Origin of the sequence: Rhodococcus sp. MEB032, from assembly GCF_030208925.1 — a bacterium.
Classification (GTDB): domain Bacteria; phylum Actinomycetota; class Actinomycetes; order Mycobacteriales; family Mycobacteriaceae; genus Rhodococcus_F; species Rhodococcus_F qingshengii.
Genome location: NZ_JARVSY010000039.1, coordinates 1 through 90,654 on the forward strand (window position 1 = coordinate 1; position 90,654 = coordinate 90,654).

Annotated in this window: 78 protein-coding genes and 3 pseudogenes; 35 read left to right on the top strand and 46 right to left on the bottom strand. The window is 60.6% G+C overall.

The window, feature by feature from the left end; translation table 11 throughout:
* The first annotated feature begins 1,732 nt into the window (after window positions 1-1,732).
* The gene (gene bluB / locus QRN54_RS28755) at window positions 1,733-2,362 is read left to right on the top strand and encodes a 5,6-dimethylbenzimidazole synthase (protein WP_007731309.1); all 630 of its coding nucleotides are present in this window, start codon (window positions 1,733-1,735) and stop codon (window positions 2,360-2,362) included.
* A 104-nt stretch (window positions 2,363-2,466) separates the two neighbouring features.
* Here bluB and QRN54_RS28760 read toward each other — a convergent pair whose 3' ends face one another.
* The 5 genes from QRN54_RS28760 to QRN54_RS28780 all read right to left on the bottom strand — a co-directional run bounded on the left by QRN54_RS28760 (window position 2,467) and on the right by QRN54_RS28780 (window position 10,322).
* The gene (locus QRN54_RS28760) at window positions 2,467-3,276 is read right to left on the bottom strand and encodes a hypothetical protein (protein ID WP_054187116.1); all 810 of its coding nucleotides are present in this window, start codon (window positions 3,274-3,276) and stop codon (window positions 2,467-2,469) included.
* A 98-nt stretch (window positions 3,277-3,374) separates the two neighbouring features.
* Window positions 3,375-5,705, bottom strand: a complete 2,331-nt coding sequence (locus QRN54_RS28765) for a hydantoinase B/oxoprolinase family protein (RefSeq protein ID WP_054187108.1) — start codon at window positions 5,703-5,705, stop codon at window positions 3,375-3,377.
* A 45-nt stretch (window positions 5,706-5,750) separates the two neighbouring features.
* Window positions 5,751-7,877: a hydantoinase/oxoprolinase family protein gene (locus QRN54_RS28770; protein WP_054187107.1), complete on the bottom strand. Its 2,127-nt coding sequence runs from the start codon at window positions 7,875-7,877 to the stop codon at window positions 5,751-5,753.
* Window positions 7,878-7,902: 25 nt separating this feature from the next.
* Window positions 7,903-8,340 carry an acetone carboxylase subunit gamma gene (locus QRN54_RS28775; protein WP_054187106.1) on the bottom strand — a complete coding sequence of 146 codons (438 nt, stop codon included), beginning with the start codon at window positions 8,338-8,340 and terminating at the stop codon, window positions 7,903-7,905.
* 62 nt (window positions 8,341-8,402) lie between these two features.
* Complete coding sequence (locus tag QRN54_RS28780; protein WP_054187105.1) at window positions 8,403-10,322, bottom strand: hydantoinase/oxoprolinase family protein; 1,920 nt, start codon at window positions 10,320-10,322, stop codon at window positions 8,403-8,405.
* A gap of 217 nt (window positions 10,323-10,539) precedes the next feature.
* Here QRN54_RS28780 and QRN54_RS28785 point away from each other — a divergent pair, with 217 nt between their 5' ends.
* The gene (locus QRN54_RS28785) at window positions 10,540-12,360 is read left to right on the top strand and encodes a sigma-54-dependent Fis family transcriptional regulator (RefSeq protein WP_232318999.1); all 1,821 of its coding nucleotides are present in this window, start codon (window positions 10,540-10,542) and stop codon (window positions 12,358-12,360) included.
* 200 nt (window positions 12,361-12,560) lie between these two features.
* The gene (locus QRN54_RS28790) at window positions 12,561-14,342 is read left to right on the top strand and encodes an AAA-type ATPase lid domain-containing protein (protein ID WP_502944078.1); all 1,782 of its coding nucleotides are present in this window, start codon (window positions 12,561-12,563) and stop codon (window positions 14,340-14,342) included.
* A 54-nt stretch (window positions 14,343-14,396) separates the two neighbouring features.
* Here QRN54_RS28790 and QRN54_RS28795 read toward each other — a convergent pair whose 3' ends face one another.
* Window positions 14,397-15,446, bottom strand: a complete 1,050-nt coding sequence (locus QRN54_RS28795; RefSeq protein WP_054187103.1) for an alcohol dehydrogenase catalytic domain-containing protein — start codon at window positions 15,444-15,446, stop codon at window positions 14,397-14,399.
* Window positions 15,447-16,685: 1,239 nt separating this feature from the next.
* On the opposite strand from QRN54_RS28795, the gene QRN54_RS28800 reads away from it, so the two are divergent.
* Both QRN54_RS28800 and QRN54_RS28805 read left to right on the top strand, forming a co-directional pair.
* The gene (locus QRN54_RS28800) at window positions 16,686-16,913 is read left to right on the top strand and encodes a helix-turn-helix domain-containing protein (RefSeq protein ID WP_232318998.1); all 228 of its coding nucleotides are present in this window, start codon (window positions 16,686-16,688) and stop codon (window positions 16,911-16,913) included.
* 41 nt (window positions 16,914-16,954) lie between these two features.
* On the top strand, window positions 16,955-17,665 hold the full coding sequence (locus QRN54_RS28805) for a transglutaminase-like domain-containing protein (RefSeq protein ID WP_054187102.1): 711 nt from the start codon (window positions 16,955-16,957) through the stop codon (window positions 17,663-17,665).
* A 142-nt stretch (window positions 17,666-17,807) separates the two neighbouring features.
* On the opposite strand, the gene QRN54_RS33680 is transcribed toward QRN54_RS28805, so the two are convergent.
* From QRN54_RS33680 to QRN54_RS28835, 7 genes are all read right to left on the bottom strand, one after another.
* Window positions 17,808-18,206: a DUF2834 domain-containing protein gene (locus QRN54_RS33680; protein WP_083471144.1), complete on the bottom strand. Its 399-nt coding sequence runs from the start codon at window positions 18,204-18,206 to the stop codon at window positions 17,808-17,810.
* 269 nt (window positions 18,207-18,475) lie between these two features.
* Complete coding sequence (locus QRN54_RS28810) at window positions 18,476-19,714, bottom strand: thiolase family protein (RefSeq protein WP_054187101.1); 1,239 nt, start codon at window positions 19,712-19,714, stop codon at window positions 18,476-18,478.
* A gap of 36 nt (window positions 19,715-19,750) precedes the next feature.
* Entirely contained in the window at window positions 19,751-21,307 is a 1,557-nt protein-coding gene (locus QRN54_RS28815; RefSeq protein WP_054187100.1) for an AMP-binding protein, read from the bottom strand.
* Window positions 21,308-21,380: 73 nt separating this feature from the next.
* A complete protein-coding gene (locus QRN54_RS28820) occupies window positions 21,381-23,111 on the bottom strand; it encodes a DUF3556 domain-containing protein (RefSeq protein WP_083471143.1) in 1,731 nt (576 codons plus the stop codon).
* A 42-nt stretch (window positions 23,112-23,153) separates the two neighbouring features.
* Entirely contained in the window at window positions 23,154-24,593 is a 1,440-nt protein-coding gene (locus QRN54_RS28825) for a phytoene desaturase family protein (RefSeq protein ID WP_054187098.1), read from the bottom strand.
* A gap of 10 nt (window positions 24,594-24,603) precedes the next feature.
* Window positions 24,604-25,929 (bottom strand): saccharopine dehydrogenase family protein, encoded by a 1,326-nt coding sequence (locus QRN54_RS28830; RefSeq protein WP_054187097.1) that lies wholly within the window; start codon window positions 25,927-25,929, stop codon window positions 24,604-24,606.
* An 82-nt stretch (window positions 25,930-26,011) separates the two neighbouring features.
* The gene (locus QRN54_RS28835) at window positions 26,012-27,481 is read right to left on the bottom strand and encodes an amidase (protein ID WP_054187096.1); all 1,470 of its coding nucleotides are present in this window, start codon (window positions 27,479-27,481) and stop codon (window positions 26,012-26,014) included.
* A gap of 94 nt (window positions 27,482-27,575) precedes the next feature.
* On the opposite strand from QRN54_RS28835, the gene QRN54_RS28840 reads away from it, so the two are divergent.
* From QRN54_RS28840 to QRN54_RS28850, 3 genes and pseudogenes are all read left to right on the top strand, one after another.
* The gene (locus tag QRN54_RS28840; protein WP_083471142.1) at window positions 27,576-28,667 is read left to right on the top strand and encodes a PucR family transcriptional regulator; all 1,092 of its coding nucleotides are present in this window, start codon (window positions 27,576-27,578) and stop codon (window positions 28,665-28,667) included.
* A 73-nt stretch (window positions 28,668-28,740) separates the two neighbouring features.
* A complete protein-coding gene (locus QRN54_RS28845; protein WP_157092614.1) occupies window positions 28,741-28,905 on the top strand; it encodes a hypothetical protein in 165 nt (54 codons plus the stop codon).
* A 246-nt stretch (window positions 28,906-29,151) separates the two neighbouring features.
* Window positions 29,152-29,751, top strand: a pseudogene (locus QRN54_RS28850) (IS3 family transposase); the annotation flags it as partial.
* A gap of 75 nt (window positions 29,752-29,826) precedes the next feature.
* On the opposite strand, the pseudogene QRN54_RS28855 reads toward QRN54_RS28850, so the two are convergent.
* Window positions 29,827-30,120, bottom strand: a pseudogene (locus QRN54_RS28855) (AMP-binding enzyme); the annotation flags it as partial.
* A 105-nt stretch (window positions 30,121-30,225) separates the two neighbouring features.
* Between QRN54_RS28855 and QRN54_RS28860 the strand changes: the two are divergent.
* The gene (locus QRN54_RS28860; protein WP_232318997.1) at window positions 30,226-30,984 is read left to right on the top strand and encodes a BPL-N domain-containing protein; all 759 of its coding nucleotides are present in this window, start codon (window positions 30,226-30,228) and stop codon (window positions 30,982-30,984) included.
* A gap of 154 nt (window positions 30,985-31,138) precedes the next feature.
* Here the strand turns inward: QRN54_RS28860 and QRN54_RS28865 are convergent, their stop codons facing one another.
* From QRN54_RS28865 to QRN54_RS28875, 3 genes are all read right to left on the bottom strand, one after another.
* Window positions 31,139-32,125 carry a heparan-alpha-glucosaminide N-acetyltransferase domain-containing protein gene (locus QRN54_RS28865; protein WP_269747019.1) on the bottom strand — a complete coding sequence of 329 codons (987 nt, stop codon included), beginning with the start codon at window positions 32,123-32,125 and terminating at the stop codon, window positions 31,139-31,141.
* Window positions 32,126-32,186: 61 nt separating this feature from the next.
* Window positions 32,187-32,927 carry a BPL-N domain-containing protein gene (locus QRN54_RS28870; protein ID WP_083471138.1) on the bottom strand — a complete coding sequence of 247 codons (741 nt, stop codon included), beginning with the start codon at window positions 32,925-32,927 and terminating at the stop codon, window positions 32,187-32,189.
* A complete protein-coding gene (locus QRN54_RS28875) occupies window positions 32,924-36,763 on the bottom strand; it encodes a Pls/PosA family non-ribosomal peptide synthetase (protein WP_054187091.1) in 3,840 nt (1,279 codons plus the stop codon). Before QRN54_RS28875 ends, QRN54_RS28870 begins: the two co-directional genes overlap by 4 nt.
* Before the next feature lie 127 nt (window positions 36,764-36,890).
* On the opposite strand from QRN54_RS28875, the pseudogene QRN54_RS33760 reads away from it, so the two are divergent.
* The 4 genes and pseudogenes from QRN54_RS33760 to QRN54_RS28895 all read left to right on the top strand — a co-directional run.
* Window positions 36,891-37,088 (top strand): annotated as a pseudogene (locus QRN54_RS33760) (hypothetical protein); the annotation flags it as partial.
* 103 nt (window positions 37,089-37,191) lie between these two features.
* A complete protein-coding gene (locus tag QRN54_RS28885) occupies window positions 37,192-37,884 on the top strand; it encodes a benzoate/H(+) symporter BenE family transporter (protein WP_332308599.1) in 693 nt (230 codons plus the stop codon).
* Window positions 37,885-37,986: 102 nt separating this feature from the next.
* Window positions 37,987-38,451, top strand: a complete 465-nt coding sequence (locus QRN54_RS28890; protein ID WP_054187090.1) for a GNAT family N-acetyltransferase — start codon at window positions 37,987-37,989, stop codon at window positions 38,449-38,451.
* 144 nt (window positions 38,452-38,595) lie between these two features.
* The gene (locus QRN54_RS28895; RefSeq protein ID WP_054187089.1) at window positions 38,596-38,910 is read left to right on the top strand and encodes a hypothetical protein; all 315 of its coding nucleotides are present in this window, start codon (window positions 38,596-38,598) and stop codon (window positions 38,908-38,910) included.
* A gap of 183 nt (window positions 38,911-39,093) precedes the next feature.
* Here QRN54_RS28895 and QRN54_RS28900 read toward each other — a convergent pair whose 3' ends face one another.
* From QRN54_RS28900 to QRN54_RS28920, 5 genes are all read right to left on the bottom strand, one after another.
* A complete protein-coding gene (locus QRN54_RS28900) occupies window positions 39,094-40,368 on the bottom strand; it encodes a helix-turn-helix domain-containing protein (RefSeq protein WP_054187088.1) in 1,275 nt (424 codons plus the stop codon).
* A gap of 406 nt (window positions 40,369-40,774) precedes the next feature.
* Window positions 40,775-41,104, bottom strand: a complete 330-nt coding sequence (locus tag QRN54_RS28905) for a hypothetical protein (protein WP_054187087.1) — start codon at window positions 41,102-41,104, stop codon at window positions 40,775-40,777.
* Window positions 41,101-41,661: a hypothetical protein gene (locus tag QRN54_RS28910; protein ID WP_054187086.1), complete on the bottom strand. Its 561-nt coding sequence runs from the start codon at window positions 41,659-41,661 to the stop codon at window positions 41,101-41,103. The genes QRN54_RS28905 and QRN54_RS28910 overlap by 4 nt, the downstream gene beginning before the upstream one ends.
* On the bottom strand, window positions 41,658-42,113 hold the full coding sequence (locus QRN54_RS28915; protein ID WP_083471137.1) for a hypothetical protein: 456 nt from the start codon (window positions 42,111-42,113) through the stop codon (window positions 41,658-41,660). Before QRN54_RS28915 ends, QRN54_RS28910 begins: the two co-directional genes overlap by 4 nt.
* Before the next feature lie 301 nt (window positions 42,114-42,414).
* Entirely contained in the window at window positions 42,415-43,110 is a 696-nt protein-coding gene (locus QRN54_RS28920; RefSeq protein WP_147343780.1) for a hypothetical protein, read from the bottom strand.
* A gap of 228 nt (window positions 43,111-43,338) precedes the next feature.
* Between QRN54_RS28920 and QRN54_RS28925 the strand changes: the two genes are divergently transcribed.
* Both QRN54_RS28925 and QRN54_RS28930 read left to right on the top strand, forming a co-directional pair.
* A complete protein-coding gene (locus QRN54_RS28925; protein ID WP_080911010.1) occupies window positions 43,339-43,803 on the top strand; it encodes a helix-turn-helix domain-containing protein in 465 nt (154 codons plus the stop codon).
* A gap of 251 nt (window positions 43,804-44,054) precedes the next feature.
* Window positions 44,055-44,411, top strand: a complete 357-nt coding sequence (locus QRN54_RS28930; RefSeq protein WP_054187082.1) for a helix-turn-helix domain-containing protein — start codon at window positions 44,055-44,057, stop codon at window positions 44,409-44,411.
* Window positions 44,412-44,414: 3 nt separating this feature from the next.
* Here QRN54_RS28930 and QRN54_RS28935 read toward each other — a convergent pair whose 3' ends face one another.
* The 3 genes from QRN54_RS28935 to QRN54_RS28945 form a co-directional block, all read right to left on the bottom strand.
* Entirely contained in the window at window positions 44,415-45,017 is a 603-nt protein-coding gene (locus QRN54_RS28935) for a phosphatase PAP2 family protein (RefSeq protein ID WP_054187081.1), read from the bottom strand.
* Entirely contained in the window at window positions 45,014-45,892 is an 879-nt protein-coding gene (locus tag QRN54_RS28940; RefSeq protein WP_285183623.1) for a hypothetical protein, read from the bottom strand. The genes QRN54_RS28935 and QRN54_RS28940 overlap by 4 nt, the downstream gene beginning before the upstream one ends.
* A gap of 197 nt (window positions 45,893-46,089) precedes the next feature.
* Window positions 46,090-46,572, bottom strand: coding sequence for a hypothetical protein (locus tag QRN54_RS28945; RefSeq protein WP_054187079.1), 483 nt, complete (start codon window positions 46,570-46,572; stop codon window positions 46,090-46,092).
* A 187-nt stretch (window positions 46,573-46,759) separates the two neighbouring features.
* On the opposite strand from QRN54_RS28945, the gene pgfA reads away from it, so the two are divergent.
* On the top strand, window positions 46,760-47,749 hold the full coding sequence (gene pgfA / locus QRN54_RS28950; RefSeq protein ID WP_054187078.1) for a cell envelope lipid trafficking protein PgfA: 990 nt from the start codon (window positions 46,760-46,762) through the stop codon (window positions 47,747-47,749).
* Between the two features lie 40 nt (window positions 47,750-47,789).
* On the opposite strand, the gene QRN54_RS28955 is transcribed toward pgfA, so the two are convergent.
* The 8 genes from QRN54_RS28955 to QRN54_RS28990 all read right to left on the bottom strand — a co-directional run bounded on the left by QRN54_RS28955 (window position 47,790) and on the right by QRN54_RS28990 (window position 57,403).
* Window positions 47,790-48,365: a hypothetical protein gene (locus QRN54_RS28955; RefSeq protein WP_054187077.1), complete on the bottom strand. Its 576-nt coding sequence runs from the start codon at window positions 48,363-48,365 to the stop codon at window positions 47,790-47,792.
* A 152-nt stretch (window positions 48,366-48,517) separates the two neighbouring features.
* A complete protein-coding gene (locus QRN54_RS28960) occupies window positions 48,518-49,105 on the bottom strand; it encodes a hypothetical protein (protein WP_054187076.1) in 588 nt (195 codons plus the stop codon).
* Entirely contained in the window at window positions 49,102-50,676 is a 1,575-nt protein-coding gene (locus tag QRN54_RS28965; RefSeq protein WP_054187075.1) for a peptidoglycan DD-metalloendopeptidase family protein, read from the bottom strand. Before QRN54_RS28965 ends, QRN54_RS28960 begins: the two co-directional genes overlap by 4 nt.
* Window positions 50,673-51,491 carry a hypothetical protein gene (locus QRN54_RS28970; protein ID WP_054187074.1) on the bottom strand — a complete coding sequence of 273 codons (819 nt, stop codon included), beginning with the start codon at window positions 51,489-51,491 and terminating at the stop codon, window positions 50,673-50,675. Before QRN54_RS28970 ends, QRN54_RS28965 begins: the two co-directional genes overlap by 4 nt.
* Complete coding sequence (locus QRN54_RS28975; RefSeq protein WP_232318995.1) at window positions 51,491-53,596, bottom strand: hypothetical protein; 2,106 nt, start codon at window positions 53,594-53,596, stop codon at window positions 51,491-51,493. Before QRN54_RS28975 ends, QRN54_RS28970 begins: the two co-directional genes overlap by 1 nt.
* Window positions 53,593-56,640, bottom strand: a complete 3,048-nt coding sequence (locus tag QRN54_RS28980) for an ATP-binding protein (RefSeq protein ID WP_054187073.1) — start codon at window positions 56,638-56,640, stop codon at window positions 53,593-53,595. The genes QRN54_RS28975 and QRN54_RS28980 overlap by 4 nt, the downstream gene beginning before the upstream one ends.
* Entirely contained in the window at window positions 56,637-57,035 is a 399-nt protein-coding gene (locus tag QRN54_RS28985) for a hypothetical protein (protein ID WP_054187072.1), read from the bottom strand. Before QRN54_RS28985 ends, QRN54_RS28980 begins: the two co-directional genes overlap by 4 nt.
* A gap of 41 nt (window positions 57,036-57,076) precedes the next feature.
* Complete coding sequence (locus tag QRN54_RS28990; protein ID WP_054187071.1) at window positions 57,077-57,403, bottom strand: hypothetical protein; 327 nt, start codon at window positions 57,401-57,403, stop codon at window positions 57,077-57,079.
* A gap of 1,257 nt (window positions 57,404-58,660) precedes the next feature.
* On the opposite strand from QRN54_RS28990, the gene QRN54_RS28995 reads away from it, so the two are divergent.
* The 8 genes from QRN54_RS28995 to QRN54_RS29030 all read left to right on the top strand — a co-directional run bounded on the left by QRN54_RS28995 (window position 58,661) and on the right by QRN54_RS29030 (window position 66,555).
* Window positions 58,661-60,763, top strand: coding sequence for an FtsK/SpoIIIE domain-containing protein (locus tag QRN54_RS28995; protein ID WP_054187069.1), 2,103 nt, complete (start codon window positions 58,661-58,663; stop codon window positions 60,761-60,763).
* A 55-nt stretch (window positions 60,764-60,818) separates the two neighbouring features.
* Entirely contained in the window at window positions 60,819-61,175 is a 357-nt protein-coding gene (locus QRN54_RS29000; protein ID WP_054187068.1) for a hypothetical protein, read from the top strand.
* Window positions 61,175-62,509, top strand: coding sequence for a ParA family protein (locus tag QRN54_RS29005; protein ID WP_054187067.1), 1,335 nt, complete (start codon window positions 61,175-61,177; stop codon window positions 62,507-62,509). The genes QRN54_RS29000 and QRN54_RS29005 overlap by 1 nt, the downstream gene beginning before the upstream one ends.
* A 75-nt stretch (window positions 62,510-62,584) precedes the next feature.
* Entirely contained in the window at window positions 62,585-63,814 is a 1,230-nt protein-coding gene (locus tag QRN54_RS29010) for a hypothetical protein (protein ID WP_054187066.1), read from the top strand.
* 106 nt (window positions 63,815-63,920) lie between these two features.
* Window positions 63,921-64,577, top strand: coding sequence for a DUF8176 domain-containing protein (locus tag QRN54_RS29015; RefSeq protein WP_054187065.1), 657 nt, complete (start codon window positions 63,921-63,923; stop codon window positions 64,575-64,577).
* Between the two features lie 34 nt (window positions 64,578-64,611).
* Window positions 64,612-65,409 carry an N-formylglutamate amidohydrolase gene (locus tag QRN54_RS29020; protein ID WP_054187064.1) on the top strand — a complete coding sequence of 266 codons (798 nt, stop codon included), beginning with the start codon at window positions 64,612-64,614 and terminating at the stop codon, window positions 65,407-65,409.
* A 346-nt stretch (window positions 65,410-65,755) separates the two neighbouring features.
* Window positions 65,756-65,914 carry a hypothetical protein gene (locus tag QRN54_RS29025; protein ID WP_181991971.1) on the top strand — a complete coding sequence of 53 codons (159 nt, stop codon included), beginning with the start codon at window positions 65,756-65,758 and terminating at the stop codon, window positions 65,912-65,914.
* A 101-nt stretch (window positions 65,915-66,015) separates the two neighbouring features.
* Window positions 66,016-66,555: a hypothetical protein gene (locus QRN54_RS29030; protein WP_232318994.1), complete on the top strand. Its 540-nt coding sequence runs from the start codon at window positions 66,016-66,018 to the stop codon at window positions 66,553-66,555.
* 401 nt (window positions 66,556-66,956) lie between these two features.
* Here QRN54_RS29030 and QRN54_RS29035 read toward each other — a convergent pair whose 3' ends face one another.
* Window positions 66,957-68,198 carry a hypothetical protein gene (locus tag QRN54_RS29035; RefSeq protein ID WP_054187063.1) on the bottom strand — a complete coding sequence of 414 codons (1,242 nt, stop codon included), beginning with the start codon at window positions 68,196-68,198 and terminating at the stop codon, window positions 66,957-66,959.
* Entirely contained in the window at window positions 68,195-69,295 is a 1,101-nt protein-coding gene (locus QRN54_RS29040; protein ID WP_147343781.1) for a hypothetical protein, read from the bottom strand. Before QRN54_RS29040 ends, QRN54_RS29035 begins: the two co-directional genes overlap by 4 nt.
* Window positions 69,296-69,602: 307 nt before the next feature.
* On the opposite strand from QRN54_RS29040, the gene QRN54_RS29045 reads away from it, so the two are divergent.
* The 3 genes from QRN54_RS29045 (at window position 69,603) to QRN54_RS29055 (ending at window position 71,842) form a co-directional block, all read left to right on the top strand.
* A complete protein-coding gene (locus QRN54_RS29045) occupies window positions 69,603-70,766 on the top strand; it encodes a hypothetical protein (protein WP_054187061.1) in 1,164 nt (387 codons plus the stop codon).
* A gap of 506 nt (window positions 70,767-71,272) precedes the next feature.
* Window positions 71,273-71,428, top strand: coding sequence for a hypothetical protein (locus tag QRN54_RS29050; protein ID WP_157092613.1), 156 nt, complete (start codon window positions 71,273-71,275; stop codon window positions 71,426-71,428).
* A gap of 54 nt (window positions 71,429-71,482) precedes the next feature.
* Window positions 71,483-71,842, top strand: a complete 360-nt coding sequence (locus tag QRN54_RS29055) for a histone-like nucleoid-structuring protein Lsr2 (RefSeq protein WP_054187060.1) — start codon at window positions 71,483-71,485, stop codon at window positions 71,840-71,842.
* A gap of 83 nt (window positions 71,843-71,925) precedes the next feature.
* On the opposite strand, the gene QRN54_RS29060 is transcribed toward QRN54_RS29055, so the two are convergent.
* On the bottom strand, window positions 71,926-72,063 hold the full coding sequence (locus QRN54_RS29060) for a hypothetical protein (RefSeq protein WP_442978424.1): 138 nt from the start codon (window positions 72,061-72,063) through the stop codon (window positions 71,926-71,928).
* A gap of 81 nt (window positions 72,064-72,144) precedes the next feature.
* Window positions 72,145-73,380: a hypothetical protein gene (locus tag QRN54_RS29065; protein WP_232318993.1), complete on the bottom strand. Its 1,236-nt coding sequence runs from the start codon at window positions 73,378-73,380 to the stop codon at window positions 72,145-72,147.
* A gap of 331 nt (window positions 73,381-73,711) precedes the next feature.
* Here QRN54_RS29065 and QRN54_RS29070 point away from each other — a divergent pair, with 331 nt between their 5' ends.
* The gene (locus tag QRN54_RS29070; RefSeq protein ID WP_054187059.1) at window positions 73,712-74,539 is read left to right on the top strand and encodes a DUF4352 domain-containing protein; all 828 of its coding nucleotides are present in this window, start codon (window positions 73,712-73,714) and stop codon (window positions 74,537-74,539) included.
* Window positions 74,540-74,808: 269 nt separating this feature from the next.
* The gene (locus tag QRN54_RS29075) at window positions 74,809-75,360 is read left to right on the top strand and encodes a hypothetical protein (RefSeq protein ID WP_147343829.1); all 552 of its coding nucleotides are present in this window, start codon (window positions 74,809-74,811) and stop codon (window positions 75,358-75,360) included.
* Between the two features lie 657 nt (window positions 75,361-76,017).
* Here the strand turns inward: QRN54_RS29075 and QRN54_RS29080 are convergent.
* From QRN54_RS29080 to QRN54_RS29105, 6 genes are all read right to left on the bottom strand, one after another.
* Window positions 76,018-76,902, bottom strand: a complete 885-nt coding sequence (locus tag QRN54_RS29080; protein WP_054187056.1) for a zeta toxin family protein — start codon at window positions 76,900-76,902, stop codon at window positions 76,018-76,020.
* Window positions 76,899-77,375: a hypothetical protein gene (locus QRN54_RS29085; protein ID WP_054187055.1), complete on the bottom strand. Its 477-nt coding sequence runs from the start codon at window positions 77,373-77,375 to the stop codon at window positions 76,899-76,901. Before QRN54_RS29085 ends, QRN54_RS29080 begins: the two co-directional genes overlap by 4 nt.
* 195 nt (window positions 77,376-77,570) lie before the next feature.
* Window positions 77,571-78,167, bottom strand: a complete 597-nt coding sequence (locus QRN54_RS29090; RefSeq protein WP_054187054.1) for a hypothetical protein — start codon at window positions 78,165-78,167, stop codon at window positions 77,571-77,573.
* A gap of 482 nt (window positions 78,168-78,649) precedes the next feature.
* Window positions 78,650-81,064, bottom strand: coding sequence for an AAA family ATPase (locus tag QRN54_RS29095; protein WP_181992007.1), 2,415 nt, complete (start codon window positions 81,062-81,064; stop codon window positions 78,650-78,652).
* A complete protein-coding gene (locus QRN54_RS29100; protein ID WP_054187052.1) occupies window positions 81,057-81,629 on the bottom strand; it encodes a hypothetical protein in 573 nt (190 codons plus the stop codon). Before QRN54_RS29100 ends, QRN54_RS29095 begins: the two co-directional genes overlap by 8 nt.
* Window positions 81,629-83,353: an SIR2 family protein gene (locus tag QRN54_RS29105; protein WP_181992008.1), complete on the bottom strand. Its 1,725-nt coding sequence runs from the start codon at window positions 83,351-83,353 to the stop codon at window positions 81,629-81,631. Before QRN54_RS29105 ends, QRN54_RS29100 begins: the two co-directional genes overlap by 1 nt.
* 363 nt (window positions 83,354-83,716) lie before the next feature.
* On the opposite strand from QRN54_RS29105, the gene QRN54_RS29110 reads away from it, so the two are divergent.
* From QRN54_RS29110 to QRN54_RS29120, 3 genes are all read left to right on the top strand, one after another.
* Window positions 83,717-83,863 carry an ANTAR domain-containing protein gene (locus tag QRN54_RS29110; protein WP_269747016.1) on the top strand — a complete coding sequence of 49 codons (147 nt, stop codon included), beginning with the start codon at window positions 83,717-83,719 and terminating at the stop codon, window positions 83,861-83,863.
* Window positions 83,864-83,905: 42 nt separating this feature from the next.
* On the top strand, window positions 83,906-84,202 hold the full coding sequence (locus QRN54_RS29115; protein WP_147343830.1) for a hypothetical protein: 297 nt from the start codon (window positions 83,906-83,908) through the stop codon (window positions 84,200-84,202).
* 136 nt (window positions 84,203-84,338) lie between these two features.
* A complete protein-coding gene (locus tag QRN54_RS29120; RefSeq protein WP_054187049.1) occupies window positions 84,339-84,638 on the top strand; it encodes a hypothetical protein in 300 nt (99 codons plus the stop codon).
* Window positions 84,639-84,727: 89 nt separating this feature from the next.
* On the opposite strand, the gene QRN54_RS29125 is transcribed toward QRN54_RS29120, so the two are convergent.
* The 3 genes from QRN54_RS29125 to QRN54_RS29135 form a co-directional block, all read right to left on the bottom strand.
* A complete protein-coding gene (locus tag QRN54_RS29125; protein WP_147343831.1) occupies window positions 84,728-85,639 on the bottom strand; it encodes an Ntn hydrolase family protein in 912 nt (303 codons plus the stop codon).
* 269 nt (window positions 85,640-85,908) lie between these two features.
* Entirely contained in the window at window positions 85,909-86,829 is a 921-nt protein-coding gene (locus QRN54_RS29130; RefSeq protein WP_054187047.1) for a hypothetical protein, read from the bottom strand.
* Window positions 86,826-87,191 carry a hypothetical protein gene (locus QRN54_RS29135; RefSeq protein ID WP_054187046.1) on the bottom strand — a complete coding sequence of 122 codons (366 nt, stop codon included), beginning with the start codon at window positions 87,189-87,191 and terminating at the stop codon, window positions 86,826-86,828. The genes QRN54_RS29130 and QRN54_RS29135 overlap by 4 nt, the downstream gene beginning before the upstream one ends.
* A 361-nt stretch (window positions 87,192-87,552) precedes the next feature.
* Between QRN54_RS29135 and QRN54_RS29140 the strand changes: the two genes are divergently transcribed.
* The 3 genes from QRN54_RS29140 to QRN54_RS29150 all read left to right on the top strand — a co-directional run bounded on the left by QRN54_RS29140 (window position 87,553) and on the right by QRN54_RS29150 (window position 89,996).
* On the top strand, window positions 87,553-88,542 hold the full coding sequence (locus QRN54_RS29140; protein WP_054187045.1) for a DUF2332 domain-containing protein: 990 nt from the start codon (window positions 87,553-87,555) through the stop codon (window positions 88,540-88,542).
* Between the two features lie 77 nt (window positions 88,543-88,619).
* On the top strand, window positions 88,620-88,982 hold the full coding sequence (locus QRN54_RS29145) for a hypothetical protein (protein ID WP_147343846.1): 363 nt from the start codon (window positions 88,620-88,622) through the stop codon (window positions 88,980-88,982).
* 57 nt (window positions 88,983-89,039) lie between these two features.
* Window positions 89,040-89,996, top strand: a complete 957-nt coding sequence (locus QRN54_RS29150; protein ID WP_285183631.1) for an SMI1/KNR4 family protein — start codon at window positions 89,040-89,042, stop codon at window positions 89,994-89,996.
* The last annotated feature ends 658 nt before the right edge of the window (window positions 89,997-90,654 follow it).

Below are 90,654 nucleotides of genomic sequence, written 5' to 3' on the forward strand. Positions count from 1 at the left end.
GCCGTCAGCGGCACTGATTCCGGCTCCGGCTTCTTGCGACGGCTGAAGGTACGAGCCGGTTAGCGCTTGGCTCACCGTAGGTATCGGCTGGATCGCTCCGGAGGTGCACGCGATATCCGCGTTCGCGTCTGGTGATGTGGGCATCGATAGTTTGCTGAAAAGCGAAGAGACATGAGAACAGCTACTTCATTCGGGAGTTCGGTGACTTGGTCCGGGATTCGATGAGGTGGTCGCCATGGCGGGACCGTATGAGTTGAGGCCTGATTCGGAACTCCCTTAGTGCGCTCCGAGTAGAGGGGTACGGACCTGGGCTGGCCTCCTCTGGCTGAACAGCACACGCGCCTTCTCGGGTTATTGATGTCATAAGCCGAGAACCCACAGCAGTTCGGTGCTATGCGCGCGAGGTGCATGACTGTCTGGCTGTAAACCAGTAACTGAGGCTTTAAGCGTCTTGTGGCTTCCGGTCTCGATGTCCGGTCCCCCGGAGACCGCATCGACGCTGGTTACGCTCGGGGCTCCATGACAGACGGCTACGCCGTGGGAGACATCCTCGGCTCCTCAACCCACTCGGCTTCCCTCAGGCTTCGGGGGCAATTGATGCCGACGCACGTTACTGGGATCCTCTGCAACGCAGAATCGATGAAGCAGGGCTTTCCATTTCCGTTGTCAATGCCGGTGTTTCCGGCAACCGTGTGATCGCAAGTGGATTCATTCCGCACTTCACCCACATGGTCGCCCGACTGCAGGATGATGTACTCGACGTCCCTTCGGTGAAAGATGTGATCACATTCGTGTAAGACTCGGCCCACAAATTCGTTGCCGAACATTGGCTGGATTCTGCCGGGTGGGGCACAGTGACAGAACTGTCGCCCTGAAGACATCGTGACAACTGGGAGCATCTCTGTGCTGTCGCCGCAACGGCAAGGACATCGATCGCAGCTAGGTGAATCTGTGGGATTGATTCGCCGAGGTCGTGGTGCCGGTTTTCGGTCGATCTAATACAGGATGTTGGGTCCGTGTGGGCGTCTTTCGGTGGTTTTCTGAGATACACTGTGTGGCAGCCAGATTCGACAACAGTTCCAGTGAGGTCGCCGAGAGTTCGTTCGCGGCCCGGAGCAACTGTCTCAGTTCCTGGTCGGCGAGATGATCGACTGTCTCCGCGTCCCCGTCGTGAACGCGCGCGCGATCGCCGGACCAGGGGATGGTGAAGAAATAGCCGGGAGGGACATCGAAGTAGACGGCCAACGCTGACACCACCTCATCCGATGGGCTCGACCGAGCGCCGTGTCGAAGCTGGGAGGGATACGCTGTCGAGATTCGGCAGCCGCGTGCGAGAAGGCTGTGAGCCACAGCGACGTTCGTCAGGCGCCGATCGGAGCCGGAGAAGAGCTCGTTCAAGCGGAGTTGAAAGACGTTCTCGTCCGTCACACGGCCTACCATCGCGCCGCCACCTCAATTCTCTTGTTCTTGTCCTGTGCTTGCCGAAGCGGGCTTACGCGCAATTAGGGATGGCTCTATCTGTCAGCGCCAGGAAGAAACTCGCATCGTCCAGCGGCCGTGTGGCGACAGTGTCGGCGATCCGGATGGGACCCTGATCGTAGGACGGATCTTTCCTCTGGGGTATGTCGACGAACGCGCGCTCGACGGGCGCGCTCCGCGCCTGCGTGCGCGAAGAAACGGTCGAACCGCACCCCGACGCCATGCTGGGATTGCACCGCTATACCGTCGGGGCGTGAGTGAATCAGCTGTATCCGTGTACGAAGCGATTCGGCGACGCCGAGACGTTCGCGCCGAGTTCTCGGGAGAGATCGTCCCCGACGAAACTCTGATGCGCATTCTCGACGCCGCCCATCGCGCGCCGAGCGTGGGAAACACGCAACCGTGGGATTTTGTCGTCGTTCGCAATCCGGAGACGCTCGACACCTTCGCGGCACACGTCGCCGATGCCCGGGTGAAATTCGCGCAGTCCTTGCCCGAGGATCGCCGCTCGACGTTCGACCCCATCAAGATCGAGGGAATCGCCGAGAGCGGTACCGGCATCGTCGTCACTTACGACCCGTCGCGCGGTGGCCCGAACATCCTCGGCCGTCATACCGTCGACGACACCGGACTGTTCTCGGCGGTACTGGCAATTCAGAATTTGTGGCTCGCCGCGGTAGCCGAGGAGATCGGCATCGGCTGGGTTTCGTTCTACGACGAGAAGTACCTCACCGAACTCATGGGCATTCCGTCACCCGTTCGCCCCATTGCGTGGCTGTGCGTCGGGAAGGTGACCGAGTTTCAACAGGTTCCGGATCTCGAACGCTTCGGATGGCGACAGCGCCGGCCACTGGCCGACGCTGTCCATTACGAAACCTATTGAATCGTGCCTGGGCGGCTTAAGCCCGCTGGACGACCGCTGAATGGCTTTGACGACCCGCACGTTGTTCATTCGGTTCGGAATTGGTTGGTTCGGATGAGCTTGTTTCACTTGAGCTGAGAAAGTTGTTGGAGAACAACTTCCGGTACCGCGGCGCCGGGGATCTGTGTGATGTGAAAGTCGTCTGGGGGAAGCGTTAATTCTGCTCCGAGCCAGTAGCTTTCAGGCAGGACACCCCCGCGGTCGGTTTGCTGATGGAGGGTTACGCCGTGGGAGTCGCGCATTCCGACGACCAATCGATAGTGTGCGGTGATGTTGGTGATCGGGGTGTATGTGTCGAATCCGACCGACGCACCTGGTGCGGACGGGGTTATTGGTCGGTCGTCGAGGAGTATTGCGGCGAAGGGGAGTACTGCGAAGTCGCGTAGCCAATCCGTGACGTACATCGACGAGTTTTCCGCGTCGTCGGCACTCAGGCCGTCGATATCAGGAGAACCCGAATGATGGTGTGTGGCCCGTAGCCACTGCATGGGGGAGGGTATTTGCAACACCACCGGTTCTGATGCCATTGCGGTCAGGGTTCGGGCAAGCTCGACGGCGCTGCTTGTGAGGTCCTTGTCCGCGAGCATCGTTCGCAGCGCGTAGCCGGTTCTTTTCTTCTGGGACATCGCATCCCGCAGCCCTGTGTTCTGCTCGAGATGGTGCGTATAGAAGTGATTCAGATCGAAGACGGCGAGGTCGGGCTTGAGTAGACTCTGCGCCTGGTTAAAGAATCGGGCATAACTGGTGGGGTCCCCCCAGGGCACGGCTCGGTTGCGGAGAAACACCGTCTGCGCGTACGCGTGGTGATCGAGCAGGAGAGCGGTCCGGCGGCCCGAGGGCGGCGAGGCGATCGTGTCGAGAAGGCTGGTGGTCATGTGGTATTCCTCGTCAGGGTCGTGCAATACCGCGCGGCGATGCGTGCCGCGGCTCCATGCGGCGGCGGGCGAAGCATCACCGCGCGGTATCGACTGGGTCAGGACTTGTGCAGAACTTCCTCGCCGCACTTGGCTTCGAGTTCGCGTACCCGCTTGGTGAGTGCCTCGATCTTGAGCACGCGGCGGTCCGGGATCATGATCAGCGGAAGATCCTCCAAACGTGCCGTCACCCGCTCCGGCTCGCTCTTGCCCCAGTGCGTGGCAACCAGCTGGTCGTTGTCGTCACCCCAGGAACCGAAGTACAGCAACTCTTTCGGCGGCTCGGGCTTGACGTATTCGGCAACGAATTCCTTGTACGGCTTGCCCCGCTCGAGCCGATCCTGACGCATCTGTGCGCGCAGCACCTTCGTCTCCTCCTCGCGGACGACGAAGGTGTCGGGCTCGTAGACGACGCCGTAGAGTCCGCCGGCCACCTTGTCCGAGATCCGCGCGAGCTGCAGGTCCGCCATCACGAGCTCGGGGTCACGTTCGAGGATGTCGCCGTAGCCGCCGCCGGAGCCCTGGCTGATCATGTACAGCTCGCCTTCCTTGGCGACGTCGAACTGCAGACCCATGTGCCCGGTCAGGTACTTGCCGCCCTCGTACGGCTGCTCGTTCATCACCCGTTCGATGGACAGATCGAACTGGGAGGGGTCCTTGCGGATGATGTCGTAGATGTTGATGTTCTTGACCATCGACAACGGGTAGGTCGGGCAGCCGTAGCCGCCGAACATTCCGCTGACCGACGAGAACTTCGAGCCGGAGGTCACGGTCATGAATCCCCAACTGGGGGTACCGCGTGAGGCAACGATCATCTCGTAACCCATGCCGCCGCGATACTTGCCGAAGCCCTGGTTGTCCTTGACGAGACGCTTGGACACCAACTGCAGGAACGGCACCTCCTCTTCCATGACCTCTTGCTCGGCGATGTCGGCCATCGCACAGAACAATGGAGCGACGCCGTCTTCGCCGTCGCGGAATGCCTTGGCGCCACCGCCCATTCCGTTCAGGTCAGCACACAGGTTGCCCACCTGCTCGCTGTGCTGGGTGGTTCCACCCCACAGGAAGTTGTTGATCTGGTTGAACCACGGGGCGATGACGTTCGAATACTTCGTGGGTGCCGAGAACTGCAGCTTGGCGTACGCGGTTTGCAGCGCCGAGAACCCCCGGAACGAGGCCTGCAGCGACTGCCCGACCGGTGCGTCGTATCCGGCGTCGGCCCAGGTGTGCTCCTCCGAGATGACCTCGATGGGGGAGAGCGCGCCGGTGCTGCGCGGCAGATCGGGCCACCAGTACGACAGGATTGCCTGCGTCATGAACGATTTGGTCGATCCGAGCGGCGAGTTGATCGCCCGATTGAGGATCTCGGGGCCGGTACCGGTCAGGTCGACGATCATCCGCTCGCCCTTGATGGTGATCTTGCAGGCGAACTTGATCAGGATGTTCTCTTTGAGGGTGGAGTCGACGAACTGGTTGAACGTGACCGTGCCGTCCGGGAGATCTGAAATGCGGCGCCGCACTTCTGCTTCGACGTTCTCGACGGTGCTCCGCAGCGTGGCGACGAAGGCTTCCTCGCCGACCTCGTCGAGGAGGCGGTTGACGGTGTCCATCACTCGGCTGACGGCGCCCATCTTGACCTTGATGTCGGCGAGCATCAGCTTGGGGTCACGGGTGGAGTGCTGGAGGAATGTCAGCAGATCCCGGCGCAGACGACCGCCTTCGACGATCTTGATCGGCGAGGCACGCAGCCCGTCGTCGAAGGGAGTTTCCGATCCCGAGGGCATACCGCCCGGCTCGCAGGCGCCGTTTTCGCCCTCGTGGATGGTGGCCCCCACCCAGGCGATGATCCGGTCGTCGCGCATGACTGGCACCAGCATCGACTGGTCGGTGTTGTGCACCATGCCGAACCGCGAATCGTTGTGGAAGAAGCCGTCTCCCGGCCGAATCCCAACGGTCGGCTCGTCCTTCCAGTTCTTCATGATGTAACGGATCGGGTGGTGCAGCACTGCGGAGAAGGCGATCACTCCGCGGTTGGAGAGGTAGCTGACGTCACCTTCGGCGGTGTAGACGGCGACCGAGAGGTCGGCCCACTTCGCGCCGGGGGCCGCGCCCATGCTTTCGCACATCTCGAAGGCTTCGTCCAACGAGCCGGCGAGACGTTTACGGATGCGATCTGCCTCGATCGGATCTGTATCCGAGCTCATGCAGTAGCTTTCGTGGGCTGTGCGCTCGGCAATCGTGTGATTACGCATGATCTCGGGATCGGGGCCGAGGAACAGGGTGGTCTCGTCCATGAACTTGTCGACCCACTGCTGCTCCTGTGCGCTGAGTTGCTGAGCGTCTTCGCGGTCCGTAGACGGTCCGCCGCTGCCGTTGTCCAGAATTGTCATGATGTGTGACTCCTTAGAAAGAACTGTGGTTGATTCGACTGCTCGTCAGTCTTTGAGGAGCCAGACGGCACCCTGAACGGTCGGCTCCAGTCGCCAGCCCGGTTCGACGAGGTACGTGGTGCTCTCTGTCGTCACGATCGCCGGACCGGCGATCACGTACGCGTGATGGAGAGCGGTCTCGTCGTAGACGGGGGTTTGTACGGGCTCGCTGGTATCGGTGAAGTGCACCTTGCGGGTACTGACCGGCGCCGGGACGGCACGCTCGCCGCCGGCGTCGATGGAATCGAACTTGACGACGTCACCGTTGATGTACGACGCGACGCGCAAGGTCTGCACGCGCACACCGGCTTCGGGCGCCTGGGTGCCTTCTCCGTAGCGTTGACCGAAGATCTCGGCGAACGTCTTGATCAGGTACAGCACATCGGCGACACCGTCGACCCGGTTGATGTCGAAGGACACCGCAGTGGTGACCAGCTGGTTGCCGTAACGCATGTCCATCTCGAGGCGGTATTGGACATCGTCACGGTTGTAGCCCTGGCGGACAAGGTCTTCGGTGCCCTTGTTCTCGAGCTCGGTGATGTAGGAGTTGAGCTGCTCGTACTGGTTGTAGAGGGTTCGCTCGCGGGGCTCGTAGAGAACGATGTAGGCGCTGCGTTCGTGGATGTGCAGCGGCTTCATGTTACCTGCGCCGAGCGCGGAGAATACCGAGGCGTACGGGGGGAAGAGAATCTTGTTGATGCCGGCCTTGGCCGCGATACCGCAGGCGTGCAGGGGACCGTTGCCGCCGTAGGCGAGCATCGTGTAATCCTCGACGAGGCCGCCGCGCGAGCGCAGCTCCTTCTCGATGCCGATAGCCATCTGCTCGTCGACGGTGCGCTTGATCACCTTCGCAACGTCGACGGCCTCCAGATCGAGTTCGTCGGAAAGGTTTTCGTCGATGGCGTAGACGGAACGCTTCTTGTTGAGCGAAATGTAGCCGTTGGCGTAGTTGTCGGGATCAAGGTATCCGAGCACCAGGTCGGCGTCGGTGACCGTGACCTGAAGGCCGCCGCGGTCGTAGCATGCCGGACCGGGGTCCGAGCCCGCTGATTCGGGTCCGATCTGGACCGAATTATGGATCCGGTTGTACGTGGCGATGGAGCCGCCACCGGCCCCGAGGGTATTGAGGTGGATCATGGGAACCGAGACCAGCCAGCGACCGATGGTGGGCTGGAAATCGTAGTGACGAACTCCGCCTTCGGGGACCAGACCGATGTCGAATGACGTTCCACCCATATCCATGGATACGACGTCGCCGATGCCCGTGGTCTCTGCAAGGTGTTGTGCGCCACCGACTCCGGCAATCGGCCCCGAGTGAATGGTCTGCAATGCATCGGTGGAGTTCGGTTGCGCCATGCCGCCGGAATTGTGAATGACCAGCATCGGCTTCTCGTAGCCGGACTCGCGCAAGTTGCTCGACAGTTGGTTGAGTGCGTGGAACATCGTCGCGTGGAGGAAGGCGTCGACGATTGTCGATGTCGCCCGGACGTATTCACCCTTTCTGCCGGAAACCTGGCTGCTGAGTAGCACCGGGATGGCGCCGAGTTGGTGCGTGGGGTATTCATCGAGGATTATCTCGAGGATCTGCTGCTCGTGAGCCGAGTTCTCGGTTGCGTTCGTCAGGGCCACGACGATGGCCTCGGCACCGTTGTCCACCAATTCGCGCACCTGTTGGCGCACGTCGTCGACCATCAACGGGACCAGGATCTCGCCGACGGTGTCGACTCGTTCCTTGACCGAACGCACCAGGTGACGAGGCACGAGGGGATCAGGACGTTGAGCGTCCGCCATATCGCCCTGCTTGACGCCGTCGAGGCCTTCGCCGTATCCGCGACCGCGGGAAAGGTGGATCGTATCTTCGAATCCGTGGGTGACCAGAGCGGCGACCTTGGGGCCCTTGCCTTCGATGAGTGCGTTTGTGCCCAGCGTCGTGGCATAACGAACCGAGTCGACCTCGCGCAGCGCATCACTGCGGCTCACTCCGGCACGCGAGCACGCCAGGTCGAGAGCTTCGTTGAAGCCCAGAGCCAAATTGTGATGGGTGGTCAGAGCCTTCGCTTCGACGTAGACGTCGTCCCAGACAAAGAAGCAGTCGCTGAATGTTCCACCAATATCAACGGAAATGCGTTTCATGACAGTAATCTCCTTCGATCCGGTCTCAGTGCTGAGCGTGTGAGTGGGAGTGCGAATGCGCTGTGCGGGGCTCGGCGATCGCATTCTCGCCCGGGCCGTAGTTGACCAGGGTTTCCGGATCGCCCTCACGTTCGGCCCACTGCTTCTTCAGTGCGTCGATGTCCCAGATCATGTCGACGGTCGGGGGGTGCCCTGGCGGGGTGTATTCGGTCTCGATCTGAGTTCCGCAACCAGGGCAATAGAATTCGAGGATTCGGCAGAAGAGTGGATCCGGCGCGAAGGTGTACTCGTATTTCTCCGGATCGAGGATCGACGGGTGAATTTCGCGGGGATCTCGGTCGTAAACCAGAGTGCCCTCTTTGTAATTCCCTCGGGCATTGCCCATATCGTGCTCGCAGACCCGGCAGAGCCAGCGCTCGGAGTCGAGATCTATTGCAAGATATTCGGTCATGGGGATACGCATGATGTTCGCTACCTTCGTGTCGAGAAATGTCGATGTGATGGTTCGGGGGGATCGGGCCCCGGCTACACGGTGTCGGTCAGGATCAGGTCGCCGGAGTTGGAAATCTCCAAGTCCCAGCCGGCCGGAACCTGAGCGGTGAAGAACTGCCCTTCCACGATCGCCGGGCCGGATGCCATCGCACCGGCAACCTGCTGGTCGAGCTGGTAGACCGGAAGATCCTCGACGGAAGTCGCGGAAGTGCGGACCGATCGCGTCATGGTGGACGCTGCGACCGACTTCGTCTCCGGAGATCCGCCCTTGACTACCGAATGCGGAAGCTCCCGGATCGCCTTCAACGCCAGGAGGGTCTTGTTCCCGGCAGCCGAGCTGACGTCGAGTCCGCTGTCGAACTCCGTCCGGGTCACCGCGCCGTCGGCATCCTCGACCAGCGATGCCCACTCCAACGAGCAATCAGCGATGTCATATCCCTCTTGGAACATGTCGCGTGTTGCACGCGCACGTAATTCATCCACTGCCGCAGCGATTTCCGCAGAGGTGCGGTCGGTGATGTTGGTCTCGTAGGACTGGGCGATGTCGGAGAAGCTGATACCGAACGCGGAGAACACGGCGGCGAGTTTCGGGACGAGAACGCGCCGCACTCCGGCAAGTCGCGCGGCATCACACGCACTCATCGGGCCACCGCCACCGAATGCGGCAACCGTCGTGGTCTCTGCGCTCTCGACGGCTGTGGCAAATGACTCCGCCACCTTCGCGGCGTAGGCGGCAGCCATCTCGATCAGCGCTTCTTCAACGCTGATCCCCAACGGTTCGGCGACACTCTCGCTGATGACCGCGCGGGAGCGCTCTGCGTCGAGGAACATTTCACCGTCGAGATATGTATCGGGGTCGAGAACGCCGAGAAGCAGATTGACGTCGGTGATCGTTGCCTTCTTGCCGCCGAAACCGAAGCAGGCAGGACCGGGGGCCGCTCCGACGCTTTCCGGGCCGACCACGATCTTGCCGTCATCGACCGCGATGATGGAACTGCCGCCCACACCGGCGGACTTGACGTCACTGAGCTCGTACGAGACCGCAACGCCGTTGACCCGGCCGCGGCGCTCGGTCGCGATGGTGTAGTTCTTGACCGTTCCGACGTCGGTGGTGGTTCCGCCGACGTCGATCATGAGCACGTGGGGGAGGCCGTACGCTTCGGCGAGCGCGCGCGTTCCTTCCAGGCCTCCACGCGGACCAGAGGAGTACGTCTTGAGCGCGACGGATTTCGCGACGCGGGAGGAAGCTCCGTCGTTGCGGTAGATCAACAGCGGATTCTTGATCTTGTAGCTGCGCAGCCGGCGTTCGGCGCTGTAGAGGAAACGCTCGACAGTGGGGTGGAGGAATGAGTTGATGATGCCGGACCAGATTCGGCGTGACCGCAGGTCGTCCGAGGCGAATTCCCAGCTGAACAGCACCGGGACCGAGCCGAGTAGGTGTCGCGGGAAGCTTTCGAGGACGATCCGCTTGAACAGTGCCTCACGTTCCCGGGACTTCGCCGCAAGGATCAGTCGTTCGGCACCGGCTGTGGTCAGTCGGTTGAGTTCCGAGACCAACGTCGTGGTCAGAGCATCGCCGACAAGTTCGTCGGAGACCACAGCGGTACGAGGGCCGACCAGGTCGCCGAAGAGGGATTCGGACTCTGTGCCGGTACGAAGTTCGTCCACGATCGCAGCATCATCGACGATCAACCCGAGACGAGGACCTTTCCTCTCCACGAGGGCATTGGTGCCTTGCGTTGAGGAGTACCTGATGTGTTGAGTCGAGTGCAGTAGACCCGGAAGGTTCTGCTCGCCATAGATGACCGAGGACACCTTGCTCATACCGTCGAAGAGGCATTGAGACAGATCGACGGGGGTCGTCAGTGTCTTCGTGAATGCGAACTCGGACCCACTGCCGACACAGATGTCGGTCAAGGTTCCGCCGTTGTCGATGTTGATCAAACGCTCCATCGAGGCTCCTAGCGTTGTCGAAGAGAAAAGTAAGTGATAGGCATCACTCTGAGTGCGAACGTGGGAAAGCATCACACCGCGCGCAACGGAGCGGAGTGTCCGACCTTGAGACACTCCACTCCTTTGCTTTCGCGTGTTACCTGGAGACACAAATCGTCTGCGAGTACTCGCGTAGGCGTCGGTGGCGCCAGAGCAGGCCGGCAATATGGAGGACGCAATGATGGGAATCGTCGACGACACGAATGGCGGTGCAAGACGGCGCTTGCGCCTCGGTGACCGAGAGACGCAGGCAGGTGGGGCAGACGAATTCGTCGCGGCATCCTGGATCCGATCTCAAGCCGCCGGGGTCTCCCCACACGGAGGGGATGTTCGGTTCATCGGCGACGTCGATGTCGCGTCACGCCTCGTTCATTACGCGCGGCCGGTACTTGAAAAGCTCATCGAATACACCGAAGATATCCCGCTGAGCATCGCGATATCGGACAACAAGGGGCGAGTGCTCTCCCGACTCGACACTAATTCCACAATCGGAGCGCGGGTCGATACGATCTCCCTGTCTCCGGGGTTCAGTTACGCAGAAAGCGAAGTGGGAACCAACGGAGTAGGAACTGTCCTCGAATCAGGCCGTTCAGTCCACATCGTAGGAGCAGCGCATTTTCACGAGCGATTCCAGAAATACTCGTGTTCGGGCGCCCCAATCCGGGATCCACTCTCCGGCCACATCGAGGGTGTACTTGATCTGACATGCCTGGTCGAGCACTCAACCCCACTGCTTCACAGCTTTGTCCGCTCCGCCGCGTCGACTATAGAAACTGCTTTGCTTCACGATCGAGAGTTGAATCAGCGCATCCTTTTCAATGCATTCTCGAAGATGGAAGCGAAAACTCGTTTACCGCTGCTGGTAGCAGGTAAGAACGTACTGATCTCTACAAGTAGAGCGCAGAAGCTTCTCGATTCGGAAGAACAACGAGCAATCGTCCAACATGCGCTCTACCTCGCGGAGCGAGCGCCGAAAGTAACCGAGGAGATAGAACTATCTTCGCGAAGAACCGTAAAGATGAGGACTACCAGGATATCCTCGGGCAAGACCGTGGTTGGAGTTGGAGTGGTGATAGTAGACCTCGTCAACGTCCACGACATGCCAAATTCGGGCTCTCTGCAAAGCCTTAACCGATCGGATCTTTCGAATCCACCGACAGCGGCTTCCGGACTCAACTCCGGCACTGAAACCATCGATGATATTTCGTCCTCATGGCGGAGGGCTACTTTCATAGCGCGAAAAGCGATAGAAAACGATGATCTTGTTGCAGTAATTGGAGAACCAGGCTCGGGAAGAGCGAGGATGATCAAAGAGATCATCCTCGGCGTTCGCCCGAATGTAGAACTAATTGAAGTCAAACCTGGTTTCGATAATGAGTATGTCAAAAAAATAGTAGGCATGTCCTGTGACCACCCAATCTATCTGCTGTTCGACGGTGCGGAACAGTTGAGCTTCGACGAGATAAATTGGATTGCATCAATCCTTGCCGATGGCAGCTCGAATGAATATTTCATCCGAGCCGTTGCCGTGATCTCAGATTATGAAGATCGGCCCGAGTCCACACGAGCCCCCCTCCGGGCTCTCCTCAGAATCTTTCGCACGCCAGTGCACGTCCCGCCCCTCCGGCATCGTGCGGCAGATCTCCCGTTCCTTGTTCGAGAAATCCTCAACGAGCTATTTGGGGGTGAAGCGCCAAACGCGAGCCTTGAGGTCATCGAGAAACTCTCCGGGCATTCTTGGCCTGGCAATGTCTCGGAATTGCGCGATGTCCTCTCCAAATGTCTAGAGAATCGATCTGCGTCGACAATTGAGGTAGGTGACATTCCAATCGCAATTAGTCGAATTGCGATTCAGTCCTCCGGGATGCTGGAAACCGTGGAACGAGAAACTATAATAAAAGCACTTGAAGAAAACGGCGGAAACAGGGTGCGGGCAGCGAAAGATCTGGGCATTGCCAGATCGTCGCTGTATAGAAAAATGAAAATGTACAAGATTTAAATAACTAGAAATAGTGACGTTCAGTTGATGGTTTTCTTCGACGTGACAAGTATTCGCAAGCGGCCGACGGAACGCCTCCGCCCGACGGAGTATAATCAAAGGGAAAGTGCAAGAAGTTGCGGGAATCGGACCCTACCTCGCCTGAATTCTACGTTGCACGTTCTTCACTGAAGCGGGGCGACGGTATCGCTGATACCACGGTGCACGTTCGTGCTGACATACTCGATTCCTGGAAGCGATGTATGAATCGCGAAAAGAAACATGCGGGTGAGACATCATGTTTATCTGAGCAGGATCCGAGCAGGACTCGATTGATCGAAGCTGCCAAGACCGTGCTCTCAAGCTTTTTCGAATCGGATCTCGGATGCCGAAGCTCGGTCATCGTGATCGACGTAAATCATCGACTGTGCTTTCGATACGACGGAGACCGGTCCCTGGACTACGTGTTGAATTCCACTGGGATGCTCATCGGGTCTGATGTGTGCGAATCACGTCTGGGTACCAACGGGGGTGATCTGTGTCTGCTCCTGGGAACTCCGACCGTCGTCCTAGGGCTTGAGCATTGGAATGACGAATTGTCCGCCATTGCCGAGGCAGCATCGCCCATCAGAGATAGTGACGGATCGATCTCCGGATCAGTGGTGGTGATCAATCACCTCTTGGACCATTCGCCGTTGGCGATAACCGTTTCGAAGTTTCTCGCACAACAAGTTCAGGCACTGATCGCTGATGCAGACCACCGCCGAACCGCGGCTTTGGCAAGGTGTCTCGTCACCAAGACACTGATCGGGGACAATCTTGTTCTCGCGACCGACGGCACTTGCCTGTTCACGAACACGTCCACATTGCACCGCACGATTCCGGGCAGAGATCTCGAAGGGATGGTCTCGCATGCACGATCCGCGTTGATGAACGGGGTGTTCGAGGCCTGCCGAATCACACTTCAGAGCGGAGCGCACGCGGCCGTCGACACGGAGCCCGTATTCCACCTCGGTGAGGTGACGGGGTGCGTTCTGACTGCAACCGTCATGCCTAGCGGATGTGAATCTGACGACGCAGACCCTAGTCAGCGCCAAGGTGCGCACATCGGCAGAGTAGGCCCTCGCGATTACACCGTAAACCTCACTGGTGAGGTACGCAGACAGCAGCGACGGGAAAGGAATCAGGCGCTGCTCAATCCATACCTGAGGGCACGAGAAGTGGTCGCCACCAATATCGCCGAGCGACGCAATCATCTCCTCGTAGGCGAACCTGGAACCGGAAAAACCACAATGGTGGCGGCGATGTACGCCGCGCAGCATCCTGGTGCAGGAATCGAAATCGTCAGCGGTACCCGGCGTGACGTCTCCATTGCGGTGGATAGATGGTCGACGTCTGTGCTGGATCACGAGCCGCGCCGGCTACTGGTCCTTCGATCGTTGAACCATCTCGACATCAGCGAGGCGCGCGCCCTCAACCGCGTTCTGACAGCACTCTCCGAGTCGACTGACCCGCCCGTCGTCGTGGGGTGCGTCGACACGTCCGCTATTGACCCAACCCGCCCATACGCTTTGTTGGGCAAACACTTTCACGAGGTAGCTCGCATTCCTGCACTACGGCATCGTGTCGACGACATCGCCGATATCGCCCGCTCCATCCTTTGTGAAATTTCGACGCGGCACTCGTTGCGCCTCGGCGTGCAAGTCGTTCGAGTATTCGAAGGCTATTCCTGGCCGGGAAATATCAGCGAACTGAAGGATGTTCTCCGACATGTGGTCGCGAACAAGCCGTTTGGTGAGATCCAGCCGCTGGATCTGCCACGACTGCACTTTCGTGATCCAACTCGTAAGCTCTCGCCACTCGACACCGCTCAGTGCGACACGATCATCCAAGCGCTGTACGAGGTAGGGAGAAACCGGTACGAAGCTGCCGCCTTGCTCGGAATCAGCCGGTCGTCGCTGTATCGGAAGATCGATGCCTTCGGAATCAGCTACATCGGCTGAGCCTCCGTCGCCACCATATGATCGGAAATCTCAGCCGACGAGCTTCGATGGGTATCAGGGTGAAGGCGAAATGAGTACCTTCAGTGCCTTGTTGTCGGCGGCGTGAGCGAAAGTGTCGTAGGCCCGGCCGAATTCGTCGAACGTGAACGAGTGTGTGCCCATCAATTCAGACCGGATACGTCCCGTTCCGACCATCTTCAACAACGTTGGGATCGATACCGTATCGACCAAGCCCATAGTCAGGGTGAGGTTCTGGATCCACAAATCCTGCATCGGCAGTTCAACTGGCGTTCCGTGAACTCCTACATTGGCGATTGTGCCTCCGGGCCTGACCAATGACGCTGCGGTCAGAAGTGTTTCAGGGTATCCGACCGCTTCGATGGCGACATCGACACCCAAGCCATCCGTCAGTGCTATGACGTCGGCGACCGTCCCAGGGCCGACCTCGACGGCGTCGGTTGCTCCGAATTCGAGAGCTTTTTCGAGTCGGAACTTGTTGGAGTCGATTGCGATAGTGCGGGCTGCACCCCACAATCCGGTCGTGAGAATCGCCGCCAGACCGACTGCGCCGGCGCCCACCACGGCCACGGTGCTGCCTGGTCGAACCTTCCCCGCCAGCACTCCTACCTCGTATCCGGTGGGGAGTGAATCGGCTAGGAAAATAGCCTGTTCATTGGAAATGCTGTCTGGAACCGCATATAGGGACGTGTCAGCGTACGGAACACGAACGAATTCTGCTTGCGTTCCGTCGATCAGATGTCCGAGGATCCACCCGACCCCGCCGACGGTTTGGCAATGAGAAGGCATTCCGGATTGGCAATAGGTACAACGTCCGCACTTGGTTACAGCTGGCACCAGGACGCGATCTCCGACGGAGAAGGTGGCCACCGAATCACCCACCTGGACAATAGTTCCCACGGCTTCGTGGCCAAGAATACGGCCTTCTGTGACGGCTGCTACATCTCCGGAGAGGATATGCAGATCGGTCCCGCAGATCGTGGTCGTCTCCACCTTGACGACGACATCGGTCGATTCTTCTATAGCCGGGTCGGGCACGTCGTCCCACGACTTCTTGCCCGGACCGCGATAAACAAGCGCTTTCATGACTGGCTCCCTAACTCGACGACAATCCCACATCACAGGTGGGGTGCGCTGACGGTATTCCGGCAAAATCGTCGAATGCGTGTGTTCGCATATTCAGGACACACTCTCTTCTTCGACGGTGACGATCGGCCGGACAATTCCTGAATCTGAGATCTCGAAAGTTGAAGATCAATAACTGGGGGCTCCACGTTCCGGACACCGCCACCGGCAGCCTGAGACACACTGATCTGACGAAGTAGTCCGGTGGCGATTGATCGTTGCCGCGTCCCCCTACTCGAGAAGGAAATTATTGGTCAGAGCGCCACGATCGGCGGGGAGGACTGGTAACAGGCATGCAGGCTCGCAATGGGGTTGCATCGCTGTCGCGCTCGCACGTCCGAGGGACTGAGGTCGGTCATGCTGGCGACTCAGGGTTCGATCGCGTCTGGCCGGTTTATTGCCTGTGATATGTGCGTTGTTCGTCAGGCGGTTTTTTGGGCGATGAGACGACGATGAAAACTACTCAGGCACGGGCGATTTTGCACTCCACGCGAAAAAGTATTTCCAGACGGGGACACGTCATGGGCATACTGACATCATGGTCGAGTCTTGGTGGTGTGAGTTTGATAGCCGGCAATACTCACGAACGGGAGAAGGTACTTTCCATGAGGTCGACGCGATTCGTCCCGCAGGCTCGCTGGGATGGACTGCTGACGATGACTCCTGGTGCAGTTATATATCGAGGACCTGGCGGCGATGCGGACTCTCACGCGCACCATGCCGTACAACTGATGATATCGCCGGACGAGCCATTCGTACTCGAGCTCGAAGGGAACGAAAAGCGCACCGCCGCGGCGCTGATACCAAGTGGGTCAAAACATAAATTGCGTTGCAGTTCAGAACGGCTGTTGCTGATGCTCGTCGAACCCTCCGGCGCGCGAGGCAGAAGTCTCAATGCTATCGCCGAACGAATGACAGGGCTGGAGTTGGAACGTGCGTTGGTACTTGCCTTGGCCAAGTCAGCCGATACATCTGATGCCGCGGTGGTGATCGACAGCTTGATTAGGGCGATCGATCCGGCGCTAGCAGAAAGGGCTGCTCAGCTTTCGAACCCCGTGAATTCGGCACTGCGATATCTGGAGAACACCGCGAGTTCGAAACCCAGCCTCGAACAAGCGGCCGCCGCAGCTCACATTTCCCCCTCGCGGTTGACCCACCTGTTTCACCGGCGAAGTCGGTATTCCCTTTCGGCGATACGGATTGTCGGTCCGACTCAGACGGGCAGCGGAGCATGTGGCAGGAGGTACAAACCTCACCCAGGCGGCAGTCGGGGCGGGGTTCAGCGATTCTGCTCATTTGAGCCGGGCGTTCAAGGCGAATTTCGGACTCAACCCCTCGGTCCTCTTCGGGATGAAACTGAACCGCGATGCGTGGCCTGAATACACTTCAACTGGTCATCAAGAGAATGACCGGGAAGCTCAGCCGTAAAGTTCAAGCCACCTGGACAGACGAATCAATAGCCTGGACGCATGGTCAACCACCTGCGTCCCACGTCGATACTCGACTACAACCAGCACTCGATCCAGACATTAGTTTCAGCTCGCGGGTGGCGTGAGCTTCCCTATGGTGACCGCATCGGTGCGGTATACGACTTTGTCCGCGACGAGATCGCTTTTGGCTACAACGTCTCCGACGAGGTATCTGCCTCTGCGGTGCTTGCTGACGGCTACGGGCAGTGCAACACCAAGGCATCGCTGTTGATGGCCCTATTTCGGGCAGCCGATATACCGTGCCGGTTCCACGGCGCCACCATTGACAAACGCTTACAGAAAGGCGTGGTCAATGGATTCGCTTACCGCCTCGCTCCGGAGAACATCCTCCACAGTTGGGCGGAAGTCGAGTTCGAGGATCGCTGGGTTGGGTTGGAAGGCGTGATTCTCGACGCGAGTTATCTCGAAGGTCTGCGGGGTACGGTCGCAACCGGCGGTGCGTTCCTCGGCTACGGGGCCGGCACCGAGGATATCGACAACCCGCCGGTTGCGTGGTGCGGCACCGATACCGCTATCCAGAAGACCGGAGTGAACCGTGACCTCGGCGTATATGACGAGCCAGACGCCTATCGCGAGCACGGGGTCAATATGGCGGGGCCGAAAGGGCTACTGTTCCGTCAGGTAGTCCGACACATCATGAATCGTAAGGTTGCCTCGATCCGCGGTTGCGCGACGCAAACGGCAAAATGAGCAACTGATCGGGCGACAATGTGAATTCGTAGAGGGCAACGCGAGCAGCACGGCGAAGAGTTCATTGTCTTCCGAGTGGTTGCGGGCTCCTTTACGAAACTCCTACCGATACCGGGTTCGGTCACCGGGTTTTCACTTCAGTTCAGCTTGTAGGACAACCATTTTCGTCTACGCAAGCACACCGAACTACGGCCTCCGTTGACACCGTCCGTGCACGACGGCGATGGCGGGCGCGCAGCCATAAAAATGCGGGAATACCTACTGATGCGCCTAAGAAACTACTCAGAGCGATTGCCGCACGTTCGCGCGCTGGGAGTTCGTCGTCGATAACACACATCGACCATAGAACGATGACGCTGATAATGACGTCCCAGCCGAAGTACGAACTCACTGGTGTTTCGAACAGTGTACGAACAAATAGCTGAATATCTGGCCCATTGTCGAGTAGCCAGGGAACAATGAAGGAGAGGGGTACCAACGTTCCGATTAAAAGTGCAACAAGGTAGAAACTCTCTACATATTTTCGTGTCGGGTTGGGCATCTCATTCCTTCTCTATTTTTGCAGTCTAAATGAAATTCGTTTGATATTTCCGGGCAAGTGCGGCTTACCGACATCCGTGATACGGACGCTCTCATGTCTTGAGTGGATGCCAGGGGAAGTCCTTCGGTGTTTCCGGATTCGGGAGTGACCCTAACGATGCCTATACGTAGACAAAATGCATTCTATTGTTGCCCTTTAGCCAAAAGAATCGGAATACTCCCGTTGTCGTGCCCGATCACTCTTGCTGGTCCAAGACGCCCGCCGGACACCTAACGGGTCAGAATGTGTACCGCGAGTACGGCTTCTTCTACGCCACTTACACCGCCGCCGTTCTCTTGGATGGCGACCCGGGCTCTGGTTACCTGACGTTGCCCTGCCTCGCCTCGCAACTGCTGGGTCAGCTCGTGGAGTTGCGCGAGTCCGGTCGCACCCAGCGGATGGCCTTTCGATTCCAAACCGCCAGATGTGTTGACAGGCACCTTTCCTCCGAGTGACAAATCGCCGATCTTGGCCCATGCGGCCGCCTCTCCACGGGGAACAAGCTTCAAGTTCTCGACCTGCAGGACTTCGCCCACCGCCGAGGCATCGTGTACTTCCGCCAGGTCGATGTCTTCAGGTCCGATCCCGGCCTGTTCGTATGCCTCACCCGCTGTGAGGGTACCGGCGCTTCTTTCGGGATCGTCCATGTCGCGGTCCGTCGCGCTCCGAACGACGCTGGCGGCTAGGCGAATTGCTCTGCTGTTGTCCGCACCGAGCCGTCGTAGGCCATCTTCGGTGGCGAGAATCAACGCGGCAGCACCATCGGACAAGGGCGCACACATCGGGGCAGTGAGCGGGTAGACGATCGGTTTTGCAGCCAGAATCTGTTCCACCGTGAGAGGGCGGCGATATTGCGCCTTTTCGTTGTAGGCAGAGTGGACATGATTTTTCGCGGCGACCTCTGCGAAGTCCCTGATGCTGGTGCCGTAGGTCTTCATGTGCCAGCGGGCCATTCCGGCGTAGACGTCCATGAACGCGCTGTACGGATCGCCAGTACTGAAGTTCGGAGGCGCCGGGATGTCTTCACCTATTCGTAGGAAGCTGGCACGGCTGGCATCAGCGCACTCGACATCCCAGCCGCTTTCGAAGAGACGGAGCGCTTCGTTTCTCTCGCCACCTGTCATCTTTTCGGCGCCCACAGCGAGGGCTATGTCTGAACCCCCGGAGATGAGATTGCGATATGCCAGGTGCACCGCGACACTACCTGAGGCGCAAGCAGATTCAACGTTGAACACGGGAACTCCCTGCACACCCATTCTCCGAAGGTAGACATGCCCGGGAATGGAGTGCTGGCCTTGAAAGAACCCGTTTGTCATTCCGGAATAGAAAACACTGCGCACATCATTCAATTCGCACGATGCGTCAACGAGGGCGTCGCTGACGGCTTCGTTCACCAGGTCGAATACCGACCGATTTGGAAACAACCCGAATCGAGTCATAGCCGTACCCACGATGTATACCGCTGACATGATCTCAGCCTTCCTGTTCGGCGCGAGCGTATGTGATCACCGTCTGCTCAGATCGTCACGCAGGGTTCTCTTCAGGACCTTCCCGATCGGACTGCGCGGCAACTGATTCAGAAAGAAGATGGATTTCGGCGCTTTAACGGAACCCAACCGGCCTTTACAGAACGCGATCAATTGCTCGGGGGTGGTATCCGCACCGGACCGGAGTTCGACCGCAGCCGTGACCAGCTCACCCCACACCGGATCCGGGACGCCGACCACAGCACATTCTTTGACAGCTGGATGCGCCCAGAGTGTTTGTTCGACTTCGCTGGGATAAACGTTGAAGCCCCCTGTAATGATCATGTCCTTGTGGCGGTCTGTGATGGAGATGAAGCCGTCGGAGTCGATGTGCCCGATGTCCCCCGTCCGGAGCCACCCGTTTCGGAACGCACGCGCTGTTTCGGTGTCGTCGTTGTAATACCCATGCATCACCAGGTCACCGCGAACACACAGTTCCCCGGTCTGGCCGGTATCCAGAATTCGACCGTCACCATCCTGAACCGTGACGGACACCAGTGGACTCGGCCGACCGACGGTCTGCAACCGCTTGTCAGAAGCCACCGTCCCGTCTGCGTAGTGCTGGTCGGGCAATAGGAAACTGATCGACGCCGGAGCCTCTGTCTGCCCGTAGCCTCCCATCAGGCACGGTCCGAAGAAGTCGAGAGCCTCACGCAATCGCCGAGTAGCGATGGGAGCCGCTCCATAGATCAGGTAGCGCAACCTGTGTCCCCGCAACGCCTCGGGCTGCGCGGCATCCATCATTCGGTATATGACGGTGGGCGGCAGAAACAGTTCCGTAATCCCACGATCCCTTACTGTCGCAATTAGATCCGCTGCATTCGAGGCGGTCGAGATCACGACGATGCCTCCGCGGGCCGATGTCGGCAGGCTGAGTACGCCCGCGGTGTGTGTCATCGGCGCTGCCGCCAAATTGACGGGAAACGTGCCCCGAGGATAGGGGGTGGCATACATGAAGTTCGCACAGAACGCCTTCAAACTGCGGTGGGTGTTGACAACGCCTTTCGAGATCCCGGTTGTACCGCCGGTCTGCGACAGCATCGCGGGATCGTTCATATCGACAGTTAGATTGGGCCGAGTCGAGGGAGCATCGTTAACGAACTCAGCTAGCGTGGTCCACCCTGGCGTCCCGGTGCGGGCAGGAGGGCCGTCGATACAGATCCAGGTAGTGATTTGAGGTAGTGAACCCGCCAAGGCGAGAATCTGCGGCGCAAACGTGCTTTGGTAGAAGATAACTTCGCAATCGAATTTGTCGAGCATACTGCTATTGCTCTCTGTGGTGTTTCTGACACCGACTGGGATCCAACATGCATTGGCACGCCAAATTCCCAAGGTGCACACCCACGCGGTGGAGTCGTTCTCCGCCCACACTGCGCACTTTGTTCCTGTACTGATGCCCTCCGCCAGCAGCGCATGTGCCACCTGACACGACAGGCGCCCGGCGGCGTCATACGTAGTGACGTGCCCGTTCTGCTCGAAAGCCACGCCCTGCGGATTCCAAGACCAACCCTGGTCGAACATATCGATGATCGACATGCCGATTCCTTTCTCAATTTATACGCAGTTGTATTTCTTTCTGCGAAGCGAAACTTTGCTTACATCGGTTTGTCTATTTTTTGCTGATGCCCCTCGAGGGCCCTTCGAGTGCCACTGGGACTGCGTCGGCATTCCACGGTTGTCTGTCGATGACATCGCTCACCCGCACAGTTCCGCGCTCGATCTCGCCCAATTTTGCGTCGACAATGCGATAGCGGTGTACGGATCGGTGTATCGGTTGCGATTCGATCATGATCACTACCAGTTCATTCGCCTCGAATCCGCACCGTTGCTGTACTGTGCGCAGTAATTGTTCGTTGTGCATGTGGCCGTCGCCCATGTTCCACCCATTCAGGGCGCTGGCAATGATCTCGCCATCGACAATCTCGTAATCGTCGATGTCCCCTAGCGCACGTGGTAGCAATCCGTTGAGAATTCTTCCTTCCGGGTGCAGTGATCGCCAGGCACGAAATTTGTAATTGAGTAGCCCGGCATACCGCTCGTCGTACAACTTGGCGATCTGCTCGTGAACCATCGGAGATGCTTTAACGACGTTCGGTGAAATTCGAGAGATCACATCGCCTTTGAAGCACCACAGGCTGGCTGGCCAGTTACCCGCGTAGTAGCGCATGGCCAGCGCGAAGGAGACGAGATCGGGACGCAGACTCCCGACGACCACCGGCACCACGAATCCACAGATCAGTAGCGTCACCAGTCCTGGACTGGAGATGTCGAACACGGTGTAGTCCCGATTGATCCAGAACAGATAGACGCCAGCGGCAATCATGAAGACGTTCCACTCATTGGGAACCGCCAGCGGAACGTGCGACAAAATGACGAGGTGAAGGGTGATCAGTGCGCCGAGTGAGAGCGCTGTGGCCCAGGGGTTGGTACATGTCAACAAGACGATTGGTGCAGCGATCTCTATTGCGGTGCTGACATGAGCCAGGAGAAATGCTTTCCGCCCCGCTCTGAGGTCCTCCGGGAAGTTGCGGTACAGCGCACGCTTGAAGAATTTGGGACGGAAGGGTGCATTGCTGGTCATCGCTGTCACGACGGATGGGAAATGGTGCGTGAACTTACTGGCGCCAGCACCGATCCAGACCGCAGCAAGAGCAACTTGCAACCCCGGAATCGCTTGATCTACGGGAAACAAAAATATGGCAGAGGGTAGGACGTAGATTTCGGGCCTCGAAGCGATGAACAGCACCTTGTCTCGCAGTCCTATCAGGACAATGACGATGACAAAGGCGATGACATATCGGGGGTCGACCGTGCCCAGTTCAAAGTTTGCAGTGGTCGAAACCTCGGCGGGGGCTGCGAGGAGGGCGCACATGATGACGACGATGGCGAAGTAGAGCAATACATCGAAGATCGTCCGCTTGTCGCCGGTCGTTCCTGGAATCTTGGGCCACGGTGGTTGACGGAGGCTCCCCGGGCGCGCCCAATGTAGCGGTGCGGCAAAAGGAACGGTGAATTTGAAGCACAGCGGTCCGGTTGACGATCCCAGCCCGAGTATCTCAATCAGGCATGTGAAGATAATCAGCTTTTGGTAGACGACGGGTTCCGACCACCATTCGCTGAGATCACTGAAGCCTCCCATGCCTGGTGTCGCTGCGATAACCAGAAAGGCGCCTAGAACGTACAGGGCCAATTTGGCGACATAGAAAAGCAGTATGTAGATGGGCGTTTCCGCACCGCGTTCTGCCCATACCTCCGACATGACTCGGACGCGTTCTAAATGACCCAGCCGCTCCCATTCCTCCGCGCCGACCGGGGCAGGGGGAGGTGTCAACAATCCCATATGCGTTTCCTTCGATTATTTATGGCGTACGCAAGCATTCGTTTACTGGTCAGAATGTGTCGGACGTATTCCGAGACGTCTGAGGGCAGACATTGCCGCGTTATAGCCGCACATTCCGTGTGCGCCTGCGCCTGGTGGCGTGGAGGATGAACAGAGAAATACATTTCGGTAACCGAGCCAATAGGGGTCGCGTGCAGGACGCGGGCGAAAGGCGATCTGCATCGGAGTGCTTGCTCCACCGATGATGTCGCCGCCCACGTAGTTGGCATTCGCGCGTTCCATCTGGCGCGGACTGGTTGACGTCTGTGCGACGATCCTTTCGCGGAATCCGGGCGCGTACCTTTCGATGGTCGCTGTTACGACGTCGGTCAGGTCACCGGTGAAACCATGCGGCACGTGCGCGTACGCATACAGCGGATTCACGGACTCATGCGAGCGCGTCGGATCGGCCAGGAACTGTTGGCCTACAAGGACAAAGGGCTCGGCCGGGACGCGGCCGCGAAGTACCTGGTTTTCCGCGTGCCGAATCTGCGAGAACGTGCCGCCGAGGTGGACTGTGCCGGCGGCACGAGAGGGCAGGTGCTTCCATGGCACGCCGCCATCGATTGCGTAGTCCACTTTGAACGCGGCCGGTCCATGGCGAAAGCTTCTTAGGGAGCGCCTAATTCGAGATGGCATCAGATCTCCCATGATGGTGATCGCTGCGCTGGGCGAGACGTCCAGCATCACGAGGTCGGCATCGCGTAGTTCACGAAGTGTGGTAACGGCGACTCCTGTATGGATTCGCGCACCTCGTTCTCTCAACGCTGCTGTCATTGCTTGACTGATGGCGGCGGAACCGCCTTCGGCCACCGGCCAGCCGTACGTGTGTGCAGCGACCGCTAACGCGGTGCCTACGGACGCGGACAACGGCCGCCCAAACGAGATAAGCCCGTGTGCGGCAACTCCACCCAGCAATGCGCGAGCTTGCTCCGTTTTGAAGGCGCTGGCCAGGACCGTGGCCGGGACCGCGGCTCTGAGGCCGAATTTGGCCAACTTGACGGGGTGGCGTGGAATACGAGCCATCGGCTGCATTACATCCAGGGAAGTCTGGGGGAAGTCGGCGATGAGTGAGCCGAACACCTGCTTCCAGCGGACCGCGTCGACACCGAGCGTGTGCGCGGTAGCCGACTGCGACTGGAACGCAGCCGCCCCATCTCCCTCGGTTCCAAGCGGATGCGAGTACTGAATCTCGGGCCACCGCCATTGCAGACCATGAGCCTCGAGATCGACAGATCTCGAGAAGGCGTTGTCGACTGCGAGAGGATGAAAACCTGAGCACACGTCGTGAATGAGTCCGGGAAGCGTCAGTTCAGCACTCGCAGTGCCGCCTCCTACCTGGTCTTTCGCTTCCAGTACGGTGATGTCCACCCCCGCCAGCGCAAGACTCAACCCAGCGGCAAGTCCGTTGGGACCGCTCCCGACCACTACAGCTCGCACCATGTCGCAATACCTAGTCGCCCTGGTCCGCCGGGATTCGACTGGACGCCGTTCCCTCGGCAGCTGCGGTGTGTTTGGTCGGGAGCTCGTCCTTCGGCGTCCCAACCCGAACCATGGCTTCGTAGAACTGCGGCGGGGTGACCCACTCCTCGGGGCTGAACACCCCGCCCTTGTCCTTCTTGATCGAACGTTCCAGTGCGAGAAGCATGAACGCAGCGATGGAGGTGCCCGTGGTGGTGCCCATACTCCTCCAGAGGAAGGACGTCTCGGCGTCGGAATCGAGTGTGGTCTGGACGCTCACCTCGATCGGAGAACCATTTTTCTCACCTCTGACGCGAGCCACGAGGCCGCCCCGATACGGCAAGTGACGGGAAATCGACGAGCGGAAGAGGAATTTCGCGAGCCCCGCCGGAGTTTCTTCCCCGCGCCGAACTTGCCGCAGCAACTCCGGGAATGCGTAGCGCCAGCCTCGAACGGTGCCTAACTTGTCTTGCATGATCTGTTGGAAGAACGCGATGGCGCTCGGAGTGTCCAGTTCCCCGTCTCTCACCGCAACTGCCACTCCTCGGGCAACCGCGTTGACTGGTGCCGGGTCGAGACCGCCGAGAACGCGGATGCTCTGCGCTTCGGGGAAGGCCCGGGGAAGGGTGGCCGATTCGGGGTGTGCGCAGGTATACAGGGTCGTGGCCCCCAAGGTGCCGCCCATGTCGACCCGCTCGCTCGTCGAGTAGCTCTCGACGGTAGTACTTCGGCCGTCACGCCAGAGGAGACATTCGCCTGCTGCGATGTGGAACAGGTGCTCGATCACCGCGGCCCCGTACGGCTTCGCACCTTCGTCGCCGGTACACCAGCACACATCGATTGCGTGCACGTGGTCGATCTCGGCTGCGGCATCGACCGCCATGATGTTCAACAGCCCTGGGGAGGAACCACATCCGATGTATGCGGCAACACCGAGTTCTTGTGCGCGTGAGTGCTGAGTTAACGCATCCAAGGTCGGTTGGACGTCATCGGCGTAGTCGAGGTAGTCGACGCCGGCCGAGAGGCACGCGTCGATAACTGGCTTCGAGGTCTTCAAATATGGGCCAGCTCCCAATACGACCAGCGTGGCCTCCTGAACTGCCTCCTTCAACGCATTTGCGTCGAAGATGTCCAGCCGTCCCATCTTGCATTGGATTGGCAGGCTGTCAGCCAGATCGCGAAGCCGATCGGTATCGAGGTCGTAGAGAATAAGTTCGACATCGACGCCAGCGGCGCAGAATCGATGAACGGCGATAGTGCACATTTCGCCGGCGGCACCCAGAATGACGATTCGGGGCTTGTTCGGTGTGGCAGTCATGGTGATGGGAATCCTTTACACGAGAACACAATCGAGTTGAGTTCCACTGACTCGATTCGAGGCGAAGACGGCGACGTCCGGGCTAACTGGAGAACAGCTGCGAATATCGATGCGACCAAGGCCGTGCCCGTTCGAGGGCGGCAGCTACAGCGAGCACCTTGGAATCCTCGTACCGGCGTCCGACAATTTGCAGACCGACCGGCGCACCTTCCGGCGTGAATCCGGCGGGAACCGAAATCGCTGGCGAGCCCGTGTAATTGAACGGATGCGTCAGGCACCACCCGATAGTGGGATCTACGGTCTCCCCACTGAGCACCTGAGGTCCCACCGTCCAGCCGTCGTCCGCATTTGGAATAGAAGACACCGCAAGCGTCGGCGAAACAATCAGATCGTAGTTTTCGAAAACGTCCGCAAATGAGTCGAATATCGCGGTTCGCAGATTCTGGTCGGCGCGAACCTGCGCCACGGTCATGGTTAGACCGCGCTCGAGTTCGGAACGGAATGCCGGCGGCATGTCTGCCCAGGCGGTCGACTGCAGATCGACGCCCATGTCTTTGAACATGGAATTGATCGCTACGAGTGCACCCGAAATGAATCTGGTCCACAGATCCGACGCTTCTTGGTGCCCTCCGGGAATCGCGAAACTGGGTGTATCTACGTGTAGTCCCAGCTGTTCCAGTGCGGTGACTGCTTCGGCGGTGACGCTCGCGACGTCCGACTGCACCGGAAAACCGCCGAGGGTGGGGAGAAAGGCGACGCGTATACCGGACACCGGCTCGAAGATCGACCGGCTGTAGTCGATGCATTCGATCGGTACGCTGCCGGGATCTCGGGGGACGTATCCGCTCATGGCGTTGAGGAGGAGTGTGCAATCTTCGACAGAGCGTGCAATGGGTCCGTTACCCATGTAAGGGTTGAATGCGAACCAAGCATCAGGCCTGATGACATCGCCGATCACCCCGAATGTGGGTTTGAAGCCCACGGCTCCGCTCAGTGCTGCGGGTATGCGAACCGAACCACCACCGTCGCTTCCTTGCGCCAGTGTGGCGATTCCCGCTGCGACTGCCGATGCGCTACCTCCAGAGGACCCGCCCGCATTCATTCCAGACAGGAAGGGAGTGGAGGTAGGTCCGAACAGCCTGTTGTCGGTTACCCCTTTGTGACCGAACTCAGGGGTATTGGTCTTCCCCAACACAACAAGCCCTTGCCGTTCCAGGCTGTCGACGTGTTCCGACGTTTCGTCGGGAATGAAGTCGGCCAACTCTTTGACACCGAAGGTGTTGGGCACACCGGCCTTGAAGTCGAATAGGTCCTTGATGGCAAGCGGCACTCCGTGCAGCGGCCCACGAATATGTCCGGCGTCGAGCTCGGACTGGAGACGATCGGCATCCGCCAGTGCCGATTCGGGCACTACCGTGACATAGGCGTTGATCTGCGGATTAACCAGCTCGATACGGTCGAGATGTTCATGGACCACGTCCACGATGGAGACATCGCGTGAACGAATCATTTGGGCGAGTTGCGCCGCGGGGAGCAGAGTGATGTTCGTCATGGCCAACAACGCTATGTCGGATCCGCAACCATGATAATGCCTAGAGTAGGTATCTTATGATCAAATTCTTCCTACTACAGGAAGGAAGGTCAGGATGACATCAAGCACCCGAGCATCTCGTATAGCAACCTTCTTGTTGGAGTCGGTAGTGGCAGTTGATCAGGCCTACAGTCCCTTGCTGGCGGATCCGCTACTCAAGTCGATCGTCGCGCGCGAGACCGAGCAAGTAGTGGACACGATCTTCGCGGCTCTGGCTGGGGGTGCGCCTATCACTATCGAAACCGTCCCCCAGTGCAGGCATGTGGCGCGACTTGCGGCACGGCACGCGATGCCTCTGCTGGCGCTAGTGCAGTGCTATCGGACCGGTCATCGGATTCTGCAAGAGACTCTTGTCCAAGACGGTGCGCGCAATTCGACCCTCGTCGATCTTTTCGACCTGATGGAACTGTTGATTTCGTCCGTATGCGTCGAGTACGAAAGCGAAGTCCAGGCACTGCAGGGCGGTGTCAATCCCAAGGCTAGGTTGAGGGAAATTCAGACGGTCCTCGCAGGTAAAGACGATTATCCCCTCGACTTCTACGAACTCAAACAAACGCATGTCGCCCTTGTCGCATCGGGTCCGGTCGGTGACTACATGGAGGAGTTGAGTCACGGCTATCGGGGGCCGTCGTTCACCGTTTGCGCCGACACTTCGGTTTGGTGGTCGTGGTTCGGGGTGCGGCAAGCGTCTGACATTGCTCGGTTGGCTGTGTCCGGTCCTGCAGTCGGCACTGTGGGCATCGGCAGTCCAGTGTCGGGGCCCGCCGGGTTCAGGCAATCTCATCGCCAGGCCCTGATTGCGCGAGAGGTCGCGAGCCGTCTAGGCGAATCGACACTCACCTATGATGAAGCGGGCTTGGCTGCGATTCTGCTGAACAGCCCTCAAGAAGCGCTGGTGTTCGTCGAACGTCAACTGGGCATGGCAATGGGTGACTCAGCGCGAATCAAACTACTTCGGCAAACACTGCAGTGCTTCATCGAGAGCGGACAAAACACCCGCAACACTGCACGTGCGATGGAAATCTCGGAAAGGACCGTGCGCAGCCGATTGAATACGATCGGCACTCTCCTACCTGAAAGTACCGGGATCCCGTACTCCCTCGAACTGGGAGTGGCTCTCCGCGCCTTCGAATGGCTTATAAAGTAGTCAGGATTGGGTGACCCCGTGAATTGCACCGGCGAGTTTGGGGGACTTCATTTTTCGGGAAGGAGGGAGTCATGTGAACTGCAACGAACAGAGTTACCCGGCGGAGTTGCGTGAGCGGGCGGTTCGGATGGTCGCCGAGGTCCAGCACGAATATCCGTCGGAGTGGGCCGTGGCCGACAACCTCGGTACCGGAACAGCGCAGACATTGCTCAACTTTGATTCGGAGGGCGCAATCTGATGCCGGCGAGTGGTCTGGTGTGACTCCCGAATCGGCTGCGGAGATGCGCAAACTTCGCGCCGAGAATACGGAAACTCAAGCGTGCCAACGAGGTCTTGAAGTCGACGTCGGTTTTCTTTGTGGCGGAGCAGGGCCGCAACAACAAGTGATCATTGACTACATAGACCGATACAAAAGCGCTTGTGAAAGTAAGTTTGAGTCGCACCGGAGTTTCCGGGGACTTCATTCTTTGGGAAAGATGGAGTCATGTCGTCAGCAACGAACAAGAGGTACCCGCCCGAACTGCGTGAGCGTGCGGTTCGGATGGTCGCCGAGGTCCAACATGAGTACCCGTCGGAGTGGGCCGCGGTCGAATCCGTGGCCGACAAAACTCGGTATCGGAACAGCGCAAACGTTGCTCAACTGGATCCGGAGAGCGCAGACCGACGCCGGCGAACGACCTGGTGTGACGAGCGAAATGGCTGCGGAAATGCGCAAACTTCGGGCCGAGAATCGGGAACTCAAGCGTGCCAACGAAATCCTGAAGTCGACATCGGTTTTCTTCGCAGCGGAGCTCGACCGCAACAACAAGTGATCATCGACTACATCAACCGATACAAAAACGAGTACGGCGTCCAGTCAATCTGCAGAGTGCTCACCGAGCACGGCTGCCCAATTGCGCCGTCCACCTACTACGAGGCCCGCAACCGTTCCGCTTCGCGGCGGGCCGTGCGCGACGAAGAGCTCAAAGCCGAGGTCAGTCGTGTTCATGCCGAGAATTATTCGGTGTACGGCGCCCGCAAGGTGTGGCTGCACATGCGGCGAGAGGGCATCGACGTGGCGCGGTGCACGGTCGAACGGTTGATGGGGGCTTTCATCATGGACATTGTGTTTCCCTCTTCGTCGTTCGTGTGAGTTTCCTGGCACCTGAGTTCGGCTCGATCAATCGTGAGAGTCGAGGCCGTCGAGTTGCTGAGGGTGGATCAGGTCGATTGCCTGCGATCGCAGTTCGATCTTGCGGATTTTTCCGGTGACGGTCATGGGAAATTCGTCGATGACGGTGATGTAGCGAGGGATCTTGTAGTGGGCGATCTTTCCAGCGCAGAACTCACGGATCGATTCGGCGGTGGGGTGAGTGGAACCATCCTTGATGCGCAGCCAGGCCATCAGCTCTTCGCCGTACTTTTCATCGGGAACCCCCACGACCTGTGCGTCGAGGACGTCGGGGTATGTGTAGCGGTGGACTCGTCCCGTCCCGCCTGCCGGAGCACGGCAACGTGAGGGGGCACAGTTCGGTAGGGTGAGCCGTGAGAGTTGGAGATCGTTGATGAGGTTTGTTCAGTGAAGCGCCGGACTTTTTTCCTTTCAGGTGCTCTGGCTGTCGTGGGCGCCGCGAGTGTTGCGTCAGCCGATCCCACTCGTAGGCCTCTTCGACGTGCACTTGTCTATCGGGGCCCGGCCTCGTCGCCGGGTTGTCCGGAAGCTGTTGCACGGTTGTTGGAGTCCGCGCCGGAGCCGTACGAGGTCACTTTCTGCGGTCCTACTGAGGAAATTCCGCTGACTGCAGCTTCCTTGGAAAGTGTGTCGCTTTACGCGCAACCCGGCGGCGGGGAGCTCGCGGCTGCGTGGGTCCACATGGAACAACATGCCGAGTCGATTCGCGAATGGGTCGACTCCGGAGGGCAGTACTTCGGGTTCTGTCTGGGTGGCTATTTGGCAGGCGTCACACCGGGTTTCGGGCTTCTTCCGGGCGACACCGCGCGGTATATCTCGTCGCGGAACTCGGGGATCGACACCACCAGCAACACGGTGGTCGAGGTGACCTGGCGGGGAGAGGAGCGTTTGATGTTCTTCCAGGACGGTCCCATATTCGTGCTGCGTGATGACGCCCCGGTAGAGGTCTTGGCGCGGTACCGAAACGGAAAGATTGCAGCGGTTATCGCAGGCTTCGGGCGTGGTCGTGTGGGGGTCGTCGGACCGCATCCGGAAGCCGGCCAATCTTGGTACACGCGCGGTCTGACGAATCCGGACGGGATTCGCTTCGACCTCGGCCACGATTTGGTCGCGTCGGTCAGTCGTCTCGGTGGGCGAAGTGTATGAGTGCCCGTTCGATAACTGCTCGCTTACTTCGATTGGCGACCATCGTCACGAACGCTTCCAATGGTCCGCGGCCGGTAGTGAGTTTAACGAAGATTCCGATTGCAAACGCGGCCATCACCTGCAGGAGATATCCCGCCCAGGCGCCGTAGGTGTCTTAGTTCGAGTTGATGAACCAGATATGGAGTACGTACAGCGTCAATGTCATTGAGCCAGCCGCTGCCAAGGGCATCATGACGAGGTTGGTCAACTTTCCCAATAGTGTGCCCGTGAGATGACCGAGAAACAGTGTTGCTCCGATGGCTGCTGTCGACGAGCCGATCGTTCCTATCAGATCCAGTGGTGTGCTGCTGTGGGGGCCGTCGACCACGAGCCACCACCACGTCGATCCGTAGACCGAGCCGTCGGCTCCGTAGGAGATAAGGTCGAGGATCTCCTGGCGTGGCAGTTTGCTGCCCGCGACGAGGTATTCGAGACCGCCGAGGCGAAAGATGAGGAGCTCGGAGAAAATACGGGCACCGACCGCGAGTGCGGTACCGACCATCAGCAGGGAGCCGGCAACCGTGGCCGAGGTCAGCCGCAGGCGTCCGATGACGATTCCGGCGCAGATGTATGCCGTCCAGGGGAGAGCCGGGAATTCGCCGTTGAGCAGGAGCTCGGTGGCCCAGCCAGCCGGGTCTTCGACGATGCCGGTCAGCGTTGGGTTGTCCAAACTCGGTGCAGGCAGTGATGTTCCGAAGAATTCGATGACAGCGGGTACTGCGACCGCGATCAGTAGCGCGAGTACTGCGAGGGTGCGGGTGGGGAGGTACACCAGAGGGATCGCGAGGAGGAAGAGGATCGCATAGTACGGCAGGATGACCACGGCGTATTCGGCGTCGGTGTATCCCATGATCAGTCCGATCGCACCGACTGCCGCTGCTCGTGCGGCCAGTGATGCTGCGGTGGCTCCCAGGTCGCCGCGTTCTACTCGTGCTCGGCCGGTGGTGAGCGCTATTCCTACTCCGGCCAGGACTGCGAATAGCGCTGATGATCGACCTGCCGCGATGCTGTAGGACAGGGTCGGTGCTCCGTTGTCGCTGACTGCGACGAGGGAGTGGACGGCCATCATGCCGAGCAGCGCGATGCCGCGAGCGGTATCGATGCCGAGAAGACGCTCTTCGTTGCGGCGGGGATGGCTTTGGTTGGCGCGAGCGGACTGGCGGTCATCGGGTCATCACCGAGTTGATCAGGTGGTGACCTAGATTGGGGGCGAAGTGGTGTGGTGGGATCAATCCGTCGTCCTTGTACCAGGATTCGTCTGCTTCGGGGTGTGGCCCGATTACTCCGACGCGGCCTTTTCCGTTGTCGGTCTTCAGCGCGGCGATGCTTCCGTTCCGGTACCGGGCGAGAATGTCAGCCTCGTTGTCGTAGTAGTCCCGGTAGCGGTGATCGAGCGAGAAGTACGGTCCGTCCTGGAAGTACATCTCCTCGATGTGGCCCCGCCAATCAATTTCGAGAACAGCGCTTTTGGTGTCGTGGACTTCGGCGTTCGGCAGTGTGACGTACTGATCGGCATCGCCTGGGAGCAGTTCGAACCCTGGGCTGCGTCCGGCGAGGTAGCCGCCGAGGCAGAATCCCAGGTAGCGTCCGCCGGCGCGGACGAAGTGTTGTATCGCGGGCACGTGTCGGCGTAGGTGTGTGAAGGCTCCGTCCAGGTCACCGCCGCCGGGTTGAGCATAGAGTGCGGCGGAATGAAGGGTCTGTTCGTCGATCTGCAGTTTTTCGTCGGGTCCGACGAAGTGCACGTCGAAGTTCCAGGCGCTCGATGACAACAAATCAGCGACAGCTTCCGGGCATCCGGGTTGGGATGCTGGGCCACGGTAGACGAGTGCTCGTGGATGGGGCCGTGTGCTGTAGGTTCGGCGAGCGCGGGACTTGTTGCGAGACAGCGATACCCATTTCATGCCGGCACTCCTTCGGCAACGTCGGTGGCGGTAGCGTCGGGATGAATCGTCGTTCTGGCAGCGGGGGAGGGGGTCGTGTCGGCGCGGATCCCTTCGGCAGGGATACCCCGCCAACTCGTCTTCGGTGGAAGCTCCTCGCCTTTCATGAGCAGCGACAGTGGACTCAGGGAAGCTTGTTCGCCGATGATCGTGTCGTAGAGGATGATCGATCGTGTCCCTATGCTGGCGCCCGCTCCGACGGTGATCGTGGACATTTTCATGACGCGGTCCTCGAAGAGGTGTGTCTGGAGCGAGGCTTCGGTGCCGATTGTCGCGTCGTCGCCGACGTGGACGAGGTCGAATTCGGTGAGATACGTGGTTCCGAACCATACTCGTTTGCCGATCGTCGAACCGAACCACCGCAAGATCATCGGCAGGAACGGTGTTCCAACGAGCATTCCGACGCCGATCGGCACAGCTGCGCTCTCGTAGAGTCCTGTCGCGAATTCGGAGCGGCGAACGAATTTACTCCACAACGGTTCCACGCGGGGCCGGTAGGGTCCGACCGTGTTCCGCTTGACTGCGGCGCAGAATCCGATCACTGCGAGGCTGGAGGCCATTGCGACCAGCGGTGCCACCAGTGCCGGTACGGCAAGCTCACGTCCGAACGCCAGCGAGGACAGGACCAGCAGGTACAGGTAGAAACTCACGCCGAGAACTGTGGGTGGCAGTGTGGCGCGGAAGAATTCGATCACGTAGCGCTCGCGCACTACCTCGCGTGGAGGTGCGTAGGTGAGTTCGTCGTTGTAGTCGCCGCTGTCCTGGCGGTTCGGCAGGTAGATGGCCGGTGACCCGAGCCATGACGTACCTGCGGGAACGCCGTTGACGGGTGGTACCGTCGCGACGCCGATCAGCGCATTGTCGCCGATGTCCATGCCGGACGGGACGACGGCTGCATTGCCGATGAAGGTGCGTTCGCCAATCGTCGTGGGCTGAAACATTATCCGGCCGTTCGCGAATCTGGCACTGCCGACGCTGGCCATGTCGGCGACGAAGCTGTCTTTGCCGACGGTGAGCATGTCGGGGTCGATGTGCGAGACAGTGGAAACTTCTGCGCCGCGGCCGATGTTCGCCCCCAGTAGCCGCAACCACGGTGCGGTGTACAGCGTTGCGTACAGCGAGTTCGTGAACAACAAACTGAATTCGAGCAGTTTGTCGACCATCCATTTGCGGATACCGAGACCCGAGCGGGCGGGATGCATCCCAGTGGGCGCAGTGCGAAGGACGAGATGCTTGTTGACCGCGACGAATACACAGACCGAGATCACGAAGACCGGTCCGGTCAGCAATGTTGCTACTAATCCTGCCAACACACCCCACGCCAGCAGGGCGCCCCATACCAGTGCTATGCCGGGAATCATCAGAGCGATAGCACCCACTTCCAGGGCAGTCAGGCCCACGAACGTTGCAAGGACGTGACGCACTTTCCAGCGCGCCCGGACACTGTCGGCACGCATCATGGTTTCCACCGCCGGATCTAGTGCTTCGGTGGGCACTGCGGGTGACCCCGCCCATCGGGCTTCCTGCGGAACGGTGTGTCCGTACGGAAGTAGTGACTGATCTCCGAGGACCGCGCGCGCTCCGACAGTAGATCCGGGTTCGAGGACGACGTTAGCGCCGACGAACGCACCTGGTTCGATGACGACCTTTCCGACCACGACTGTGCCGGATTCGACGCGCCACGGTCTGATGGTCGCGCCGTACCCGATCGACGCGCCGGCACCGATGTCGACCAAGGTGGGCAACGATATCGAGGATGTCGCGATGGTTGTGCGATGGCCGACGTTAGCGCCGAGGATACGGAGATAGGTCGACATAAGCGGTGATCCGCTGACTACCGGCAAGGCTCCGACCGCCAAGAGTAAGTCGAGGGTCCACAGTCGCAGATATGTCGGGCCCCAGAGCTTGTACTGCCCCGGCTTAATCCCGGCAGCAAGTGGACGCGCGCTGAGCACCGGCAGGAGCCAGCGCACACAGAGGTACGTGAGCAAGATCGCTGCCAGCATCTCGAACAGGACCGGAACGGAGACGAAACCGTCGTTCTTCGTGTAGACGTACGAGACAGGGAGTGTGGTGATCAGCAGGAACACATAGATCACCGCCAACTGGATGCCGCCCGCGCGCGCGACGTCTGTATCGGCATGTTTGACAGTGATGCTCGGGACGATCGGCGAATCGAAGGCGCTTGATGCCAGCGCGGCCGTGATCAAGCGGATGGTCGGGTGGGTGTACAGATTGCGGATTGAGGGAGCGGCTCCGATACCGCTCTCGCGTAGAGCGGAGACAACCGTGGCGGCCAGTAGTGAGTGCCCGCCGAGGTCGTCGAAGAAATTCGCTTCGACCGACAGCTCTGCTGACGTTACACCGAACGCCCGGGCCCAAATCTCGCGGATCTGCGCCTCCTGCTCGTTGCGCGGTTCGACTATCGGTCCCTTTGGTGCCGAGAACCGCCGCCGGGTCGGATCTGGAAGTTTCGACCGATCCACCTTGCCGCTCGGCATCACCGGCAGCTCGGAAATGACGTCGACGAAGGTCGGCGCCATGTATGAGGGAAGTCTTTGCGAGACTGCTTTTGCAAGTTCCCCGACAAGGTGTTCGTCTTCGATCGGGTTGACGAGGACAATGTAGGCACACAACTCCGACGGCGTTGCCTCGCCCGGTGTCGCTGGTACGAGTGCGACGACAGCTTCCGATACCGATGGATGTTCGAGGAGAACGCTTTCGATTTCACCGAGGTCGACGCGGTGACCGCGAATCTTCACCTCGGCGTCTGCTCGGCCGAGATACTCGATCTCGCCCTCGGCGGTCCAACGGCCGAGATCGCCTGTTCGGTAGAGCTTCTGGCCTGCCGGCACCGAAAAGTGATCGATGAACCGATCTGCTGTTAGCTCGGGACGCCCGACGTATCCACGGGCGACGCCGCGCCCACCGATGCAGATCTCGCCGACCCCTCCGCGGGGCACCAACCCACGAAGTTCGTCGAGAATGACGACGGAATACGTCGGCAGTGGCCGCCCGATCGTCACCGCACGGCCCGGGAGAAGTTCACCCCACGTTGCGGTGACCGTTGCCTCGGTCGGCCCGTACGTATTAAGGATCGTGCGCCCCGGACGCGCCCATCGTTCGACCAACTCACGCGGGCACGCCTCACCACCGACCAGAAGATTCCGAATTGCGGGTAGGTCGCGTGGGATCGTTGCAAGCAAAGTCGGCACGCAGTAGAGCGTTGTCACGGCATTCTCGTCGAGGAAATCCGCCAACTCCCCACCCATACGGCGACTGTCCGTCGGCCCGGCGACGATCGTTGCACCACGAGCCCAGGTAGGCCAGATTTCTTCGATCGAGAAGTCGAACGAAATCGTCATACCTTGGTAGACACGATCATTCGGCTGAACATCATATACGTCCGGGACCACGTCGAGAAAGTTGCAGATACTCGACTGAGCAACCTCGACCCCTTTGGGGCGTCCACTCGAACCCGAGGTGTACAAGATGTAGCACGCGGGATCTGGATCCGATTGCGGATCCAAAAGCGGCCGATGTCGGGCCTGGGTGTTCAACTCGTCGATAGCCGCATCCAGCGAAAGGCACTCGACCGCGCATTCTTCGGTCTTTGGCGCCAACTCGGACGAGGTCAGCACTAGCTGGACCGCGGCGTCCTCGACAACGTACGACACACGGTCTGACGGCGCGCCGGGGTCAATCGGCACGAACGTACCTCCGGCCTTGAGGACACCCAACAAACTCACATACGTATCTACCGAACGATGCAGGAAGATCGCAACGCGTGAACCCACTTGCGCATGATGTCCTCTGCGGAGTTCCTCTTCCGTCCAGCCATGTTCCTCATCGTCCTATCCGCCCACGTCACGGGCAACAAAACTCTAAAACAAGATGGACCCGTTCACCGGGGACATGCCAGTCGAACATGTGGAAATCGGCACGTTGGAGTGGGTGGATTGGTTCAATCACCGACGACTCTAAGAGCACTGCGGCGACGTGCCTCCGGCCGAACTCGAGGCGTTCTACTGCGGTAAACACAGAACTCCGGGAAACTCGGGGCACATCAAAGCCTCCGGACTCGCCGGTGCGATTCAGACAGGCAAGCGTCAGACGCAATAGATAAGGAGGCGGAAGCCTACTCTGAGCGCGTTTGCAATCACGTTCGTCGATCGTTGGCCGAGATCGGAAACAAACTGGTGGAAAAACGCCGCTAGCGAGATAGATCGTCGCAGGCCTTGCAATCACCTGGGCCGCAGGATCATTCCACGAAGTCGCGCCCTCACTCACCTTGGGCGGCCCGTTATTTACGATGCCTGTATTTACGCCTGCCGCGCTCGTGAGTATCGCGCTGCCGCTGTTCATCGTGACTATGGCGTCGCAGAACGCGCCCGGCCTCGCGCTGCTGTATTCGCAGGGCTACCAACCGAATGACCGCGTGCTGGTAGGCACGATCTCAACCGTGTCGGCAGTCTTGGCACCGTTCGGTGCGCACGGCATCAATCTCGGCGCGATCACTGCGGCAATCGCGCTCGGGCCGGAGTCTCACCCCGACCGCACCAAGCGCTATGTCGCTGGCCTCTCCGGTGGTCTCACCTATCTGCTGGTTGGCTCCTTCGGCGGCGTGCTGGTGGCCGGGTTCCGGGCGATCCCCTCCGAAACCGTTGCTGTCGTGGCTGCTGTCGCGTTGCTAGGTTCTGCGCTCACGGCGCTCACCGGCGCGATGAGCGGCGACACCCGCACCGGCCTCGCTGCGATCACCACCCTCGCAGTCACCATGTCGGGAGTCGTCGTCCTCAGTGTCGGCGCGGCGTTCTGGGGTCTCCTGGCGGGCACCGCGGTCTACCTCGTGCTCGCTCCACGCCGGGAACACTCCCGCCAGCCCAGCGCCGGAAGGGAGGCCGCTGTGACTACATAGGCGAGTATTCACCGTTCCATTCGATAGGTCGGCGCAACCCCAGGGGCTACCCCGCAGGACGCGGCAACACCGACTGCCCACTCGACATCCAAGGACACATCAATGACTACCAAGATTGCACCGACCGTCCGCTTCCTCGCTCCCGCCGACGAGAACCTGTGGCGAGGTCTCTTCCGCGCCTACCGCGAGTTCTACAAGCTCGAGGAATCCGAAGAGGTCGTCTCCCGCGCGTGGGGCTGGTTTATGGACCCGACTCACGAGTGCAAGGCACTCGTCGCCGAAGCCGACGGGGAGATTCTCGGCTTCGCGCACCACCGCCGCTTCTCGTCGCCCTACACCGGCACGAGTCACATCTTCCTCGATGACCTCTTCACCGTTCCCGCAGCTCGTGGCCGCGGTATCGGGCGGTCACTCATCGGACGACTCACCGACATGGCCGCCGCCGAGGGGCACGCCGGAGTGCAATGGATGACAGCGGAAGACAACAACCAAGCCCAGGCCCTCTACGACACCCTGGCCACGCGAACCGCCTGGGTGACCTACGACGCGGAGCCGACATCGAGATGATGCCCTGCGCTCAGCGTGCGTGCCAGCCATCCGAACCATCGCAGACCACGGCTCCATCAACGGCCGGTTCTCCTACGGCTGAATACACGGTCAAACGATGGCAGCGAGTGCAGTGCGGGCAGTCACAAGCATCCGTAGCGAACCGTGAGGCTCCTACGGCTGCGTGAGATTCCTGCTCGTCCGCGAGGCTCACTAATCCTCGACACCGGCCGCGCCAAACCCAGCTTCGCCAAACCCGGCGACGCGGTGCTGGTCGCGGCCGGTGCGCAGTTCGGATACCGCTCAGAGGGCGAAGTCATCTCCACTACGCGCCTGATCGACACGGACTACCTCATCGAGCACCTGTTCTGGCAACACCTCGATCTGATTCCCGACCGCGACGCAGCGCGAGAACTCGCCGCCAAGCTCTACCCCGAACCCGTGCAGGGAAACCGCGGCGGCCTAGGTGTTACCGACTGACCGACAGACCAGGAGAAGTATGTGACTGAAGAGTTCGCCGCCCATCGCCGCGCAGCCGGGGCATCAGCTTCACCGACGTAGGGAAGGGCCCGGTCAAGCTGTTCGTGCATGGGGTCTGCACCAACAGCAGGCTGTGGCGCAACTGCGTGCAATTGCTGTCCGAGCACCGCCGCTGCATCAGCATCATGCCGCCGCCAGATCGGCCATAGGGGTAGATGCGCTCCGGAATGTCCGGAGTATTTCTGTTCGGGTTGCTTCCGAGGCGGCGCGTTCGTCGCGTGCGCGCAATTCCGAGTGACGGGCGACCTGGTCAGCGCCTCGAGTGCGATTGTGTTCGTTGTTCCGCTCGGAGGGGGTGGGTGCGGCCCAGTCGATGTGGGTTAGTCGCCAGCGTAGGAATGCGGACGGTCTCGGGATGTGGTTGGGCCACGTCCAGCCGCGTTGTTGGGTGTCTGTGGTGAGTTGGCGTGCGATGTCTCGTCCGGTCCATCGGGTGGTGTCGATTCCGGTTTGTTGGAGGGCGTCGCAGATCGTTCCGATGTGGCCGGCTGGTTTCAGTGCCGGTGCGTGGGCGATGAGTTCGGCGGCTGCGCGTTGGATGTGGATTGGTCTGGGTGTGGTTGTTGGTTGGTGTGTTGTCTTGCCTGCGCGTGTTTGTGCGCGCGTTGGTGAGATCTTGAAAGCAAGAGCTTTAAGTGCAAATCCCCCGGAGGGGGATAGGGGGTCACGGGTGTTGGGCTGGGGATGGTTCCGTGTGGTGGTTCTGGATCGGTAGGCGGCGGTGCGCAGTATGGCTCGGGAGGGTCTTCTGGGTTTTGAGAAGGGAGGGGTGACGGTTGTGGCTACCGGTTGGGGTGTGGTGAGCGCCCAGGTGGAGGCTGCACGGAATTGGCGGCGTCCGTGGTGTGATTCTGCGGCCATAGCTTCCAGGCGACTGAGGTAGCGACCGCGGACGAGTTCTACCGCGACTCCGAGTGCGGTGAGGACTCGTCGGGCGCGTTTGACGGTGGAGGTGCTCACTCCTGCACGGCGGGCGATGGTCTCGCGTGAGGCGGTCACTGAGCGTCCGGTTGCGCTCTCAGCGAGGGAGGCGTGGATGACGGCGACGGCGAAGACGGCTTCGGTGCTGATGGCGTGGGTTGTGCAGAGTGTTGTGCCGGTGGGCGAGTTGAGGAGTGCGCGGACTTGGTGTTGCCAGTGTGTGCGGCTGGTCCAGGTGGGGGTGCGACTGTAGGTGCCGTCGGGGATGGGGAGGGACCAGGAGTTTCCGCGTTGGTTGCTGGTTCGGTTGAGTGTTTCGAGGCGGGCGACGTTTTCGGTGGCTTGTTGTACGGCGTGGGCCCATTCGTCGTCGGAGACTGGGGCGTGGCGCGTTGATGGTGAGCGGTCGAGGATTGTGTTGTGTGGAAGTGTTGAAGCTGGTTCAGGGTGTGCGTTACCCTGAGATGTATCTGTCACAGGTAAATCCCTTCAGTTGCGTTAAGAAGTAGTGCAGTACAGAAGGCGGAGCGGTTACTTCGGCTTCATCAGTGACAGCGAGCCCGGCATGGCTTCGCTGTTGATTTGGCTCAGTGTGTGGCGAACCCCCGTAAGGGGGTTTCGTCGTTTCTGGACTGCGTCTATGGAGTTGTGCGTCAGGGTCTTTCGGATGTCACGCTGGGTAGTGGCGGGCCTCTCTTTTCGGCGGCGTTCGGGTCAGGCCGGGTGTTCATCGAGAACAGTTGCCGCTGACGGTCAGCGGCGGACGCTTGCCCCCGATGTGCGGATCTGTCGCGTTTCGAATGTCAGGAACGTGTGGGGCGAAGCGAAAACACCGCTCCCACAACACCGGCACACCCCAACGCGACAGCGAGAACGAGCGCAATCACGAATGATTCGATCGCACGGGGATGTGCAGATCCAGAAGCCCCCGCAGCGCAACCGCGACCTCGTGAATCTGATCGACCGACGCAGTTTCCGGATCGGAGGCAACTAGATCTGCCATGTCGATGAGGTTGTCGCACAACCCGACCGACAACTCGCGCGGGCCGGCGAGCGCGTCGACGGTGTCCCGGACGATCGTTTCGGCGAGTTGTCGTACCTCGGCCATCTCGGCGTCGGTGGGGAAGGTGATGCCTACTTCTTTCAGGAGCGCGGTGGAGGCGGTGCTGATCATGGATTCGATCAGCGGTGAGCGATGCGGTGTTGTTGTCATGATGCTGCCCCCAAATGTGTGGAAACAGATGATGAGGCGGTGCGTGTGGGATGAATCCAGTGTTCGACGGCCGCAGTGATAGTCCTGCGGGCGGTGGCAGCGTCCTGTGCGGTGATGACGGCGGTGAATGCTGAGGTGACTGCTTCGATCCCGGAGGTCTCGAGTCCGTTGCAGTGGTCGAGTCCGTCGGTGATCAGCTCCAGTGCAGTGTTGAGGACTTCCCAGTGACCGTCCTCGTGCGGTGAATGCGCTGCGATGAGTTCGGTGGTGGGGAGTTGTTCTGCGGCCCACAGTTCTCGCACGTTGAGGGGGTGGAGGGGGTGGGCGGTGAGTTGGCACAGTCGGGCGACGGGGGCGCAGACGTGGTCGAGTCCGTCGACGATCGCGGTCATTCCCCACTGTGGGTGGGTGAGGAGGTCCGCGAGACATTGCCATCGTTCGGCGGGAAGGCCGGTCGAGGCAGGGGATGGGAGGGCCCCGGTGCTGATCCCGTAGATGATGTCGGGGAGGGGGCGGTGGGGGTTGTTCAGTTCGTCGAGCAAGCGGTGTGTTGTCATGTGGGGCAGTCCAATCGGGTGACGTCGAACGTGACTGATGTGCAGGTGGGAAGGTGCGCGGCATTCGTCGCACCGGTACGGATGGGTGCGAGGACCGCGGCATGGGAGGGGTCTACCCTCAACGGGCCGTGAGCGTCGATCAGATCACGGGCATGAAGAATGGCGCGGGAGTCCACGTCGATCAACCCGTACACATCAGGTGAGTCACCGATGTCCGGGTGATCGTGAATGAAGGTGCGCCGACTACGCAGGCGGCCGGCGACTTCGACGAGGATCCACAACCGGTCATAGCGGTCCCGTACCGGCACATGGCCGTGAGTGTCGGCGAGGATACCGTACACAGACCACGCTGATTCGAACGACGTCAAGATCAGCGCCGCAGACTCTTCCGATGCCACTGTGTCGAGTGGCCGTGTGAAGACCGGATCGAACGCCCCCACTATCGGGGTCACGCAGCGCTCCCACGAGAAGTACCGCGATGCCCGTCGACCCGCCGATAGTACGAACGCAACACCGCATCCGAGGTAATCGGCCGGCCACGATGACTGAACGGCACACCCGCCCAAATCATCGACCGAGGCGGAGTATCCGCCGCCACCATCGACGACAACTCCTTCCGACAATCCGCCAAACGCGGGCACCGGAAACACTCAGCCTGCGCATCCACACCCGCGCGATACGAGCCCTCATCCAGATCCCACGATTGAGGATCGACCGCGCACGCCAACACAGTCGGCGGCGGCACCGCGGCCCTCACGCGGCCACCTCCGAATCCCCGCGACGGCGCGTTGCTGTCGTCAACGACTCGTACAGGCCCAAGCGTTCACCGTCGACAATATTGCCGTGACTGTCATACGCATTGCCCGCCATGATCATTCGCTGCGGACCATCCCCACGCTCCGCCGACGCGGCCGCATCTATGCGGCACTGCGCCAACAACGGGCACACCTCACACGAGGAGATCGCGCGGCGCCACTGCACCACCGTGCGGCCATCCATCTCCCATGACCGTGACTTCCCCGCGCACAAACCCTTGCCCGGCTCGGCACCGCCAATCGGCACCACGCCCCGAACTTCCAACTCCACACGAACAGCTCGCACAGTCGGGCACACATCGCACTCCGACGAGAAAACGAACCCGCACCGCGCGCACCGACCAACCCGATCAGGATGATGCGAAGCAGCAACCCGAAGAAGATCGTCAGTACTGAACTGCGGCAACTCGACCGCAGATGTTCCCCGGCCCTCACGGTGCGTCAACTCACGCAACGCGGCCGCAGCCTCCGGGCACAACGGAACAAGCTCCGAACCACTGAAACCGCAACCATCGCAACGCCCGCCGATCGACGAATGCCGCGCGACAAGCCGACGAAGGGCAAGTGTGGAGAGAGCTGCATACCGATCGTGGAACACGTCATCCGGACCTGATGGGTCCACTAAGATAGACATCGCAGAATCCTTTCTGCATCTGAAGAAATGCTGGACGGGTTGCATCCCGTTTGGTCTGGTCCCTCGGTCGTTGGCGCGACCGGGGGACTCTTTCGTTTTTTTGCTCTAGTTGTCTCCCTTGAGTTCGTTGACTACGACCTGACCGCCATCTAAAACCGGTCATCTAAAAATAGCCGCGTGTGCGAATGGTATCGAGGAGGCGGCACAGTGTCTACTAATGACAACGAGATGCGAAGGGTGCTGGCTGTGAGTCGGCGAGTGATGCGGGGGTTTTCCCCGTCAAGTCTTGTGGCTGCGCGCCGCACTGCGGGGCTGTCACGTGCGGAATTGGCGCGGCGGGCAGGAGTGGGTGAAACGACGATCCGGCGCTGGGAGCAGTCGAATTCCTCTCCGCAGGTTGATCTTTTGGCGACTGTGGTGGCGGAGTTGGGTGTAGAGATCGCCGATATCGTACGAGTGCCTGAGGCTGACAGGTATCCGGGTGATTGGCGCGTCTTGAAGGGTTTGACCCAACCGCAACTTGGGATGCAGGCCGGCTTGCGGACACCGATCGTCGGAGGCATCGAACGGGGCGAAATTCCTTTGTCAGACGTCGTGGCGGAGAAACTTGCCCCGGTTCTAGGTGTCTCGGTTGACGAGTTGCTCGCTGCGCATATGCGAGTTCGTCATCGGGGGCCTGAGGCGCCCGCCTAGGTCCAGGCTTCTCTTTGGTCGCCTTCGCTGTTGTGCTGACTGATGAAGATAGGTCGTTTCGGCTGCGGTGGGTCACCGCCTGTCGGTCCTGACTCTGTAAACCATTGCTGCCCCTCACGGTCGAGGTCAGCCTAAAACTGAAAACTTACTATTGCAAGTTGCATTGGGTAGCGAGACTTGCCAGTATTGGAAATTGAACATTGGACCAGTGCGCCCATCCAGCACGGCGATTGAGGACGGAGGGACGAACGATGAGCACATTCGCAGAACGGCTCCGACATCTCTTCGACACGGTGCACCCCAGAGGTCGTGGTCCGTACACGCAAACCGAGGTTGTGGACATAATCCGCTTCGGCGGCGGCAAGATGACTACCGGTTACATGTCTCAACTGCTGAGTGGTAAGCGTCAGTCACCGGGCGTAGAAACGGTTCGCGATATCTGCAACGTCTTTCATGTTCCGATGGACTACTTCAGTGACGAAGAAACGTATGAGTTGGTCAAGCACACCATTGCCTGGATCCAGGATGTTCGGGACAGTGACCGTGAGCAGGTTGCAGCGCGTGCGTACGACCCGTTTCGGAAGATGATGCAGTCCGACGATGACTAGTTTCTAAGCGATCAACGCATATGTAATCCCCGTTGTGACTGCTCCGGCGATAGCTCCGACGATGACCTGTCCCTTGGTGTGATCTCCCAAATGAACCCGTGACCATCCGATCAACGGGGTCAAGGCGAGAGCAAGCAGCCACCAGGGCGACAGCGCAAGTGCCAAAACTATGGTGACCCCGGCTGAAACTCCAGTGTGCACGCTGACTTTCCAGTGAAGAACGCTAGTGATCAATGCAGCCACTACCAGCGCCGCCAAACCGGCAGTCATGAACGCGATCATCTGAATGGGTGCGCTCGCGACAATCTGAATGATCAACCCAACCAAGGCAACTGCGAGCAATACAACAATGAGCAGGTGTCGTTCGCTGATGCTGGTGACGTGGTGGTCGCCGATTTTGGACTTCCGCATCCCGTAGAGGATGACGCCCATAGGGACCACACCTGAGCAGATCGCGACGAAGATTCCCCATCCTGGCGCCCCGATGGAGCACCCGAGGATCAATGAGGTCACGATGTTGATGCCCCAGGGCGCGCCGACCTCGGTAAGTAACCGTGCGATCCGGTCCTGTCCCGAGGTATTCCCCTGTACTCGTGTTTCTGTCATTGCTCGAGGACCAACTTTCGTTCGGTTTCACGGGCGTACGCCTCACCCAGTTCTCGCGCCCAGCGGACATCTGAAGTAGCTGCCCGTGCTCGGAGGTTGTCCGATCCCAGTCCCTCAGGAATCCGATCGGTAATAATCCATTCCGCAACAGCATGTGCCACCTCTGTCCGGCTCAAGGCTGCACCTTGGTTCGGTAGAGCCTGTCTCTTGGCTTCCAAGCTCAGTGCGTCCAACAGTTCCGCTGCGCGATCGGCGGTCCGATCTGCGGCGCCGCTTCCGGGCTCGGATGGCCGTAGGACGCCAGGCCAACGGGCAAGTAGCTCGGAGCGAAGGTCGTCAAAGGCCCGAAGTTGCGCTCGTGAGACAAGCGCGGTTCCAATCGCTGTAACCAAGACCCCCGCTGCGACAAAGAGAACGCCGACAACGGCCAGGAAGCGCGAGATAGCAAAGGGTGTCGGGGTCGGATCGATCAGTCCCCACCGTACCGACCCCAGGTAACCAATTCGGAGTGCGGCGTATGTGCTGAGTGCTGCGGCTCCGGGGGAAATGATGATGAGCCCCCAGCCTGTTGCCGTCCGCCGGTCTGCCTGCCGAATAGCGACGATCGTCACCATCAAGCACAACAGAAACGGATAGGCCATGCCCAACATCAGGCCCTCTGCGTAACCCGGAAGAAATGCGTATTGGTTGTCGAAAGTCCGGTTGTCGGGGTTCGATGCCGGCCACGGAGTCTTGAAGAAGAAGTAGAACGAGAGCGCTGCGGTGACAACTGACAGTGAAATATGTAGCCAAAGTAGCTTTTTGAGATGCTGGGAGCTGGTAACGGTTGTGAACACAATGGCGGTGCCGACGCAGATACCGCAGACGAGCAGCATTTTGATTGTTCCGGGTATGCCAGCCCCGAGTGTGACTCTGACAGCGCTCTCGACCGTTTTCACGTTGAGCGCCATATGAATCGACATACACAGTAGAACGATGATTGCACCTGCCAGAGTCCATGACCTGGAAAACCACCAACGCTGGATCCGGGTGGCCGCTGCAATGGCGAGTACTGCCGCCGCGAGAGCAGTGATCAACCGAGTGCCTCATCCAGTTGTGAACGAACCGATGGATTCTGTGCGCGCCGTGTGACGTGAAGCCGCCGCAGAAGCAGACTCCCGAATGCTTCAGCCTCGGCTTCTTCCGTAGAGACGGTGTCCACACAATCGCGTCGAAGCATCAGAATTCCAAGATCACGCAACGCGGGTGGGAGGAAGTCGGTGGCCAAATCGATGGCCGGCCTACCGGAGTGGTTCAACGCGATATGTCCCAACTCATGAGCAATCGTTCGGTCGCGCGCATGAACCCACCCTGCACAGGACACTTCATCGCGGTCGTGGTGCCGGACCCATTGACCAAATACACCTGGCGGGAGGACTGCGTCGTCCAGCACGGTCAGTGGGCGTCCGCGGTCGCGCGACAATGCTTCGGCCATACCTTCAAGGGTTCGCGCTTCGTCGCCTACGGCAATGCGGAACAGGCGCTCGACTGCTCGAGCGACGGTTTTGTCTGCCACTTCGGGGCACCTCCTTACCGAGTATCCCCTACGGCCCCAACCGAACACCGTAGTCGTTGTAGTTGATATCGCTCAACTGAGCGCTCAAGACTAGCGCAGTCACGGGCTCGCGCAGTCGAGCACGAGACACGCTAGGGTCGTCCGAATGTCGCCTAACTTGCGCCCCTCACGTCGACGCGCTGCCTGCGTGGCTATTGCGGCAGCAGGTTTTCTGCTGACAATTAGTGCGTTGGCGCCAACCTATGCCAAGGGCCAACTGGTGAAGATTCCGTTGAGCATCGATGCGGCAACAGTGTCGACGGGTACTGCGGTGTTGCTGGATGCTGCGGCGTTAGCCAAGGGCAAATTGGTTGTGGACAGCAATGTTCCGATCACGGTCCAGCAGCGCGTCACTGCCGAAGATCCGTCGGGCTCCGACGCGGTGACCCTGCAGTCGGCGGTTCAGATGGTGCGTGACGATCGAGTCGGTTCGGCAGCAATTGTGAATGCAAGCATTGATCGTTCCACCGTCGACAGGATCTCGGCGATCCCGGTCGAGGAGCCGATCGGCTCGATCCAGACCGTGATGGACAAACCGGCGGAAGTCGTTGCCCATGAAGGACTTCAATTCAAATTTCCGTTCGACACACAGAAACGAACATATCCGTATTTCGACTCGACACTGCGGGATAGCTATGACGCGAACTTCATCGCGGAGGGTGAAATTGAAGGCGTTGACGTCTACAACTTCCGTCAGGAAATCGCACCTGTGGAGATTGGCACGGAGATCACATTGCCCGCCTCCAACTGGGGGAAACCAGGAACGAGCCCAGTTACCATGAAACGTTTCTACGGCATCACGCGCGAACTATCCGTCGAGCCAATTTCCGGCGCCATAATCCAAGTGCAGCAACACTATAGGCAATACTTTGCGACATCCGCTTCAGCCGCTGAAACCATCACGATCATCGATGTAGCCCCCAAACTCGATTCCCAGACGCAGCACGAACAGATCGAACGAGCAGTCATGTACAGAGACCAAATCCGCTGGGGTACGGACTACGGCCCGGCAATCGGGGGCTCAGTCGGGCTACTGCTTCTTCTTGGTGGGATATATCTCGGATGGGCAACGACGAGACCCGGACCACAATCTCTGATAGTCCAAAATGGGAAGTCCGGCGATCTTGTCGCTCGATAGATGCCGGAACTGATCGCGCCGGACCGCACTTTCGCTGTTGCTAGTGAGAGCTGCAATCGACATGCATGGCGAGGTTAACCTTTTCGGCTGATTTGATCACCCAGTGTGGGGGTGTTCGCTCGTTGAGTTGGATTTCCACGTCACCGGGCAGGGGGACGTCCCAGGTGACGCCTCTGAGGAACTGGTTGGTTGTTCCGAATTTCTCGTTTGAAGCGATTTCGTGGTCGAGCGAACTCTGCGAAGTCGTGAATTCTTGCGCGGCGTAGTTCAGTTGAAGGTTCTCGATGGTGACGGTTTGGGATCCGTGGGTGAGGACTGCATGCCAGCCGTTGGGTTCGGTGATGTCGACGGTGAGGTTGTCGCCTTCGCCTATGCACTGTGCGTGGACCTGGTTGGCGGCAGGGAGTGTGATTTTGTCGTCGGCTTGTTGGTCGCCGACTCCGATTACCAAGTCTCCTCGCCACGAGGAGGATTCAGCTGGTGTGACGGTGCCGGCGCGACCGCTGCTTGCGCTGCTGCCGTTGTCGTTGGCGGGTGTCGAGTCCGAGCATGCGGTCAGGATCAGGGGTGCGGCAAGGATACCGGTGACTGCGATGGCGGTGGTGGTGCGCTTCATGTGTGTTTCCCTCCAATGTGGGTTCGCGGGCCTGTTCGGGCCCGTTTCTCCTGAAACCGTTTGTGCCTGTGTCTCGTTCGGTGCCCTGTTGGTTACGAACCTAGTCGATCGGTACGAATCCTTTGTCGTGCAGCCAAGGTTGGGAGTGGTGGTCAGTAGCGGATGGTGTCGAGGAGCCACTGGTCACCACCCTTGGTGAGGGTCACCCAAACCGTGGTATCCGTTGTGACAGTGCTGGTTTTGTTTTCGTTGATTGCGGTTTGGTGGATGCTTGCGACTCGGTGGATGAGTGCGTCGCTGTCGGGTGGGCAGCCGGAGCATCCCAGCGTTACGTCTGCGACCACTTTGGCGTTGCCGGAGGCCCATTGGATCCATTGCGCTCCAGGGCCTCGTTCGGTGTGCCTGTCGACGAGCAGGGTCTGTGCCAGGGTGTCGGTGAACCATTCGCGGGCGCGTGCGTATCCGTCGGTGGGGCTGCGGTCCGTTGCCGGGTACCAGGTGAACGCCACGGAAAGTGCCTGGCGAGCGATGTTTTCGGCCGCCTCCGTATCCGGATCTTCGGTGATGTCGATTGTTGTCGGGTCCGGGGACGGCGGAATGGTCGGCGGCGCCGGTGCTGGTGTGGCTTGTTCGGCTGTTGCGGTTCCGGTCTCGTTGCCCCGGCAGGAGAGGAAGTACACCAGTCCCCCGACGAGGAGGACAGCGACGGCGAGCAGAACCAGCTTGCGTGCGTTGCTCACAGAACCCTCCTGGCTTTCATATCGCTCTGCAGTGGCGCTTGTTTGACGACGTCCCCGGTGGTGGGGGCGTGGATCATCTTGCCTCCGCCGATCGCGATGCCGACGTGGCCAGGACCTGTTCCGGCCCACGAACCGAACACCAGATCCCCGGCTTGTGCTTGGTCGATCGAAATCTCGACTCCGACGTTCCACTGCTGTTCGGATGTCCTGGGCAGGGTGATCTTGTTTCCGCTGCCCTTGTAGATGGCGTAGCTGGTCAGTCCGGAGCAGTCGAATCCACCGCCGGTGGTGCCGTTGATGTTGCCGCCGCCCCAGACGTACGGGGTGCCGAGGAATTGGCGGGCAGCTTCGACGACCTGGGATCCGGACGCCGAACCGGGCGAAATCACGAGTTCGCCGCTACCACCGGGTAAAGCGAATTCTGCTTCGTATGCAAGGACTTTCGCGACGTAGGGCTGTGTCTGGGTGGTGTAGTCGCCGCCGCTGGGCATTCCTCCGGCATTCTTCACCGCGCCTTCCCCTGCGTTGTAGGAAGCGATGTAGAGCGATTTGGGATCGCCTTTGACTGATCCGTCGGCGATCCATCCGTCGATCTGGGCCGCGATGGCGCAGAAGTATCGGCCTTGAGCCATGATCGCATCCCCGTCGTCCCAGATCGAGATCTTGCCGTTGCCGTCGTCGTCCTGGCCGTAAGAATCAAATGTTCTCGGCATGAACTGCGTGGTTCCTTGCGCTCCGCTGCCGGAGGTCAGTCCACGGACCAGGCCGGATTCGGCTTTCGCGTCTGCCGCCAGCAGTGAGGGCTTGATCTGGGGGCAGATCGATCCGGCTTTGCGGAACCACGGTTCCATTTCCGGAGGAACGGAACCGGCTTTGAGATCGCCACCACCTGCCACTCCGAAGCCGCCGCAGTCGATCGACGATGACGACGCGGTCAGCTCGATGGCAGGAGAATCACTGCCCACTTCGCCGGCGGGGGAGGGCGCTCCGCCGAGCTTGGTCATCGGATCGACGGCGGTTCCGCCCTGCAGTCGTCCTCCGTCCCAGTATTCGAAATGCAAGTGTGCGCCGGTGGATTGGCCGTTGTTTCCGATGTTCGCGATGTGGTCGCCGGCCTTGACCTGCTGGCCTTCCGTGACGAGGACACCGTCGTCGAACATGTGGCCGTAGACGGTGCTCACGGGTTTGCCGTCGACGAGCGAGTCGAGCACGATCCAGTTCCCGAACCCGGATGTGGGCCCGGCCTTGACCGCGACGCCGTCGAGCGCCGCGTAGATCGCTGTCCCGACGGGGCCGGCGAAGTCGACGCCCTTGTGTTCGGTTCCCCAACGAGGCCCGAACGGGGACGTGAACGTCGTCGTTCCGTCCTTGGTTGGCTGGGTGATCGGCCCCGATGCTTTCAGTTCGGTGTTGCCGGTCGCCGAGGTGGCTTTGTCGTCTCCCTCACTCCACGAGTCTCCGCTGCAACGGTTGTGGGGGATCACCGGCTGCTGCGTGCATCCGGACAGCCCAAGGATCGCGGCGGTGGCGGCGGTGACGATCAGGGCCACCGCCGCACGGCGGCGACTCACAGCGTTCCTGGGAGCGGTGTGTCGAGGTCGGGAATCGGGATGGGGCCGGGAACAGGAACCGGTGCCGGTTCGAGGTCCGCCGAGGGAACAGTGGTCGAGCTGGACGATGTCGGCGTCGTGGGCGAGGTAGTGCTCGGTGAGGTCGTCGACTTCGGAGTCGTGGTGGTTGTGGGAGCTTCCAAGGTCGGTGTGCTCGCGAGGGAAGGTGCGCCGAGCTTGTCGATCTCGCCGCGGTCCAGGGTGGGCAATGGATTCTGGACCTGCCACGTCGAACCCTTGGCGGTGCCCGACACTTTGAGGGTGATCCGCAGATTCCCCGCCTGCGTCGGGACGATGACCTGCACCGCGCTCACACCGCCAGTGCCGGCCACGATCTCACTACGCGTCGGGCCGATGATCGCGACCGGTACGAGCGGGCGGGCATTGACCACCGCCACGCCGGGCGCTTCGGAGGTGTGCACGCCCAGCTTGGTCTTCCATTCGCTGTTCGAGAGTGACTGATCGACGTAGACGTGCGCGTAGGCCATCGCTGTCGCCGGTGCGCTCTCGGCTACCGACGCGATCGACTTGCCGGCAATAGAGGATTCGGTCACCTCGGTCAACTCGTAGCTCAGATCGCCCGGGGTCGCGGACGCTGCTCCTGTCGTTGATGCGGTGGAGGCAGTGTTCGACGGGGTCGGGGACTGGCCGAACACTGCTCCCGCCACGAACAGCACACCGAACGCAGAGACGACCGTGATCGTCAGATTGGTGCGCGAATAGAGAACCCACCGCCGGATCGGTGCTAGGACGGGATTGGCTGTGCTGGAAGGCATCAGCTGAACCTGTCGGTCGAATCGGATGAAGTGCCTGCTGAGGTCAACGACGGCGTCCACAGTCGTGCCGTCGACCGCGGAGGAGTCGACGAGTTCGAGCGCGCCGCACCCGAACGGGGTGTCGTAGACCCGGTGGATACATCCCGCGAGGTCGGTGTGAACACCTTCATCGGCGCGATACTCGACCGCGGGCCTCCGTCCCATGTCTCACTCACCGACGAAGAGCCGCGCGGCGAACCGGCTTCGGTTCCGACCAACTGGCGAGCGAGTGCCTGGCCTCGATTGGCGGCGGTACCTGCGGTTTGCGGGTGATCGGCGACGGGCCGCTTGAGGCCCGTAGAACTCTTCGCGGTACCGGCGAGGCTTCGGCGGCGCACATCGTTTTTGCGTGAATCCGTCAGACGCTGTTGGCGATCCATCGTCTTGCGTGCATCGACGCGCGATTTGTCGACCTCGTGGCGACGTCGCTGATTCAACTCGCGTCCTTCCGGACGCACTGGTGTCACCGAATCCTTGTCGAGGCCACCGCCGCGTTTGGTCGCCTTCCGAAGCGCGCCGACACCTTCCTCGACCATCGACGCTGCGGGACCGCTCACGACGGCGCTGCCGGCCTTGAAGAACTTCTGTTTCATCGACGTCTGCGCGTGACGAGCTTTGCGATTGAGTGCGCCCGCTTGGTTCTGGGTGAAGGTCTGAGTCATCCGTTTGAACGGGCGCATGATGAACCAGCACACCGCCGTCAAGATGACCGTGAACCACAGCCGCCACGTGCCGTCGACGAGACCGTTGTCGGTGTCGTACAGCTTGACCAGCGCCATCAGGTACAGCGCGATGATGACTGCGCCGGCCACGCCCCACATGTAGGCGGTGGCGATCATGCGGCACACGCGCGAGAGGGTGCCGCCGTGTGCGGCGGCGATCGGAACCCAGATCGGTGCGAAGAGAATTGCGAGTCGAATGGCTAGTAGCGCAGTGAGTTTGAGGATGGATGCGCCGATCCAGAGGATGGAGGGCATGGCGAGTTTGATCATCGCCATGCACCCTGTGCCGGTGCGTCCGGAGTCCTTGCCCTGGAACTGGCCGTACGAGAGGTTCAATCCGTCGAGTTTGTCGATGATGCCTTCTTGAAAGTCTTTCGCTTTCGTGTCTGCCAGCTCGCTCGCGGCTTCGTTGTCGCCGGCCACTTCTCGCTGCTCCGCGTACGAAAATGCCAGGGTGTCGCGGAGCTTCGGTCCAAGTTGCAGTTCCGTGTCGTTGAAATTCGCGCCGAACCATCCCTTGCGCCAGTCGTCGAGGAAGATCTTGTCGATCAGCACATTGCGGGGGTCTCCGGTGTTTCCGGACACGGACAACATCTGACCTTGTGTGTCGGTGATGACCGAGCCGAAGGTGTCGTCGGCGACCTGGATGGCCTTTTGCGGTGCGCCGACGAACAGTGCTCCGATCGCCATTGCAGCGCCGGCGATCGCGACGGTGCGGGTCACGGCCGCGGCATTCGATTTGAGGGCGTTCCAGATGATGATCGTCGCGACCACCATCAAAGCCACACCCAGCCACGTTCCGTAGACACCGAGCATCCCGTTGGAGATCGAGGCGACGATCTGATCGAACTGCACCATCGCCGGGGCAATCCCTGCCTCTTCTGAAACTGGCCCGGTCTTCGTCTGGTCGTCGAGCCAGAACGCTGCAGCAGCGAATCCCTTGCCGATCGCGAGGAACGTGTTGCCCAGGGTGGTGTCCGCGACTGCGTCCGGTGCGCGGACCAGGTCGTTGCCGCAGCCGAGGTCGTAGGTGTACCAGCGCAACCCGGCCCACCCGTAGGTTTCGTAGCCGGTGCCGCCCTGTTTCGGTTCGCGGTCTTTGCTCGAGGAATCGAACTCGGCAGCCATCACTGAGTTCGGGAACTCGGGGGAGGGGACGTCTTTGCAGTCGAATCCGCCGGCCGATGCGATCGGCCCACCCAGGGCGAGGAGGGACACAAGCACCAACGCCAGAACGGCGAGAACCCGCGCCAGATTGACGGTCAGCGCCCGAACTCGCGATCTGCGATGGATTACTTCATCCAGTTCCGCCGAGGGCGCTCTGATCCCTCCGCGGGTATTCATGCGGCGCCGCCGAGCGCGTTCTTCGCCGACGAAGAATTCAGCGCCGTGAACACATGCGCGAGATGCACGTAGTGAATCCAGCTCGAACGCACCAGCTCCACGTCGTCGGCCATCCGGATCATCCAGCGCCGCGCTTCGTCCTGATACGAGGTGTCGGTGTCCTCGTCGAGAGTGTCCTCACCGCCGCTGCCCAGTTCAGCGAGGAACTGCTCGAACCCTTGCCCAGTGGGAAGTTTGAGCAGTTTCAGCGCGCCTTCGATTGCATGCAGATCACCGCCGACGTCACCGACGAACACCTCATAGGTCAGGGCGGTTTTGTCGTCGCTGCCGTCCAATCCGAGGAAATCATCCGGAAGCTGCGAGCAGACCAGGGCACGGACCTTGAATTTGCGTGAGTCGCGCGCGATTCGGAGGTTGAGGGTGCGGCCGGCGCCAGTGGATTCGAGGTATTTGTTTTCGTCGAGGAAGAGCACCTTGCGCACGTGGCGAGGCTTTTCGTAGACGAGCCTGTTCGCCAGCCACGCGGCCATGTGCATCAACGGCGCCGTCATCCGTTGCTGCGGTGTCCACTGCGAGGACGGCGTGCCTTCGGGCGGTAGCTGCAGGCCCGGCATCGTCAAGATCGTCAGACGGATGTCGGCATCGAACGCATCCGCTCCACTGCCGATCGTGCCCTCCTCCGGGAACAACACACGCGCCTCGGTCAGCTCCGACATCAAACTGAGCTGCTGGTACAACCCGTGCGCGCACGTTTTGACGGCCTGGTCCGGATCGCTCACTCCGATCGATTGGATCGCGGCCAACACCTCTCGGAGATTGTGGTTGCTGTCGCCGCCGACCATGTTCGCGGCCATATGCAGCACGGGTTCGGTGTGCTCGAGATGCAGATGCCGTTCGGTAAGCATCATCTTGAGCACCGAGACGGCGACCTCGACACGCTCGGCGGCAGCTGCACGCATATCCGCATCGAACTTCGACTGCGCCGCCGCGAACGGATCTGCATCCCGGGCGAACTCGACGTTGCGGGCGTCGTACTCGGGATCATCGCGACGTGGATCGGTGATCACGCGGTACGGGTTCAAGGCGCCAGCGCGTGAATCGCGACCGGTGAGGGCGTAGACGCGGGCGATGTCACGAAACTCCGGTAGACCGGCCAACGCTGCGAGCGGACCGGAGGGGTCGAGGACGACGCCGTACGCGCCGGCTCTGACGGCTTGGTAGACGATCATGCCGGCCAGGAACGTCTTACCCGAACCGGGTACGGCGACGATCGGTGTCAGACCGGACTTGTGCTTGATCTCGTGCGCAGCGAACAGGTCCCAGATCACCGGGCGCGGCGAGATGGATCCGGTCTCGCCCAGTACGACACCGCGGCGGTCACCGATCCGGTCACTGACGGTCGCCATCCCGGCGGCGACTGCTTCGACATCCATGTGTCGTCTGTTGGCGATGTTGGCTTGCGGCTCACCAGGTATGAACTCGCGCAGCAACTGGTATTGGCCGTGCTCTTGTTCGAGCGCGATGTGCGGGGAGTACATCTCTTGAAGATCGGAGACTTTCTGCCGCGCATCGTCGGGGTCGGTGCCGACCACCGCGAGGCGGTACCACCCGGTGGTTCGAGTAGAGAGTCCGGAATGGTCTTCTTCGACGTCGGAGATCACGTCCTGTGCGCGGGCGTGCTGCTCCGCCAACTCTTTCGGCGGGACCTGATCGTGTTCGACGGTGTAGTGGTCGAACTGCGATTCGATCTTGCCGGTCAGCGAGCGCATGGTGCGGATCGTTTTCGCTTTGTCGTGCAGCTCGATGCGATCGGACCATTCGAGAGGTTCACCGGACGGATCGCCGATGATCTGCCACGGCAACATCCGTTCCGGAATCGGTAGGGGAGCCATGCGGCCGATCGTCAGCACGATCACCACGCCGGTGTACTTGCGGCCGTCGACGACGCCGGAGACGGTGGTGTACCCGTCGCCTGGGGTGAGGGAGAGGTCGGTGAGATCTTCCAGGGCAGCGACGTCGGTTTCTTCCCAGTCTCCGGCGCCGGCGATCGCACCGCCAGCTTCCAGCGGTAGACCGATGGTCGCTGATCGGCGCAGCAAGTAGTCGATCGCGGCCGGGGTGGCCGGGGTTGCTTTCACACCGCGGCCGGACATGATTCGTTCGAGTGTGGCGAGGTGATCGGCAAGGGCCTTCTGCTCCCGGTCGAAGGCGTCGTCGGCCCAGCTGTTCACCCCCGTGCACACTCTGCCCAGCAGTGGCCAGTGAGCGAGGTGGCGCAGCATCCGGGCGGTCCAGTCCAACCCCTGGCCGAGTGAGGAGCGTTGCGGCAGTTCGATACCCCAGTAGCGGCCTTTGATCGTCGCGTTGGACCACAACATCGCATGCTGCTGCCCGCGCAGGTAGTCCGCCCATGACAATGCGCCGGGAACATCGGGAATCGGGGTGGCCCACGTGTCGTGATCGATCGCCCACTGTGCGACGGGGAACGGGGTGCGCACGAGGCGGCGATGCACCTTGTTGACGCCGGCCTTCTGCAGATTGGTCAGGATGATCGCTTCGTCCTGGATGAAGCGGCGCTGCTTTCCGGTGGTGCGGAAATTCCACGGCCCCTGGCGTTGGACGAACCATGCAGTGGAGGTGGCCGCGGTGCGGGTGATGTTCGCTGATGTGCCGGTCAGATTCAGGAGTACCGCTTTTTGTTCGCGGTCTGCACGTTTCTTCGCTGCGGCCTTGTCTCGATCTGTTGCCGACTTTGCCCGTTTTTCGCCTGTGCGGCGACGCTGACGGCCGAGCGCTTTGTTTGCGACGTGGTCCGGATCGGTTGCAGGGGAGGTGTGGCCGTCGATGTCGTTCTCGCCGTGGTCGTGTTCAGAACCATCCGGAGTGTGTGCAGGTTCGGCTTCGGACCACGCACGCGCCGGTTGCGGAGAATGTGACTGCACGGCTGCCCACGACGGTGGGAGGGCACCGGGAGGAATGACCGGAACCGGGTCGTCGAGCTTCGGATCGAACAGAGCCGCAATGTCGTTCTCGGGAAACGTCATCGGTGATCCTCACCGTCGAGGCGAACAGGTACGACGGCACGTTCTCCTGTAGTCAACCGCTCGGGTAGCGAGATGAACACGGGTGCACCGCGCTTCGGTGGGCGCGGTGCAACGAGGTCGTTGAGGGCGGCCTTGAGAACCGAGCGGAGTGGGCGGTCCGGGGTGACGAACTTCGCGATCCGGGTCGTAAGCCACACCGTGATGACGGCCATCACCATCAGCGATTTGAACCCGAGCGGGACGTGCAGAATTCCGCGACCGATCACGAACACCGCCACGAAAGCAACCACGCCGACGATGCCGGCCGTGTAGCGGATCCGCATGGGCAGTGGATAACCGGTCGGACCGAGGTAGTGCCGGTCCACGCGGTACATCAGGTCGTCGTTGTCGATCACCGAGCATCCCCTTCGAATGGTCTCTGCGCAGGCATCGGCGGTCAGGTCGAGATACCGACGAGCCCGAGAATCCAATTGCCGATCCCCGTGGCCGCCGATTCCGATGTCGCAATACCGAGGTAGGCAAGCCCGAACAACCCGAGTCCACCGACGGTGAAGACCCGCGACAAATTGCCCTTGAGCCCACCGGCGAGAACCACACACGCGAGGGCGATGAGGATGGTGAAGACGATGTTGTCCTTGATCCACGCGCGCAGACCACCGGTATTGACGTCCGTCGACTGCGCGAGGGTCACCGCATCGGCGGTGAGCGGTGGATGCGTCGCCGGGATCGACACGTCGATCACGGTGGAAGCAAGAGAAAACATGAGCACTCTCCAACACAGTGGTGAAACCAGACCCCACGAATGTGGTTGCGCGGAAACGTAGAAGAGTGGTGGCAGGAATTTCAATGCAACCTGTGGATAACTTTTCGGCCCCGCGGGTGATGCGCCGGTCGGTTAGCGCGAGCGCGTGTCGTCCGTGTCGGGTGCGTTCAGGTGTCGCGATTCACCCGTCGGGGGATCTCTCGGCGATCGCGGGAACGACCTCGAGTGTGGGGTGGGCGTGTCTACGTCGTGGTCTTCATTGCGGGGTGTCCGCCGGGACTTCCCACATCCCGACGGGAGCGTTCCTTCAGCGGAGTGGCAGACAACTGTGAATGGGCATGGTCGACGAACCCGCCGCAGACCATGGAGATCGACACGTATCTCCCTCGCTGTGCTTCGTGACCTTCGTCCGCCTGAACAATCTGGCACAGAACCATTTTCGGAACATGTCCGCCAGCTGTGCGAGTCACCCCTGCTGGAACTTGCTCAAGGCACCCGCGCCGTGGCCATGATCAGAAGTTCGAAGAACCGTTCGTCCCCACTTCCTGCGTGATGTGCATGCGCTGCATGCACAGCGTGTTCAGCACGCACACGCAGCAGGCCGCGCACCCCATGCTCGAACAGTCCCGCATCGAGGGTGCCTGCAGAGGGTGTAGACAGAGGTGGAATTCAGGGGGGCGATTCACCCTTCCCCTTCGGGGTCACTCCCCCGGCCCTTCGGGCCTAGGGGGAGTGTACTTCTCAAAATTGCTTCGCGCCAACATATTTCAATCAACTGCTGGTCAGGGGTCTATGCGGAGTATCGCCGGATCATCGTGGCGCGGCGCCTGCCGCGGTATCGTCCACACCGTTCTCGGCCGTTCGTACACCGGGTTCCGTACCTCACGAAGCGAGACGTTCGAGAGCCTGAAAGGGGTCCGCGAACAGGGGCGCAGGAAGGCACAAACCACCCGAGATGCACATCGTCCTCGGGCCCGTGACGTAGGTCGTTGAACAAGTCCCCAAACGGTGCATCAGCGATGTCATCGCGGGTCCTGCGATCGGTAATGCGCAGCACCACAACCAGAACCAGCCGCGGGTAGAGGCGATGGGTGTCTATCGCGCCCCGGTATCACCGCTCGGGACATGTGACGCACGCACCCTCGAAACAAGTTATCCACAGGCGGGTTGAGATCGCTTCCCACGCTCTGTGACAGTGCACCCCACACACCCCAGCGACGACCGTCGTGGACTGGATTCGAGTGAGAGGAGTAGACGGTGAGCAGAAGCCGGCAGGACCCGCTCAAAGACTTTCTCGTCGACCTCTTCGGATCCGACAAACCCCACGCGCGAACAAACCAGGCGGGGGAGTCCGCCATCCGCCCGTACAGGGAGTGGGCACCTTTCGCCGTCATCGCAACAACACTCGCGTTTCTCGCGCCGCGGCTCCTCAAACTCACCGAACAATTCTCGAACCCACAGCTCGACACCGCAGTCTCCGCAGTCCACGAGTATCGGTGCCCCCTCGCCGCCCTCACACTCGGCCTGTTCGCCTGCGATATCGCACGGTTCCTCACCCACCGTCACCGCGCCGGACTCGACGCCCAAATCCGGCAAAGCACCCGCCACACCCCGATCAAAATCACCATCGGATACCCGCCCGGCATCACCACCCTGCGCAGCGCCACCATCACCCTTGCGCGCGGCGCCATCATCCGTCCGAAAGAGCTCGACGAATTCACCACCGCAGTCCGGGCTTCCGCGAGCAGGCGCACCAGCAAGTGGACCTACACCGTCGTCCACGACGCCCACCGCGACCGGATCCGCATCACCCGCACACTGACTCAACCCGACCTCCAATCACCGCGGCACAAGGCACTGGCGAACTCCCTCAAAGACGGACCGCTGAAAGAGCCGGCCGTGAGCGTCGCCGCGCTCGACGGCGACGTGGAAACCGCCTTCAAGATCACCTTCACACCCACCCTCTCCAGCGGAGCACGCGGATTCCAGAAGAAGGTCGACGAAGCCCTCGCCGCCCTCGCCGGCGAGCACGAATCCGGCCGTACCTGGGCCACCGACTGGTGTCCCGCCGAGGGCTACCTCCTGATGAGCCTGCGCGCCCCACTGCCGACCCGTGTCGATCACCCTCTCGAACTCGTCGACGAGAACCTGCGCCACCTGCCCTACGCGACGGCCGCATCGGAGGTGAATATGTTCTGGGACATCTCCACCAAGTCGAACAAACCTCACTGCCTGATCGTCGGACCCACCGGCGGCGGCAAGACTTCGGTGATCCGCACCCTGCTCACCGAAGCATCGCGACGAGGAATCCCGTTCCTGGGCGTGGACCCGAAAATGATCGAACTCGACGGACTCGAGGGCTACCCCGGGTGCGCCGCCATCGTCTACGACGCCGTCCGCTCCGCGATGCTCGTGCGTGCCCTGCACAGCGAAATGATGGCCCGCAACCACTACGTTCACGTGAAGAAGATCGAGCCGTCCCAACTTCCTCTCCTGATCGCCGTCCTCGACGAGTTCTTCATCCTCTCCGGCAAATGGCAGCGCCTCGCCAAAACCGGTGACGACGAAACCCGCGATCTCCTCAAAGAACTCGACCCACTCGGGGCGTGGGCCGATCTCGCCGTCCTCGCACGCTCGGCCGGTATCCGGCTCCTGCTCGGTGTGCAACGACCTGACGCGTCCCTCTTCGGCGGCGCCTCGGGCAACGCGCGCGACAACTTCGGCACCCGTATCTCCCTCGGCAACCTCTCGCAGGACGGCGCGATGATGCTGTGGGGCGACTCGCAGATCGGCCGCGAGATCGACACCTCCGTCCCCGGCCGCGGAGTCGCCCTCGGCAACGACGGCGTGCCCGTCGATGCGCAGATGTGGTGGACACCGAACGTCGACCCGCACCCCAACAAATGGAACCAGCTCTCGGACTCGGAGAAGAAGATCATCGACGGGCTACGGCCCCAGCAGGAACCGCACATCGCGTTCTACTCGACCGAACTGCGCCACTTCATCGAATCCGAACGCTCCGTCGCCGTCGCGGCCCGTGCCTACGGCCGAGCTCCCGAGCCCACCGTCCTCGGCCACCACGACGACACCCCCGCCGCCGATGCCGGCGACAACTTCGCCGACGCGATACCCGCCGCCGCGGTCACCGAAGGAATGACCGTCCTCGTCGACGACAGTCGCGGCAACGAACACCCCGTGACCGTCGCCGCGGTCACCGTCATCCGAGACAAAGACAGCGGCACCGTCACCGAAACCACCCTGACCTTCCACAGCGCCGGACGGGTCAAGAACCACATCACCTACGGACCCCACGAAGTCGTCCTGCTCCCCGAACCCGACACCACCGCACCCGCGCCCTGACCCCGCGACCCGACTTCGCTGACACCTGCACAACCCTCACTCGAAAGGTCCACCCATGAGCCGCCGCATCTCCCAATCGATCACCCCCACCGCCGACGACATCACCGTGCTGCGCAACCCCTTCGCAGCCCCCAAAGGCGGCGGCGACCCCGTCATCACCGAACTACGCCGCGTCCTCAAAAACGCCATCCCCTCATGGCTACCGAAACTCAGCGAAGACCAGGAACTGACCGCTCCGCGGCTCGACGAAATCAAAAGAGCCGTCGCCACCCGCCGCCAGATCATCGAAGTACTCCCCGACGGCACAGCCCGCGACGACGCCCTGGCCGCCCTCGACAAAGCCGACACCATCGTCCTCGAAATGGACACCGAACTCTCCGGCGTCGGAGCCTTCACCGGAACCACCGCGTGATGTCGACCCTTGCCATCGAAATCACCTCCGAGCGAACCGCACTCGTGAGCGGGGCAGGGGACGAGAAAGTGGAACTGTCCGCCGATAACGGGCAGTCCATCCACTCGGTGATCGCACAGTTCAGCCGACAACACTCCGCCGACGCAGGCTCACCCGTCGAGGTCACCGTGCAGGAAGCAGGCCGCTCCCGCCAACTCACCGTCGCACCGGACGGGAAGGTGGCGCAATCGTTGCCCACCGGACCCATCCCCACACCCGCCGACACACCACAGACGCAGCCGGATCATCATGTCGACGAACCGGTCACAATGGCGGTGACACCCCTCGTCGACTCACCGCCACCCGAGGGAGTAGACACTCATGCCCAACCAGTCCCCGCGGCGCGCACACCGACCTCGACATCAGTGCTCGCAGCACCCGAGATCGCGGCAGGCTCGCACGAACCCGCCCGCACCGGACTACGAGGGCGGCTCAACACCCTCCTCAACCTCCGGGTCGCCCCGAAACCCGAGTCCGCCGAAATGCGCCACCGCGCCGCCATCGCATCCCTCACCGGCCCCCTCCCGGGGTTCTCGATCGTGACGATCGCCAACCCGAAAGGCGGCGTCGGCAAAACCCCACTCGCTGTAGGGCTGAACGCGATCATCGCCGAACACCGCGGCGCCGCAACCACGGTCTGCGTCGACGTCGCCGATGTCGGCGGCAGCCTCGCCGACCGCGTCAGCATCCCACCCCGCGACGGACACGACGTGCGTTCACTGCTCGCCGCCGAGGCAGCCGAGCCCGGAAGCATCCGACCCTCGGCGCTCTCGCAGTACCTCACCCGCCAACCAGGCGGGGACGACATCGTCGCCGGCAACAACGGCGCCCACGGATCCAGTCTCGGCTACGACGACGCCCACGCCGCGGCGCAGATCTTGTCCCAGCACCGCGAGATCCTCATCGCCGACACCGGCAACAACCGCCTCGCCGGCAGCTGGCACTGGGCAACCATCCACGCGGACGTCCTCCTCGTACCGGTACCGCTCCGCCGCGACGCCGCAGCAGCGGCGCACCGCATGCTCCTCGACCTCACCGCCACCGCGGGCCGGGCGATGATGGCTCGCACCATCGTCGTCATCACCGACGGACCGGGAGATGCACCGATGGTCGAAATCGACGCTGTCGACGCCTTTCTCGACGCCGGAGTCCATTCGGTCGCCCGGATGCCGTTCGAACCTCTCTTCGCCTCCGGCGAGCGCATCGCGACCTCGAAGCTCCGGCGTAGCACCACCGAAGCCCTGACCGTCGTCGCCGCGACCGTCATCGATCTCATCGCCCACGCCGCTGACTGACCCATCATCTGCCGTCGCCGCACACCGGCGCTCCTCCTTGCACCCATCCGCACCCTCCTGAACGAAAGGCACCACATGAGCATCATCGACACCACCGCAGGAAACCGAGCGACCCGCCGCGCACACCGGCACGGCCGACACCGCCGCCGCACCCTCGCCCGTCAGAGCACCATCACCGTCATCGCTGCCGCAGCAGTGGCCGCCGGAATTACGCTCGCACCACCGGCAATCGCAGCGCCCGGGCAAGCCGGCATCACCGACGGAGGAGGGCAAGCGGGCATTACCGACGGCGCCGGACAGTCCGGCGTGACCACCGAACCCACCCCGCCGCCGGCCACAGAAGCTTCAGCCGCCACCGAGCCCATCTACTGGATCGACCCACCCGCGCAATACCAGCACATCGACTACCAGCCGCTACCGAACTGGGACTACGACACCAACACCTACACACCACCCACCTACACCGACACCACACCGACCGACTACACCCAACTCCATCTCCCCGGCCCCGTCGACGTCGTCGCACCGATCATCGCCCCCCGCGACACCCTCCGCATCGGAACCTTCCACATCGCACAACCGAACTGGGTCACCGACGTCGACCTCGAACGGACCAACAACACCACCGCCATCATCGAATCCCGAGTCGCCACCGGCTGGAGCTCCCTCGGCGTCCCCGTCGACAAAGCCAGCCGCGACGCCGCCACCCAAGTCGGCGGAGCCGCCGCCGGAGCGCTCGCCGGAGGAATCGGCCTCGCGACCCCGTTCGCCATCGGAGGAGCGCTGACCGGCGGCACCGTCGGAGGAAACATCGGACTCGGACTGGGCAACGTCTTCGTCCCCGGAATCGGCTGGGTAGCAGGCGGCCTCGCAGGAACCGCCGTCGGCGCCGGTACGGGCGCCCTCCTCGCCGGCGCCCCCGCATTCGTCCTCGGCGGCCTCGGCGGAGGAATAGCAGGATTCACCGCAGCCGTCGCATACGGCGCAGGCGAACTCGGCGAACCCGTCGAAATCGAGGTCCCCGACGTCGACCAACCCGCCGTCACCGGCCAGACACAGGACACGCTCACCGACTGGGAGAACTCCGGCCCCATCGGTGAGGCCGTGGCCACCACTGTCCGCGACACCGTCGCGACGGCCCCTGCGATCGACCAGCAGGCCCGCGACTTCGTCGCCGGACAGCCCGGAGGCGAGCAGATCATCGAACACGTCGACACCGCACTCACGGACTTCCTCACCAACGCGACCCCGGGCCTGGCGTCCTCGCTGATCAGCGACGCAGTCGGCGCGGGTATTCCGGCATAGCCCGCATGATCAGAGTCGTTCAGGGCGGGCGGCAAGGCGCCGCCCACCCTGAACTTGTCCATGCGTCACTGCAGAACCAGGCGTGAGCACCGAAGGGACGACAGCGATGAAGACGACAAGGCACCCCGCAGTGATCGACCTACTCGGCGGCACGCCCCACGGCGCAGGCGAGGACACGGCCACAACAGTTACCGCGCCCACGCCTCCGCCAGCGCCGAAGCGTCCGCCCGAGAGGGATTTCCGATCGCCCCGCCTGCGTTACGTCGCTGCCTTGATTGTCGCGGTCGCGCTGCTCGGTTGGTTCGTTCTGCATCTCCTCTCCGGCAGCGACGAGAGTGCACAGGAAAGAATCGCCGACGAGACAGACACCTCGGAAACGGCAACTACCCTCGACATCACCCCGCCCGCTCCCGCCGCTGCTGAAACCGATCCGACCGCATGCCGCACCGACCCCGGCGACCAGAAAAGCGGCCCCGGAGTCATCGCAGCCTTCGAGCACGCCTACTACGTCACCCGCTCCGGAACAGCCGTCCGCGCACTCACCACCCCCGACACCTCCCTGCCATCGAAGGAGAAGATCCAAGCCGGAATCGACACCGTCCCAACAGGGACCACCCACTGCGTGCGCATCACACCGATCTCGGCCGGTATCTACTCCGTTGCTCTCACCGAAATGCGTCCCGGCCAGCCGCCCGCACAGTTCCCACAGACCATCACCGCCAAAGAACTCGACGGTCGTTGGTTCGTCGACGTCATCAATTAACCAGCACCAGTTCCTCACTCGCCAAGGACATTTCGTGAACACGAGAACACTGATCGCGGGCGATACATCCTCGCCCGTCATCTTGCACGTCCCACACGCCTCGCGCGTCATTCCACCCGAGATCCGCTCGTCACTGACGGTCACCGACGATCAACTCGCCGCCGAACTCGACGAGATCACCGACGCGCACACCGACGAGATCGCACAGCACGCCGCGCAATCAGTGACACCCCGACCGTGGACACTGCGTAACGACCTCTCGCGGCTGGTGATCGATCCCGAACGATTCCCCGACGAGCGCGAAGAACTCAACGCCGTCGGCCGCGGCGCGGTCTACACCCAAACCTGCAACGGAGAGGTCCTGCGCAACGTCGACAACGCCTCACGAGATGCACTGCTCGATAACTACTTCCATCCGTACGCCGCCGCGATGTCCGACCTGGTGACGGACCGCATCGCAGCCACTGGGCGAGCAGTGATCATCGACGTCCATTCCTACCCGACATTGCCGTCGGCGTACGAGCTGCACCCTGACGGACTGCGCCCCGCGCTATGTATCGGCACCGACCCGAACCACACGCCGCCTTGGCTTGTAGAGGCCGCCTACGCCGCGTTCTCCTCGCTCGAGGACATCGGCATGGATACCCCATTTTCCGGTACGTACGTGCCCCTCGACCGCTACAACACCGATCCCCACGTGTGCTCGGTGATGATCGAACTGCGCCGCGACCAATACCTCACCGAAAGAAGCGAACTCGTCGACATCGCCGCCGAGAACCTCGGAGCCATGCTCGGCCGCCTCGTCGACGCGGCGGATCGGGGGAGCCGATAGATGTGCCAGAAGTACCCCGGCCCCCGCTGCACCCCGCACGTGCGTGCACGACTCGACAGAGCCCGCAGCAGGTTCGATGCCGCCCAGACGTTGTTCGACGCGAACCCCGCAGACACCCGAAACCGGCAACGATTGGACACTGCGACAACAAACCTCGCCGCCAGATCCGCCGAATACGACGCGACCCCCGGTGGACAAACCGAGTTGTGCACTCAGCTCGGCACAGAGGACGATCCAGGTAAACGAGAAAAGCTGCAGCATCGCCTCGAAACAGGCAAAGCGACACGTCAACAGCAGATCAGAGCAGTCTCAGGATTCACCCAACACGACCCGAAGGACAATAGCCATGACCGAGAACGAGACACCGCCCCTGACACAGGAACAACGCGAAGCGTTCTGGCGTCGCAGGGGATGGACACCGGAACTGTCGGACAACGCACGGGCGACGATCGAACAGGAATGGGACGATCTGGCGATCGAGGAAGCCGAAGCCCACGGCTTCTGATCGGTGACCGCGAGGTTGTTCCCACGCAGGTTCACACGCTCGATGCCGTTCGGGCCAGTCAGCTTCGACGCAGAGGAGACAGCACTCCGGAACTGTACGAGTTGACGTCCTCCGATGCCGATCTCTATCGGCAGCAGATGGAACAGCTCAAAGTCGGCAACCGCTTCGCCTCATCCGTACACGTCTACAACACAGGCGAATACGAGAATATGCGGCTGTTCGTGACCGACGACGGCCGTTCCGGCATCGCACTCAACGACGACGAAATCGTCTCTGCTTTCTCCCATCGGGACAGCAAATATCCAGGCGCCGCTAAATCCATGCTCGCCGTTGCCATCCAGCAAGGCGGACGACGACTGGACTGTTTCGATACGGCACTACCGAGGATCTATTCCGAGGCTGGATTCGTCCCTGTGGCCCGCCTGAAGTGGAACGATGATTACGCCCCCGACGACTGGAATTACGCCGTCTACAGCCGGTATAACGGGGGACGTCCCGATGTTGTGTTCATGGCCCACGATCCCGCCGCCTTGGACTCACGTTACGTGCCGGGTTCGGGACTCTATGTGGATTCGTACGGCGACGGTATCAATGCAGTCCGTGCCCGAATACGCACGTCAACGGTCTGTCGCTCGCGGTGATCGTCACCGCTGCCTCCATCCAGGACCGCGACGCCGCACACCGGTGCTGGCGGTCCTGCGCGGCGCATTCTCCACGATCGCACTGGTTTGGGCGACGGCGGCTACCCAGGACGGTTGGTCGGGTGGGCGAAACAGGTTTTCGCTTTTCGGATTAAGGCCATCAAATGGATCCCCGGCAGCACCGGGTTTCACGTCCGGCCCCACGTCTGGGTGGTCGAGAGGAGTTTCGCGTGAATCAGCAAAAACCGCCGCTGCGTGCGTGGTTACGAAACTAGACCCGACGACCACGAAGCCATGATCCACCTCGCCATGATCGCGCTTATGACACGACGCCTCGCTCTAACCGAATGAGTTCTCGGACGCTTTCTGATCTCGGAGTCCGTGCAGTTCGGTTGGTGAGGTTAGTCGAGGGACGCCAGCGCGGTAAGGACTTCCGAACGACCAAGCCTTTCGATGCCATCCACGAGGTCCAGCTGCCATGGCTGGGCGGTATCAGTGACCAGTTCGTCCCACGAACGGGCGGAGGGGATTTTGGAGGCTCGGTAGGCGTCGTGGACGACAGTGCAGGCGAGTGCGCCTGTGCGCAGAAGCGCGGGAATGTTCGCGTGCCGGATGTGCGAGGGATGCACGGCGCGGACATAGTTTCCCGAGTAGTAGTGGGCGGTGATTTGGGCTGCGACCTTTCCCAGCGAAATAGCTGATACGAGGCTGTGCGCCGCCAGGAGTAATTCGTTTCGTCGGCGCTTGTGCGGAAGATCCAACCGGGCGGTGCCGGTCTGCTTGTAGAGGTCGAGGTGCACGTAGGTGCGCATCAAGACTTCTGTGACCAGGACGGTCATTCCGGGTAACGCGATACCGTTTCGTACGTTCCAACCGTTGCCTGCACTGAGACCGTTGTAGGCGTGGAGTGCGAAATCGCGCAGTGCTTTACTGTCGCTCTCGTAGAGGAAGGACATACCGGGAATCGGAAGACTCATCGGGGTGATCACGTCCGCGAGGAGATGCTGAGCTAACCGCAGAGCCGCCTCGGACGTGGAATCGATGTCCTGGAACTTGTCTCCAACGACGACCTGGGTGGCGACGCCGGTATGCCATGCGGTGCCGCTGAATTCACCTGCCATGATCTGCTTGATCGCCGCGATCGGCCGCGCGAGATCATGGCCGGCGCTTTTGACGCGATGTGCGCGTCCCCCGAAACCGGGCCCCATGTAATCGATCGGGAGTCGTTTGCCGGCTTTCTCCCACCCACTGACGATGCCGGAGGACTTGAGGAGTGTGAGTCGATCTCGGATGGAGCCGTCGATCGAGGCGTCGAACCAGGTGCACATCATCCCGACGACACCGACAGCCCCGACAGCCACGAGGTCGGAGGTGGACCAGGTGAGACGATGCTTCTGCTGCCACAACTCGAATGCCTGACGTTGCTCCTCGGTCAGTGCCGCGTCGAGATCGACGTCGGTCCAATCGCGTCGTCCGCGAAGGTCGTCGTTGAATGTCGTGAGTTCGTCATAGGTTTGATATCGGGGACCATGTTCGAGCGATACCGCCGATTCCTGATCGTCGAGAGTTGCCCGGATGAGGTTTTCGATGTCGCCGAGTCGACGTGATTGCGTGTCGAGATTGCGCTCGATATCCTCGCTCACGCGATGATCTTCTCGGGTAGACGCTCACGAACCAACTCCAGGGTCGTCTGCGCCTGTTTGGTCTCGATCAGTTCGGCTTCGAGGTCCCTCACCCGAGCGCGTAGTTCGGTGTTTTCCGCGGAGGTGGCTGCTTTTTCCTGCTTGAGAGTGTTGATCGTCTCGACTAGCAGCCCGATGCGGTCGGTGACGTCGTTGAGTCGCTCTTGAAGGCTTTCGACGACGCGCCGCATCTTCTCGTCCCGGTCCGGTGCATCGGCGAGGACCATGCGAGCGACCAGGTCGAGTTTGACGGCTTCACCTGCGATCGCTTGCGAACCCAACGGGCTGTATCGCACACCGGCGGCAGCGACACCGGCGCCGGCGAGACCGCCGACACCGGTCAGCAGAAGTGTCCCGCCTGCGACGCCGAATCCGCCGGCCGCGAGGGATCCGCCGCCGAGCATCGCCAACCCTGCGGAGACCGCAGCCGCGCCGGTCAGTCCCATCGTGCCGCCGATGGCTGCACCGATCGGTGCAGCCGCCCACCCTGCAGTGAGAGCGCCGGCACCGACTCCGATGACGGAGACTGCGGCGACCCTGCCCCACTTGATCGACTTGCGGCGCAACGCTTTCATCAAACTTTCGAACTCGTTTGTCATCGCGTCGAGATCAGTTTTGCGTAGAGCGGTGAGATCGTCAGCAGCAGTGCGGAGTTCGGTCTTTCGTACTCCGGGTCCCCATGTCGTTGCGTCGGTCCAGGGGCTGAAGGTGATGAGTTCGGCGAGGATCACCACCGACGCGGATCGAGGGTGTACTTTCTGCGCGAGCGTGGGTGCCAGTGAGGTGAGCCCGTGGAGTTGGTCGAGAAAATGCTTGTGTGTGACGGTAGTCAATTCCTCTGCCAGTGCTGGTGGTAGCGCGCCGGAGGTGAGCACCTCGTTGATTGCGGCGGCGACGAAACGCTGCAGTCGATCCTGCTTTGTGCTGCGGGCGCTGGGTTTGCGTTCGTCTTCCCAATCGCGGCGCAGCATCCGCGCTTGCAGGGCCCGCAACGTGAGCATGTGCTCTGGGGTCAATCGAAGTTCGCGAGCAATCTGATCTGCGGAGACATCGGTCAAGAGTTTTTCCTCTGCGCGAATGGAGACAACGGGGAAGACATTACCGAAAGGGGGAAGACATTACCGAAAGATGCCGACACTCCAATCAAACTTTCATGTTTGCGCCGGGCTGAGCTTAGGTAAATGGAGACCGTACAGTGTGGGCGCATGCCGATGGACATGTCATCAGCAGGCTCACTGGGCGAACGCCGTTTTTACCGGATTTCGACCCGAACGCTCTAAAACCAATATCAGCCTTCGCGCAGCTGCAGTAAGTCGACAATGGCATCATTCGCCGAATAGGAACACTGTGTCGTAAAGAAATAACATGGCCCTCAAGGAATCAGTGGGCGTTGGAGACGGAACGGAATTCATGAGCGCGGAGCAGAGTCCCGGCGGACAGCGACCACAACGGGAATGGTTGTGGAATGAGCAGAGGCGGGGGTGGGACAGGAATCCTGCCTACGTTGCGCAGCACGCCTCGTCCCCCGCGTCCGAGGGAAAGGTCAACTGGCGAGGGCTCCTGTGGCTGGCCGCCGCGGTCGTAGCTGCGGCGTACCTCCTCAACGCGTGGTCGACGACCCGAGTCGAAGATCGACACAGTCAGGAGGGTTCGACTGCTCCAGCCGGCACCAATAGCGAAAATTCTTTTTCCCCAACAACTTCCGCGGAAAGTGACGGTACTGTGCGCGCGGCACTCGAGCGCGCCGGCGTGACACCAGGGATGGTGACAGATCTCGGGATCGTCGGTGACGAAGTCGGGTACGGAATCAGCACGTCGGTTCCGATGAATCAGGAACAGCGCGAGGATTTCGCTTACGCGATCGTGCTGTTCTGCCGAGATATCGGTGGTGGCGAAACGTCGTGGGAAAACTCGCTCAATGAAGACTTGTTCAGTGGCGCAGAATTATCGGATGCTCAGCGGCTTAATGACTATGCCCGTACCGACTTCTGCCCCCTTGTCCGAGACGACCCGACGACGCCTGCTGCCGGAAAACCTTCAGCGGCTGCCGGCGCGTCACCTGTCCTGTTGACTGCCGCCGTCGCTGCGGAGGGTCGGACGGTGAACGTGTCCGGTTCTGCTTCGCTACCAGACGGAGCCCGACTGGTGATAACACTCTCTCGAATCGAATACTTCGGATTTGGCGATGAGAAGCACTACGGACAGTCCGCATCGGGCAGCACGGTAGTGACCGATGGGCGATTCTCTGCCACTCTCGTGGATGACCAAGGAAAGGCCCGAGCATTCGCCGAGGCGTACAACGCCGGTGAACCTGCGCAACGACAGATCCGGGTCTCCGATCTGGTGCAAGTCCAAGTTGTGTTCGATCCGCGTGAGAATCAATCGTCTGCGGTGATTTCTGCGGTGGGCGGCGAAGACGCGCAGATCCTGGAAAGCAGCCCTCAAGGCGCGGAATTCGGAACGCGCACCGATGATCCGTACTGGAGGTTGGAACTCGAATCCGAACTTCTATTGCCGTTCGAGCCCTGACGACTGGAAAACCGGGGTGCGGTTCGCAAGCAGCGACTATCTTCGGCGTTTCTCTCGGTCATGTTCGGCACGGTAGGTGGTTGCGAGGCTTCGGCGTTCGTTGTCTTGGGGGCATCACACTCTCTGCGCTGGCGTCCTCTGCTTGTTGACGAACGGCCAATACCTGATCTTTCATGGCCGACGTCCTGTAAGGCGAGAACGGGGTCTGACAAGCAGTCTTGCGCGGTGAGTGAAACCGGAAGAAGTTCCTACATGTGTAGGACCTTGATTTCGTTGCGCTCGCCCAGTGGCCTGCATATGTGATGCCGTCCGATTCGGACTGGACAGAACTGGTCTGGCGATCGATTGGATAGGAGTGCCACCCTTCGCGCACATCGGCTTTTCTTACGCCGCGTCCGATGGAATTGCCCCCAAACTTCCACGGCAAGGCGGCATGCTCGCGTACCAGCGAAAGAATTCAGACGCGGATGCCATTTCGAATGACTTGCGCCCCAACCCTATTGCGCGTGGACCTAGACCCGACCCAGGGAAGTATCGAGCGAGTGCTCGGGGGAGTTGGTCCCAGCGCTGCCTCCGACGTGATCGCCGCGGCCGAGGCTCGAAGGACACACGTCCAATCGCACGGCATGACCGTGGTCGGTAGTGTCGGCCCGACTGCCTGATACTGCAGATAACATGAACGCCATACCCATTCAGCAAATCAACGAAGGACCTCTGTGGCCGAAATATTGATTCGCCAACTCATCGACGATCTCGACGGAAAACCCATCGACACCGGATTGGACCATCAGGTCACTTTCTCCTATCAGGGCACCGATTATCGGATCGATCTACGCCCTACAAATGCCGACAAGATCGAAGCGGCGTTCGCCCCGTATATCAAGTCTGCAGAGAAAGTCTCCGCGGCAGGCAAAGCGCGTACTACAACCTCGACCGCACGCAAGGCATCAGGGTCTGGTCGGTCAGCGGAGCAACTGCACGCGATCCGGGAGTGGGCCGGTAAGAACGGCTTCGATGTTTCTCCACGTGGGCGCATCAAAGCCGACGTCATCGATGCATTCGACGCCGCACACTGACGCTGGTGAGCAGCATCTTTTCTCACTGATACTCGGCCCGCACCGCACCTGCATCCTGTGATTCTTCGATGAGGCGGAAAGATTTAGGCGAGCTTGAGACCGTCCTCGGCGGCGAAAACCAGACGGCCGTCGTCGAGGGCGATCGCCCGCCGCAGCACCGGCGCCCAATCTCGCACCAGATCGGAGTTGTCGATGACTGTCTCGGGATAGTCCTTGCTCACGACCCCGCCCCGAAGCTCAGTATCACCGGCCCGTGATCCGGAAGTCGGGATCACGGTAACCCGTGAACCGACCACAATGTTTCAGGGTTCAACGCCGGAATCGGACATGGGCAGAGAATCCGTAAGCGCCTGGGGATGGGATGTCCTATCCGGGGACGCTGCTTCGAGGAGGTGTTTGCGTGAGTGTCCAGTCAACCTTCTAGGCCATCTACTCACCTGAATTTCCTGTTCGTGCGCAAGGGGTTTCGAGATTTTGTCTAGTGGATCGGTGTTGTCAGCACCAGCGGCTACGGCAGAACCCGCCGCCACCCCCGCCGCCCCCTCCGCCACCACTGCTGCTGTAGGTGGGGTGTCGGCGTAGATGTTTCCGTTGTCGTCGAATTTGTATGTGGTGCGATCGTCGTCGCTGGTGTAAAGGACCCCGTCGGGACCGGCTCGTAGCCGATCGAGCTCGGCTTTCTGTTCGGCCTTGATGATCGCGGTATCGTCGTCGGCTCGGCATTGCGCCTGCAATCCGATGCGGTTGTCCCATGCGTTCTGGTACGCGGTGAACAGTGCCGGCCACCGTAGCGAATTCGGGGCTGCGTTGTTGGATTGGCGGGCTGCCGCGAGCTGTTGATCGAGTGATGTCGTGGACAGGACGGACAGGTTGATGCCCGGCATATCCAGGGTGCCCAGACCTTCGGCGAGAAGTACTTCGTTGAGCAGGATTTCGGTACCGGTGGAGGTGTTCGCAGTCGATGGGACGCCGGTTGTGGTGGCCGATCCTGACGTCTTTTCTGTTGTAGACGTTGTGGTGTCGGCCGACTCCGTTGTCGACGCCGTCGTTGACCCGGCCGTGGTGGTCGGATCAGTCGCAGTTGCGGTGATGGTGGTGTCGGCTGGTCCTGCGATGTACACGTATCCGCCAGGTGTGAGGGGCATGGAACGCACGACCCGTACGGCGGTGCCGATCGGTGCAAGTTCGGTCAACCGCTGCCGCACCACCGCGCGATTCGAGTCGGAGGCGGTGTAGCCGCCGCAGATCACTGCGCCGACGTGGCTGATGTCGACGCGAGTTCGTTCTCCGTCGACGTCGATATAGAGGCCTGCGCCGGATCCGGCTGCGTCGTAGTCGAGGACCGTGCCTTCCCACTCGACTCGCTTTCGTACCGGGATCGGTACCGCAAAGGTTGTTGTGGGCGAGGTTTGAGTGGAGGTCGTGGGCGCTGCGATCGAGTTGGTCGATGGACCGTCGTCGTTGATGCAACTGCCGAACATCGCCAGCACCAACACAGCGCCTAGTCCCCAACCGAGTTTCTGCTTCGTCGTTGCCATGAACCTCACCACCGCTGCGGTGCCGGTCACCGAAGCCCGGGGAATCATAGACGACCCGGCAAGGCTCTCCGGCACTGCTATTAGGTTGCTGCCGCGTCGAGAATCGGGTGAGAGACAGGATGCCGGCGCTAGGGATCTTTTCGAATGACGGGCGCGCCGATCGCGCAGGTGCTATTCGTGTGCACCAGCCTGGCGACCGCAGCCCCCGTATTCGGCCCGGCCAGGAAGGTAACGGGTATATGCTCAGCGTCCTGTGAGACCGTCCCTATTCCTGCCCGCTCAGCATGACCCCGAGCGGGTTCCGACCGCAAGGTCTGGTATCAATTGCTCCATGAAGAAGACAATTCTGGCTTTGCTTGGGGTTAGCGCGTTCCTGATTTCGGCATGCGGAAGTGCGGATGACACGCACGATGAAGCCAAGGCTGAATCGGTGTGTTTATCAGGGATCAAGGATAAGGCTGGCCCGATTGGGGATATCGCCGTCGCCGACGTTGTCACCGTCGCGGGTAATGACGGGAGCTTTTCTATTAGGGGAAAGTTGACGGGTTCGCTCGATTCCGGAGCGGCAGTTGCTTACGACGTGAGCTGCATTGCGAAAGTAGACGGGAAGTCGCTTGTCTCCAGCGAAGTTTCGTACGTCTCTTCGACCAGTCCCGATGCTAGTGGTGCTCCCACGACCTCGGCGAAGCCTAAATCGGCAACACCAGCACTACCGACGATCGGACAGCCGGTGACCAGTGGCGGCGCGATTGTCACGATCAACAGTGTGGTCGAATCGCAGTCGATTACGGCGCAGCCCGAAAGGTCCATCACGCGCGGCGAGTATGCGGAGCAGGCCCCAAGGTCTGGTGGGAAGTTTGTGATCGTTGATACGACGGTTCTCAACGATGGGAAGGTCTCGATGGACCTGACATGTTCGTTCCCGATTCAGAACAAGCTCATCACTGCGGATAAGCGGCAATACGACCCGATTGACGACCTGTACAAGATTCAGGGTAACCCTGAATGCAACGACGGACTACAGCCCGGGTTCGACAGTCACATGGTCTATGTCTATGAAATCCCCACCGCGGCTGTGCCTGCACAGTTTGGGTTCGCTGACATGGAGACCCAGACCTACAACAATTTGACCTTGATCAACGTCGCGAACGCTGGTTAGTCGCGCACATGAAAATCCCGATGGCGAGCCCGTTCTCGGCTAACAGCGAGAGTGGACGCACATCTGACATAGTTGCGGGGATGGGCGTACATCGTGGTCCCTGTATCCCCGATTGTCGGATACTCGGCCTCATGGCTGTGATCTACAGGAACACATCCCTGACCGCATTCAAGGTGTCGTAGACGACTCTGACCTGTCGTGTGATCGCGGCGGATGCGAAAGTCGGGTATCCCCGTGAATGCGACCAGTCCGTCTGGTTTGATTCTCTGATGAAACGAATCTTTGCGGCACTTCTGGTGCCTACTGCAGTGCTACTCGTAGCCTGTGGGAACTCGGCTACTTCGTCGAAGACATCAACGTCAGCGACGTCCACGTCCTCCAGTGTGCGGGCAACGAAATCGACCGCCGCTCCAGCGGCAAGTGCTGCCGCCGCGCGCCCTAACGCCTTGCCGATCGCGGACCCCGCCTTCGCGGCTGCCGTGAGCGCAGTACCCCTCCCCGGCGGCGCGACGGTGACTACGGGTCGGTTGAGCAAGGACAGTGGCCATCCAGGGATGCAGGCTGCAGCAATCGACATCTGCGATCCCTCGGTGAAGACGCCGGACGACCTCAGGCCGATTGCGACCGCCTACGCGAAGGCCCTCAAAGCGTCGCCGCTGGGTGAGGAACTGTTTGCCGTGTACGTTGCGAGCTACCAGGTTGCTGGCAAAGACGTGAAGAACGAAGTGAAGACCAAAGATCCTGATTATCAGTTGCATCTCTGGAACGGGAAGCCCTCCGCAGCAGCAGAGTTGAAGACCTGGGAGGTCGTCGTCGGCTGAATCGCTCTTCAGTCGGCGGTAAAGGCTCACGATCCATTTGTAAGCCGATGCTCTCACTGCCCGAATGGTCCTTGTTCTCGCAACATCTGGACCTTGGGATTTCGAGATTGACGGACAGTCTTACAGTGTGTGTGCAGGCATCCACCGATATGGCGTCTGCAGGGATCGTTACAGCGAACCGCTCTCGTCCTTCATGGCTCTGCCGCCCACCGCGAGAGGGGGATTGGCGCAGCTATGGCGGGTGTGGACAACGCGATCATTGTCGTTGTTTGTGGATTTTCACTTCGGTGACCGCACGGTAGATCTCGGTTCCTGGTCCAGTCCTGCTGCTCTGGAGATGAGCGTGGCCACTGGTGAATGATCCAGCCGTGCTTACTCTCTTCGAATGGCCACCCGGTTACCTATGTGTCGCTCGCAGGTGATTTTGACGCCGGAAGGTGCTGCCGCGTAGTAAGCCACGGGATTGGTCACGGTTACGCCCACGGCTGCGCCTGGTGGGGTTCCCTTCGAGCGGAGGACACGGGGTTACGTGCATACGAGGAAAGGACGGTGCGGATCCACTCACCGAGCAAGTGCGGCAAAACGCACCGTCGTCGGTGGGATCGAGTTCGCCGATCCTTCGGTCGCCCGTAGGGGTCAGGCACGCCGCTGCATCCGTCAACTCGGGGGACCCGGCTGCTGCAGGTAAGCCTTTTCGACCGTCGGTTCGAGCGATCCGGCGGCGGACGGGCGGAAGATCGTGATTTTGACTGAGGGGATCACACCGGATTGCGCCAGGTCGATCAGCTGCAGAGCATGGTCTCCGCAATGCGATAGTGCGTCGGCTGTGTGTGGGGTGGGGTAGCAGCCGTCGATCGCATCCGGGGGAGTGAACCGACCGCCGAGCGTGTCGGTGCCGGCAACCCATCGGGTACGGCCCGACCACCACCGCGACAGCGCCTGGCGATGGGCGGTGTCCGGGTCGACCTCGATACCGAGCACTTCCACTGATGAGTAATACGCGTCTGCGAGTTGGCTAAAAACGTCAGGGCCTTGGTCGGGCCACTTCAGCGTGCCTTCCACGATGATGTTCTCGCGCTGCTCGACACAATGCTTGCGGATCTCGTTGATCAGATTCGTCGACTCATCGTGGACGAGCGCAGCCAATTCTCGTGGCGCGATGGTGTGGCGGTCGGGGAGTTCGTAGGCGAGGAGGTCGTCGTAGATTCCGTCGCCGACGGCCGCTTCGATCAGGTAGTCCTTGACGATGTCGGCGTCGAGGATTCGGTAACTGGCCAGGTCTGGGACCTGGGATCGGAGCATGTTGGTCTTGCCTGCCCCCGGAGGACCCGCGGTGAGGATCGCGGAGCGACCCTCGCACTGCGGGCTCTCCCGATCGAGGTAGCGACGGATAATGGTCTTGCGCATCGAGGCCCTGAGCGGATCGCCCGCGTAGCGGATCCAGGTCGACGTCTCTGCCGCTGTGTTTAAAGGCTGACCGGGCGCGGACAGTGCCGCTAGCTGCGCGGCGACCTCATCGCGCAGTGAACTGTGTGCGGTCACCTGGTGCGAGATGCTCGCTTGAGGTGACTTTTTTGCCGTTCCATCAGGTGTGTGAACTCGTCGTCGGACAGCAAATCTCGGTAGAAGGCATGCTCGACGTCGTCCCAGTCGCCCGAGATGTACGCATCGGTGGCGATGCCGTCCATTTTGGGGATGTAACCGAAGGAGTAGGACCAGTTCATGAGCTGGTCCATCATCTCGTCGTCGGTGATCATCCCAGCGGTTCGGCGGTCGATTACTTCCGCCGGGGTGATCCGTTGTACCTGATCGGGGTTCTCAAGGAGTCGGTGCACGAGTCGGTGGATGGTCGTGTGGGAGGCGCCTCCGACGATTTCGCTGATGCGGCGTTGAGTCAGCCCATGTATTCCGAGCGCGTTGAGGATTGCCCGCTCGAGTTCGCGTTCGTCGATGCGACGACGTGCTGCCATCTGGGCGAGGTTTCTCTCCGCGCGTACCTGTTCGACCGTAGTCATGTCCGCACCTCCAACGATTTCAAAATGAAATTCTACCTTGACTGTACGCGGTCCTTGGGTGATTCGTCGATGTCAGCCTCGGCTGGCTGTGAGGCGACACATGGGCTGAATCCGGGCGGGAGGTATCGACTTGGGAGGTGCCGTCGCTCGGTAGCTTGGTTGAATAACCCCGTCGTCCAGCGAGTTACTGGAAGATTAGTCGTTAAGTCCGAGATCTTCCTTTGCTGCGCGAATGAACTCCTCTTTCAGCGTCGCAGCTCGCGCACCGATATCTGTCGAGGATGGGCGGTCGGCCACCTGCCCCCCGAGTGCTTGTAAGTTGGAGATAATTCGAGCAAATGCCTCCGCTGCCTCCGATTGCTGGGATAAATCAGAGTCCGGAGTTGTGTAATTGACTTGGGATATATCGTTATAAACAGTGCGGTGCACCTGTTTGAGTGCCTCGGAAATAGAAGTTACTTCCTGTGAGCTGATGATTTTAGCTTTTGCGATAGAATCATCGAGCGCTTTAAATCCATCGTCCCACGGTTCGACGTCTAATGTTACGGGTGGATTAGGTGAATCGCGACTGAATATTACCGATATGACTAGGCTTTGTTCAAAATTCTCCAAGTTGGAGAGTCCGGTAAGGATTTCGGCGTAAACTTCCTTGCGCTGTTCTCGACGGTACTGCTCAAGGGACTGCTCTTCTGCTGAGGTGACTTGTATTGAAGCTGCCACGTAGCTGGCGCCGATGCCGAGTACGCCGCCAAGCACTGCTCCTCCCGCAGCAATCCATGCAATTGATTTCATCGTGCGGAGATCCGTCGGATGCGTGGGTGGAGCTGGGGAAATGTTAGACGTCGACCGGCCCGCCACTCGGCGGCCAAGGTGAAGCGAAGGCTGACGAAGCCCACGTACCGTTGGTTGGATCCGCCTTCGCGGGGGCGGTGTAGTCATGGGCTGAATCTATCAGGATCAGATGATCGAAGGTTTGGAATCTCTAATCAAGAGTTCGAGATATCAACGGCGGTGTTATATGGCGATCGCGTGCGGTGTTCCAATCATCCACCCGCTGTGATTCTATGCCGTAAGCATGTGATCGCGAGTTGGACTATTCCGAGATTCATACCCCAGATTTAGGCGAAGGGCACGCTAAATCATCGCGGCGGTTCGTCCATTGGCGTACGACAACAGCATGATCCGATGGTCCTTTTGAACCGGCGTTGATAATTCTCGGCCAGCCTCGAACCCGAGTCTACGCAGTCTTCGGTGCCGCAGGAGGATGTTTCGGACTAGTTGGCTAGGGCGGGGTCGGGAGTCCAGTGGTGGCGGGTTATGCCTTGGTCTTGTTCGGTTGCGCGTTCGCCGAGTTCGATGGTGATGAGCTCGTCGCCTTCGTATGCGGGGCTGAGCTCGAGTGCTAAATATTCGAAGAGTTCACGTTCGTGGACGGCGATGATGACTTGCCGGTTGTTCTGTTTAGAGAGGAGACGGATGAGCGCAGCGAATTGTGCGATGTGTACTTCGTCCATGGCTTGTACGGGGTCGTCGAAGACAAGGCAGGGGACGATGGGTTCGACGGCGAGGTGGAGCGCGAGGAACAGGGACAGTGCTGCGGTGTTGAGGTTTCCCGCGGACAGCATCATTTGAGGTGGTCCGCTGGCTTCTCCTGTGCGGTGGGTGGTTTCCAGTTTGATGTCGAAGGTTTTCTTGGTGGCGTTGGGGATTCCGAAGCTTGGGATGAATCCTTCGTTTGGGGCGAGTCTGGTGAAGACGGCCTTCCAGACTTCGTTCAGGGATTCGGTGAAAACGCGGTGGACGATTGTGGTGCGTGCCTGTGTGGCGGCTTCGTGTACTTCCTTTGCTACCTTTTGGCGGCGCTTGGTCTCGGTGACGCGGTCGTCCCATTGCTTCTTGCGTTCGGCGGTATCGGCGAGGCCATGAACGACGACAGATTCGCGTTCCAAAGAGGCTGTCAGGCGAGATGCTTCGTTGCTTGCTCTCCGGTACTGGGTGGCCTTGTGAGTTAGTCGGGCGGCTTGGGCTTCGGCTTGTTCGAGAAGTTCAGTCGATATCGTCTGGAAAGAATCGAATGCCGGGGGCACGTCAATTTGCAGACGAGCTGCGTATTTGGCGAGCTCTCGACTGAGGTGGCGCTCTTCTGAAGAAGCCGCCTCGAAGTTATCAAGTGCTTGCTGAAGCTCACGTACGTGTTGCGTAAGATCTGCTTCGTTGATTTTGGCGGCCTCTACCCCGGCGACTTGGGCTGCGAGGTCGACGAGTGTTGCGTGACGTTGTATGAGGGTCTGTTGCTGGTCGTCAGGTAGGAGCCTGGCTGTCAGTTGTAAGTACTCGACTTCTTGCCGTGCGATCCGTGCCGCTAGTTGATCGCGCACGTTTCGAAGGTCGACGAGTTGTTGTCCATGGGTGGTGAGTTCAGAGAGTTTCGTGTCGATGTGTGCACGGAGACTGTGGTTTCCGGTTTCGGTGAAGTCACGGTCACAGACCGGGCATCGGTCGCTGGTTCCGATGATGGTGCGGAGTGCAGAGAGGCTCTCGACGAGAGCGCTCGAATGCTCGTGTGCGGCTGCGAGTCTGGTTTGAATCAGGTCTAGCTCCGCGTCGCCGGCTTCGATTTGCATGCTGAGCGATTCTGCCTGCGCGTGGATGTTGGAGGCGTTGTCCAATTCCTGGGTTGTCAGGCTCATGGCTTGTTCGATGGCATAGCGAGGCTCGATGCGTAGGTCGGCCCCTGCAGTGTGGGCTGCCGTCTCCCACTCACGGACTTTTGCACCCTCGGTGTCGACCCACGCTTCGTGCTTGGCGATCGCAGTCGCCAGCGCGGTACGGATCTCTTGGATTCGTTGGGTGGTTGGGCGTTCTGTTAGTGCTGAGACCCGACCGCCCAGAGCGATGAGTTCCTGGTGAAGTGTTGCAGCAGCGGCAGACTCGGCGGCGGTGGTGTCACCGTCGAGCGCTGACTCGATGAACTGAAGAAGTTCTCTGTCAGTCATGGCGTCAGTCGTGTCAGGGTGGAGTTCAGTGATGGCGGCGATGGCAGCGGCCCGCGCGCTGGCGACTTCGGTCCGGATCTCGGTGCGCAGTGCGCTCTCTTTTTTGAGCTGGACAGCTGTGGCTTTCGCTTCGCGGTCAGCTTCGTCGGCTCCGACGGCCAGCTTCTTGAGGAGTCTGAGGTCGTGTGCGTCGCTGAGCCCGCTGCGGAGTGAGTCCAGTTTCTCCAGGCCGAGGAGTTCGTTCACAAACTTCTCGAGGGCTGTCTCTTCGGTGCCCTCGCGTGCTTGGTACAGGTCGAGAAGGCGACCGAGGGACGTCTGGTCCAGGTAGCAGCGTTCGGCGTAGAAGTTCGCGGCGGCGTCGTTGAACGCCGGCGTGCCCTCCAATCGTGCCCCGCTGACTGTCAGCGGGGCCCCGGGCATTCCCGTCTGCAGGGTTTCCGCGACGATGGCTCGAACAGTTGCGTATGGCTGCCCGAAGAACGGAAGGTGCGCCCTGTATCGGTCCGATTGTCGTTCCATGCTCTGGATGCGGCCGGTCAGGGCGAGCTCGAGTGCGGATAGAACGCTGGTCTTGCCTGTGCCGTTCGGGCCGTGGATGAGGACGACGGGGGCATCGAACGGCAGTTCGCGCGTGCCTTCGATGCGACGAAAGTCGGAGACCGTCAAGCGACGGATAGGGAGCTTACTCATCGACATTCTCCATCTGGTCAGTCCACTCTGCTCCGTCATTCACATACCGGCGCAGGGCCTCCCGGACTGCATCAGTTCCGTCGGCGGCGGCAGTGATGAGCGCGATGTGGTCCGATGTCGTATTCGCGGGGCCGAGCGCATTCATTACTTCGTTGATCGGGTCATGGCCGTGGACCAGCTCTGCGTTCGGCAGTGTGAGCGGCAGGAGGACAGCTACAGCGTCTTCGATTTCGGCGATATCGGCTGTGGCGGACGCAATGGGTAGGACGCGGGCGTAGCGTTCCAACTCCATCCGATCAGCGGATGTGGTCTCGCCGATAAGTACGAGACTCACAGGTCGTCGCGAGGCAGCCAGATCGAGGGAACGAGCCAGACCCGCAACAAGACGTCGCAGACGTTTACGGGGAACTCGGTCGGTCGCAACCAAAACTAGATCATGGGAAGTACGCGTCCCACTGACTGCGGCCTCGAAGTCGAATTCGGCGCCCACGACTGTCAGCGGCTTCGGTAGACGTTCGAAACCGGCTTGCTCCAGGACGCTGAGCACGTCTTGAACACTCGTCATCAAAGCCCTCCCTCAAGTTTGAACGCCTCGAACAGGCCATCCGCGGAGTCCGTATCAGCGATGCCCGACGCGACGTTGAACCGCCCGGCACTGGTCCTGCCCACACGACCCAATCGGGGTTTCGGCGATCGGGTCAAGGGAGGTGGCTCCTCGTCAGCCACGACGACCAGGATGTTCCCGTCGTTTTCATCGAAATCAAGCTTCGCTAACGTCGCGGAGTCTTTGACGAAGAACACCTGCGCATCTCGCCCTCGGGTGACCAGGCTGACCACACCACCATCGGGTGTTTTGCTATCGCCCGGGACCAACGACCAGTGACCCGCGGAAAGTCCGCGCCCGATCAGCGCCAGCGCGACGCCGAGTCGCCCGAACTGTTCCGAAGGAAAATTCGCGCTGTGCACTGCCTGCGCGATTGGACGGTCCGAAATGGGTTCGTAGCGGCGTACACCTGCAGTAGGCATACGGCCTGTACGAAAAACATTGAGCGTCAGGTTCGTTACGTCGATAAGCCGCGCGAGGAATTCCCGCTGAAACTCCACGATCTCCGAGTGGTTACGCGTTCCTAAGTTGTCGGGATCCGCGCGGCCGGCTGCGGAGTCACGGAGGTCGAGAAGGTTTGACTGCAACTGCTTCGCAGCATCCGAACCCAGCACTCCCGTTACCACATGCTCAATCAGGAAACTGAATTTCTCGGTGAGAGACGACAGGACCAGCGCCAGCAAAGTTGGTTTTCCGTACGCACCCAGAAGCGCTGACCGTGCGATAGCGCTGGCGTTCCCTTGATAATTCGAACCATAGGTGGTTCTGAGAAGGTTCCGGTGATAAGCCTCAAGATGCTCTTCGCTGAGAACAACTGCAGGCGCCGATGCTGGCCACGGCCGAGCCAAATCTTGTATGGCGCTCGCGAACACTGTGTGGAGGTTTGCGTCCTGGGCGGACAGTCCAAGCATCAACGTCAATCGGTCAGTGTACAGCATCTCGAGATGCTTGCGCATCGACCTATTCTGTGGCTGCTCAGTCCATCCCGAAATCTGTGATTCACGAGCGATAAGCGAACCCCTGAACTCGCCCTCGTGTTCTCGAGCACGCACCGCACAGCCGTGAAATTTGACGACCTGCAAACGACGGCCTGCACTGCGGAAATCATCGGGCTTCACAGCGACCCGCACTAACGAACCGAACGCCGGCGTCAATTCCTCCAGCGCCTTCTCAAGTAGACCGTCCCAGTTCGCCGTGACCGCCGATTCGACCAGTCCTTCAAGCATAAGAACCGCAATGCAGTAGTGCTCGACATCGGGCTCGAGATCCGGTGACCCATACGTCGACGGGACGTCAAGACCCGTCCACACCAGGTAGTCCTCAGGTTGGTCATCGCCCACCTCGACGTCGAGGACTTGGGAGTACTTGGTTACCAGTGCCGAAACGATGCGCTCCCGCAGTGGCCAGTCTTTGACCGCAATTGCGTAGTCGATGCTCTCCAGTTCGTCATGGGTCAGGCCAACCAGTCGTAACACCTCGTTCAGCGCGGCGCGGTACGCGCAATCCGAGTCGGGATCGTCAATGTTCGTACGGAGATGCTCCAAAATACGCTCAAGGAGCTCATAAACATTCGGCACCCTGTCGCGAGAGATGCCCGAACCGAGCCACAGAACGTATTGGCCTTCAGCGAAAGCGTCGGTGAACTCTGAAAAATCTGAGCCGAACCGTTCAAGAACAACCGGCACTGTCCGTGCAGGTTTTATCGTCATCCTGTGCGCCCCATCCATATTCAGAACAATTCCGCAACCGGCGGACGGTACGTACGCACAGTGTTCCAGTCATCCTGCCATGGGCGTCATCCTGTTGTGGGCGCCGCAGTGCTCGGTGGAATGCCTGCTCTCGACTTTGCGTTCTGATTAATGATGAAGATCCTTGATACTTCGGGCACTGTGCAAACTATCGATAGCGCTGGGACCGCCACGGGCCGGCGTTTAGGTACGGTCGCGAATCGAGTTCTTCGTCCCTTGAGGACCCTGGCGAGAAACGACCGACAGTCGCGAGCAAGACAGGGGGCACGGGTCTGCAGGCTGCGATGAGGGCACGCGAGAATTGAGCAGGCCGAGGGAATGCTGATGGTGCGGCATGGTGTCAGTGGGAATCGTGCGTTCGGGGTGCTCGTCGAGCAGGCTGAGCAGCGCAATATTCGAGTGACAGTGCTCGCGGCCGGGGTGGTGGACACGCTCACCACGGGGTAGAAGTAGCTGAGGGGTGCAGGGGAGGATGTGAGGAAGATGCAGGTGGACTGGTTCGTGTCGGTGCGGGACGGTGATACCGGTGTCCATCGCTATCGCGGCGGTGCAGGGTTTGATCGCGCGTCGGTGATCGAGCAGGTGATCCAGGCGGTGCGGGACATCGCTTGTCGCGGCGACGGTTCGGTTGTCGGTGTCGTGGGCGAGGTGGTCATCGACGGCACTCGAGTGGATGCGATCGCCTTCGGGGACCCCGCTGTCAGCGATGAGGAGCTTCGCCGCGAGATCGGTCTGCAGCTTGACAGAGTTCGGTCCTCTACGGGCTTCTGGCCTGACGGCAGGTGATCGCGGAGTGGGATGCTTCCCGCGGTGTGCGAATCGCGGGGTTGAGGTGGGTGTCAGTTCTTCGTTATGGCTGTGGCCAACGGACTGATTTTCCGCTGTGCCTGCTGCATGGCGGCCTCGAACGGGTGGGACGACAATGCCTTTGACGAAGAAGTTCTCGGAAATGTACGACGACGCGTTGGTTGCGTTGGCGGCGGCGTCTCAACGGCCTGCGACCGTCGTCAACATGGACGGCTACTACGCGATTCGTGTCGATCTCGAGTACAGCCGCTACGTCGTGGCCACCAACTCTCCGCGCGGGTTGTGGGACGAGCCCGACGCGAGCGGCTCGTGGTTGGTACGCATCCCTCACACCGGCGAACGTCTGCCGCATTCCGAAGCTCTCTCGGAGGGCATCCTGGATCAAGGCGTAGTTGCGCACTCTGAACTGGGGTGATGGTCTCCCGAGGTCGTGCTGGAGTTGACTCACGACCAGGTCGCAACCGCATGCCAGCTCGGTACGGGGTAGAGATCGATATCGGGAATCTATGTTGTGGGGAGGAGCCCGAGTAGCGCTCTCGTCGAATCATGTGTCGGCATCTGCAAATACTGTTGGTATTTGGTCGCGGCGATGTGCAGCAATTCGTTGATGGTGTGAACGCGAAGCACAATCGGTTCGGATGACGGGTCTTCGTGAGTATGAAGCCAGGCGGTATCGCACTCCGGCACATAGTGAGCCAGAGCGCTGAATGTGGTGCCCTCGCCTGGGATGGGGATGCGTGTGTTTTCCGTGGGATCAGCGCCAGGCGGTAGGACGAACTGGAGCGAAATTGTTCCGTTGCTCTGGGTGACGAGGGCTTCCGTGAACCATGGTCCGGTGGATCCGATATCACCCTTGAAGCGGAAAGGCTGTGAGGCGCTACCAGTTACACGTACCGAATACCCGCCGACGGTAGGGATGTCGTCGAAAAGAATGACGGTCATTACTGATCGCACGAATCGATCCTGTCTGCTCATCTCCTGTGGCAACTGCAAGGAGAAACCGGTGTACGCCCGGTGAGCATCTCGGTCGCCCACCCATGCGGTTCGGATTGCGGTGCGATCCTCAGCATCGCCATTGGAAACGGTCCACAGTTGCGGGGCAGGTGCTCGTTTGGCGATCACGAACGACTTCGAGACTCCACGGATCGCGCTGAGCCGAGCGGTGTGGTCGACCAAATTCTCGATGACTTCGTCGATTGTCTTGCCGCGCAATCCGACCAAGTGGCGTAATGCTGTATCGGGGGTGTCTCCAGCGAATCCCGCCACCAGATTGTCATCGAGGATCACGATTTTCTGGCACGGGCGTGTGTAGATCTGGCGTGTTGCTCGCTCATCGTGAGCAACCGTCACCTTTGTGTCGGCCATAAGCGAGAGCGCACCGTCATCATCGGTAATTTGGGCGATTACAAAAGTCACGAACTCACGATACGGACAGAGGTCATACGTTCATCTTGTGGGCACCTCTACGGAGCGGTTGTTGTCCGTGTAGTTCATGAGTTGGCTCAGGGCGGTGGTTGCTGTGCGGTCGTTTCCGGTCAACCGAATGGTGCGCCGTAGTAGGGGATCCACTTGCCGGATGCCGGTTTCTGCTGGTGATTGCGTTTGAAAATGTCTGGGCGAGAGTGAATTTCGTCGGTGACAGTCTTATCGTACGTGCTTAGTGCTCGCGCTTCGATGAGCGTATTTCACTGCAGGTTGGTGAGGTATTCGCCTCGACTTTCGGCGGCCTCGATTTTCTTGAGGAGAGCATCTTCCAGGCCTACCTGGCCGCCGAAGATGAGGGCTAAGTCGTGGCCGGTCATGTAGATGATGTTGTTGCGAGTGCCGCTGTTGTGTGCGAAGTGGTCGAGGATTTGGGGGTCGAAGCCGGCCATGGAGATGAAAAGTCCGCGTGTGCTTTCCAGTTTTCCGTCGACTTTGAATTTGAAGTCGGCGAGGTCGCCGATAGTGGGTTTGTCGTTGCGCCATCGCGCTTCGACGAGGTAGGTGAATCCTCTGAAGAAGAAGGAGCCGTCGACTTGTTCGTGTGGTTGGCGCCGCGATCCAACGTAGTCAAGGTGATTGGCGGCGAAAAGGTCAACAAGGAGCGTCTCGAGCTGGTAGCCGCGGGCCTGCTTCTCGCCGGCAGTGCGGGGTCTGTCCGTAGCTAGTTCCGTGAAACGGTGTGAGAGGAGCTCTATGTTCTTTCGTTCCTCCGCGAGCGTCTGTTGGCGTTTAGCTTCACGGGTTCGGCGTTCGTCGATCGCTGCCTGTTCGGTGTCGACGATGACGTGCGCTGCTTTGGCGACGCGTCGTAACCGGTCCAATGCATCGCGTGCGGCCTTGGTGTCCTCGACGCCGTTGCCGGGTCTATCCAATGTGCACAGTTCGAGTGCAATCTTGCGTTGGACGGTCCAGCCGTTGGATCCGAGATCGTGCAGGTCATCGAGAATCCGGCGGGTCATCACTGCCTTGGAATTCTCGGGGTGATCGTGCCGCCCGTACATTCCACGCGTTACACCTGCTGTGAGCATCAATGCTTTGAAATCGTCGCGGTAGTAGAACGCGGCCCGACAGGCGTTGACGACTTCTGCCTGAACGGCGGCAGGTAGCGGTTTCGTCGTCATCGCGTCTCGCACGAAACGAGGAGCCCGTGTAAGGCGTTGCGGATATCTGCAGGACCATCGGGGAAGTCGATACGTTCGATGTGTGTGTCACCTTTGTGGAAGCTGACGTCGAGTACGAAGACGTTGCCGTCTTCGGTGTATCCGGGTATCGACATGTGATCCCCGCGGTAGGGGTTGTCGGTGTACCCCCGGGTTCCTCCGTCGTGTCCTCGATAGTGTTCGGCGAGAACGAAGATTGGGTGGCACCCGATGCGTGCACCGTAGTCACCGGCCCACATTTGATCGGTTACCGGTGAGCCGAGCGCTCGGAAGAGCGCTTTGGTTGCCTCGCGTACAGGGTCGGGAATGACTGCGTTATTCATCGCGCGTGCTCCGCTTCTCGATGTCGGTGCCAGCGGACCATTCGCGTTCTCGGCTCGGTCCCTTGGACTTGGGTTCGATGCCATCCTACTTTGAACCTAAACCGGGCGGTGGGTTCATTCGAGGAGATGGATTCGGTGCGGGACGGACGACGCGTGCAATGGCCACCCGGCGATTCGTCCTGGGAGGTTGTTGGGGGTGCGTGGGGCGCCGGCGGGTTTTGGTGCTGGCGGGGTGTTCGGGTCGGGTGGTGTGGGGAGTGGTGCCGTGTCGGGGTGTCCTAGGGGTTTCGGCTACCCACCAGATATTGGGCGTTGGCGGCGGCTGCGCCGCCCTGGGTTGGGGTCCGGGTAAGGATCAGTTATGGATACTTCGCGGTGGTATCGGTTGTTTGCCGAGTACGAGGCCCGCGGCAATTCGCCGTGTTACGAACGGTGGTGCCTGGGCATCGCCGAGGATCGGGAGCTGGTCGCTCTGATCGAACAGTTGCCGCCCGAGAAGCGGCAGCCGAACCTCGTCCTTGGCGCGGCCCGATACCTGGGCGTGGAGGAATCACTGTTCCTGCTGTTCAAGGATTGGATGGTCGAACACTGGGCCGCGGTCCGAGAGGTGGCGCTGGCGCGCAGCACCCAGACGAACGAGGTCGGTCGAGCCGCAGCGCTGCTCCCAGTGCTCTCGCAGCTTCCGGGACCGCTGTCACTGATCGAGGTCGGGGCCTCAGCCGGGCTGTGCCTGTATCCGGACCGGTTCAGCTACCGCTACGGCGATGAGCAAGCCTCCATCGACCCCGCATCAGGGCCTTCGCCGGTTCTTCTGCCATGCGTCACGACGGGTCGCCCACCCCTGCCCGCAGCCGTTCCGACAGTGGTCCACCGGGCCGGAGTCGATCTGAATCCGCTCGACGTCAACGACACCGACGACATGCGCTGGCTTGGATGCCTTGTCTGGGCGGGGCAGACGAACCGGCTGGATCGCCTCCGAGCTACCGCTGCCATCGCGCGGCAAGAGCCGCCGCACGTGGTCGCGGGGGATCTCACCGACACCATCGCAGGCTTGGTTCACGACGCTCCACAGGACACGACCATCGTTGTGTTCGGTAGCGCGGTCCTCAACTACCTCGATCTCGACGCGCGAACGTCATTCGAGGACACTGTGCGCGGTTTGCCGTGCCACTGGATCTCCAACGAAGGCGGCGGGGTGATCACGTCAGTCGTCGATCAACTCCCCAAGCCGATCTCAGAAACCCGCGGCCAGTTCGTCGTCACCCTCGACGGCAGAGCGCTTGCATACGCCGGAGCGCTTGCATACGCCGGAGCGCATGGACAATCGCTGGACTGGTTCGCGTCGCTCTGACTGGGTCAGCGCCCTTCCAGATTCACGCCGCACAGCAGGTGGCTGTATTGCGTGGTTGCTCGGCTTATGGTGCGTGGGTGAGGAATTGTGGGGGAGGGACGCGGTGGCGCAGGTGGGTGTTACTCGGCGTCGGGTTGGTGTTGGTGGTGGGGGCGTTCGGTGCTTTCGCGTTCTTTGGGGTGGGGCGGTCTTCGTATGAGTTGTGCGCAGCCGATTCGGCTGTGGCGTTGGAGAGTGCGTCGAGGGTGTGGCTGCCGGTTGTCGGATCCACGTGTACGTATGCGCCGTCCGTCGACGTGCGCGAGGGGCGGGTGGTGTTCGACGGTGCGGCGTCGGCGTTCGCTATCGCCGGGTGGGTGTTGATCGGTGCGGCGTTCTATTCTCGGCGGCGGCAACCGCCGCCTGAATCCAAGTGGTCGATGCCGGTTGATCGGGGATAGAGGCAGGTTTTCGTTGCGTCGATGACGGTCGTGCTTGTACGCCGATAGATTCGGACCATGACACTGACCGATGCATGGCAGGCATATATGGATGTCCTTCGCGACCGCGCACCGGTCACGGCTGCGGCGGTGCGTGCGCCTCGGGTTCTGGCGGATCGTGAGGCTGCTGAAGGCGCGACCGCTTCGTGGCCGGAGGAGCTGCGTGAGTTCTTCGCTCTGCACGATGGCCAGGCTTTCCGTTCGGAAGATGATCAGTTCGTCGGTGAAGTTCTGCCGGGGGTGGAGCTGCTGTCGCTGGAACAGGTGGTCGCCACGCACAAGCTTTGTAGTGAAATTTTGCATCCGATCGATGATTTGGGGCCGGATTGGCCTGCCACGGTTCGGGCGCAGCATGCAGGGGACACGGCTGAGATGTTTGTCCCTGGATACATTCCGTTCGCTGAGGACGGGGCGGGAGATTTTCTCTATGTCGACACCCGTGAGGGCGAACAGCAGGGATGCATCCGCTATTTCGCGGCGGAGGCAGCGAACGAGGGCGGTTCCCTGTTCGGCTCCCTGGCCGAGTACGTGGATTCGGTTCGCCGAAGTGTCGAGTCCGGGGACGAGCATTCGTATCTGGTGCCGTCGGTGACCGAGGGGGTGTTGGCGTGGGATGTCGACTTTTCCGATCGACCTCCGCTGCCGCCGCAGTCGGACTCGACGCCGCTGCATCTTCCGTTCCCCCTGAGTGACTTTCAGCCTTCACTGATCACTGCTGATGACGACCTTGTCGACCTCGATGTCGTTCGCGCGGTTGTCCTCGACACCGCACGGTCGCTTCATCCTGGTGCGCATGTGCAGGGCGGGGAAGTGGTTTTCCGGCGCGTTCCACGCCAACGTGGGGTGACGATGAATTCGGTCGTCCAGGTCGATGGTGAGCCCAAGTTCTTCCTGACGATTGTTACCGGTGTCGGCAACGAGGTCCTCGTGCACGAGTTGCCGCCGGGTGGCTTCACCTTCGTTGTTGACAACTGACGGCGGTGCCGTGATTCCTCGGCGCATGTTTGGATGCTTGTTTTGCGCTTTTGACCTGGGGTGATGACACGTCCCTTGGATCGTGTTGGGTGGTGGATGTCGGTGTGGGGTGTGTTTGGTTGGTGTGGGTGGATTTGGTGTTTGGTGTTTGACCTGCGGTGATGGCATGTCCCTGGGGTGGTTGTTGGGGGTGTGTGGGGCGCCGGCGTTTTTGGGTGCCGGCGGGGTGTTCGGGTTGGGTGGTGTGGGGGAGTGGTGCCGGGTCGTGCGGGGGTGTTATGAGGCTCGTTTTTTGGGTGTTTTGAATGTTGTTGTGTGTCAGTGGATTTCGGTATTCGGTTGGTGTTGGGTTGGTTTCGTGGGTTGTGCACGGCGATGTTTTCGTCAACGTAGAATGTTGTTGCGGTGGTGAGTATTTCGGTGTTTCGTCGTTTCGGGTTGTTTTGCGATTTGGTGGGTGGGGGTGTATGATTGGGAGCATGATGATGACGAGGCAGTGGACCCGAGACGGGGCGCTTTTCGTGACCCCTCCCCCCTTCCCAGCCTCGTTCGGGTGTAGGGTACCGGTTCAGACGCTGCGATGGATTCGATTGGCGAGAACCAAGATTCGGAATTCAGAGGAGCGAAGCGACTCGATCGACGGCAACGGCACTCGACC

Excerpts from the sequence above, each read along its gene's own strand:
- QRN54_RS28825 (WP_054187098.1), bottom strand. The coding sequence starts at position 24,593 with ATGGTGCGAGCTGTAGTGGTCGGGAGCGGTCCCAACGGACTTGCCGCT.
- QRN54_RS28775 (WP_054187106.1), bottom strand. The coding sequence starts at position 8,340 with ATGCGTATCCCCATGACCGAATATCTTGCAATAGATCTCGACTCCGAG.
- QRN54_RS28920 (WP_147343780.1), bottom strand. The coding sequence starts at position 43,110 with ATGTCTATCTTAGTGGACCCATCAGGTCCGGATGACGTGTTCCACGAT.
- QRN54_RS28810 (WP_054187101.1), bottom strand. The coding sequence starts at position 19,714 with ATGTCAGCGGTATACATCGTGGGTACGGCTATGACTCGATTCGGGTTG.
- QRN54_RS29135 (WP_054187046.1), bottom strand. The coding sequence starts at position 87,191 with ATGAATAACGCAGTCATTCCCGACCCTGTACGCGAGGCAACCAAAGCG.
- QRN54_RS29140 (WP_054187045.1), top strand. The coding sequence starts at position 87,553 with ATGGATACTTCGCGGTGGTATCGGTTGTTTGCCGAGTACGAGGCCCGC.
- QRN54_RS28940 (WP_285183623.1), bottom strand. The coding sequence starts at position 45,892 with ATGCTGCTCGTCTGCGGTATCTGCGTCGGCACCGCCATTGTGTTCACA.
- QRN54_RS29070 (WP_054187059.1), top strand. The coding sequence starts at position 73,712 with ATGAAGAAGACAATTCTGGCTTTGCTTGGGGTTAGCGCGTTCCTGATT.
- QRN54_RS29090 (WP_054187054.1), bottom strand. The coding sequence starts at position 78,167 with ATGAAATCAATTGCATGGATTGCTGCGGGAGGAGCAGTGCTTGGCGGC.
- QRN54_RS29150 (WP_285183631.1), top strand. The coding sequence starts at position 89,040 with ATGACACTGACCGATGCATGGCAGGCATATATGGATGTCCTTCGCGAC.
- QRN54_RS29000 (WP_054187068.1), top strand. The coding sequence starts at position 60,819 with ATGAGCCGCCGCATCTCCCAATCGATCACCCCCACCGCCGACGACATC.
- QRN54_RS28980 (WP_054187073.1), bottom strand. The coding sequence starts at position 56,640 with ATGACGTTTCCCGAGAACGACATTGCGGCTCTGTTCGATCCGAAGCTC.
- QRN54_RS28805 (WP_054187102.1), top strand. The coding sequence starts at position 16,955 with ATGGTCAACCACCTGCGTCCCACGTCGATACTCGACTACAACCAGCAC.
- QRN54_RS33680 (WP_083471144.1), bottom strand. The coding sequence starts at position 18,206 with ATGCCCAACCCGACACGAAAATATGTAGAGAGTTTCTACCTTGTTGCA.
- QRN54_RS28925 (WP_080911010.1), top strand. The coding sequence starts at position 43,339 with ATGCGAAGGGTGCTGGCTGTGAGTCGGCGAGTGATGCGGGGGTTTTCC.
- QRN54_RS29085 (WP_054187055.1), bottom strand. The coding sequence starts at position 77,375 with ATGACTACGGTCGAACAGGTACGCGCGGAGAGAAACCTCGCCCAGATG.
- QRN54_RS28780 (WP_054187105.1), bottom strand. The coding sequence starts at position 10,322 with ATGGAGCGTTTGATCAACATCGACAACGGCGGAACCTTGACCGACATC.
- QRN54_RS28770 (WP_054187107.1), bottom strand. The coding sequence starts at position 7,877 with ATGAAACGCATTTCCGTTGATATTGGTGGAACATTCAGCGACTGCTTC.
- QRN54_RS28815 (WP_054187100.1), bottom strand. The coding sequence starts at position 21,307 with ATGTCGATCATCGATATGTTCGACCAGGGTTGGTCTTGGAATCCGCAG.
- QRN54_RS28835 (WP_054187096.1), bottom strand. The coding sequence starts at position 27,481 with ATGACGAACATCACTCTGCTCCCCGCGGCGCAACTCGCCCAAATGATT.
- QRN54_RS29130 (WP_054187047.1), bottom strand. The coding sequence starts at position 86,829 with ATGACGACGAAACCGCTACCTGCCGCCGTTCAGGCAGAAGTCGTCAAC.
- QRN54_RS28970 (WP_054187074.1), bottom strand. The coding sequence starts at position 51,491 with ATGCCTTCCAGCACAGCCAATCCCGTCCTAGCACCGATCCGGCGGTGG.
- QRN54_RS28840 (WP_083471142.1), top strand. The coding sequence starts at position 27,576 with ATGACATCAAGCACCCGAGCATCTCGTATAGCAACCTTCTTGTTGGAG.
- QRN54_RS28935 (WP_054187081.1), bottom strand. The coding sequence starts at position 45,017 with ATGACAGAAACACGAGTACAGGGGAATACCTCGGGACAGGACCGGATC.
- QRN54_RS28990 (WP_054187071.1), bottom strand. The coding sequence starts at position 57,403 with ATGTTTTCTCTTGCTTCCACCGTGATCGACGTGTCGATCCCGGCGACG.
- QRN54_RS29120 (WP_054187049.1), top strand. The coding sequence starts at position 84,339 with ATGCCTTTGACGAAGAAGTTCTCGGAAATGTACGACGACGCGTTGGTT.
- QRN54_RS28955 (WP_054187077.1), bottom strand. The coding sequence starts at position 48,365 with ATGAAGCGCACCACCACCGCCATCGCAGTCACCGGTATCCTTGCCGCA.
- QRN54_RS28820 (WP_083471143.1), bottom strand. The coding sequence starts at position 23,111 with ATGGGATTGTTGACACCTCCCCCTGCCCCGGTCGGCGCGGAGGAATGG.
- QRN54_RS29005 (WP_054187067.1), top strand. The coding sequence starts at position 61,175 with ATGTCGACCCTTGCCATCGAAATCACCTCCGAGCGAACCGCACTCGTG.
- QRN54_RS28905 (WP_054187087.1), bottom strand. The coding sequence starts at position 41,104 with ATGACAACAACACCGCATCGCTCACCGCTGATCGAATCCATGATCAGC.
- QRN54_RS28890 (WP_054187090.1), top strand. The coding sequence starts at position 37,987 with ATGACTACCAAGATTGCACCGACCGTCCGCTTCCTCGCTCCCGCCGAC.
- QRN54_RS28760 (WP_054187116.1), bottom strand. The coding sequence starts at position 3,276 with ATGACCACCAGCCTTCTCGACACGATCGCCTCGCCGCCCTCGGGCCGC.
- QRN54_RS29010 (WP_054187066.1), top strand. The coding sequence starts at position 62,585 with ATGAGCATCATCGACACCACCGCAGGAAACCGAGCGACCCGCCGCGCA.
- QRN54_RS28785 (WP_232318999.1), top strand. The coding sequence starts at position 10,540 with ATGATGGGAATCGTCGACGACACGAATGGCGGTGCAAGACGGCGCTTG.
- QRN54_RS28830 (WP_054187097.1), bottom strand. The coding sequence starts at position 25,929 with ATGACTGCCACACCGAACAAGCCCCGAATCGTCATTCTGGGTGCCGCC.
- QRN54_RS29100 (WP_054187052.1), bottom strand. The coding sequence starts at position 81,629 with ATGACGAGTGTTCAAGACGTGCTCAGCGTCCTGGAGCAAGCCGGTTTC.
- QRN54_RS28795 (WP_054187103.1), bottom strand. The coding sequence starts at position 15,446 with ATGAAAGCGCTTGTTTATCGCGGTCCGGGCAAGAAGTCGTGGGACGAC.
- QRN54_RS28765 (WP_054187108.1), bottom strand. The coding sequence starts at position 5,705 with ATGACAATTCTGGACAACGGCAGCGGCGGACCGTCTACGGACCGCGAA.
- QRN54_RS29015 (WP_054187065.1), top strand. The coding sequence starts at position 63,921 with ATGAAGACGACAAGGCACCCCGCAGTGATCGACCTACTCGGCGGCACG.
- QRN54_RS29065 (WP_232318993.1), bottom strand. The coding sequence starts at position 73,380 with ATGGCAACGACGAAGCAGAAACTCGGTTGGGGACTAGGCGCTGTGTTG.
- QRN54_RS28910 (WP_054187086.1), bottom strand. The coding sequence starts at position 41,661 with ATGACAACACACCGCTTGCTCGACGAACTGAACAACCCCCACCGCCCC.
- QRN54_RS29025 (WP_181991971.1), top strand. The coding sequence starts at position 65,756 with ATGACCGAGAACGAGACACCGCCCCTGACACAGGAACAACGCGAAGCG.
- QRN54_RS29075 (WP_147343829.1), top strand. The coding sequence starts at position 74,809 with ATGAAACGAATCTTTGCGGCACTTCTGGTGCCTACTGCAGTGCTACTC.
- QRN54_RS28975 (WP_232318995.1), bottom strand. The coding sequence starts at position 53,596 with ATGAATACCCGCGGAGGGATCAGAGCGCCCTCGGCGGAACTGGATGAA.
- QRN54_RS29045 (WP_054187061.1), top strand. The coding sequence starts at position 69,603 with ATGGCCCTCAAGGAATCAGTGGGCGTTGGAGACGGAACGGAATTCATG.
- QRN54_RS28870 (WP_083471138.1), bottom strand. The coding sequence starts at position 32,927 with ATGAAATGGGTATCGCTGTCTCGCAACAAGTCCCGCGCTCGCCGAACC.
- QRN54_RS28930 (WP_054187082.1), top strand. The coding sequence starts at position 44,055 with ATGAGCACATTCGCAGAACGGCTCCGACATCTCTTCGACACGGTGCAC.
- QRN54_RS29095 (WP_181992007.1), bottom strand. The coding sequence starts at position 81,064 with ATGAGTAAGCTCCCTATCCGTCGCTTGACGGTCTCCGACTTTCGTCGC.